Source organism: Thiohalophilus sp. (genome assembly GCF_034521165.1).
Classification (GTDB): Bacteria; Pseudomonadota; Gammaproteobacteria; order UBA6429; family Thiohalophilaceae; genus Thiohalophilus.
Genome location: NZ_JAXHMV010000014.1, coordinates 56,068 through 171,410, shown reverse-complemented (window position 1 = coordinate 171,410; position 115,343 = coordinate 56,068). Strand labels below are relative to the sequence as shown.

The following is a 115,343-nucleotide window of genomic DNA, read 5'->3' as shown; positions in this document are numbered from 1 at the left end:
TTAGTATACCTCTTCAGAAAATAATGTCTAATCTATAAAGATAGGGAAAGTGTATTCATAATACAGGGAGATTAAAATGCATTTTATATATGAAAAATCAGTTGCTTCACTTGCATCATATGCAAACCTTGTCGAAGGAAATATCCAAGATCAGCTATCTTCATTAGTATCTGAGGATGGATTTGTTCCAAAACAAGCTGAAAAATTCGCAGAACGCTATCCGAATATCGTTACCCAGTATAACGATTCACCCGAGGAGGGTGGCATGGATACGAGTCTTTCTGCAACGGTATTCATGGAAGAGGGTTCTGATAAACTTGCGCTGGCGTTTCGCGGCACGCTTGAACTAAGTGACTGGTCTTCGGGGAATGATATTTTACTGCATGGCGTTGCCTACGAGCAGGTCGTCGCCATGTACAACTGGTGGAAAAGAGTCGCATCCCCTGCTGGACAAAGTGTTTCCCAGTTCGATATCCAGATTTTCCCGCAAGGCGATGATGCTGTTCCTCCTGATGCCGTGCTGCTTTATACCGACGAGCGTGTGATGTCCGGCAGCCCTGCGATCGTCACGGCAGGTCATTATCTTGTCGAAACGGACCAGGCTGACGCGACGGGTGAATTATCCTCCGCATTGGCGGACGATAGTGACCAGAAATTATCCCTCACGGGGCACAGTCTTGGCGGTCATCTCGCCATGGCGTTTGGGGCGATCTTCCCCGATGCCACGGAGAATATTACGGTTTTTAATGCGCCATCGTTCAAGCAGAGTCCAACCAATAAAGCTTTCTTTTTACGCCTGGGTGGTGAATTCCCGGATGGTGATAATACCGTCAATATCACCGCCGACGAAGCGTTGCTTGGCAAGGACCCTTTTATACCAATTGCTGGTATGCACGGCCGACCCGGTGAGAATATTGATATTGCGATTGAGGATCAGTTTTTGTCCGATGAGCCGGATCCCTTTGGCTCCGACAATCATAGTCTGGCGGCACTGACCGACTCCCTTGCAGTTTACGCGACCTTAAGCCAGGCCGATCCTGATCTGAGCCCTGATACCTACAAAACCCTGCTCCATAGCTCGGCTATCGGCACGGCCGCAGGTCTGGAGAACCTGATTGGAAAGTTCGGGCGACTCTTTGACCCTGACCTCGAGATCCCCGAGGCCGGCAACGATTATCGTGACGCGCTGTATCAGACGGTTTATTCCATCCATAACCATGCAGATTATCAGGCGGCGGAAGGCAAAGTGGACGTGGTGTCGCTGGCCGGGATGAGCCGTGACGCGATCGCGACACAGGCAAAAACCGATATTGCCTACCGCTACGCTCTGGTCAACCTGAACCCCTTCGTGGTCCTGGGCGACAACAGTCTCTATGCCAATCACAATGATGATGGTCAATTGGATATCGAGCACTTCAGCGATCAGTACCTGCAGGATCGGGCGGAATTTCTGACAACCTATATCGACCGGGCGATCAACGATATCACCAGCGATAACCCACTTTACAATCCCATGGGGCGTGTTTATCAGGATTTGACGCATGACATTAGCTTCGGTGATCCGACTAATTTCGAATTACCTCGCTATGTCTTCGGTACGGAAGAAGGGGATCAGATAGCCGGTCTGAACGAAAACGACCACCTGTATGGCATGGGACGCGATGATGAGATTATTGGTGGAGCCGGTGAGGATTATATTGAAGGCAACCAGGGGAGCGATATCCTAAGCGGTGGCCTGGACAACGATGAGATCCATGGCGGCAGTGGCAGCGATACGATCCACGGCAATGAACATGATGACGAACTGTATGGTGGAAGAGGCGACGATTTTCTGTATGGCGACTCGGGAGAGGACACCTTAAAAGGCGGTACCGGGACCGATTATCTCTACGGTGGCACCCAGAAGGATGTTCTTGATGGCGGTGCGGATGATGATTACCTCTACGGTGAAGAGGGCAACGATAATCTGGCCGGCAGGGCTGGCAACGACCAGCTCTACGGTGGCGATGGAGTTGATTCGCTGTTTGGCGGGGCGGATGACGACATCCTGTGGGGTGGTGAGAAAGGAGACTATCTTGACGGTGGTGCCGGCCTGGATATTCTCTACGGCGAAGGCGGTAATGACACTCTGATCGGCGATCTGGAAGATGACATCCTGGAGGGTGGCGAGGGGTTTGATACCTATATCGTCACCGGCGAGGGCGGCGGCCATGCCACGCTCAATGACAGCGACGCGAACCGGGTGATCTTCAACGGCACGGCGATCACCTTTGGCTACAAAACCGCTGATAACACCTGGCAGACCCCGGACGGGCAATACACCCTCAGCCAGAACTCCCCCCTGACGATTACCGACAGCGAGGGCAATCGGCTGACCCTTGACGACCCTTCAGGCGATAACTTCGGACTGCGGTTATTCGATCTCGTGTATGACGAGGTGGTCGTTGACGATGACGGTGACCGGGTGGTCGAGCTGGACTCGTCTTTGCCGTACCGCATGGCGCACGGGACGGCCGGCACGGATCTCATTTACGCCAGCTTTTTTGACTCGGGACAGGACGACATCCTGTACGCGGATGGTGACACCACCCTCGATCCGGCGAGTTTTCTGGCCAGCGACAACGGGACCGTGACCGGTCGGCGCGACTGGCTCGTCGCCGGGGGCGGCAATGACGTGGTGTACGGCAATCATGGGAATAGTGTGCTGTATGGCGATCGGAGAATGATTTTCTGACGGGCTGGGCCGGTCAGGATCGCCTGTTCGGCGGACTCTTGAGTGGTAAATATCTATACCAGCTAATCTGTAACTCATCAACTATTTTGAGCCAGGTGCGACGATGAAAAAAACAAATAAAAGTGCGAATGATCCAGAGAGCAGTCTTGGTTTTAGTATTATGAAAGCCATTTTATTTCTTTTTGTGACGACTCTGGTATTTTCTATATCAGTCATCATTTTCTATGAAGGAAGAAAGGCGTATTGGGATTCAAAAGTGGAAGAGCTCTGTCAAAAAAAAGGCGGGGTAAGAATATATGAGAAAGATTCAATCTCGAAAAAGTATGTTGAAAGAGATGGTACAGTTAGCATTCCATTCGAGAAGAATGCTACACAAGAAGATGATTATTGTTTGCGTGTCACAAGAAATTCTATTGTTGATGGCCGGGTATCAGTCGGGGAAACAAAAACTGAATTAATAAGAACGAAAGATAATAAAGTGCTTGCTGAGTTTATTACTTATGGAAGAAGTGGCGGCGACTTTATAGCTCTCTCTCACCCATCATATTATTACTGTAAGACAGATAACAACCCCATTGATTTTATGGTAAGTAAGGTTTTTTTGATAACTGATTAGATAGATTAAAAATAAAGGATTATATAATGACTATATTAAGTATATTTAAAAAATCAGAATTTTCGATTGCCGCATATGCCAATCTTAATGAAGGTACACCTGTCCCTGCCAATCTCATCCAAGAAGGCGATGGGTTAAGTGATTCTCAGGCAATTGATTTCGCGTCAAGTTATTCAATAATAACGCAATATAATGACTCTCCAGAAGAAAGCGGGATAGATACCAGTTTTTCAACAACAATATTTAAAGATAATGCTGGAAACCTTACTATAGGGTTTAGAGGGACTCTGGAATTTATTCAAGATATTGATGATGGCAAGGATATTTATTTTCACGGTGTCGCCTATGAACAGATCGTTGCGATGCATAACTGGTGGAAGCGCGTCGCTACGCAGCCTGGCGAAACAGTCCAGCAGTTCGCTATCCAGTATTTTCATGATGAGGCGCCTGTACCTGATGATGCGGTATTTTTGTATGAAAAGGAAGAAGTAATACTCGATGTTGGTTATGATGCCTCCACCATTCGATATTACCTTGTTGAAACAGATAATGCCGTCGCAACCGGCGATATTAATTCTGTTCTAACCACGGATCCAAATCAGAAAGTCTCGCTGACAGGCCACAGCCTCGGTGGTCATCTGGCCATGGCGTTTGGCGCGCTGTTTCCAGAGGTGACTGAAAATATCACTGTGTTCAATGCACCGTCGTTTAAACAAACTGCGATCAATGAAGCGTTCTTCTCACGCATGGGTGGCGAACTCCCCAGTGGTGACAATACTGTCAATATTGCGGCCGACGAGGCGCTGCTCGATGAGGATCCCTTTGTGCCAATTGCTGGTATGCACGGCCGACCCGGTGAGAATATTGATATTGCGATTGAGGATCAGTTTTTGTCCGATGAGCCGGATCCCTTTGGCTCCTACAACCATAGTATACAAGCGTTAACCTATTCCCTTGCTGTCTATGCGACATTAAGCTTGGCCGCTCCCGATCTCAGCCTTGATACCTACAAAACCCTGCTCCATAGCTCGGCTATCGGCACGGCCGCAGGTCTGGAGAACCTGATTGGAAAGTTCGGGCGACTCTTTGACCCTGACCTCGAGATCCCCGAGGCCGGCAACGATTATCGTGACGCGCTGTATCAGACGGTTTATTCCATCCATAACCATGCAGATTATCAGGCGGCGGAAGGCAAAGTGGACGTGGTGTCGCTGGCCGGGATGAGACGTGACGCGCTCGTGACACAGGCAAAAACCGATATTGCCTACCGCTATGCCCTGGTCAACCTGGATCCCTTTACCCTGATTGGTAATAAATCGAACAGCGTTCGATGGTGTGAAATCGAACTCTGTAGGGTGGCATCATGATTGGCCTGTATGTTCTGGGGCTTGTTCTTCTATGGGTATGGTTGACGTGGCTATTGTTGCGGTATGGCTTGCGCGTGTGGATGCGAGAAAAAGGAAGAAGCGTGTCCAAAAAGGCGTTCGTGAGTTTTATTATTGTGGCCTGGCTCGGAACATCATTTTGGTATGGCGGAGGACGAAAGATTTACTGGGACTGGCGTGTCGATCAGATGTGCGCAGTCGATGGTGGGGTGAGGGTGTATGAGACTGTGACGTTGCCTGGGCATAGGTTCGACAAGTACGGAATTGTGAGAATACCGATAAAGAGAAAAGCAAAATCGGGAGATGAGTACCACTACGAAAGGAATATTTACTATTACCGGGAAGAGAATCCAGCAGTTTGGCGGCTTCATTTCGAGATTTACCGTCGCATGGACAAGAAGTTACTTGGTGAAGCTACTACCTATGCAAGGCGTGGAGGAGATATTCCTGGTTCATGGCATGAATCATCATTTGGATGTGATGGGCAAGCGGATATTGCTGATTTGAAAAAGAAAACTTTTGTTAAGGAAAATTGAGGAGAAAGTCATGGAGCAATTAAAGGTGTATTTCCAGCAAGCTGATTTGGCAATGGCTGCATATGCGAGCTTATCCACTGGTGAGCCTAGCCAAGCCGAACTGATTAGGGTGGGTATGTCTCTGATCCAAGCCGAAGCCTTCGCTTCACATTGGCGCGTTGCTGATCAATTCAACCATGAATCCAGCGGCCTTTCCGCTACGATTTTCGAGGAGGTCTCCAGCGAGCGACGTTATCTGGCGGTTCGCGGTACGGAAGGGCTGTCTGACCTTCAGGATATTTTGACCGATATTGTCGATATCGGATTCTGGGGGTACACCCGAACGCCAGGCGCAGTACAGCGCGCTCAGTGACCAGGTGGACATCTGGCTGGCAGACGGTATCCTGACTTCGGGGTTTACGGTTGCCGGCCACTCCCTGGGCGGTTTTCTTGCGGGAGCCTTGCTGGTGGATTATCCAACGGAAATTGAACATGCGTATTTGTACAATACGCCGGGTATAGGCGGATTGAAAAGTACATTGCAGTTGCTGACAGGCTCTGACGTTGCACCCACACTTGATCTGAGTAAGGTTTCAAATCTGATTGCTGAAACAGGACCGTCATTGGTGGCAGGGCTGGGAGTGGATTGGGGTGTACCGATCCCCGTCTTGATTGAAGACCAGACGCCAAATATTCTTGATAATCACAGAATTATGCATCTTACTGATTCACTCGCAGTACAATCTATGCTTTCCGAACTGTCTGCATCGGAATATCCCGGTGATATAAGAGAGATATTGCGTGCCGCGACTCCCCAGAATGCCATGACATTGGAGACAGTTGTTAACACCGTTGGTGATCTGTTCCAGGTCGGTGTAGAAGTTACCGGGACTGAAAGCGATCCGCGCGATGCGCTGTATCAGAGCGGTTTATGCCATCCAGGACCATGCAGATTATCAGGCGGCGGAAGGCAAAGTGGACGTGGTGTCGCTGGCCGGGATGGGCCGTGACGCGATCGCGACACAGGCCAAAACCGACATCGCCTACCGCTACGCCCTGGTCAACCTGGATCCCTTTACCCTGATTGGTAATAAATCGAACAGCGTTCGATGGTGTGAAATCGAACTCTGTAGGGTGGCATCATGATTGGCCTGTATGTTCTGGGGCTTGTTCTTCTATGGGTATGGTTGACGTGGCTATTGTTGCGGTATGGCTTGCGCGTGTGGATGCGAGAAAAAGGAAGAAGCGTGTCCAAAAAGGCGTTCGTGAGTTTTATTATTGTGGCCTGGCTCGGAACATCATTTTGGTATGGCGGAGGACGAAAGATTTACTGGGACTGGCGTGTCGATCAGATGTGCGCAGTCGATGGTGGGGTGAGGGTGTATGAGACTGTGACGTTGCCTGGGCATAGGTTCGACAAGTACGGAATTGTGAGAATACCGATAAAGAGAAAAGCAAAATCGGGAGATGAGTACCACTACGAAAGGAATATTTACTATTACCGGGAAGAGAATCCAGCAGTTTGGCGGCTTCATTTCGAGATTTACCGTCGCATGGACAAGAAGTTACTTGGTGAAGCTACTACCTATGCAAGGCGTGGAGGAGATATTCCTGGTTCATGGCATGAATCATCATTTGGATGTGATGGGCAAGCGGATATTGCTGATTTGAAAAAGAAAACTTTTGTTAAGGAAAATTGAGGAGAAAGTCATGGAGCAATTAAAGGTGTATTTCCAGCAAGCTGATTTGGCAATGGCTGCATATGCGAGCTTATCCACTGGTGAGCCTAGCCAAGCCGAACTGATTAGGGTGGGTATGTCTCTGATCCAAGCCGAAGCCTTCGCTTCACATTGGCGCGTTGCTGATCAATTCAACCATGAATCCAGCGGCCTTTCCGCTACGATTTTCGAGGAGGTCTCCAGCGAGCGACGTTATCTGGCGGTTCGCGGTACGGAAGGGCTGTCTGACCTTCAGGATATTTTGACCGATATTGTCGATATCGGATTCTGGGGTACACCCGAACGCCAGGCGCAGTACAGCGCGCTCAGTGACCAGGTGGACATCTGGCTGGCAGACGGTATCCTGACTTCGGGGTTTACGGTTGCCGGCCACTCCCTGGGCGGTTTTCTTGCGGGAGCCTTGCTGGTGGATTATCCAACGGAAATTGAACATGCGTATTTGTACAATACGCCGGGTATAGGCGGATTGAAAAGTACATTGCAGTTGCTGACAGGCTCTGACGTTGCACCCACACTTGATCTGAGTAAGGTTTCAAATCTGATTGCTGAAACAGGACCGTCATTGGTGGCAGGGCTGGGAGTGGATTGGGGTGTACCGATCCCCGTCTTGATTGAAGACCAGACGCCAAATATTCTTGATAATCACAGAATTATGCATCTTACTGATTCACTCGCAGTACAATCTATGCTTTCCGAACTGTCTGCATCGGAATATCCCGGTGATATCAAGAGATATTGCGTGCCGCGACTCCCCAGAATGCCATGACATTGGAGACAGTTGTTAACACCGTTGGTGATCTGTTCCAGGTCGGTGTAGAAGTTACCGGGACTGAAAGCGATCCGCGCGATGCGCTGTATCAAGCTATTTATGCCATCCAGGACCATGCAGATTATCAGGGGGCGAAAGGTAATGTGGACGTAGTGTCGCTGGCCGGGATGAGCCGTGACGCGCTCGTGACACAGGCAAAAACCGACATCGCCTACCGCTACGCTCTGGTCAACCTGAACCCCTTCGTGGTCCTGGGCGACAACAGTCTCTATGCCAATCACAATGATGATGGTCAATTGGATATCGAGCACTTCAGCGATCAGTACCTGCAGGATCGGGCGGAATTTCTGACAACCTATATCGACCGGGCGATCAACGATATCACCAGCGATAACCCACTTTACAATCCCATGGGGCGTGTTTATCAGGATTTGACGCATGACATTAGCTTCGGTGATCCGACTAATTTCGAATTACCTCGCTATGTCTTCGGTACGGAAGAAGGGGATCAGATAGCCGGTCTGAACGAAAACGATCACCTGTATGGCATGGGTGGCGATGATGAGATTAAAGGCGGGGCTGGTGAGGATTACCTCTCTGGTGGCCGGGGCAATGATTTCCTGTATGGCGGCTCGGGAGAGGACACCTTAAAAGGCGGAACCGGGACCGATTACCTCTACGGTGGTACCCAGAAGGATTTTCTCGATGGCGGGGCCGACGATGATTTTCTCTACGGTGAAGAGGGCAACGATAATCTGGCCGGCAGGGCTGGCAACGACCAGCTCTACGGTGGCGATGGAGTTGATTCGCTGTTTGGCGGGGCGGATGACGACATCCTGTGGGGTGGTGAGAAAGGAGACTATCTTGATGGCGGTGCCGGCCTCGACATCCTCTACGGCGGCCGGGGTTACGACACACTCATAGGTGATCTGGAAGATGACATCCTGGAGGGCGGCGAGGGGTTTGATACCTATATCGTCACCGGCGACGGTGGCGGCCATGCCACAATAAATGACAACGGTGAAAACCGTGTCATCTTCAACGGCCAGTCGATTTCACTGGCCCAGGGCCAGGACGGGACCTGGACCACGCTCGACGGTCGGTTCACGATTACCCAAAACTCCCCGCTGACCATTACCGATACGGTTACCGGTGGCAGCCTCACCGTTAATGATGCGGATCTCACCGATCTGGGCATCAACCTGGTCGATGCCACCACCAGCGGTGCGGCAGTTCAGGGTGATTTTGACGACGAAGTCCTGCAGGGGAGTGAGGCCGCCGACACGATCACCGGCGCGGGCGGCAACGACATGCTCAACGGCCGGGGCGGCAACGATACCCTGTATGCCGACGGCGTGATCGATCCGGCCACGTTCCTGGCCAACGACACCGGCAGTGTCAGCGCCGATCGCGACTGGATCAATGCCGGAGACGGGGACGATATCGCTGTCGGCAATGACGGCAGCAACGTGCTGCTGGGCGGGGACGGCGATGATCTGCTGCTGGGCGGCGGCCATACCGATTACCTGTTCGGCGACGGTGACGCCTATCCGATGGAAATTGGCAGCACGGGTCAAACCACCGGAGAGGCCGGGACTGAATGGGAGGTGGTTGATACGCCGGGCAGTTTCGTCCTGCGCTATCTCAACGGCGCCGGGGTACTGCTTCCGGATCAGGGCGGTAATGATGTCCTCTATACCGGCAGTGGCGACGATTATGCCTGGGGTGGGTTTGGCAACGACGCCCTGTACGGGGGGACCGGCAATGACCAGCTGAACGGCGGTGAGGGGCACGATGTCCTGATGGGCGAGGATGGCGATGATCGCCTATTTGGTGATGATGTTAATCCGCTCACATTCAACTTGCACGGCAACGACTATATCAAGGCTGGCGCCGGTAACGACGAAGCTGCCGGCCAGGGCGGCGATGACATTCTCTATGGGGAAGATGGTGATGATCTCCTCATCGGGGATGACTTTGCCAACGACACGACCCATCACGGCAACGACCGGATCTATGGCGGCGCTGGCAACGACGAGATTTATGGCACTGCGGGCGATGATCGGCTTTATGGCGGCAGCGGCGATGACATCGTCAACGGGGATGACGGCGCCCTGGCCGGGGAGTTGCACGGTGATGACCGGCTTTACGGCGACGAGGGCAATGATACCCTGATTGGCGGCGGAGGCCGGGATCAGCTGCAGGGCGGAGAGGGTAATGACACCCTGGCTGGCGATGCAGACGACCTTGCCGGGGAATTCCACGCCGATGATGTACTCGAAGGCGGTGAAGGTGACGACATACTGGTCGGCGGCGGTGGCCGTGACAGCCTTTTGGGCGGGGCCGGTCAGGATCAACTGACGGGCGACTCCTATAATATCGATGGTCAGTATCACAATGATGACGTACTCGACGGCGGCGTCGATGACGATGTGGCGGTCGGCGGTGGAGGCAATGACACACTTTACGGCGGTGCCGGGAATGATGAACTGCAGGGCGATGCGGCCACGACCTACCTGGATGCCCAATATCATGGCAACGATTACCTTGATGGGCAGGACGGCGATGATCGCCTGTTTGGATTCGGCGGTAACGACACCCTGATAGGCGGAAGTGGGGATGATCAGCTACAGGGCGATGCGACACAGGGCGAACTGGCCGGCGAACACCATGGTAACGATTCGCTCGATGGCGGTGAAGGTAACGATGTTTTGTTCGGCCAGGGTGGTGGGGACAGCCTGACCGGCGGCACAGGGGATGATGTGCTGGTCGGCGATGCGGCCGCCGGGGAGCTTGCCGCCGAATACCACGGTGATGACACTCTGCATGGTGGTGAGGGCAATGACTCTCTGTATGGTTCCGGCGGGGATGATGCACTGTACGGCGGCGCTGACGACGATGTTCTGATAGGCGATGATCAGGACCTTGACATTGCCGACCATGGAACTGACTTGCTGGATGGTGGATCTGGCGATGATTTGCTGATTGCCGGCGCTGGCGACGACACACTGTACGGTGGCACAGGTGACGACCAGCTCTATGGTGAGCAGGGCAATGATCTTCTGGACGGCGGCGCGGGCAATGACATCGTCTCGGGTAACGAAGGTAACGACAACGTCGCGGGTGGCGCGGGGGATGATCTGATCTATGGCGGAACCGGAAATGATACGCTTACCGGCGACGACGGTAATGACTATCTCTACGGCGGGAGCGGTGATGACATCCTTCAGGGCGGGAGTGGTACGGATGTCCTCTTCGCAGGTACCGGGAGTGATGTACTGGCCGGCGGCCTGGGCGATGACCTGTATGTCTATAACCTGGGGGACGAGGAGGATATCGTCCAGGACAACGATGGTTTCAATACCCTGCGATTTGGGTCCGGGATAGGCGAAGACGATATATCTCTGTCACTTGGCTCGCTCCAGCTTAATATTGGTGACAGTGGTGATGCGATTCATATCGAAGGCTTCGACCCTCAGAATCCACATGCCAATGTCGCAATTAACAGTTTTGAGTTTGCCGACGGCACGGTTTTGAGTTACCAGGCGGTGCTTAAGCGTGGTTTCGACCTGACCGGTAGTGAAAATGACGACGTAATCTATGGAACCACTCTGGAGGATAGGATTTCGGGCCAGGTAGGGGACGATACCATTATTGCCCGGGTCGGTAATGACACGCTTGATGGCGGAACTGGTGACGATGTCATGTATGGCGGTATGGGTGATGATACCTATGTCGTGGATAGTGCCGGAGACCAGGTTGTCGAGCAAGAAAACGAAGGGACCGACACCGTTATCAGCTCGATTTCCTATACGCTCGGTTCTCACCTCGAAAATCTGCATCTCGCCGGAAACGAACCCATCAACGCGACAGGAAACGGCCTGGATAACGAGCTGCGCGGCAATGAAGCCAATAATAGTCTGGATGGCGGTGCCGGTTCCGACTGGATGATCGGTGGTGAAGGCTCGGATACCTATTTTGTCGATGATGAAAACGATATTGTGCAAGAGTCGGTCGATGATGATGGCGTCGACACGGTCTACAGCACTGTCAGCTATACGCTTGGCGAGGGTGGGGTCGAAAATCTCAACTTGACGGGCGCGGATGACACCTCGGCCGTGGGTAATGAGATCAATAATCGGTTGACGGGTAATGCCGGTAACAACGCCCTGACTGGCGGTGGCGGGTCCGACACGCTGATGGGCGGCTCTGGCGATGACGCTTATTACATTGATGAACAGGACGTCATACACGAGGGTCTGGACAATGGAACGGACACGGTGTATGCCGGGTTTGATTATACACTGGGCTCCAATCTTGAGAATCTGGTACTCACGGGCGACGAGTCAATCAACGGAACCGGCAACGCGCTTGACAATGTCCTCTCCGGCAACAGTGGGATGAATCACCTGGACGGGGGTGCCGGGGCCGATGTGATGCAAGGCGGGGCCAGTCACGACAGCTATGTGGTCGATCATGCGGCCGATCGTGTTATCGAAGAATCGGGAGAGGGGTATGACACGGTTTTCAGCTCCATCGACTTTACCCTTTCGGAATACACCGAAAAGCTGGTTCTCCAGGGTGACTTGAGTATCAACGGTAACGGGAACCAGCTTGATAATCTTCTGATTGGAAATCAATCCGAAAACCTGCTAGTGGGTGGAGCGGGTGATGACGTGCTTGATGGTGGCGCCGGTGCGGATGTGATGCACGGCGGGGTCGGAAATGACCGTTTCTATGTTGACGATCCCGGCGACATCACCCGGGAGAATGCGGGTGAAGGGGTTGATCTGGTGTATGCCACGGCCAGCCACACCCTGGGCAACAATATTGAACGCCTTCATCTGGAAGGCAACGAGGACATCAATGGGATCGGCAATGCCTCGGATAACCGGATCACGGGCAACAACGCCGATAATACCATTGCCGGACTGGACGGCAACGATCAGCTTTATGCCCATGGTGGTAATGATGTGCTGTATGGCGACGAAGGAGACGATTATCTTGATGGCGGGTCCGGTGTCGATACTATGTTTGGCGGCGAGGGCGATGATGAATATATTGTCGATCATCAAAGCGACGTTGTTTTAGAGAATATCGATGAAGGTGTTGATAATGTTAAAAGCTCCGTCGATTACCGCCTTCCTGATCATGTCGAGCATCTGGAACTGACCGGTCATTCTGATCTGAATGGCATAGGCAATACAGATAATAATACGATTATCGGCAATAACTCGTCCAATTTGCTCGATGGCGGTAGCGGCAACGATACCATCGATGGCAGGGCTGGTAACGACAATTTATCTGGCGGTTCCGGGGATGATAGGATCTATGGCGGCGATGATGCCTATGAGGATGTAAGTGGTGGTGAGGTGCCCTCTATTTCATGGTTGCCGAATGATGACTATCTCGATGGCGGTTCGGGTAACGACCATCTGGACGGTGGCTCGGGCGATGATACACTTCATGGTGGCGATGGCGATGATTACCTCTATGGCGGCGATGATGGCGAAGCCTGTGGCGGTGATTCCGGTGCTGAAATTCAGCCCTCGTCAGTAAGTTTTTCGAGTCTTGGCCTGCAATCGCATTCAACAGCGCCATGTAATAATGACACACTTTACGGTGATGCCGGTAATGATTATCTGGATGGCGGCACCGGCAACGATAAACTCTATGGCGGCGCTGATGCCGATACCCTCTATGGGGGCAGCGGTCACGATCTGCTCGATGGTGGCACCGGCATCGATGTCATGTCGGGTGGTACCGGCGACGATGTCTATTATGTTGACGGCTATACCGTGGTTACTGATCCGCCGGACGATGACAATGGTGACACCGATCCCGGCAGCGGTGGCGAGGATCCCGCTGACTGGTGCGAGGATGATGACAACCTGTTCGACCAGATCGAACCTGAATACGGTTTCAAAAAACCGCGAAAAGGCAACGAAGGGGTCGGCAACGGCGAGGATCCGCCGCCACCGGGGCACGACTATAACTGGAACGACGGACCCGGAACCTCGCCGGGCAATCCCGGCAGCAAGCATGGCAAACATGACAAAGACGGGGACGATGACCCTCGTCGTCGGCATGGAAAATACGCTGGCCATGATGATGACAAGTCCCGCTACGACGATAAGCATCAGTACACGTCCGGCGATGATGACGCGTATGAGCATGATGAACATCATGACGGATCCGATACGGACGATGCACAGAGCGGCGATGCCAAAACCCATGACGCTGGCAGCGGTGGCGGTGGTACGACCCCGCCGGAACCCGTTATCAGTTATATTACCGACGCGGTCATCGAAGCGGCCGGCGAGGGCTATGACATTGTCAATGCCGCGATAACCTACACCCTGACAGCCAATGTCGAGGAGCTGCGGCTGGTCGGACCGGCGGCCCTGGATGGCACCGGTAACGATCTAGACAACCGCATCGTCGGCAACGAGCACGACAACCATCTGGACGGGGCTGGCGGTGCCGATATCCTGATCGGTGGGTTGGGTGATGACACCTACGGGGTGGGTAGCGCCAGCGACACCATCGTCGAACATCGCGCTGAGGGTACCGATACGGTCGAAGCCAGCATCGATTATCAGCTGGGTGCGCAGCTCGAGAACCTGCGTCTGGTGGGCCAGGAGAACCTGCTGGGGCGGGGCAATGCGCTGGACAACCAGCTGACCGGCAATGCCGGTGACAACAGCTTGTATGGTGGCCTCGGCAATGACACGCTGTTCGGCGGGGCCGGGAACGATAGGCTGATCGGCGAGGCGGGGGACGATACCTATATATATGAAGCCGGCAGTGGCGTGGATCGGATTGAGGACAGCGAGGGAACCAATACCCTGCTATTGGGTGAAGGCATCAGTGCCGACACGATCGTGGCCCGTACCTCGCTGGTCGATGGCGAGACCGTCGTACAGCTTCGCCTGCTGGATGAGTATGGCAATGGATTGTCCGACCAGGGTATTGATTTTGTTCAAGCCGATGACGGTGCTATCCCGATCGCCCACTTCGACTTTTCCGACGGGACGCAAGCCGCCCTGGCGGATATGCTGATTACACAAGAAACCTATGCCGGCAGCCGGCGATCCGATCAGATCATGACTGATCGCAATGACGATACGATCCATGCCGGGCGGGGCAATGACCTGGTTAATTCTGCCGGCGGCCACGATATCCTCTATGGCGAAAAGGGCCGGGATACCCTGTTTGCCGGTGCCGGCAACGACCAGGTTTACGGGGGTGACGGTGACGATACCCTGTACGGCAGTTTTGGCGTGGATGTGCTGCATGGCGGCGACGATCAGGACCAACTGCGGGGTGGCGCCGGCAACGATCTTCTGTCCGGTGCCGATGGCCGGGATGAACTGTACGGCGGTAGCGGCAATGACCTGTTAATCGGGGCACAGGGCGACGATGGTCTGGCAGTAAGCTGTGGCGAGGATATCATTGTCTACAACAAGGGGGACGGTCTCGATACGATTACCTTCGATGAACAGGTCGAGGCGGCGACCGTCTCTCTGGGTGGCGGCATCGCGCTTGACGATATTTCGCTTTCCCGGGATGGGGAGGATCTGGTGCTGCTCATCGGCGAGGATGACACAGGTAAGAATAAAGGCAAGCATAAAGGAAAACGGCCGCATAAACACGATCGACAGGGCATGGTATTTGAGGACTGGTACGACGATAGCGGACAAGCCGCCCAGCCGTATCTGACACTGCAGATCGTGATGGCGGCCTCCCCGGAATATGATCCGCGTTCACCGGACAGCTTGATTGGGCACAAGGTCCAGAGCTTTGATTTGTCCGGTATGATCGAGCAGTTTGATCTGGCGCAAGCGGATTATTCGTCCCGCAACCGGTGGGACGCGATGACTGCCTTGCTCGACAATCACCTGGAAAACAGTGACGAGGCGGCGCTGGGCGGTAATCTTGCCTATCAGTACGGGCTTGGGACGGAACTTTTTGATAATACAGGCATAAAGTTCAGCACAGCCCCGCTGCGTGATCCACGGTTTGGCCGGGAGAAACAGTCACTGGGAACCTGAACGCACGGAGTCTTCGGGAACAGATAATGACAGGGATGACAAATGAAAAAACAACGCACCAAACCCGCTGATCAGGCTGGCGATGATCTGGATTTTTCGCCGGCCTTGCTGGATGTTGTCAATCGACCCCCGCCGCCGTTGTCGCGCTGGATACTGTACACCATTGCGTTGCTGCTTTTTATCCTGATTCTCTGGGCCGTGTTCGGTCAACTCGATATCGTTGCCCGGGCAGAGGGAAAGCTTGTTCCCCAGACACGATTAAAAATCGTCCAGCCTTTTGAAGACGGGCGTGTCGCGCAAATCCGGGTCCGCGAAGACGAGTTTGTTAAACAGGGCCAGCTGTTGCTGGTGATGGATTCCCGCTTGTCGGATGCCGACGGTAATAAGCTGCAAATGGAACTGCAATTGTCCAGACTACGGTTACGCAGTATCGAGGCCGAGCTTGAAAACCGGGAGTTTGACCGGCTCGCTTCAGACAGCGAAGTGGCCTACGACAATCTGCATCAGCAGTTTCTCGAACGACGCAAACAATATGCTTTCCAGATTAACCAGCGCAGGGCAGCTCTAGATCAGGCACGGCAGGACCTCGAAGTGGCCAGGGAAATCCACAAGAAACTCGAGGAGACACTGCCTATTTACCGCGCCAATGAAGAAGCCGTGACCCGACTTGGCAAAAAGGGCTATGTCACCAGAACCGATATTCTGGACAAGCAGCGACTGCGCATTGAAACCGAGCAGGACTTGCGCGCCCAGGAGCACAAGATTCTATCTGTTCGTGCAAGAATTGACGAGCTGCAGGAAGCGCTGAAGCAACTCGAATCGAACTACCGGCAAGAGCTTTTGACGGAACGCATTGAGATTGGCAATAAAATCGAACAGCTTGAGCAGGACTGGTTCAAGCAACAGTATCGTAACGAGCAGCTCGAGCTGCGTGCCTCACAAGACGGCTATATCAAGGACCTGTCGGTCACCACCCCGGGCAGTGTTGTGCCTTCCGGGACTGTCCTGTTGAATATTGTACCCGTGGAAGATCCCTTGTTGGCCGAAGTGTATGTCAGCAATCGTGATATCGGGTTCGTGAAGGAGGGCCAGCGGGTCAGGGTTAAACTGATGAGTTATGAATTCCAGAAATACGGCATGATTGACGCCGAGGTTCAATCGGTCAACGCGGATGTCACGACGCGCAGGGAATCGAATGGAGCAGCGGGATCAGGGAACGGCAATGCAGGTTACAAGACCCTCATCAAGCTGCATAAACAAATCCTCGAGCGAGACGGCCGCCGGTTCAGGTTGCGCCCGGGCATGCAGGTGACCGCCGAGGTCAAGTTGGGTACCAGAAGCGTTCTGGATTATGTGTTATCGCCCATCACCGGTGCGCTCACCGACGCGGCGACCGAGCGTTAGCGATATTATGAATTATCACATTGAAATAACTACCCGGTGTAATCTCGTCTGTTTCTATTGCGCTGGCCGCGCAATGAAATAAATAAAAAAGCCGGCTGATGCCGGCTTTTGTTTTTCTGGTGTTCTGGATTTGTTCAGCCGCCGGTACTGAGCGCCGCCTTGACGGCGTCGACGTTCTGGCCGACTTCGATGTCGACGATGCTGACATCGGGCTCCAGACCGAGTTTGGCGAAGGCGGGAACCTTGCTCCAGTCCAGCTCGGTATGAGGATGACTTGTGCCCAGCAGGCTTTGCAGGTTGGCGACGATAACCAGGTCGGTGTAATCGGCCGGGCCGTCGTGATCCCGCTCCAGGTTTTCATGATCGGAAGCGGCGGCGATGATGTCGGCGGGGAAGTTCCAGGCCTTGAGAATGGCCTCGCCCAGTTTGGGATGGGCGGTGGCGATAATGGTATCCAGGGTCGGTTCGTCTTCCAGTAGTTCGGGGTAGTCCTCGACCCGGCTGAGAATGGGCAGGGCGCCGATGTCGTGCACCAGGCCGGCCAGCAGAGCGTGATCGGGCTGCAGCCCTGGCTGGGTGTGGGCCAGCGCGCTGCTGATCGCGGCGACCTCGGTGCTGTGTTCCCACAGATGGCGCAGCCGCTTGTCGGTGATATCGGAGGTGGCCTGGAACATCTGCTCCATGGCGATACTGGTGACCAGATTACGCACCATGTTGCTGCCCATGCGGGTCACGGCGGCCTCGACGGTTTCGATCTGGCGATTGGCGCGCAGCAGGGGGCTGTTGGCGACCTGGATCAGACGGGCGGAGAGCGCGGTGTCGGAAGTGACCACCCTGGCCACATCGACCAGTGAAGCATTGTCATCTTCCAGGGTATCCCGGACCTTGAGGGCCACTTCGGGCAGCGTCGGCAAAACCAGTTTGTCGTTCTTTAAATCCGACAGCAGTTGATTAATGAATTCTTGTTGTAAGGACACGCAATGCTCCTTCGTCAATCGAGGTGTCTGCGGGAATTATCGGCAGATGCCTGAGGGACTTAAGTTTAATCGGCGCCGTTCAGGCTGGCGCCTCAGGCTTCGTTGGCAACTTCGTAGGGTAGATCGAGCAGGTTCAGCAGGGGGCCGTCGGGTTGCCCGAGATGGAGCGGGCCGGCCTCGACGCTGCTGATTTGCAATACTGCCAGCAAATCCACCCCGCCCTGTGGCGCGGGCTGCGCCAGAACCACTTTACCGGCACTGTTATCGGTCCCCGTGCCGGCATTATAGAGTGGCTCGCCGGGGGCTGGGGGCGTGTCGATGTCGACATGGGCCCGGTACATGCGCCGTTTGAGTTTGCCCAGGTAGTGCATGCGGGCCACCACTTCCTGGCCGGTATAGCAGCCCTTGGTGAAACTGATGCCGCCCAGGCTGTGCAGATTGGCCATTTGCGGCACAAAGGTCTCGACGGTTTCGGGCACGACGCTGGGGACCCCGGCCACGGTATCCAGCCAGCTCCAGGCGGGGTAGCCGACCGGCGTGGCGCCGGATTGTAACGCCTGCCACAACCTCGTCAGATCACTGGCCGGACCGTGGATTTCAAACCGGGCCGGCGGGCCGGGGATGCGGATCACGCTCAGCTGTGCGTGCTGGACGACCTCATCGACGGCGCCGGGCAGGGCCGGCAGTTGGGCGCCAAGGAGTTTTTCGGCATCGGGGCCGGCCAGACCGAAGCGGGCCAGTTCGTCACTGGCATCGTCCAGGGTCACGTTGCTGCGCAGGACGAACATGCGCAGGCGTTTGAGGGTCGGCTCCAGGACGCCTCGGGGCAGGCTCAAAAAATAGCGATCCTCACGGCGGAACAGACGCATGCTGGCGAGCATGCGGCCCTTGGGATTACAGTAGGCGGTCAACTGACTCTGTTGCGCTGTGACCTGCTGGACATCATTGGTGAACTGTCCCTGCAGGAATGTTTCGGTGTCGCTCCCGTCGGCCGCGATCAGGCCCAGGTGGGAGAGATCGGCAAGCACAGTGCCAGATTCGACCGCCTGGCGTTCCTGCGCCGCATCACCGAAATCGATGACCCGATCGCCCTCGAGGGTTGCCTGTTGCTGTTGTAAAAACGTTTGCCATTCACTGTTCATAACTTGACCATTCTCGCCGCTTGATATGTGTCGACAGATGATTGATAGTAACATTGATTGTGCGATTCTCGTAAGTTGTTAACACCTGCAGCATCCGGCTGGACGTCGGCGCTGAAACGGCTAGACTGGAAACAATGACAACAAAAAACGTGCGGCCAAAATTCCTTAACCTGTTCCGGATTCATTTGCCTGTCACCGGGGTTGTCTCCTTCGCCCATCGCGTCAGCGGCGCCTTGCTGGTGATCTCCCTGCCGTTGGTCGTGTTTCTTTTCGCGTATTCGCTACAAAGTGAACCGGGCTTTGAACAGGTCATTGCCCTGTTGGAGTCAGGCTGGGGCAGTGTGGCCATGGTCCTGATACTCTGGGCGCTGTTATCCCATCTGTTGTCCGGGATCCGCTTTTTGCTGCTGGATCTTGATATCGGTATTCGTTTGCCTCCCGCGCGTGCCAGTGCCTGGAGTGTGGCGGCTCTGGCCCTGCTCATACTCATACTATTAGTGTCGGGAGTGTTCCTGTGAGTTTGCATGCGCAGGGCTTGCGGGCCTGGCTCTGGCAACGCCTGACTTCAATCTATATTGCCCTGTTTGTCATCGTGGCAGGGGTGGCCTACCTGCTGGGCGGTCCGCTGGATTACGAACAGTGGCGATCGTTGCTGGCTTATCTACCGGTGAATATCGCGACGGCGCTGTTCGTGATGGCGGTGCTGTTTCATGCCGGTGTCGGTGTGCGCGACATTCTGGTCGATTATATTCATTCGCTGGTATTGCGGTTTGCGATTCTGGTGATCCTTTTATTAATGTTCCTGGTGCTGGGTATCTGGTCGATGTGGATTTTGATTTCGGTGGTGGCGGTATGACGATTGCCAAACGACAATTCGATACCCTGGTTATCGGAGCCGGTGGCGGTGGCCTGCGGGCCGCACTGCAGCTTGCGCGTGCCGAAGCCAGTGTGGCGGTCGTCTCCAAGGTGTTTCCGACCCGTTCGCACACCGTGGCCGCCCAGGGGGGTATGAATGCGGCACTGGCCAATGTCTTGCCCGACAGCTGGCACTGGCACATGTACGACACCGTCAAGGGCAGCGATTATCTCGGTGATCAGGATGCCATCGAATATATGTGCCGTTCGGCCTCGAATCTGGTGGTGGAGCTGGAACATGCCGGCGTACCCTTCAGCCGGCTGGACAACGGCAAGATCTATCAACGTCCCTTTGGCGGGCAGAGTCAGAACTTCGGCGGCGATCAGGCCGCACGCACCTGTGCGGCGGCGGATCGCACCGGCCATGCCATTTTGCATACGCTCTATCAGCAGAACATTCGTGCCAAAACCCATTTCTTTGACGAGTACTTTGCGATCGATCTGATCAAGGACGAAGAAGGCTTCATTCTCGGTGCCCTGGTGCTGGAGATTGAAACTGGCGAGCCGTTGCTGATCGAGGCCAAGACCACGCTGCTGGCCACCGGCGGCGCCGGCCAGCTGTTTCGTACCAACACCAATGCCCATATCAATACCGGTGACGGACTGGCGATGGCGCTACGTGCCGGCATTCCGTTGCAGGATATGGAGTTTTTCCAGTTTCATCCGACCGGTATTGCCGGACGGGGGATGTTGATTACCGAAGGCGCGCGCGGCGAGGGCGGTTATCTGACAAACCGGGACGGCGAGCGCTTTATGGAACGCTACGCGCCGCATGCCCGGGATCTGGCCAGTCGCGACGTGGTCAGCCGGGCGATTGCCACCGAAGTGCGCGAAGGCCGTGGCTGTGGTGACAATCGCGATCACGTCATGCTCAAGCTCGATCACCTCGGCCGCGACGTGCTATATAAACGCCTGCCGGGCATTTGCGATACGGTGAAAACCTTTCTGCATATCGACCCGGCCGAGGAATCGATTCCGGTCTTTCCCACCGCCCATTACACCATGGGCGGGATTCCGACCGATCGTCACGGCCGGGTGGTGGTGCCGGTGGAACAGGGCCAGGAATCGATCCCGGGACTGTATGCCGCGGGCGAATGCGCCTGTGTCTCGGTGCACGGTGCCAACCGACTGGGTGGCAACTCCCTGCTGGACATCGTGGTCTTCGGCCGTGCCGCCGGCAACGACATCATCGAATACCTGAACGACAACCGGTACCACCGGCCACTGCCGCAGGAGAGTGTGGAGCAGGCGATGGCGCACTTGCAGCGTTGGGAACAAAAAGGCGAGGGGGAATCGGTTCCCGCTTTGAAAAGGGAATTACAGAGCACCATGGAAAACTATTGCGGTGTATTTCGCAGCGAAGAGATTCTGCAACAGGGGCTCGACAAGGTACTGGGACTCGAGCAGCGAATGCAGGACGTGCGTTTGAAGGACCACAGCAAGATTTTCAATACCGCCCGGATCGAGGCGCTGGAGCTGGAAAACCTGATGGACATTGCCATCGCCACGGTCAGCTCGGCACTGGGTCGGCGGGAAAGCCGCGGTGCCCATTCGCGGATGGATTATCCCGATCGCGACGATCAACGCTGGTTGAAACACTCGCTATACTATAAGGAACAGCATCGTCTGGATTACAAGCCGGTGACATTAAAGCCGATGACCGTGGAGTCGTTTCCGCCGAAGGCGCGGGTCTACTAAATCAGGTGCTAGGTACCAGGGGGCAGGGGCTAGGAATAGGGACGAGGCTGGATTTGTCGGGACTGATTTTATATCACCCCTCCCTATCCCTCCCCTTGTAGGGGAGGGAATGATCTCGCTATCGGCACGATCAATCCCCCTCCCATAGGGAGGGGGTTAGGGGGAGGGGATACAAAACCTCGTCACTCGTCCCTCGGCCCTTCTTAAAAAGTGAGAAAGACCAGGCTAGAGTTATACCATTAACGTAGCAATAACCCTGACGAGCGGACAAGATGCGATTTCAAATTTATCGATACGATCCGGAAAGTGGCCAGAAGCCCTGGATGCAGGAGTACGAGCTGGAGACCCGGCCGGGGATGATGCTGCGGGATGCGCTGCTCAAGATCAAGGAACAGGACGAGACGCTGGTATTTCGCCATTCCTGCGGCGAAGGGGTGTGTGGTTCGGATGCGCTGAATATCAACGGCACCAATGCGCTGGGGTGTCTGACGCCGGTAGCGGAATTAAAAGAGCCGGTCGTGGTACGGCCGGTACCCGGGATGCCGGTGATTCGGGACCTGGTGGTCGACATGGATCAGTTTTTCGAGCACTACCGTGCAGTCAAGCCGTATCTCATCGTCGATGATCCTGAACCGGAAGTCGAATACCGGCAAACGCCGCAGGAGCGGGAGAAACTCGACGGTCTGTACGAATGTATTCTGTGCGGTTGCTGTACCACGCAATGTCCTTCGTTCTGGTGGAATCCGGACAAGTTCCGGGGGCCCGCGGCCCTGTTACAGGCTTATCGTTTCATGGCGGACAGCCGTGATCAGGCCATGGCACAACGGCTCGAGGAACTGGACGGGCCGTACCGGTTGTTTCGTTGCCATACCATCATGAATTGCGTCAACGTCTGCCCCAAGGGACTCAATCCGACCGAGGCGATTAACAACATCAAAAAACTGATGGTCAAGGAGATGTTCTGAGCATGCCGGAGGCCGAAGCCGGTCAGGTCGATCGGGCTCGCGTTCTCTGGCAATGCCGGCGCGGCATGCTGGAACTGGATTTGTTGTTATTACCGTTTGTCGAGCAGCATTACGACCAGTTAAGTGATCGGGAAAAGACGTCCCTGCTGACCTTGCTGGCGTATCCGGATCAGCAATTACTGGCGTTTTTGATGGGGCACGGTGTCCCGCACGACAAGGATGTGGCGCATGTGGCAGAACAGATTCGAACGTCGGCTGGAACTTGAGCCGAGACCTTCCCGCTATTTACTGATTTATCTGGTCGTCCTGCATATCCTGGCCGCTATGGCGCTGTTGCAGCCGCTGACCCTGTCGGCGGGCCTGCGCTTTGTGTTGCTCGCGGCGGTGGTGGCAAGTCTGCTGTGGCAGGTGTGGCGCCATTACCGGGACAGTCGGCGAACAACACGCCTGATCTGGCGGACCGATGGCGCATGGGACTACCAGGTGGACGAGCAGCATTGGCCGGATCTGTCACTGCTGCCGTCTACCTACATTACGCGCGGCTTGATTATTCTGCACTTGCAGCCTGTAAACGGACGACGACTTTATATCGTACTCTTACCCGACAGTCTGACTGAAGAACAATGGCACCTCCTGTGGCTCAGGCTGCGTTATGCCAGACCCTTCGGGCAGGGGCCAAGTACTGAGTACTGAGTACTGAGTGCTGAGTACTAAGCACTAAGGACTAAGTAGCGTAGATCACACTGGCGATAGCCTGCGTGATATTTGATGTTTATAAAACCTCACCACGAAGACGCGAAGACACGAAGGAAAACTAATCTACTTCGAGACTTCGTGTCTTCGTGGTAAAATAGTAGCGTAGGTCATGCTGGCGTTAGCCTGCGTGACGCCCCCTGCTAAGGACTAAGGACTAAGGACTAAGGACTAAGGACTAAGGACTAAGGACTAAGGACTAAGGACTAAGCACTAAGCACTAAGCACTAAGCACTAAGTACTCAGCACTTTTTCATTCCGCCTGCGCCATTGCCGAGGTGGCGGTGAGTTGATGGTTGGGTTGCAATATGGTGTTCTGTGGCGGCTGGCTGTCGTTACGTTCGGGGTAGTCGATGTTGTAATGCAGGCCACGGCTTTCGTGACGGGCCATGGCGGAGCGGATGATCAGGCAGGCGATCAGCGTCAGGTTGCGCAGCTCGAGCAGGTCATTGGTGACGCGGAAATTACCGTAGTATTCATCAATTTCCGATAGCAGCAGTTGCACACGGTGCTCGGCCCGTTGCAGGCGTTTGTTGCTGCGCACGATGCCGACGTAGTCCCACATGAAGCGACGCAGTTCGTCCCAGTTATGGGTGACGACCACTTCCTCGTCCGAATCGGTGACCCGGCTTTCGTCCCAGTCCGGGATAGCGACCTCTGCGGCATCGTTTTCGGCTTTTTGTCGGCGAATATGCAGGTTGGCGGCCTGGGCAAAGACCAGGCACTCGAGCAGGGAGTTGCTGGCCATGCGATTGGCGCCATGCAAACCGGTGAAAGCGGTTTCGCCAATAGCATAAAGACCGTCCAGATCGGTTTTGCCGTTGAGATCGGTCATGATGCCACCGCAGGTATAATGCGCGGCCGGTACCACCGGAATCGGCTCGCGGGTCATGTCGTAGCCAAAGTCCAGGCAACGCTGATAGACCGTCGGGAAATGCTGCTGAATAAAGTCAGCCGGCTTGTGGCTGATATCCAGATAGAGGCAGTCGGCGCCGAGGCGTTTCATTTCATGGTCGATGGCGCGGGCCACGATATCCCGTGGCGCCAGCTCGGCGCGGCTATCGAATTTTTCCATGAAGGTACTGCCATCGGGCAGTTTCAGTTTCCCGCCTTCGCCCCGGATCGCCTCGGTGATCAGAAACGATTTGGCATGCGGATGATAAAGGCAGGTGGGGTGAAACTGGTTGAATTCCATGTTGGCGACCCGGCAGCCGGCGCGCCACGCCATGGCAATGCCGTCGCCGGTGGAGGTATCGGGGTTACTGGTATACAGATAGACCTTGCTGGCACCGCCGGTGGCCAGCACGGTCTGGTTGGCCCGAAAGACCCGCACCCTGTCGGCGGTGCGATCCAGGATGTAGGCGCCCAGGCAGCGGTTATGCTCCATGCCCAGCTTGGCCCCGGTGATGAGATCCACCGCAATATGGTTCTCATAGAGGCTGATATTGGGGTGCCGGCGAACTTCCTTTTCCAGCGTGGTCTCGATCGCCTTGCCGGTGGCGTCGGTGGCATGGATCACGCGCCGATGGGAGTGGCCCCCTTCGCGGGTCAGATGATATTCATCCGGCTGTTTGTCGTCCCGGGTGAAGGCGAGGCCCTTGTCGATCAGCCACTGGATGTTTTCCGCACCGTGCTGGACGGTAAAACGGACCACCTGTTCATTGCACAGACCGCCGCCGGCCTCCAGGGTGTCCTCAATATGGGATTCCAGGCTGTCATCCGGGCCGAGCACCGCCGCGACGCCGCCCTGGGCGTAGAAGGTAGACCCTTCTTTTAGTATGCCTTTTGCGACCAGCGAAACTGAGTAATCGTCAGCCAGTCGCAACGCCAGACTGAGGCCGGCGGCACCGCCACCGATAACAAGCACGTCGGATGTAATCTGCATGAATGATGTCGAGCCTGGTTGTCCGCTTGCGATTGTAAATGCCGGGAGATTTCTCATCTCGGCCAGATAAGATTAGAATTGTACGGATTGTGGCGCGAAATGTCACAATTGCGGAAACGGGCAATATAACCAGAAAACCGGCGGCCAGGCGAACTCTCCCACAAGATTGCGGTCATAGGGGGAGTATTCGGGTGGCTTGGCCCAAATTTAAAGGGGAAGTAGCCCGAATGGGCGGTAAGACAACGGACCAGCTGCTTGTTGAACGCGTACAGGCCGGGGATAAAAAAGCTTTCGACGCACTGGTAATGAAATACCAGCAGCGGGTAATGAAAGTTTTGTCCCGCTATGTGCGCAATCAGGCCGAGCTCGAGGATCTCGCGCAGGAAACCTTCATCAAGGCCTATAGGGCGCTGCCACGGTTTCGGGGGGACAGTGCGTTTTATACCTGGATCTATCGGATTGCGATCAATACCGCCAAGAATTTTCTTGTTGCCCAGGATCGACGCCCGCCGGCGTATGATATCGAGGCCAGTGATGCGGAACATTACGAGGGGGAATCCGGTCTAAAGGAGTATGCAACACCGGAGAAGATGGCGCTCAGGGACGAGATCCAGCAGGTTATCGGCCGCGCCATTGACGATCTGCCGGATGATTTGAAGACAGCGATTACCCTGCGCGAACTGGAGGGCATGAGCTACGAAGAAATAGCCGAGGCAATGGATTGTCCGATTGGGACCGTGCGGTCGCGCATTTTTCGCGCCCGTGAGGCAGTGGACAAAAAATTGAAACCGTTACTCGGTTAATTGTAATGTGGTGGTGGTATGAGCAATAACAGCGATGAAAAACTTTCGGCATTCATGGATGATGAATATCATCCGCAGGTGCTCGAGTCACTCAAACAGGACAGCGAGGCCCGCACCCGCTGGACCCGGTATCATCTGATTCGGGATGTTCTGTCGGGACACAGTCAGACCGTTCCTTCCCCGGATTTTGCCGATCGCGTCAGCGCGGCCCTGCAGGAAGAACCTGTCGTACTGCGCCCGGTTGCCCGGCGTTTTGGACAGGGGCTTCGTCGCCAGGTGGCCGGCCTGGCCATTGCCGCCACGGTCGCAACGGTGGCGGTCCTGACCGTCCAGCAAGGCAACCCGGGTGATACCCCGTCGGCACAACCGTCCATCGCCAGTGCTCAGACCGGCAGTGACGACTACCGGGCGGTGAACGGCAACCCGGCCCGGGCGCAACAGCCGATTGACAGCGAAGTGCAATCCAAGCTCAGTAGCTATCTGATCAACCATAACGAGTATTCTATTTCATCGCGCATGCAGGGCATGCTGCCGTACATGCGCATTGTCAGCGTGACCCCGTCGCAACGTGTTGCCGGTGCCGATGAGAAATAAACTGGCGACGGTACTGTTCGGTGCCGGCCTCTCCCTGCAGGCCTGGGCATCGGATATCGCCGAGGTGGAGCCCTGGCTGGAGAAAATGCATCAGGCTGCGCACATGCTCAATTACGAAGGTACCTTCGTCTACGGTCAGCAGGATCAGCTCAGTTCGATCCGTATTATCCACAGTGTCAGCGAAGCCGGTGAGCGTGAACGCCTGATTTCCATGGATGGCACGGGGCGCGAGGTGCTACGCGACGGTGATCGGGTGATCTGTATCTACCCGGACAGTCAGTCGGTCATGGTGGAAAAAAGCCGCCCCCGGGCCAAATACCCACCGATATTCCCCGTCAAGGTTGGCGAGCTGAACGACCATTACCGTTTATCGCTGGCCGGCAAGGACAAGGTGGCGGGTGAGCCGACCCAAAAGATTCTGATCGAACCCCGGGATAACCTGCGTTACGGCCATCTCCTGTGGGTGCATGAAAAAACCGGCCTGTTGCTTAAAACCAATTTGCTCAACGAAAACAACAAGCCGGTTGAGCAGTTTATGTTTACCCAGATCATCTTTCTGGATGATGTTCCCGAAGATGCGCTGGAGCCGGATATCAACAAGGAAGATTTTACCTGGTACGAGGCGAGTGGCAATACGCAGTCCGATGAAGCCGAACAGGCTTCGGCCTGGCATATCGCGACGTTACCGCCGGGCTTTAAACAGGATATGTCGCGCATGCACCGCATTCCGAACAGTGTGATGCCGGTCGAACACCGGGTTTACTCTGACGGCCTGGCCTCGGTGTCGGTGTTCATCGAAAAGGACGATAACAAGAGCGGCGATAACCTGTTCGGCGGATCGCACATGGGCGCGGTCAATGCCCATGGCCGCAATCTGAACGGCTATCATGTGACCGTCGTCGGCGAGGTTCCGCAGGCCACGGTCAAAATGATTGGTGAGTCGGTTCACTACCGGGAGTCGCCATGATCGAGGAAACCGCCATTGTTACCCGTTGCGAAGGGGAACAGGCCTGGGTTAAGGCTCAGCGTAAAACGGCCTGTGGACAGTGCCAGGTCAACAAGGGTTGCGGTACCGCCGTACTGGCCAGTGTAGTCGGGCAAAAAGCCAGTCATATGCGTGTATTGAATTCGGTCCAGGCCCGGGAAGGCGAGACCGTGGTGATTGGTCTGCACGAGTCGGCCATGTTGAGCGGATCACTGGCTGTTTATCTGGTACCGCTGCTGAGCCTGTTTCTGTTTGCCGTTACCGGCAAGGTGCTGGCCGAACAATTGATGATCAGCGCCGTGGAAGGGGTCTCGATCCTGTTTGCGGTCATTGGTATGCTGCTGGCGATTGTCTGGCTGCGCGCGTTTAACCGCCGTATCGCCAACGACAGTCGTTATCAACCGGTCATTCTGCAACGCCTGCCGTCGTCCGGATTAACCGCGGCAAGTTCCATCCATGCAGTTACACCCGAACCATAGAGTTTAAAGTTCTGTCGATTAAAGGCTCCGTAAATTAAAGTATCCGTAAATTAAAGGATCCGTGATTCAAGCAAGAGGTTTTGATGAAAGTACGTATTGTTAACTGGTTAAGTCTGTTTCTGGTCCTGGCATTTTTTGCCGCGCCCTCGCAGGCCCTGCTGGGCGGTAACAGCAAATTGCCTGATTTCACCGAGCTGGTGGAAAAAAACAGTCCGGCTGTGGTGAACATCAGCACGACCCAGAAGATCAGCCGCGAGCATGGTATGCCGCCGGGCTTTAATATTCCCGAGTTTCCCGAAGGCTCACCGTTTGGGGATTTGTTCGAGCGTTTCTTTGGCGAACAGGGTCCCGGTGCCGGCCCGCCGGGAGAGTTCGAGAACCAGTCCCTGGGCTCCGGTTTTATTATCAGCGCCGACGGTTACATCGTTACCAATTACCATGTGGTCAAGGATGCCGAGGAAATTACCGTGAGGCTGAGCGATCGGCGCGAGTTAAAAGCCGAAGTGGTCGGCAGCGACAAGCGCAGCGATATGGCCCTGCTCAAGGTGGAGGCGAACGACTTGCCAGTGGTGACCATCGGCAATTCGAAAGAGCTCAAGGTCGGTGAGTGGGCCATGGCCATCGGCTCACCGTTCGGTTTTGATCATTCGGTTTCGGTCGGGGTGATCAGCGCCATTAATCGTAACCTGCCCAGTGAAAACTATGTGCCGTTTATTCAGACCGATGTGGCTATCAATCCCGGTAACTCGGGTGGTCCGCTGTTTAACCTGGACGGCGAGGTTGTTGGTATCAACTCGCAGATCTTTACCCGCTCTGGCGGTTTCATGGGGCTCTCTTTCGCCATCCCGATCGACGTGGCCATGGATGTGGTCGAACAAATCAAGACCCAGGGACGTGTCAGCCGTGGCTGGCTGGGTATCCTGATCCAGGACGTGAACAAGGAACTGGCCGAATCCTTCGGCATGAAAAAACCGATGGGTGCCGTGGTGCTGCGGGTCCTGCCCGACAGTCCGGCGGCCGAGGCCGGCTTCAAGGAAGGCGATGTGGTAGTCGAATTTGCCGGTAAGACGATTCATCGTCAGTCGGACCTGCCACTGGCCGTGGCCTCCTTTCCGGTGGGCGAGGAAGCCAAAGTCAGGATTATTCGCGAAGGCAAGAGCCGCAATCTGACGGTCAAAATCGGTGAGCTGCCCCCCGAAGAGGAGCTTGCCGCAGTGGCGCCTTCCGGACCATCCGAATCGGACAAAGCTGCCGAGACACTGGGTATGGTGCTGGAAGATCTGAGCAGCGAACAGCGCAAGCAACTGGAGATTCGCGACAAACGCGGCGTGCTGGTCAAGGAAGTCCACGAGGGACCGGCGGCCGAGGCGGAAATTCGCCAGGGAGACGTGATTTTGATGATCAATCACAAAAACGTCACCAGCGCCAAACAGTTCGCCAAACTGGTTGCGGATCTGCCCCGCGGCAAGCTGCTGCCCATGCTGGTCCAGCGGGGCAAGGCGCCGCTGTTTATGACCATTCGCCTGGAGGAATGAGTACGCCGCTGCAATTAACCCTGTATCGGCGGACCGGCTGCCACCTGTGCGAGGCGATGCAGGGCCAGTTACTGGCCCTGCAGAAGGACTACGCGTTTAGCCTGCAAACAGTGGATATCGACGACGATCCGGCACTGGAAGCCGCTTATGGCGAGCAGATCCCCGTGTTGATGCACGGGGAGACGGAAATTTGCCATTATTTTCTTGAGCTTAGCAAACTCCAACAGTATTTCAGCCAGGCCTGAAATTGGTTACAATTCCGCTTTGCTATTAAGATAGCTTCTGACACATTCCTGCCCGGGGATGTGTCAGATCACAGAAGCACAGGATTCAGCGCTTCAGTGGTTATTTTTAATGCAGACGCTCCGATTCAAAAAGGCGCAATTGTGCGCCTTTTTAGTATGACTCAAGGTGGAATGTGACCGACCTCTCTCAGATACGCAATTTTTCCATTATCGCCCATATCGATCACGGTAAATCCACGGTCGCGGACCGGATTATCCAGCTGTGCGAGGGTCTGACCGAGCGGGAGATGAGCGAGCAGGTGCTCGATTCGATGGACCTGGAGCGCGAACGCGGTATCACCATCAAGGCGCAGAGCGTGACGCTCAATTACACCGCCCGTGACGGCAAGATCTACCTGTTGAACTTTATCGACACGCCGGGGCACGTGGATTTCTCCTACGAAGTCTCGCGCTCGCTGGCCGCCTGTGAAGGGGCGCTGCTGGTGGTCGATGCCTCCCAGGGGGTCGAGGCCCAGAGCGTCGCCAACTGCTACACCGCCATCGAACAGGGGCTCGAAGTGCTCCCGATCCTTAACAAAATCGATCTGCCGGCGGCCGAGCCGGATCGGGTGATCCAGGAGATCGAGGAGATCATCGGCATCGAGGCCAAAACCGCCGCCCGGGTCTCGGCCAAAACCGGAGAGGGGATGAGCGAGCTGCTGGAGGAGATCGTGCATCTAATCCCGCCGCCCGAGGGCGATGTGGACGCGCCCCTGCAGGCACTGATCATCGACTCCTGGTTCGACAATTATCTGGGCGTGGTCTCGCTGATCCGGGTCAAGCAGGGCACCCTGCGGCGCAAGCAGAAGATTCGCATCATGGCGGCGGATCGCAACCACCAGGTGGACCGGGTCGGGATTTTCACCCCCAAAAAGCGCGACACCGAACAACTGCATGCCGGTGAGGTGGGCTTCATGATCGCCGGTATCAAGGAGGTCGACGGGGCGCCGGTCGGCGATACCATCACCGACGCCGTTAATCCGGCCGACGCGCCGCTGCCGGGTTTCAAACCGATCCAGCCGCAGGTCTTTGCCGGCCTGTTTCCGGTCGAAGGCGATGACTACGAGGGACTGCGCGAGGCGCTGTCCAAATTGAAACTCAACGATGCCGCCCTGTATTACGAGCCGGAGACTTCCCAGGCACTGGGCTTCGGGTTTCGCTGCGGCTTCCTCGGCATGCTGCACATGGAGATCGTCCAGGAACGCCTGGAGCGCGAATACAACCTGGATCTGATTACCACCGCACCCTCGGTGGTCTATGAAGTACTGACCCAATCCGGTGAACTGCTGAATATCGAAAACCCGTCCGAGCTGCCCGAGCTGAACGATATCGAGGAGATTCGCGAGCCGATCGTGCGCGCCTCGATCCTGGTACCCCAGGAGCATGTCGGTAATGTGATCACCCTGTGCGTCGAAAAGCGCGGGGTACAGAAGAAAATGCAATATCTGGGCAGCCAGATACTGCTGGAATACGAGTTGCCAATGAATGAAATCGTGCTCGATTTCTTCGATCGACTCAAATCAGTCAGCCGGGGTTATGCTTCACTGGATTACGAATTGCTGCGTTTTGAACCGTCCCATCTGGTCAAACTGGATATTCTGATTAACGCTGAAAAGGTCGACGCCCTGTCGATTATCGTGCATCGCGATCAGGCTGAATACCGGGGCCGGGATCTGGCCGAGCGGATGAAGGAAATCATTCCGCGTCAGATGTTCGAAGTGGCAATCCAGGCGGCGATCGGCTCCAAGGTTATTGCCCGAACTACCGTCAAGGCGTTGCGCAAGAATGTCACCGCCAAATGTTACGGTGGGGATGTAACACGTAAACGCAAGTTGTTAGAAAAACAGAAAGCCGGCAAGCGACGCATGAAGCAGGTTGGCAAGGTGGATATACCGCAGGAAGCTTTTCTGGCGGTGCTAAATGTAGGGAAAGATAAATGAGTTTTGATTTTGAACTGTTACTGGTGCTGGCTACCGTGATCAGTGGTGTGATCTGGCTGGTGGATGCCCGGTTTTTTGCCAAACGTCGTGAACCGGTACAGGCCGAAGGAGCAGAGGGGGAATCGAAAACCAATGAGCCCTATCTGGTCGAATTCGCCCGTTTTCTGTTTCCGGTCGTGCTCATCGTATTGGTATTGCGCAGTTTTGTCGCCGAACCTTTCAAGATTCCCTCCGGTTCCATGTTACCGACGCTGGAAGTTGGGGATTTTATCCTGGTTAATAAATTCGCCTATGGCCTGCGTCTTCCGGTCGGGCATCAACGCTTTGTTGATCTGGGCGATCCTGAGCGTGGTGACGTGATTGTCTTTCGCTATCCCGAAAATCCGGATATCGATTATATCAAGCGCGTTATCGGCGTACCGGGCGACGAAGTCGCCTATTATAACAAGTCGCTTTATATTAATGGCGAGCCGGTCCCGCTGGAGAAGTTGGACGGGTATTACAAAAATTACCCGCAGGCGTTGCGCTATACAGAGACGCTGGGTGATGTCGAGCATGATGTCCTGGTGAACACCATCGCTTCGGCTCGCGATTTTGTTGTCAATGTGCCCGAAGGGAACTATTTTGTAATGGGGGACAATCGGGATAACAGCCGTGACAGCCGGGTCTGGGGATTTGTTCCCGAGGAAAACCTGGTGGGCGAGGCCTTCCTGATCTGGATGAACTGGAACTGCACCTTCAGTGCCATGACCCGCCTGGCATGCCAGATGCCGGACTGGGGCCGCATTGGCAGTGTGATCGAATAAACCGAGCAGATAATAACAGGTGGCGAGGAGGGAATGATGAATAACATGCAATATCAAAAAGGGATGTCCGGACCGGGCTGGATTCTTGTTCTGGCACTGATTGCCTTTTTCACACTGCTGGGACTGAAAGTCATTCCGGTTTATATGAACTCCATGACTGTCGGCTCTGTCCTGTCTGATATGGAAGAGGAGCCGGGCCTGGGCCGTAAATCTCCGGCTGAGGTGCTGGAAACACTGAGCAAACGCCTGAGTATCAATATGATCAGGGATATCGGTCGCGATGAAATCTACCTGGAATCCGATAAGGATGCGTATTACATCGATATCGCGTATGAGGTGCGTCGCGATTTTATTGGTAATATCGATCTGGTGCTGAGTTTTAATAAAAGTGCGGAGATTTCCAAACGGTAATGGCGCATCTGGATAAACTCTGTCGCAAACTGGGTTATGCGTTTCAACAACCCGAATTACTGGAGCGGGCCTTAACCCATCGCAGCTTCGGTTCCCGCAACAACGAGCGCATGGAGTTTCTCGGTGATGCGATTCTCGGTTATCTCGTCAGCACCGAGCTGTATAACCAGTTTCCGAAAGCCAGCGAGGGCCAGCTGAGTCGGTTGCGCGCCAGTCTGGTCAAGGGAGAAACCCTCGCGAGTATTGCGACCGAGCTGGAACTGGGTGAATACCTTCAACTGGGCTCCGGTGAATTAAAAAGCGGCGGCCATCGGCGCCGCTCGATTCTGGCCGATGCTTTTGAAGCCGTTATTGGCGCGGTCTATCTGGATAGCGGTATCGACAGTGCCCGCGCGCTGGTACAGACTTTCTTCCATGACAAAATTACCGGGCTTGATCCCCAGACCCTGCAAAAAGATCCCAAGACCCGACTCCAGGAGTTTTTGCAAGCGCGTGGCACCGAGTTGCCCGAGTACGAGGTGATTGCCACAGAGGGCAAGGCGCATGCACAGCGTTTTCGCGTTGCCTGCCGTATTGCGGGAATCGACGAGCCGATACTCGGTGAAGGTACCAGCCGGCGCAAGGCCGAGCAGGCTGCCGCCGATAAAATGTTACAGACACTGGCAGGGCAGGATCATGGCTGAAGCGTTTCGTTGTGGTTATGTCGCGCTGGTGGGGCGGCCCAATGTGGGTAAATCCACCCTGATGAACCATTTGATCGGGCAAAAACTGAGTATCACCTCGCGCAAGCCCCAGACCACCCGCCATCGGATTCTTGGAATCAAAACCACGCAACAGGCCCAGATCATCTATGTGGATACACCGGGTATCCATCAACAGGCCAAAAAGGCGATGAACCGCTTCATGAACCGTACCGCCAGTGGCGTGCTGGAGGATGTGCAGGTCATTGTGTTTGTCGTAGAAGCCCTTAAATGGACTGACGAGGACGACATGGTCCTGGCCGCGCTGAAAAATACCCGCGCGCCGATCATTCTTGCCGTCAACAAGGTCGATCGTATCAAGCAAAAAGATCAGTTATTGCCGTATTTGCAAACGTTGGGACAAAAATACGATTTCGCCGAGGTCGTGCCGCTGTCAGCCAAATCCGGCAGTAATCTGCCTCAATTGGAACAGACAATCATCGGGCATCTGGAACAGTCCGAACCCTGGTATCCGGAAGATCAGCTGACCGATCGCAGCGCCCGTTTTCTGGCCGCCGAGATCGTGCGCGAGAAACTGATGCGTAATCTGGGGCAGGAACTGCCTTATGCCACGACCGTCGAAATCGAAAAATTCGAGGAGCTGGAGCGACTGAACCGGATTCACGCCCTGATCTGGGTCGAGCGGGACAACCAGAAGTCGATTGTCATTGGCGAGAAAGGTGAACGCCTGAAAAAGGTCGGTCAACAGGCACGCCTGGACATGCAGAAACTGTTTGATAAAAAGGTTCATCTGGAATTGTGGGTCAAGGTCAAGGCGGGCTGGTCCGATGACGAACGGGCGCTGTCCAGTCTGGGCTACCGTGACGACGATTAACCCCGGAGTCAACAAAGCCCATGCCGGCGGAACATCGTCAACAGTTGCAATACGGCTTTATTCTGCATAGCCGGCCGTATCGCGATACCAGCAGTTTGCTGGATATTTTTACCCGTGATGGCGGTCGGGTTTCGCTGGTCGCCCGGGGGGTGCGCGGCAGCCGCTCACGTAACAGTGCCCGCCTGGAAGCGTTCGTGCCGTTGTTGTTTTCCTGGGCCGGACACGGCGAGCTGCGAACGATGACCGCCGTGGAGTCGGGAGGCACGGCTTATTCGTTGCCCGGCAGCCGGATTATCAGCGGCTTTTACATGAACGAGCTGATCCTGCGGCTGCTGCATCGCGACGACCCGCACCCGGAACTGTTCGCCTGCTATGAGAGCGCCTTGCAGGGCCTGCGGGACGAATCGGTTCCCCAGGAGGCGGTATTGCGACGCTATGAGCGGGAATTGCTCGAAGAGCTGGGTTACGGCCTGCAACTGGCGGAGGATGCCCACAGCGGCGAACCGCTGCACGCCGACAGCCAGTATTGTTATCATCCCGAGCAGGGACCGATAGCACAGCCTGACAGTTCGCAGCGAGAGTATCCGGTCATCAGCGGTCAAACCCTGCTGGCGATTCGCGCTAATGACTATCAGGACTCCCGGGTATTGCGCGAAGCCAAGATCCTGATGCGCTTTTTGCTCAGCCAGCATCTGGACAACCGGCCGCTCAAATCCCGCGAGCTCTACTGGCAAAGTCGTGATTTATAAGTGACTAGTCACTAGAAACTGATTTCGAACGAGGTAAACAATCCGTGTCCGACGCAAGCAATGAAATTTTACTGGGTGTCAACATCGACCATATTGCCACCCTGCGCCAGAGCCGGGGAACGTTGTATCCCGAGCCGGTCCAGGCCGCACTGCTGGCCGAGCAGGCGGGGGCCGATTCCATTACCCTGCATTTGCGCGAAGACCGACGGCATATTCAGGATCGCGATGTGCTGATGTTGCGCGATCTCGTGCAGACCCGGATGAATCTGGAAATGGCGGTGACCGACGAAATGCTGGCGATCGCCAGACAGATTAAACCGGCGGATTGCTGTCTGGTGCCCGAGCGGCGCGAGGAATTGACGACCGAAGGCGGGCTGGATGTCAAAGGCCAGCGCCAGCGCATAGGCGATGCCTGCCAGCAGCTGGCCGATGCCGGCGTGCGCGTTTCACTGTTTGTTGATGCCGATCCCGAACAGATCAGCGCCGCGGCCGAGTGTGGTGCGCCGGTGATCGAAATCCATACCGGTCACTATGCGGATGCCACGACAGCGGCCGACAGGGAAAGTGAGTTCGGAAAAATTGCCCAGGCGATGGAGCAGGGTCTCGGTCTGGGGCTGCAGGTCAATGCCGGCCATGGCCTGCATTATCACAACGTCAGTCGGATTGCCGCGCTCAAGGGTGTCCGGGAGCTGAATATCGGGCATGCGATTGTGGCCCGCAGCGTTTTCACCGGTCTGGAAGAGGCCGTGCGGGAAATGAAGCGACTGATGGTGACGGCGCGATTCGCTCCCTGAGTTTAACCGCTAGCCAACGTCAGCGTCAGACGAAGGAACCTGCAAGAACAACACGGTATCCACCTCCATCTCCGGGAGTAGCCTGAATGTCAGGCAGCGCGGTGCGCAGCCTGACCTGCCTCTTGCGCACCTTTTTGGAACAGTGATTTAGCGCCTGTGCACGCAACCAGCAGAAGTGACTATACGCGGCAAAACTATCGCTGTACCGGGGATACTGTCCCACCGCAAGGGATTATGTCTCGGCGCGCAGCTGTTCGGCCAGCTGTGGCCCCTGTTCCTGCAGGCGGGCGATTTCCGTACTCAACCGGGCAAAACAGGCCTGCAGCTGATCCGTTTGCTGCTGCTTGATGCATTCTTCCATCGCCCGGGCGGTCTCGCGCAATGCCGGCACACCGCAATAGGCGGTTGAGCCATAGAGTTTATGGGCCGGATCCCACATGGCGTCTCGTGCGCCGCTATCGATGGCCTGCGCCAGCTGACTTTGCAACACAGGCAGTTCCTCGAGCAGCATGCGGAACAGATCGCAGGCCAGCTCGCGATTACCGCCTGCCTGTGCCAGTGCCTGTTTTTTGTCCAGCAGGGCCGGCGCCGCTTGTGCCGAATCGGTTTCTGTCATGTGTCAGCCTCTTTGAGCGGATGGTGATAACGGGTTTGTGCCAGGGTTGATGCCCGTTCCGTGAAAATTGTCCCGGCTGATGAAAATGCAGCCCATAACGCGGTAAACTGTGGCAATGAACTTTCCAACGATTGAAGCCTTTGTCGGCAACACCCCCCTGGTTCGCCTGCAACGTTTGCCCGGTGAGACCAGCAATACCCTGCTGGTCAAGCTCGAGGGCAACAACCCGGCCGGATCGGTCAAGGATCGGCCCGCCCTGAGCATGATCCAGCATGCCGAAAAACGGGGTGAAATCCAATCCGGGGATACCCTGATCGAAGCCACCAGCGGCAACACCGGCATCGCGCTGGCCATGGCGGCGGCCATCAAGGGCTATCGCATGGTGCTGCTCATGCCCGAGAACATGAGCGTCGAGCGCCGCGCGGCCATGAAAGCCTATGGCGCCGAGATCATCCTGGTCAGTGAACAGGCGGGCATGGAAGGTGCCCGGGATCGGGCCGAGCAGATGGCCGCTGACGGGCAGGGCAGGCTGCTGGATCAGTTTTCCAACCCGGATAATCCGCTGGCCCATTATGAAGGCACCGGCCCCGAGATCTGGCGGGATACCGACGGCGGTGTAACCCATTTTGTCAGCGCCATGGGGACCACGGGGACCATCATGGGGGTTTCGCGCTATCTCAAGGAACAAAGCCGCGCCGTGCAGATTGTCGGCGTGCAGCCCGCCGAAGGGGCGAAAATCCCCGGCATTCGCCGCTGGCCCGAGGCCTATCTGCCCGCCATTTTCGATGCGGCGCGGGTCGATCAAACCCTGGACGTGACCCAGGAGGAGGCCGAGGAGACCACCCGGGCACTGGCCGCCCGGGAAGGTATTTTTTGCGGCATTTCCTCCGGCGGCGCGGTGGCGGCGGCGTTGCAACTCTCCCGGCAGGTGGACAATGCCGTCATCGTCTCGATCATTTGTGATCGGGGAGATCGCTATCTTTCGACCAATGTTTTCTCCGCCTGAGCCGCCCGGATCACCATGGCACGCCAACGCCGTATACAGACCACCGAGCCGGTTATTGCCGACATCGAGAACATGACCCCCGAAGGTCAGGGGATTGCCCGCATCGCCGGCAAGACCGTCTTCATCGACGGCGCGCTGCCCGGCGAGCAGGTGGAGTTTGTCTATACCCGTAGCCGGCGTAATTACGATGAAGGCCGGGTCCAACAGGTCTTGTCGGCTTCGCCAGCACGCGTCGAGCCGACCTGTGCGCACTTCGGAGTTTGCGGCGGCTGTCGCCTGCAACATGTCAGTAGCGAAGAGCAGGTGCGTCTCAAGCAACAGACCCTGCTGGATGATCTCGCCCGCATCGGCCGGGTGACGCCGGAGTCGGTTTTGCAACCGCTGACCGGGCCCATCCGGGGTTATCGCAACAAGGCGCGGCTCGGGGCCCGCTATGTGGACAAGAAAGAAAAAGTGCTGGTCGGCTTTCGCGAGCGCGGCAGTCACTTTCTGGCTGAACTGGAACAGTGCCACATCCTGACGCCCGAACTGGGGGGACGCCTGCCCGAACTGGGTGATCTGGTGCGCCGGCTCAGTGGTTATCGCCGGTTGCCCCAGATCGAAGTGGCCGCCGGCGACGAGCAGACCGCGCTGGTGTTTCGCAATCTTGAACCGTTGACTGAAGACGATATTCGTCTGTTGATCGATTACGGCAAGGCCAATGATTTTGTCATCTATCACCAGCCCAAAGGACCGGACAGTGTGACACTGCTCTATCCCGAGCAGGCCACATTACGCTATACACTGCCCGAGTTTGACGTGACACTGGAATTTCTGCCGACCGATTTCACCCAGGTCAACAGCGATATCAACCGCCGCATGGTAAGCCATGCCCTGCAGTTGCTCGAGGTGAACCCCGATGATCGGGTATTGGAACTGTTCTGCGGCCTGGGTAACTTTTCCCTGCCGCTGGCACGTCGGGCGGGCGAGGTCGTTGGCGTGGAGGGCGAATCCGATCTGATTCAGCGCGCCCGGGCCAATGCCAAACTCAACCGCATTGATAACGCGCAATTCCACGTTGCCAATCTGTTCGAGGACACCGCCGCCGAACCCTGGCTGAAAAAACAAACTTATAACAAGGTGTTGCTGGATCCGCCCCGCAGTGGCGCCGCATCGATGATCCCGCAACTGGCCGCCACGGGGGCGCAACGCGTCGTGTATGTCTCCTGTAATCCGGCGACCCTGGCACGCGATGCGGGCGAACTGGTCAACCAGCACGGCTACAGGCTGGCCAGCGCCGGGATCATGGACATGTTTCCGCACACCGCGCATGTGGAATCCATTGCCCTGTTTATCAAAGGTGAATAATGGCGATCGAGATCGAACGCAAATTTCTGGTCAACAGTGATAGCTGGCGCGAGCAGGCCGATGCGGGGCAACATCTGGCGCAGGGCTATCTGATCGGATCACGCGAGGCGTCGGTGCGGGTGCGCATCGCGGGCGAACAGGCCAATCTGAATATCAAAAGCGCGACCCTGGGCATTTATCGTCAGGAGTATGAATACCCGATTCCACTGGCCGATGCGCGGGAAATGCTCGATGCCCTGTGTGAGAAACCGGTCATAGAGAAAACCCGTTATCACGTCAACCATGCCGGTCATACCTGGGAAGTCGATGTGTTCGAGGGGGATAACGCCGGGCTGGTGGTGGCCGAGATCGAGCTGGCGTCCGAATCGGAAACGTTCGAACCACCACACTGGCTGGGTGAGGAAGTCTCCGCGGATCCGCGTTATTATAATGTCAGCCTGGTCAAACATCCCTATAAAGCGTGGCGCTGATGAGTTCACAGCCTGAAGTGCATATCCGCGTGCAGGATCAGACCCTGCGGGTCGTGCAGGACGGTGACGAGCTGGCCTGTTTTCGCGTCGCCACCGCCAGAAATGGCGTGGGCGAGCGCAACGGCAGCCAACAGACCCCGCGTGGCTGGCACAAGATCCGCGCCAGAATCGGTGCCGGGCAACCGGAGAACACGGTGTTTGTCGCCCGACGGCCCACCGGCGAGATCTACACCCCCCGGTTGCGTGAACAGTACCCGCAAAGGGACTGGATATTGAGCCGCATCCTGTGGCTCAGCGGCCTGGAGCCGGGCGTCAACCGGCTCGGCGCGGTCGATACCATGCGCCGTTATGTCTATATCCACGGTTGTCCGGATGAGGATACTATGGGGATTCCCAGCTCCCACGGCTGTATTAAAATGCGCAATGCCGATATTCTCACCCTGTTTGACATGCTGCCCGCCGGCACGCGTGTCCGTATCGAAGAGTAACCGGAATACGCCATGTCACTGGGACCCGTTATGCTCGATATTGCCGGCACGACATTGTCGGAAGACGATCGTGCGCTGTTGTTGCATCCGCACGTGGGCGGCGTAATTCTGTTCAGTCGCAATTTTGAGTCCATCGACCAGTTGCACCAGCTGGTGCGCGAGATTCATGCCCTGCGCGAGCCGCGTCTGCTGGTTTCGGTGGATCACGAAGGCGGACGGGTGCAACGCTTTCGCGACGGTTTCACTCATATTCCCCCGACCCGTCTGTTTGGTCAGATTTATGAGCACGACCATCACAAGGCCAGAGCGCTAACCCGCCAGGCTGGCTGGTTAATGGCCATTGAACTGCGGGTCCTGGATATCGATTTCAGTTTTGCCCCGGTGCTGGATCTCGATTACGGGGTCAGCGAGGTCATTGGCGATCGCGCGTTTCATTCCAAACCCGAGGTGGTGGCCGAGCTGGCCCATGCCTGGATGCAGGGCATGGCCGATGCCGGCATGGCCGCCACCGGCAAGCACTTTCCCGGCCACGGCGCGGTCGAGGCCGATTCCCACAAGGCCGTGCCGGTCGACTCGCGTGATTACCAGGATATCTATCATCACGATATTCTGCCGTTTCGTCGCATGATCGGTTATGGCCTGACCGCGATCATGCCGGCGCATATCATTTACAATAAAGTGGATCGCCTGCCGGCCGGATTCTCCGCCATCTGGTTGAAACAGATTTTGCGCGAGCGCTTGCAGTTTCAGGGTGTGATTTTCAGCGACGATCTGGATATGGAAGGGGCCAGCGTCGCCGGCGAGCGCTATAGCGAACGGGCGCGATCGGCATTGCAGGCCGGCTGTGATATGGTCCTGGTGTGCAATAATCGCGACGCGGCCGTCGACGTGCTGGAGTCGCTTGGGGATTATGAAGATCCGGTCGCGCACCTGCGACTGGCGCGCATGCACGGCAAGGGCGAGGTGGATCGCCAGCAATTGCATGCCTCAAGTCAATGGCGCCAGATTACCGGACAGCTGGATAAATACAGCGCCAATCCATCGCTGGCATTCGATTTTTAATAACAGGCCTATAAGGCACCGACATGCTTGAACAGATTACCCTCTATATCGATGAGCTGCTGGATGGCAACTGGTGGATCGTGCACAGCTTTGTCATTATCTTTGCCACGCTGTTGCTGGACTTTATCCAGAAACGGGTTCTGAAGCATCTGGAAAAACGTTTTCAGAAGACGGCCAGTATCTGGGATAACTCTCTGGTCAGTTCCATTCGTCATCCTGTCACCCTGTTTATCTGGGTTCTGGGTATTTCGTTTTTGATGGCGGTGTTTGATCTCGAATCCGACCGTGCGGTGCGTGAGGTCGGGGCGATCATTGCGATTGCCTGGGCGCTGCTGCGTTTTGTGGATCAGATGGAGAAAAACATTCTCGATCGCAAGGATCTGGAAGGCAAGCCACTGGATAGAACCACGGCCGATGCGATCACCCAGTTGCTGAAAATCTCGGTGTTTATCACGGCGTCCCTGGTCATGTTGCAGACACTCGGGGTCAATATCTCGGCGATCCTGGCCTTTGGCGGTATCGGCGGCATCGCCATCGGTTTTGCGGCCAAGGACATGCTGGCCAACTTCTTTGGCGCCATGATGATCTACTTTGACCGGCCCTTTGCCATTGGCGACTGGGTCCGCTCGCCGGATCGTAATATCGAGGGCACGGTAGAGAAAATCGGCTGGCGACTGACGATTGTCCGTACTTTCGACAAGCGGCCCATCTACGTGCCCAATTCCGTGTTTTCCAGTATCGTGGTGGAAAACCCCTCGCGCATGTTCAATCGCCGGATTTTCGAAACCATCGGGGTGCGCTATACGGATGTGGATGTGTTACCGAAAATTATCGCTGATGTGAAAGCCATGTTACAGGCACATCCGGAAATCGATCAGGAGCAGACCCTGATCGTCAACTTCAACAGTTTCGGTGCCTCGTCGCTCGACTTCTTTGTGTATACCTTTACCAAAACGGTCAAATGGATCGAGTTTCACGAAGTCAAGCAGGACGTGCTGTTCAAAATCAGTGATATTATCGCCAGTCACGGCGCCGAAGTGGCCTTCCCGACCCGGACATTGCATATGCCGGATCTAATAGAAGGTGCGAATCTGCCACAACCACCGACAACACAATAATGAATATCAATACCGTTAACCAGACAATGAACGAGGCGGATTGCCTCTATGATCAGCAACAGGTCGAAGCGGCGCTGGATAAAATGGCCGCGGCAATGACCCAGGTATTGAAAAACAGCGATCCGCTGGTCCTGTGCGTGCTGACCGGTGCCATCATCCCGGCCGGTCATCTGCTGACCCGGTTGAATTTTCCCTTGCAGATCGACTACATCCATGCCACCCGCTATGCCGGTGGGACCAGTGGCGGCGATCTGAACTGGCAGGTGCGGCCTACACATCCTCTGGCGGGACGGAATATTCTTATCATTGACGATATCCTGGACGAGGGAATAACACTGGCGGCGATCATGGAGCACTGCCGCGCCGAGGGCGCGACCGAAGTCTACAGCGCCGTACTGGTGGAAAAAATGCACGATCGTAAAAACGGTTTGCAGGCGGACTTTGTCGGCCTGCGAACCGAAGATCGCTATCTGTTCGGATACGGGATGGATTACAAAGGCTACCTGCGCAATGCGCCGGGTATCTACGCAGTCAAAGGATTATAACTATGTCGAAAGTGGCCATCATCGGCGGCACCGGTCTGACCAGTTTGCAGAATCTGCAAATTTCCGGTCGCGAAATCATGCATACGCCCTATGGCGAGCCGTCCAGTACCCTGGTACGTGGCAAGCTGGGGGATAACGAGGTGCTGTTTTTGCCGCGTCACGGTTCGGGGCATACCATTACGCCGCACCGAATCAACTATCGCGCCAATCTCTGGGCACTCAAGGAGGCCGGTGCCGAGATGATTATCGCGGTCAATGCAATCGGCGGAATCCAGTCCGAATTCCAGCCTGGCTGTCTGGTGATCCCGGATCAGATCATCGATTACACCTGGGGGCGCAGTAACACCTTTTTCGAGGAAGGGGATAACCCGGTCATCCACGTCGACTTTACCTGGCCCTATTGCCGGAGTCTGCGCCAGGCGTTGTTAACGGCGGCGGAACAGGCGGGCGTCGGTGTGATTGATAAAGCCACCTACGGCGCCACCCAGGGACCGCGCCTGGAAACCGCCGCGGAGATCGACAAACTCGAAGCCGACGGCTGCAACATCGTCGGCATGACCGGCATGCCCGAAGCCGTCCTCGCCCGCGAGCTGGAAGCCTGCTACGCCTCCATCGGCGTCGTCGCCAACCTCGCCGCCGGCCGTCATGACGGCGAGATCACCATGGAAGAGATCGAACAACACCTGGCCGAAGGCATGAAAAACGTCCGCACCCTGCTCGAACACGTTATTCCTTTGTTATAAGTAAATAGACAGGATTCTGGTAATAACGCAAAGGATGCGAAGACGCAAAGAACGCAAAGTTTATTATTTTTCTTTGCGTCCTCTGCGCCTCTGCGACCTCCGCGTTATTTACAGCGTGTGTGACACGAGGATGTTACCCCGTCGAATCAGCTATTAATGGCTAGAGTTTGTCGGTTTCGACCGGGTGCATGATGATCAGCATGCCCAGGACGGGGTGGTCGAGGTAGTGCAGTTCGGTGCTGCGGATACGCCGCCGCAGTTGTTTGAGCTGATAAACCACCGGTTCTTCCGATTCTTCGATGTAAAAGTCAAAGCGGCCGGTTTCAGGGCGGGTCTGGAACATCACATTGGCATCGACGTGCAGGTAACGTGACAGGATGACCTTGATGTAGGCCTCCAGCTCGCCGGCTTCACCTTCCGGTTCGCTGTCGTCGTTACCGCGCTGGTCGGCATCGGGTTTCGATGGCTTGCCAGGGCCGGCGGGAACATTGCGGCTCAGGTGCACGTTCAGCGCCTCTTCCCATCGCATGCCTGGCTGGCGCCAGGCGGTATGTAGCAGGACCCGGCGGTTGGGGGATTCCTCGATTTTCTCGATCTCCTCGCTCAGGCGGTATTCATCCCGTGGCAGGGCCTTGAAGGTGTAGGCCGGGTTATAGTCCTCGGGAATCGGGCCGGGATAGGGGCGATTGAGTTCGATCATCACTTCCGACTCCGGCAATCCCCGTTCCACCGAGGTCGGCCAGTTTTCGCTCTGGCGATGTGAGGGCGCCAGGTTCTCGAAGATGATCAGCTCCACATCATAATAGCGAACCGGCTCATCATCATCGGCGGCGAGCGCCGGCAGGGCGAACAGGGCGAGGAGGGCCAGGCAGAGGATCTGTTTCAATGCTATATTCCTTAGCTTACAACCAGGTGAATAATGTAACCAATTATACCCCGACTTGACCAGCGAGAGGTGTTATGGCCGTCAAAGAAGTGCTCAAAATGGGACATCCGGTGCTGCGTCAGGTGGCGGAGCCGGTGAGTGAATTCAATACCCAGGCACTGGAGTCCCTGATTACCGATATGCTGGATACCATGCAAGCCCTGGACGGCGCCGGCCTGGCTGCCCCCCAGATCGGCGTCTCGCAACGGGTGGTGATTTTCGAGGTGGAGGCCAATCCCCGCTATCCCGATGTGGAAAGCGTCCCGCGGACGGTTCTGATTAACCCGGTAATCGTCCCGCTGGATGAGGAGCAGGAGGCGGGCTGGGAAGGGTGCCTCAGCGTGCCCGGTTTGCGCGGACTGGTCCCGCGTTATACACAGGTCCGTTACAGCGGTGTCGATGAGTATGGCGTGCATATCGAGCGGGAGGTCAGCGGGTTCCACGCCCGCGTCGTGCAGCACGAAGTGGATCACCTCGACGGCATCCTCTATCCGCAACGTATGACGGATATGCAGTATTTCGGTTTCGAGGAGGAGCTGGTGCAATTCGGCGTGCCCGGCAGCGGGCCGGCGTCGCGGGAATAAATCAAAGATAGTTAGCAGAGGGCAGTTAGCAGTTGGCAGCACTTGCAAAGGAAAACAGATTGCTTTTGCGTGCTTTTCCGCTTTGCGAGAGGATATTGAGTTTACGAAAAAGACAATTCGATTATATCTCTCGCAGAGACGCTGAGAACGCAAAGAAATCCGACTTTACATTGCGGGTTTGAGTCTTGGTGAAAGGCAATTGAATCAGGAATTAAAAAAACTTCGAGTGGATTTGATTAATGGGTTGGTTGAAAATTATTCATGTCAGTACGGTCATCATCACGATCAGTCTGTTTGTCATCCGGGGCCTGGGACTGTTCATGAATATGGGCTTCATGCGTCAGAAATGGGTAAAGATTGTCCCGCATATCAACGATACGGTATTGCTGGCCAGCGGCATCTGGATGGCCGTGCTGATCCAGCAGTACCCGCTGGTGCACGGCTGGCTCACCGCCAAGCTGATCGCCTTGCTGGTGTATATCGGGCTTGGACTGATGGTGTTTCGCTTTGCCCGAACCCGGCGTGAGCGGGTCGCGTACTGGCTGGTGGCGATCCTGGTGTTTGTCTACATGGTCAGCGTGGCGTTGTATCACCATCCGCTGGGGTGGCTGGTCACCCTTTGATTTGTTCCATCTCCAGGACAATTGCCGGAGCAGATTGAACAGCCGAAGGCTGGCCCGCGTGGAGGCAGGGATGCCCGGAATAACGGTTAAGAAGAGGGGATAAAAAATATTGTCAGGCTCGATAGAGCTATACGATATCGGGCAATCTGACTTGGCCAGACCATATCATATTATGGTAAGTGGCTGTCGCCCTGCGGGCGCCCTGGATCTTGAAAGCGGGCTCTCGTGCCCGCGCGGCGAGTGACTTTTCTTACTTGTCCAAGAAAAGTCACTAAAAGAAAAATGCCCGGAATGGGCGCTACAGGCCATACCGGTGGAGCAGACAATGGCGGATATCCAACAACTCTGGCAACAATACTTCCCTGAACTGGCAACGGACGATACCCCGGTGATGCAGTCCTTGCGCGAGCACGCCGGGCTGGCACGGCTGCCGGCGGGGCAGCCTGTGTTTCATGTCGGCAATGCCTGTGAGCAATACCTGCTGGTGGTTGCCGGCTCGGTACGCGTGCGGATGATCACCGAAAGCGGTCGTGAAGCCGTGCTGTACCGGGTTGGTCCCGGTCAGACCTGTATCCTCACCACGTCCTGCCTGCTCGCGGGTGAACACTATCCGGCGGAAGGGATCACCGACACCGAGGTCGAAGCCCTGACCCTGCGTCGGCGCGAATTCGAAACGGGACTGGAAGGGTCGGCCACCTTTCGCCGCTTTGTCTTCGCCAGCCTGGGCCAACGCCTGGCTGACGTGATCCGGCGCATCGATGAAGTGGCTTTCCAGTCAGTGGAACGCCGTCTGGCTCGCTATCTGCTGGCGCATGCCGATTCGCAAGGGCACTTGCATGTTACTCATCAGGATCTCGCCAGCGAACTGGGCAGTGCCCGGGAAGTGGTCTCCCGGCACCTGAAGCGTCTGGAAGGCCGGGGCCTGCTGCGCCTGCAGCGTTCCAGTATCACCCTGGTACAACACGACAGCCTGGAGACATTGGCGCAACACGCTGTGTGACAATGTCACTGAAATCGCCCACCGATTACCGCATGCTGTTAATCACAGGTTTATTGACACAGGAGAAGCGGTAATGAGCATAAATGAAGGTGGTGTGGATCGCGGAATTCGGGTTATTGCCGGTCTGGTACTGATCGGACTGACCCTGGCGGGCAGTATCGGTCCCTGGGGCTGGATTGGCGTAGTCCCCCTGGCAACCGGCCTGATAGGCTGGTGTCCGGCCTATTCACTGCTGGGGATCAAGACCTGCAAGGTCAAATAACTGGCCTTGTCATACCGGGAGCCGGCATGATGCCGGCTCTTTGTTTTTCGGTATCCCGTAATGTTGATCCGATATAGTGAAACGGTATCGGGCATCCAGCTTATTCAAAATGATCGCCCTGCGGGCGAGCTAAATCTCGAAAGCGCTGACCCGCCAGCGCGCCTCGGGTTCATTTCTTTGTCACGCGACAAAGAAACGAACCAAAGAAAACGCGCCCGAAAGACACCGCCGGTTCAGCCATTTCCAATGGCTGAACCGGTCCCCCTGCGCTTCTCGCTCCAGTCGGGCTCGCCAGACGGCACGTCCCTGTGCCGACTGGCGAGTGGCGGCATCCCTGCCGCCACCCTTCGGGCTGGTCCTCCTTTCGCTGCGATGCTCGGCGGCGTCTAACGGGATAAAAACAGGCTAGCGGCAATTCGGGAAATCCTGATGTTGTATGAAATTCGAGTGTCCTGCATCGAAAAATCGGGAAATGCTTGCTAGGATTAGAGAATGATTTCGGCGCCTATTGGATACGAGCAGCAAGCTTCAGACTTGCGGGACTGAAGAAATGAAAGACAGTGCGAGATATGCAAAGATCGTCGAGTGGTCGGAAGAAGATCAATGCTATGTCGGCAGCGCCCCCGGATTGATTTTTGGCGGCTGCCACGGTGAGGATGAAAAACAGGTCTTCGAGGAATTATGCCAGATCGTCGAAGAAGCAATAGAACTGTATCGCAAAGACAACAAACCTCTACCGCCACCGACTTCCGGGCATGACCTGGCCAACAGGTTACAAAACATCGCATAACAAGCTGAGTAGGGTTCTAGTCAGGCTAGAATCAGGTATAATATTTATGAAAGAATAGATGCCCAGATTTGATGTGGCATAAGAACAATTACGCCGTAGATTTCCACCGTCACGCCTTTCTGGATTTCCTGCAGCGCGGCGAAAATAACCATAACAGTATCAAATTTGGCATTTAGCGAATTCGAAAAAAGGAAATACGAGAAGCTGGTCGGTGATTATGTGGAAAAGCACCGTCCACCACCGCACGTCCGTAAAGAGCTGGATTTGTCATTTCGAATAGAAGGGCAAAGTATTGAGTTATTTGAAATCCGCCCGTTATGGGATAACCCAAATGAACGTATTGAAGAGCCGGTAGCGAAAGCAACATACATAAAAAGACAAGACACCTGGAAAATCTACTGGCAACGCGCCGATCTGAAATGGCATCGCTACGACCCAGCTCCTGAAGCTAAAAGACTCGAAGAATTCCTGAAAATCGTGGAACAAGACGAGTATTCATGTTTTTATGGATAGAAAGAACCATCCAATGAATCCAGGGTGGAGGGTGGCCTAACTATTTCTATTAAACGACAGTATGTAGAAAAGTGATAGATTTATTTTCCCCTGCGAATATTGGGGACAGTATACCTATTACTCTATGTAGACCAGGACCTAGCGGCTAGCCCCTAGCTGTGTAACCTCATAAGGTTGTTCACGGAAAATCCCAGTCGACTGATAGGCGGTTGGTAATCCAGACTCGCGTGAGGCCGATGCCAGTTGTACTGATGCAACCACGCCGACAGATGCTGCTCCCGCTGGTCTGAGCTGGCGTAAGCCCGGGCATAGGCCCACTCGCGCAACGCGGTTTGAATGAACCGTTCGGCCTTGCCGTTGGTGCGCGGACTGTAGGGCCGCGTCCGGCGGTGTGTCAGTCCCAGGCGTTGGCACAGTCGCGCAAAGCGTCGGGATTGGTAACAGGCCCCGTTGTCGGTCAACACCTGCTTGAAGTGGATCCCGAGGTGGGCATAGTAACGCACCGCCGCCAGCAAGGCCCGGCAGGCGCTTTGGCCGGTCTCATCGGGGTAAATCGTGCTAAAGGCCACCCGCGAGTGGTCATCGATGGCCACATGCACATACTCCCAACCGGCGCCGCGACTTTTGCGCTGCCGTTCCCCGGTGATCCGATGCCCGGGGCGGACAAAGCGGCCCAGCTTCTTGATATCCAGATGTAACAGGTCCCCCGGTGCCGCGTGCTCGTAGCGATTATCGGGCCGGCCCGGCGCCAATGCCCCGAGGCGGCGATTGAGTCCTTCACGTTGGAGCAGTCGGGCGACCGTGCTATGGCCGAGGTTCAGGGCCTGGGCAATTTGACGGTAGGTCTGGCGTTGGCGGCGGCGTTCGATGATCTGGGCACGGACCGGCTCGGCGGTCGCTCGGGGACTGGCGTGGGGCCGGGAAGAGCGGTCCCGCAAACCGACTTCTCCTTCGTCACGAAAACGGGCCAACCACTTATAGACCGTGCGGGGACTGACGCCGGCGGCCTGGGCCGCTTCGGTGGGACGCAGCCCCTCTTCGAGCACACGTTGAACCAAAAGGGCTCGACCTTGAGGCGTTAATCGGGCATTTTTATGAATGTTCATCCGGGACTCCTGGAAGGTTGGTTTGTTCACACCTCCATTCTTCCGGGATCGTTCCGGATGAACAACCTATTGAGAGATCACACCTAGCTCCTGATCCTCAGGCGGCTTCCTTCTCCGCCAGTGTCGCCAGCAGGGTGTTGAGTTCGATGAACCGGTCTTCGGTCTCGGGCAGTTCCTTGTTGATGCGCAGTTTCTCGCCGCCATCCAGTTTGTATTGATCCGGGTGTGACTGGATCAGTTGAATAATCCGCGTGGGATCGATATCGGGCTGTTCGACGAACAGGATGCGGCCGCCTTCTTCGCCCAGTTCGATCTTGCGGATACCCAGCGGCAGGGCTTTGAGTTTGAGTTCGGTGACGGCGAACAGGTTTTTGACTTCCTCGGGCAGCAGGCCGAAGCGGTCGATCATTTCCACTTGCAGATCCTTGAGCTCCTGCGAGTCAGCGGCGTTGGCGATGCGCTTGTAGAGGATCAGGCGCTCGTGGATGTCGGGCAGGTAGTCGTTGGGGATCAGGGCCGGGCAGTACAGGTTGATCTCGGCGCCGTGGTTGAGGGGTTTGTCCAGCTGGGGCTCGTGGCCTTCTTTTAATGCCTTGACCGCGCGCTCCAGCAGTTCGGTGTACATGTGATAGCCGATTTCCATCATCTGGCCGCTTTGCTCGTCGCCCAGCAGTTCGCCGGCGCCGCGGATCTCCAGATCGTGGGTGGCCAGGGTGAAGCCGGTGCCCAGGGTCTGGATCGATTCGATGGCTTCCAGTCGTTTTTGCGCGTCCTGGCTCATGGCCCGGCGCGAGGGCGTAATCAGATAGGCGTAGGCGCGATGATGGGAGCGGCCGACGCGACCGCGCAGCTGGTAGAGCTGGGCCAGGCCGAAGCGATCGGCGCGGTTGATGACGATGGTGTTGGCCGAGGGGATGTCGATGCCGGTTTCGATGATGGTGGTGCAGACCAGAATATTGAAGCGCTGGTGATAGAAGTCGGACATCACCTGTTCAAGATCGCGCTCGCGCATCTGGCCGTGGGCGTGGCGAATGCTCGCCTCGGGAACCAGCTCGGCCAGCTTGCTGACCTGCTTTTCGATGGTCTCGATGTCGTTGTGCAGAAAATAGACCTGCCCGCCGCGGCGGATCTCGCGCAGGCAGGCTTCCTGGATCAACCCGTCCTGCCATTCGCTGACGAAAGTCTTGATCGCCAGACGCCGCGCCGGCGGGGTGGCGATGATGGACAGGTCGCGCATGCCGGACATGGCCATGTTCAGGGTGCGCGGGATCGGCGTGGCGGTCAGGGTCAGCACATCCACCTCCGAACGCAGCGCCTTGAACTTGTCCTTCTGGCGTACGCCGAAGCGGTGTTCCTCGTCGATGATCACCAGGCCCAGATTCTGGTATTGCACATCGCCTTGCAGCAGCTTGTGGGTGCCGATGATGATATCCACCTTGCCGGCCTCGAGATCGCGCATGATGGCCTGTTGCTGTTTGGTACTGACAAACCGGGACAGCGCCTCGACCCGCACCGGCCAGTCGGCAAATCTGTCACGGAAGTTCTCCAGATGCTGCTGGGTGAGCAGGGTGGTCGGCGCCAGGACCGCCACCTGCCTGCCGTCCTGCACGGCGATGAATGCGGCGCGCATGGCGACCTCGGTCTTGCCGAAGCCGACATCGCCGCAGACCAGGTGATCCATGGGCTGATCGGCGCGCATGCTTTCGATGACGTTGTCGATGGCCTGTTGCTGATCGGGCGTCTCTTCAAAGGGAAAGCCGGCGGCGAAGGCGCGATAGTGCGCCTCGTCGATATGATAGGCGTAACCGTGACGGGCCGCGCGCCGGGCATAGATGTCCAGCAGTTCGGCGGCCACGTCGCGCACCCGTTCGGCGGCCTTGCGCCGCGCCTTCTCCCACTGGCCGCTGCCCAGCTTGTGCAGCGGGGCGGTCTCCGGCGAGGCGCCGGTGTAGCGGCTGATCAGATGCAATGAGCTGACCGGCACATAGAGCTTGTCGGCGCCGGCGTATTCCAGGGTCAGAAACTCGGTGTCCTGGCCGTTGAGCTGCAGCGTCTGCAGCCCCTTGTAGCGGCCCACGCCGTAATCCTCGTGGACCACCGGCGCGTCGACGGTCAGTTCGGCCAGGTTGCGAACAATCGCGTCGCTGTCGCGATCGCTTTGCTTGCGCCGGCGCCGTTGCTGTACCTGCTGGCCGAACAGCTGGGTTTCTGCGATCACCGCCAGCGCCGGATCGTTCAGCAGCAGGCCCTGATCCAGCGGCGCGACGGTGATGGCCAGCCGTTCGTCGCTGTCGACAAACTGCTGCCAGCTGTCCACCTCGCGCGGGCGGATGTGATAGTGGCCCAGCAGATCCAGGATGTATTCGCGCCGGCCGGTGGTCTCGGCAGCGAACAGAGCGCGACCGGGGAAGGTGTCCAGAAACTGCCTGAGCTGGCGGGCCGGCTCGGCGGCGCGCACGTCCAGATTGAGCGGCGGCGGCGCTTCGGTGGCGAACTGGACGGCGCTGTCTTCTTCGAACTTGAAGTTTTGCAGTGCGACCCGCGGGTGCTGTTTCAGGCCCGCGAACAGCTCCGGCACCGGCAGGAACAGCTCGCTCGGGCTGAGCAGCGGGCGTTCCTGATCGTGGCGCAGCTGCTCGTAACGCTGGCCGACCTCGGTCCAGAAGCCCTCGGCGGCTTCCTCGAGTTGCGCTTCGCCCAGGAACAGGGTCGCCTGCGGCAGGTAGTCGAACAGGGTCGCCATCCGTTCGTGAAACAGCGGCAGATAGTACTCGATGCCGGCGCTGGCCAGCCCCTCGCTCACATCCCGGTAGACCCGGGCCTTTTGCGGATCGCCCTCGAAACGGGCCCGGAAGGCCTGACGGAAGCGGGAGATGGCCTCCTTGTGCAGCGGGTACTCGTGGGCCGGTAACAGGCGCACCTGTTCGACCTTGTCGGTGGAGCGCTGGGTCTCGGGATCGAACAGGCGGATGCTTTCGATCTCGTCATCGAACAGCTCGATACGATAGGGCACCTCGCTGCCCATGGGAAACAGATCGAGAATGTTGCCGCGCACCGCGAATTCGCCGTGTTCCATGACCGCCGAGACGCACTGGTAGCCGGCCGATTCCAGGCGCCGGCGCATTTCATCCAGTTGCAGGGTCTGGCCGCGATCCAGCATCAGGGTGTTGGCCTGCAGATACTCGGGCGGCGGCAGGCGATGCATCAGGGTCTGGACCGGAATCAGCAGGATGCCCTGCGGCATGTCGGGCAGGTGATACAGGCTGGTCAGGCGCCCGGAGATGATGTCCTGATGCGGCGAGAACACATCGTAGGGCAGGGTTTCCCAGTCGGGGAAATTGAGAATCGGCAGATCGGTGTCGGCCAGATAAAAGCGCAGCGCATATTCCAGGCGCTGGGCGGCGGCCGTGTCGGCGGCGATGACCACCAGCGGCCCGGTATGCTCACGGGCCGCCCGGGCGATGACCAGCGCCGGGCTGTTGCCATACAGTTGCCCCCAGCGGGACAGCTCGCCGGCCCGCCCGGGCAGCGGCGGATGAAACGGATTACACAGGGAGACGTCTGACATGCGAACGGTTGGCGGCTGACCACGGCGAAAACAGGGTGGTCATTTTAGCGGGATCGGCCGCGGATGTGAAAACTATCGGCGGCCTTCCCGGCAGGGATTCAGCGAATTTCGTCGATAGAGAGCTTTTTATCCATGATATTGGGGGTGATCAGCCCGTAGCCCTGTTGCTGCCAGTGCACCAGTTCGGTGATGGCCGACGGGGCCAGTTTGATGAAATCCTGGAAGTCGTCGGTGTGGTAATCGTAATCCTTGGCCGCCAGGCCGCAGACGATGAACTCCACGCCCAGCTGGTCGTAATATTTCATGCGTTCGACCGCGTCCCGGTACTTTTCATAATTGTGTTTGGCGACCGTGACAATTTCGGTGCCGTGAATGACCACCTTGATGCTCATGAATTCGGGCGAAAAGTTATACGGCGCCTCGCCCAGCGGATTGATATAGGAGCGCACCCAGTACAGGGCCGAGTTGATCTTCTCCGGGTGATCGAAATAGAAATCGAACACCACTTTGGGATCTTCATAGGGCGTTTTGACAATTTCCCCGCTATGTGCAGGGCTATAGAACAGCAACAGGGTGAATAACAGAACCAGTGGACGGGTCATGGCGGCACTCCTTTAACGGGGCCTTTACCCAGTATAGAAGAGACAGGGCCGAGTCACGAGGTACGAGTGCCGAGTAAAAGCGCTGTTAACAGAAATAATTATGTCTTGCTATCTGTAGTGTTATTGGTCGAGCAAGCAATGTAAATACTTTTGTTGAGTAAAAGAAAAGGGCCGGGGAGAGAAATAAAAATTCCTCGTCCCTCGGCCCTCGTCACTCGTCCCTGTGTTTTCAGAAGTCCAGATAAACCCCAAGGAAGGGACCGTCGAATTTCATGTTGGCATAGACATCATCCAGATCGTCCAGCTCCATTTCCAGCGAACGGTAACCGGCTTCGATGCCGAGCAAGTAGCTGGTGGTGTAGCTGACCCGCGCGGTGACGTCGGTGAGGCTGCTGTCGCCGATGTCCAGCGCGTTGCCTTCCACACGGAATTCCAGCCCCGGCCACGGGGTGACGCCCACACCGAGATAACCCATCGGGACGATGCCGTCGAAGCTGTTGTTCACAGTATCGCTACCACTGGTCAGGGTCGCTTCGGCATCGACCATCTTGGCGGTGAGGCCGAAGTCGAAGCTGACCACGTTGTCCAGCAGCTGCCAGTAGAGGGTGACGTCGGTGTGATCCAGCACCAGTTCCGATGTGATCGGCTGGGATTGAGAAAAGGTTGTACCACCATAGTCAAATGTGGAGTTGATGGTCCCGGAGCCACTGCTGGTCAGGTTGGTCTGCATGACCTTGATGTTGGGAATCAGCGGCACCGGATGCTCGACCAGCGCATAAAAATAACCTTCCTTGTCATCCTCCAGATTGAGATCGTTCTTGAGGTCGGCGTTGTGACTGCTGTTAGTGGTCTGATAACGGATATGGCCGCTGGGATCGTGATCCCACATGCCGGCGCCGAAGCGGGCACCGATGAAGTCGGCGAAGGCCGGTGAGCCCATCGCCAGGGCGGGCAGGGCAATGGCAAGTTGGCGTAACAACATAGTGATCGTCCTTTTTCTTGAATAATGAGTGAATTCTTGGCTGATATAGTCGCCATTATTGTCTTATCGGCGCATGATGCAAGGGCTTTATCCCCGATTTGTGCCGGGCGCCCGGGTTCGGAGCGGGCCGCTCACTGGCGCAACGTCAGGATATTGTCTTTCTGGTTCAGCTCCAGCTGTTTGAGAAAGCTCATCCCGAGCAGGATTTCATCGCCGCTCACATTGGGATTGATGGAGGCGGGCAGATCGGTCAGCCGGATATGCCCCAGGCTGACGCTGTCGAGGCGGGTGGCATAGCCCCGGGCCAGGCCGTTGGCGGTCTGGAAGGTGACCTGGCGACCGCGCTCCAGCCCCAGGCGGTTGGCGACATTTTCGGGGATGGCGATATCGGTGGCGCCGGTATCGAGCAAAAAGGTCACTTCCTGACCGTTGATCTTGCCGTTGGCGACATAGTGACCATAGCGGTTCTGTTTCAGCACCACTTCCCGGCTGCCGTCGGCCGCCTGGCGCTGCACCACCTGCTGGTTGGGGTTTTGCTGATCGCCCAGGTACTTGTCGAAAAACAGGGTCAGCAGGGCCAGCAGCACCAGCCACATGGCGAACACCATGCTTTTGCCGATTTTGCGTTGCTGTTGTTCGGGTGAATTCATCTCACTATCCTGTTACGACGTTCCGGCAGGTTGTCCTTTCGAGTACACACAGCACCGAAACATTGTGTACACCGACCAGAGACCAGGCTCTCGCAGAGGCGCAAAGCACGCTGAGCATGATTGATATCAGATTACTTTGCGCCGTGGCGTCTCTGCGAGAGATAAGCTTTTTCCTTCTACTGCAACCAGGCCAGACCACGAAAAAAACCGCGCTGTGACGGGCGCTTTTGATTATTTGCGGTCGCTATAGCGCAATAACAAGTCGTCGTAGGCGTCGATGCGTCGATCACGCAGATAGGGCCACAGGCGCCGGACGCTGTCGCTGCGGGCCAGGTCGAGCTCGGTGATCAGCCGCTGCTCCTCGTCGGCCGGGGCTTCGGCCAGGATTTCCCCCTGCGGGCCGGCGATGAAGCTGTGGCCCCAGAACCGGATCCGATCGCCGGTCACGGGGTCGGTCTCCACGCCGGTGCGGTTACAGGCCAGCACCGGCAGGCCGTTGGCCACCGCGTGCGCGCGCTGGCTGAGCTGCCAGGCCTCGAGCTGGCGCTGCTGTTCTTCGGCAGAGTCGTTCTCGTCCCAGCCAATGGCAGTGGGATAGAGCAGCAACTCGGCCCCGGCCAGCGCCATCAGCCGGGCCGCCTCGGGGAACCATTGATCCCAGCAGACCAGCACGCCGAGTCGCCCGACCGAGGTGTCGATGGGGGTAAAGCCGAGATCGCCCGGGGTGAAATAGAACTTCTCGTAATAACCGGGATCGTCGGGAATGTGCATCTTGCGATAGATCCCGGCAATGCGGCCGTCGGCTTCCAGGACGACCGCGGTATTGTGATACAGCCCGGCAGCGCGTTTTTCGAACAGCGAGGCGACGATCACCACTTTCAGTTCCGCCGCCAGGGCACCGAGCTGCTCGGTGGTCGGGCCGGGGATCGGCTCGGCCAGATCGAACAGCGCCGGATCCTCGCGCTGGCAGAAATAGGGGCCGGTATGCAGTTCCTGTAACAGGATCAGTCTGGCGCCGGCGCCGGCGGCCTCGCGAATGCCGGCCCCGGAGGCCTGCAGATTGGCCTGGCGGTCGGCAGCGCAGCGTTGCTGGATCAGGGCGGTTTTCAGAGGCTGGGTCATCGTTCGTTTCCTGGAGAGCCGGTTGTGAGTTTAACAAGCCCCGCAGGGCAAAGGATATACGTTGTTACCGCGACTGTTTATACTGCCCGGACAGTGAGTACATCAATACCGGGGAAGGGGGAAGCATGAAACAGTGGCTGTTGATCGGTCTGGCGTTATTACTGGCGGCCTGTAATACCACGCCGAGTGAACTGGAGGACCTGGATAAGGTCCTGCGCGCCTACGAGCACAGCATGCGCTGGTCGCGCCTGGAGCTGGCGGTACAGTACTACAAGGATCCCCCCGAACTGAGCCAACGACAGAAAAAACGGCTCAGGGATATCAAGGTCACCGGCTACAAGGTGCTTACCGTCAATGCCACCAACGACCGAAGCGGTGCAGATGGTGGAAATGCGTTATTTCAATACCAATAATAATATCGTTCGGGAAATCACCGATTCCCAGATCTGGGAATATGATAAGGAAACCGAACGCTGGGCATTAACCTCAGAATTTCCCGAGTTTAAATAAAGCCCCGTTATCTGGCGCTGTCGAAAGTATTCCAGCCCTCGATTTCAATCAGCAATTCTTTACGGCAGATGTCGGCCTGCAGATAGAGCAGGGGACAGGTGCTGCCGAAACGTTGTTGCAGATGATCCCGAACCAGCGTGTAATCTTCGCCCCGGCGCAGGTAGATCTTGAGCAGGCTCAGGTTATCGAGCTTGTCTTTGAGTGTCGGACATTGTTGCCGGGCATGGGTTAATAAATGTTCGATGTTATCCAGTGTCAGTTGTAGCTGGCTCTGTATATCGTCCTTTCCCCGGCTTTCGTGGCCACGGATACTGGCCGTTCCCGACAGATAAAACTGTGTGCTGTCCGGCCAGTGTTTGACCGTGGCGCGGGAAAATGACGGGCTCCTGGGTGAATAGCAGGCCGGATAGTGAAATGCGCTGACCTGCAAGGGATTTTCGATCTGCAGCGGAGGTTCGTGCGCGGCGATGAAGTAGATAACAAATCCGGCACCGGTAGTGCCCAGCGCACTGGCCGCTGGCAGGCGCGTTTCATACTCGGGCTCTGTCGCCAGTGCAATATGCCGGCCAGTGCAAAAAAGCTGATAGCGCTCCACACCATCATCGAGGCCGACGATATCCGGCAAATAGTTCCACATGCGCAACGGGTAGGGATAACCCTGCCTGCTCAGATGTTCGAGGATCAGCATATAGGCATCCTGCGTTGCCTGTTCCAGTCCCTCGCACTCATCCACCTGCAGGGCGCCGAACATAAAAATGCCATTGTGTAACAGTTGTAACGGCCCGACCTGTTCCTGCTGCATCGGCCGATCGCTGTGCCATATCTCGAAAATGTGTTGCTGTTCACCGAGTACCGGCATCGCTATATCGATACTCAGAAGCCCCTCTGTGGTGCGTGCAATACAGCTGCTGTCAGCTCCGTAGCGAATAACGGCGAACGCTTGTGTTTCACTGTTTTTGTTTGCCGGGTCGGACGGTGCAGGGTTGTAATTGATGGATAAAAGTGACATGAGTCGGGTCGTTACGGCGTCGCCATGCTGTGCGAGAGAGATAATTGAATACTGACATAAATTATATATAATCGGGCGGCCGTGGGCCAGATGACAAGCGGCTTTGCGCCTTGCCATCGCCGTTGACACTAAATAAGAAAAATAATCATGAACTACCCTCCTGGGAATTGTCTTTAACAGGATAACGAGAATGCCAAAGTTACACATCGCATCGCGTGTCGGAGTGCGCAACCTGATGTTCATCCGCCAGGTGCGGGCCGCTCGTGGCCGTCGGCCTTTTCCTCTCGCCGGCCATGTCCCGTTTTGTTGCCGGGTTCCGATTGCCCGTTGCGTGAGTTAGACGTGGCGTGCCGTGCTTCGTCATTGCTGGTGATAGCCTATCCGGTTGCAGTGCATTACGGGGTGATCACGGGGCGTTTTCTTCCGGCGATCGTGGCGCTGGCGGTGCTGGCCGGCGTATTGGCGGGGTGGCGTGCGCAGGGGTTTCGCTATTTGCCCGCCCTGTTGGCGGCGACGTTAATCATCCTGCCCGGGTTGATGCTGCAGGATCGTTTCGAGCTGCTGATCTGGCCACCTTTGTTGTTTTACTTTGGTTTCGCAACTGTTTTCGCCCTGAGCCTGTTACCCGAGCGCGAGCCGCTGGTGACACGCTTTGCTCGCCTGCTGGATGGCGAACCGGATATGGCCGTGCGGCGCTACACCCGGAATGTCACTCTGGCGTGGGCCCTGTTTTTGAGCTTGTTGGGCGTCATTAGCGTATTGCTGGCTTGCTGTGCCAGTCGTCAGTGGTGGTCGCTGTTTACCAATCTGCTGGGGTATCTGCTGGTGTTGTTATTTTTTCTTGCCGAGTTTGTCTTGCGCCGGCGGCGCTTTCCGCAGCGAGCGCAATACAGTTTTATTGATTTCCTGCGTGCTATGGCGCGACTGGGTTCCCGCGGTGGCTGGAAATGAGCCAGCAGTTGCCGCTGACAATACATGCCCCCGGGGCGATCATCGCCTGGCATCAGGGGCAGGCGATAACGACGCAGGAATTTCTCGCGCAGGCACTGGCACTGGCGCAACGCCTGCCAGAGGCTTCACATGCCGTGAATTTATGTGAGGACCGTTATGCTTTTTTGCTGGCGTTCGCCGCGCTGTTGATCCGGAGACAGCTGTGCCTGTTACCGCCCAACCGTGCCACCGGCGTGGTCCACGCGGTGGCGGCGGAGTATCCGGGCAGTTATTGTCTGGTCGATCAGCCCTGCGCGGAACTGGCACTGAATCAGTTTGTTGTAACGCCGCCGTTCGGGGCCCGGGGCAGCAACAACGTTCCGCTGATTGATGCCAATCAGCAAGCGCTGGTGATCTTTACTTCCGGCAGTACCGGCACACCCCGTCCGTATGGCAAATACTGGGGCGATCTGGTGCGCGGGGCCGAGCTGGCCGCGCGGCGTTTTAATCTGGAACGCTTTACCGGCGGCACGCTGGTTGCCACGGTACCGCCACAACATATGTACGGTCTGGAAGCGACCATTTTATTCGCATTACATTCGCCGCTGGCGGTACATGGGGGACGGCCGTTTTACCCGGAGGATGTACGCCAGGCGTTGTTGCAGGTCTCGGCACCCCGATTGCTTATTACCACCCCGGTGCATTTACGAGCCTGTGTAGGCGCCTCGCTGGCATGGCCGCCGATGAGCCTGGTTATTTCGGCCACGGCGCCGTTATCCACCGATCTGGCGGCCGAGGCAGAGAGCCATTTTGGGTGTCCGGTGCACGAGATTTACGGCTCGACCGAAACCGGCGCGATCGCCAGTCGGCATACTTTGACCGAACCAGTATGGCGTCCCTACGACAGCGTCCATCTGCAGTGTGTGGATGGTCGTTGCCAGGTGGAGGCCGATTTTCTGCCTCAGGCAATGCCATTGAATGATATTATTGAATCCCGGGCAGCGGGCTTCACGCTGCTGGGGCGTGACAGTGATATGATCAATATTGCCGGCAAGCGCGCGTCGCTGGCCGATCTGACCCGCCGCTTGCAGGATATCCCCGGGGTGGAAGACGGGGCTCTGTTACTGCTGGATGAAGATCGCGAACGCGGCGGCCGGATCGGTGCGCTGGTGGTCGCTCCGGCCTTGTCTGAACAGGCGATACTGGCGGCCATGGGCGAATTGATGGATGCGGTATTTATTCCGCGAACCCTCTATCGGGTACAGCGGCTGCCCCGAAATGAAACCGGCAAGTTGCCCCGTGCTGAACTGTTAGCGATGTTCGAGCGTCTGCGCCAGCGCGATACCTGAAGTCATGCGGTATTCCGCCGATACAGCCAATAGCTTTCACTTTGTAATCTAACGTAAAGAGTTTATGTCGTCCGAACCGCTTCTGATTACCGCCTCTAGTACCGTTACCGCGCTCGGTCAGGGTCTTCAGGCAGCGAAAGCGGCCTTGTTGCAGGAGCGTAGTGGTTTGCGTCGTAATGACTACGACGACGGCTGCCTGCCAACCTGGATAGGACGGGTCGATGGCCTTGAAGAAATAGAATTGCCTGACGCGCTGGCGCCATTCGATTGTCGTAATAACCGCCTGGCGGCACTGGGCCTGGAGACCGACGGTTTTGCCGGGAGGGTGGTCAAGGCCCGCGAGCGTTACGGGGCCGGGCGTATCGGTTTGTTTCTGGGCACCAGCACCTCTGGCATTGAGGCCACCGAGCAGGCCTATCGCCAGCGTGCCGGTAATGACGGGCCGCTGCCAGCCAGCTTTGATTACCCGCATACCCATAACACCTACTCCTGCGCTGATTTCACTCGCCGCTATCTTGAACTGGAAGGTCCGGCACAGGTGATCTCGACGGCCTGTTCCTCCAGTGCCAAGGTGTTTGCGATAGCCAGCCGCTATATTGCGGCGGGCTGGTGTGATGCTGCGGTCGTCGGCGGGGTCGACAGCCTGTGTCTGACCACGTTGCTGGGTTTCAATGCTCTGGAACTGGTTTCCAGCGAGCCCTGCCGTCCCTGGGATAAACATCGCAACGGCATCAATATTGGCGAGGCGGCCGGATTTGCGTTGCTGGAACCCGCCGGCGGGCGCGAGGGGATCGCGTTGCTGGGCTATGGCGAAAGCAGTGATGCTTACCACATGTCCACACCCCATCCGCAGGGGGAGGGAGCGCGGCAAGCCATGCAACAGGCATTGAGTCGTGCCAGTCTGAGGTCGACTCAGGTGGACTACATCAATCTGCACGGTACGGCGACCCCCTCAAACGATCGGGCCGAGGATCAGTCGGTGACACGATTGTTTGACGCGGTGCCGTGCAGTTCGACCAAGGGCTGGACAGGCCATACCCTGGGAGCCGCCGGCATCACCGAAGCGATATTTTGTGCCCTGAGTATTGAACACGGATTTTTACCGGGCACGTTGAACACACAGGAGATCGACCCGGCCTTGTCGATACCGGTTTTGCGCCACACCGTGCAGCAGCCGGTACGGGTGGCGATGAGCAATTCCTTCGGCTTCGGTGGCAGTAACTGCGCATTGATATTCGGGTGGTGTGACTGATGCGGGTGAGAGTCGAGAGCCTTGGTCTTATGGCACCGGGCATGGCAGGTTGGGAGGCGGCCCGGCCCGTCCTGCGGGGCGAGCAGACGCTGGATCAACAGGAACTGCCGGCATTTCGACCGGGTCTGCTGCCGCCGAACGAGCGACGTCGTACCACGGCACTGATCAAGCTGGCGTTGCAGACCGCCGAGGATGCCCTGCGGCACAACCGCTACACGATGAGTGAACTGGCCTCGGTGTTTGCCTCTTCCGAGGGCGACGGGGAGGTAGTGGATCGGATCTGCCAGAGCCTGACTTTGCCGGAACGACCGGTCTCGCCGACCCACTTTCACAATTCAGTGCATAACGCGCCGGCGGGTTACTGGGCGATTGCCAGCGGCTCACGGCAATTTTCCACCAGCCTGGCAGCAGGCGCGGACACCTTTGCTGCCGGACTGATTGAAGCGGCGACCGTTGCCACAGGCCAACAGCAACCCGTGTTGTTAATTTGTTATGACTCTGCTTTGCCCCCCGCCCTGGCCGGACGGGGTTACGTGGATGTCAGCTTCGCCACGGCACTCCTTCTAAGCGGGACGACGAGCGTTTCGGCGCCGGGATGTTTGCATCTTGAATTGAAGGCAGGCACGGCCCAACCGCCTGATTTGCCAAAGGAACTGGCGCCACTGCGTGAACGTAATCCCGCGGCAGCGGCATTACCGCTGTTGATGGCGCTGGCGAAGGAGGAGGCGACTAAACTGGCTTTGCCCTGCCACGACCACCTGACCTTGCAGATTGGCGTAGAAGGCTGAAGCCACCCGACGGTGCTTGCCCTGCTGGTGTCTGTTTCACCCCTCATCCTGGGGGGTGGTGCCGCCGGAAAATTTCAAATGTGCATTGCGTCGACGGCGAAGATAGAAACGCAGCGTGCGTGGCAGATTGGCAATAAAACTCAGGTGGTAAATACCCTTGAAGGCCATGAGCGCCCATTGTACGCGCGTAGTGCGATAGACATCGCCGGCCAGCAGGGAGATGACAGCCTGTTCCATTTTCAAGGCGTTACGGGGCGCCATGAACAAGTGGCGCATGGCCGGGCTATTGAACCGGTATATCATCCAGGAGAAACGCTTGACGGCCCGGCGCACACTCCGTTCATAAGCCTTCAGTATACCTGGAGCTTTGTCGGGTTGTTGAAGGCAACGGTCGACGGCATCGGCGGCACGAAATGCGCTGGACATGGCGATATATACGCCGCTGGAGAAGACCGGGTCAACGAAGGTAAAGGCATCGCCGACCAGCAGGTAGCCCGGGCCGTGTGCCGAGTCGGAGATATACGAGAAATTACCGGTTGCGTTGACTTCGCCAACGCAGTGAGCGTCTTTCATTCGCTCCAGGGCCGGGGGACACAGCGCCAGTGTCTGCCAGAGAAATTCTTCCGGCGGACACTGGCGCTGTTTCAGGTACTCGGGGAAACACACCGCGCCGACACTCATGATTCCATCACGCAGGGGAATCATCCAGAACCAGCCGTGCTCGAACCAGTAGATACTGATGTTGCCGGCATCGCGTCCCGGTCGTCGAGTTACGCCCTTAAAATGACCAAAGATCGCCGCGCTGTTGTGAGCGGGATTGCGTTGTTTGAGATTCAGCCGACGGGATAAAAACGTATCACGACCAGAGGCATCGATTACGAAGTCTGTCTCGTAATGGTGCTGTTTGCCTGTGTCATCCTGTGCGATGACCCGCCGGGTTTGATCGTGATTTAATTCGACCTGGATGACTTTCATGCCTTCCTGGACCCGGGTACCGAGGCGAGCACAATTTTTCAGTAACAGGTGATCGAATTCGGAGCGGCGCACTTCGTAGGCATGGGGCGGGGTATCGGTATTTAACGCGCGTTCAAAATAATAGGTGCGTGGTTTATCCGGTATCTCGGGAATATTGAATTCGGCACCGTATTTCATCACGCCAATCTGTTGCACTTGCTGGTCGATCCCCAGTGCCTTGAACAGTGGCAGGTTCATTGGCAGCAGCGACTCGCCGATATGAAAACGGGGATGGTGATCTTTTTCCAGCAACACCACGTCGCGCCCTTTTTGCGCCAGACGGGCGGCAACAGTTGAGCCGGCGGGTCCGCCCCCGATCACCAGTACCTGGCAGTGATGCGATTTGGTATCCAGGGGATTTATCGCTTGATCGGTGATGTGATGCATTTAGCAGCCCCGGGTAATTATTCAGGACGAGAATCGAATATTTCGCCAAGTTGTTCAATCGGAATAGATCGATATAATGAACGGACGAGCATGTCAGCCAATCAATAGCGGGTTTGGTTTTATTACTTTCATCCCCAGTCGACACTCAAAAAGTAACATTTTTATTGTGTTATGCCAACTGAGGAATTTTTGTCTGGCTGGAATATCGGTGGCGTATTGTTAATCGCAGTCGGGAAACATTAAAGCGCGCCCGCCGGGAACTGCATGGTCAGGCAATGCAGGCTGCCGAACTGTTCAATCAACGCCCGGCAGTCGATGCCGATGATCTCCCGATCGGGAAATGCCGTTTGCAGTTGTGAGAGCGCCTGTTGATCCCGGCTGCCGCCGTATTGCGGAACCAGCACAGCATCGTTGATTACCAGGAAGTTGGCATAGCTGGCCGGCAGGCGTTCGCCTTCGGCATTGTAGATCGGTGCCGGCCAGGGCAACGGGAGCAGACGGTAAGGTTCGCCGTTGACGTTGCGTAACTGTTGCAGTTCCTGTTGCATGGCCTGTAACTCGGCATGATGTTCATCCTTTGGGTCGTCACATTGCATATAGGTGATGGTGTTCTCCGGGCAAAACCGGGCCAGCATGTCGATGTGGCTATCGGTATCGTCACCGGCCAGATAGCCGTGGCTCAGCCAGAGTATCTGCTCGATGCCCAGTGACTGCTTTAACTGCTGTTGAATCTGCGCTTGATCGTAGCGGGGATTGCGCGTGGGGTTGAGCAGACAGGCGCGGGTGGTGAGCAGGCTGCCCGCGCCGTCGGTGTCGATACTGCCGCCTTCCAGCACGAAGTCGATCGTCTCGACCGGGGTGTCGCCGAAACTTTTCTGACGTTGTAATTCGCGGGTGATACCGTTATCCAGATCGGCGGGGTGCTTGTTGCCCCAGCCGTTAAAGATGAAGTCGAGCAGACGCGGTTGATCGTGGGTCAATACGCCGATGGGGCCATGATCCCGTGCCCAGGTGTCATTGCTCGGGGCGATGGCGAAGTGGACCTGGGTCAGGAGACAGGAGTGGCGAATCAACTGCTGTTCGACGTGCTGGCGATGGGAGGTACCGGTCACGACGATCAGCACCGGTTCATGGCGGGCGATCTGGCTGGCAATTTCGGCAAACACCGGTTCCACTGTATCGAGATGCGCGGCCCAGTCCGTCCCGGCATGAGGCCAGGTGAGCATGACGCCGCTCTGGGGCGCCCATTCGGGGGGTAACCGGCGGTTCATACGCGTCGGTGTATCATTGTTGGGATGTGGTGGTCAGGGGGAACCCGGCGCGGCCATGGCATCGTGGGCTACGGCATTGATCACGTACTGGTACTCAAAATAGACGGTAAAATCGGGGTAGACCCAGCGGGTGATCGGGGGATCGCCCACTTCGTCGAACTTCTCCCGGGGGGTGCCAAAGCGATCCTCGACCTGGAGCATGGACATGCCGCGGCCGGGCAGCGTCACGCTGTGATCCGGTTCCTGCAGGGCCGGCGGGGCGGGCATATCGAGGGTGTCGGCGGCGGCCGGGGCGGCCAGTAACAGCACAGCGGCGCCAAGAAGCGCATAGAAAGTCGGGATATTCCACAGCCTGGTCATCATCGGGCTCCTCTGGCACAGTGTTCGGCCGAATCTGCGGTAAAATATACTCTATCAATGGCTTACAAGCAAAAGTTTAAGCAGTTTTTCCAGAATCTCGCCTGACAGGTTGCTGTAATTGTGAAATTTGACCCACCGCTGATTCCCGCCACGCTGGTACGACGCTACAAACGGTTTCTGGCCGATGTGCAGCTGGACAATGGCGACGCGCTGACTGTCCACACCCCCAATACCGGTTCTATGCTCGGCTGTGCCGAGCCGGGAACCCGGATCTGGCTGCGCGATTGCGCCAGCGTGACTCGCAAATACCGCTATTCCTGGGAGCTGGCCTCGACCCTCGAGGGCACCCTGGTGAGCGTCAATACCCACCTGGCCAACGCGCTCGTCCAGGAGGGGATTGAATCCGGCGTGATCGGTCCTTTGCAGGGTTATGCGGGACTTCGACGCGAGGTGAAATACGGTCAGGGCAGTCGTATCGATCTGCATTTGTCCGGGCCCGGCCGGGCGGACTGCTACGTGGAAGTGAAAAACGTGACCGCCGTGGGGGCGGACGGCAGGGCGATCTTTCCCGATGCGCCCACCGAACGCGGGCGCAAGCACCTGCGGGAACTGATCGCGATGGTCGAGGCGGGACACCGTGCGGTGCTGGTATTGCATGTAGCCCGGGAGGATGTGGATCAGTTTCGCGCCGCCGGCGAAATCGACCCCGCTTATGCCCAATTGCTGACCCAGGCACAGCAACAGGGGGTGGAAGTGGAAGCCTGGGTCTCCCGGATCTCACCCCGTGAGATCGCCATTGCCCGATCCATTCCTGTGGCGTTCTCGTGATGTGTTTTCACCCCGAGTATGTATAATGCCCGCCCATGTTTAGACCATTCGAACTCTATGTCGGCCTGCGCTATACCCGCGCCAAGCGCCGCAATCACTTCATTTCGTTCATCTCGATGAGCTCGATGCTCGGCATCGCGCTGGGCGTGATGGCGTTGATCACCGTGTTGTCGGTGATGAACGGGTTCGAAAAAGAAGTGCGCGAGCGGATTCTGGATATGGTTTCGCATTTGACCGTGACCGATTATCGTCGCGGCATTGGTGACTGGCCGTCAGTCGCCAGCGCGACCCAATCCCACCCCAAAGTGATCGCCACCGCCCCGTATGTGGAAGGTGAGGGCATGTTGATCCGCGGCAAGGGGGTGAACGGGGCCCGGATTCGCGGCGTATTGCCGGACCAGGAGCCGGGCGTATCGGCGGTGGCCGGCAAGATGGAAGTGGGGCAACTGTCCGATCTCAGGCCGGGGAGTTTCAGCGTGATCCTGGGCCGGGATCTGGCCCGGATTCTCGGCGTGGACGTGGGTGACAAGGTGACCATGGTGACGCCGAGCCTCAATGTGACCCCGGCCGGCATGGCGCCCCGTTTGAAGCGCTTTGAAGTTGTCGGGCTGTTTCATATCGGGATGTACGAATACGACAGTGCGCTGGCCGTCATTCACATGGAAGATGCCCAGCGATTATTCAAACTCGGCTCACGCGTCACCGGGGTGCGCGCCAAACTGAGCGATCTGTTTCTGGCCCCGCAGATTCGCCATGAACTGCAGGCCGGGGTGTTGAGCGACTTTTATGTGCGCGACTGGAGCTCCTATCACGCCAACTGGTTTCGGGCCGTCAAAATCGAAAAGCGGATGATCTTTTTGCTATTGCTGCTGATCATTGCCGTGGCGGCATTCAATATTGTCTCCACCCTGGTGATGGTCGTGACCGACAAGGAGAGCGATATCGCCATCCTGCGCACGCTGGGCGCCTCGCCGGGTCGCATCATGCGCATCTTCATGGTGCAGGGGACGGTCATCGGCGTGGTGGGCACCGTGCTGGGCACCGTTCTCGGGATCAGCCTGGCGCTCAATCTGGATGTGGTGGTGCCGTGGCTCGAAGGGCTATTCGGCATTCAGTTCCTGGACCCGGGCGTCTATTACATCAGCGAACTGCCCTCCGATCTGCACTGGGACGATGTCTGGATGATTACCAGCGTGTCGTTCCTGCTGGGCATCGTCGCGACCGTGTATCCGGCCTGGCGTGCCAGCCGGACCCAACCGGCGGAGGCGTTGCGCTATGAGTGAGTCAATTCTGGCCTGTCGTAACCTGACCAAGGTGTTTCGCGAGGGCAGCCGTGAAGTGACCGTGCTCAAGGGCGTGGATCTGAGCGTGCGCCGGGGCGAGCAGGTGGCGATCGTCGGGGCCTCAGGTTCAGGCAAAAGTACCCTGTTGCACCTGCTGGGCGGACTGGATCTGCCCAGTGCCGGCGAGGTGGAGGTCAACGGCGAGAATATGGCGAAACTGGATGACGCCCGGCGCGGCCTGCTGCGCAACCGCGATCTGGGCTTTGTGTATCAGTTTCATCACCTGTTGCCGGAATTTACCGCCCTGGAGAACGTGGCCATGCCGCTGTTGATCCGCGGGCTCGGCACGGCGCAGGCCAGCGAACAGGCGGCGGCCATGCTCACGGAAGTGGGCCTGGGCGAACGCCTGCGCCACAAGCCCAATGCGCTGTCCGGCGGGGAACGCCAGCGGGCGGCCATTGCCCGCGCCCTGGTCACCCGCCCCAAGTGCATTCTGGCGGACGAACCCACCGGCAATCTCGACAGCCAGACGGCCGACCAGGTCTATCAGCGGATGCTGGAGCTGAACACGGCGCTGGGCACCAGTTTTGTGGTGGTTACCCATGACCCGGCGTTCGCCAGGCGCATGGACCGCGTGTTGCATCTCAAGGACGGGATATTTAGTACTGATTAAACAATAAGTTATAGTGTTTAGTTAATGTATACTTAATGTTATTTCCAGGCTGGTCCGGCCCCGGATTCAGCGATCCTTGTGGTTGTTCCGCCGCCGCAGTGCGAACTGCAGTTGCCGGTTACGAATATGGCTGAGCAGATGCAGACGCCAGAGCAGCCGCACCAGTCCGTAACCCAGCGCCGCGCTGATCACGCCGACGACAAAACAGCCGAGTAACAACGGCTGCCAGATCACCCCCAGCTCGCTGCTGAACCATTCCCAGGAGGGGGCGAACTGCACCTCGCGGATCGGCGTGCCCAGAAACCAGGTGCCGACCTTGTAGCAGAAGAAAAAAATCGGTGCCATGGTGAGCGGATTGGTGAGCCAGACCAGTGCCACGGCAATGGCCAGATTGCAGCGCACGATAATGGCGGTGGCCGCCGCCAGCAGCATCTGGAAGGGGACCGGGACGAACGCCATGAACAGGCCGACCGCAAAGGCGCTGGAGACCGAACGGCGGTTGAGGTGCAGCAGGTTGGGATCGTGCAGCAGTGTCCCGAAGATGCGGTTGAGCTGGACATGGTTGCGGATCTTGTCGTGATCCGGCATATATTTTCTTATAAACTTGCGAGGCATGTCTGGCGATTCAGGGACGTTGTCAGCCGGGCTATTATCCAACAATTGTATTACAAGCCATAACCTTTTATGCGATCAGGGACGATAGCATTTCTGGCAGGGATTCTCTGCCTGCAATTATTTTCCAGCTTGCCGCACAGCGGCTGGATTTTCCTGCTGGGCGCGTCGATTCCGGCCGCTCTCTGGTTAGCGTTTCCCTGGCGACTGATCGGCTGGCTGGTCAGCGGCTTTCTCTGGTGCCTGTGGAGCGCACACACCATTTTAAGCGTCAGCCTGCCGCCGGAACTTGAGGGACAGGATCTGATCCTGGTCGGGCATGTGGCCGGCCTGCCCGAATCCCGGGACCGGCGTACCCGTTTTCTGTTTGATGTCGAGCACTATATTGTCGAGGGGCAACGGCAGCCGTGGCCGGCACGGGTACGCTTGAACTGGTATGGCCAGCAACGGCCCGATCTGCAGGCGGGCGAGGCGTGGCGTTTGCAGGTGCGCCTCAAGCGGCCGTGGGGATTCCGCAATCCTGGCAGCTTTGATTACGAACGCTGGCTGTTTGCCCAGCGGATTCGCGCCACCGGCTATGTGCGTTATGAGAACCGGCCACTGGCGGCACCGTCGATCCCCTGGCGTTACCGACTGGACCGCTGGCGCCAGCATCTGAGCGCAGAATTACAGCAACAATTGTCGGGGCAGGCCGGCGGGCTGTTTCGTGCACTGAGCGTGGGGGACCGGCGTGATGTCGATCAGCCCACCTGGGAGGTATTGCGGGTGACCGGCACGGCGCATCTGCTGGCCATCTCCGGGATGCATATCGGGCTGCTGGCCGCACTGGTGTTCTGGATCGCCCGGCATCTGTGGCGGCTGGGGGGCGAACGGGTATTGCTCTGGTTGCCGGCCCCGCGGGCCGCGGCGCTGCTGGCGACCCTGGCCGCCGTGGTGTATGCCGCCATGGCCGGCTTTGCCATCCCAACCCAGCGGGCCCTGGTGATGCTGGCGGTGGTGATGCTGGCCCTGTGGCGCATGCGCCCCCTGGCGCCGGGCCGCACCCTGGCCTGGGCGGCGCTGCTGGTACTGTTGCTGGACCCGCTGGCGGTGCTGTCGGCCGGCTTCTGGTTGTCGTTTGCAGCGGTTGCGCTGATTCTCTATGCCCTGGGCGGGACGCGACAGCCTTCCCGGCTGCGCCAGTGGCTGCGGATCCAGGGCTGGATTAGCCTGGGGCTGGCACCGTTATTAATCGCCTGGTTTCAGCAAGTCTCGCTGGTGGCCCCGCTGGCCAATCTGCTGGCGATTCCCCTGGTCAGTCTGCTGATCGTGCCGCTGGCGCTACTGGGTACCCTGGCGGCGTTTACGTTTCCCGCCGCAGGTAGCGTCCTGTTGGCGGGCCTGGGGGAACTGCTTGAGGGCCTGCTCGCGGTACTGGGCAATATGGCGGCCTGGCCCTTTTCCCACTGGCAAACCGGGAGCGGTGGTCTGCCGGTCCTGCTTCTGCTGGCACTGGGGCTACTGCTGTTGCTCGCCCCGCGCGCTCTGCCGGGCCGTTATCTGGCGCCGCTACTCTGCCTGCCGTTGCTGTTTGGCAGCGGGGGGCGACCCCCGCCGGGCGAGGCCTGGCTGACCTTGCTGGATGTGGGGCAGGGGCTGGCGGCGGCCGTACAGACCCGCTCCCGTCTGCTGATATTCGATACCGGTCCCCGCTACAGCGCCAGCTTTGATACCGGCGCGGCGGTGGTGGTGCCCTATGTCCGGCACAGCAGTTACCCCGGGATCGACCATCTGGTGATCAGCCACGGCGATAACGATCATATCGGCGGGCTGGCATCGGTGCGCCAGGCCTTGCCGGTTGGCAGGCTGTCGACCAGTGTGCCGGCGCAGATCCCCGGGTCAGGGCATCAACCCTGCCGGGCCGGCCAGCGATGGCAGTGGGACGGAGTGAATTTCCGGTTTCTGGCCCCGGGAGCGGGCCGCTCGGGGGGTAATGACGCCTCCTGTGTGCTGCGGATCGAGGCCGCAGGGCAGGTGGCGCTGCTCAGTGGCGATATTGAACAGGCCGGTGAACGGGCCCTGTTACGCCGGCAACGGGCCAATCTGGCCGCCGATATCCTGGTGGCGCCCCATCATGGCAGCCTGACCTCCTCGACGCCGGCCTTTGTGGCGGCGGTCGATCCCGATTATGTGCTGTATCCGGTCGGTTATCGCAATCGCTACCGGTTTCCACGCCCGGCGGTGGTGGCCCGCTATACCGACTCGGGGGCCAGACAGTACCGGGTGGATGAACAGGGCGCTCTTCGCTTTGTACTTGGTGAACCGGGCGGGGTGCGTCAGCAGTTCAGTTACCGGCAAGCGAAACGCCGTTACTGGCACAGCCGTGTTGTGCGGGTGGATTGATGATTCTGTGAACCCGCACTTTCAGGGGGGGCCGGTCTTTGTTAAAGTTAGCCGCAGTTTTTCTGTCTCCTTCTATTCTTGTTTTCAAAAGGGCGTGTGACGTGTTTGAGATGATTCAGGCGGGCGGCTGGCTGATGCTGCCGATTCTGTTGTGTTCGGTTATTGCCCTGGCCATTATTGGCGAACGGTTCTGGTCCCTGCAGCAAAACCGGATCGCCCCGGCCTATCTGGTTGCCCAGATCTGGCAGTGGTACAAAAGTCAGTCACTGGATGAAACCCATATTCAGTCACTGTCGCGTAGCTCACCACTGGGCCGGATTCTGGCTGCGGGGCTGGTCAATCGCCAGCATCCGCGTGACATTATGAAAGAAAGTATCGAGGAAACGGGACGCCAGGTTATCCTGGAACTGGAACGGTATCTCAATACACTCGGTACCATCGCCTCGATTACGCCCTTGCTCGGCTTGCTGGGCACTGTCATTGGCATGATCAAGGTATTCGCCGCGATCACGACCCAGGGTGTCGGTAATCCATCGGTTCTGGCCGGCGGGATTTCCGAGGCGTTGATTACCACCGCGGCCGGTTTGTCAGTGGCGATTCCCAGTCTGATTTTTTATCGCTATTTTCGCGGCAAGGTCGATGCGCTGGTGCTGAAGATGGAAGAAGAAGCGATGAAAATCGTGGATGTCATGCATGGCGAGCGGGAAACCGGTCGGGATAACGTTACATGATGTTACGTCACGATCGTAACAAGGATCCTGAACTTAATCTGACGCCACTGATCGACGTGGTGTTCCTGCTGCTGATCTTTTTCATGGTTTCCACGACGTTTGAAAAAGAATCCGAGATCAACATCGAGCTGCCCGAAGCGGCGGGTGAAAAAAGCCAGGAAGAGCGTTTTACCATTGAAATCACGATCGATGGCGAGGGCCACTATTTTATTAATGAAAAACGCATTCGTGATAAACAACTGGCGACACTGAAAACCGCCTTGCGCGAGACGCGCGCGGATCACGAGGACCCGAAGCTGATTATCAGTGCGGACAAAAACACACCTCATCAGGCCGTGATACGGGCTATGGACGCGGCGCGCCAGGTGGGTATGGTTAACCTGACTTTCGCCACGCGACAGGAATCCGGGAAGTAGCCACTGATGCGCTCATCATCCGATGACAATACCGATGGGTTTGTCATATATCGTCGTCTTTTAAGATACGCATTTCCCTACTGGAAGGTCTTTCTGGTTGCCGTACTGGGCATGGTGATTTTTTCCCTGACCGAAGGGGCTTTCGCCAAGCTGATTGAGCCGATGGTCGACGGCAGTTTTGTCGATAAGGATCCCGCGACGATCAAGTGGATCCCGATTCTGATGATCATCGTATTTGCCGCGCGCACGATCGGCAGCTTTCTCTCCGAATACGGTATGGCCTGGATCGCCCGCAGTGTCATCCGCAACCTGCGCAGCATGGTCTTCGACAAACTGCTCTCCCTGCCCATCAGTTATTACGATACAACCTCCTCGGGCGGATTGTTATCCAAAATGGTCTACGACATCGAGCAATTGGCCGAAGCCAGTTCCAAGGTCGTAACCACGCTGATTCGCGATACGCTGACCATACTGGTCCTGCTGGGCCTGATGATGTATCTGAGCGTTACCCTGACTCTGATACTGTTACTGGTAATCCCCGTTGTCGCGGTCGCGGTGGTGGCGGTCAGCCGGCGCTTTCGCAAGCTCAGTTATCGTATCCAGCGCTCGATGGGCGATGTGTCCAATGTCACCGAAGAGGCGATTGAGGCCAATCGTGAAATCAAGATTTTCGGCGGACAGGAGTATGAATCCGGGCGATTTGAGCAGGTCAACGCGTATAACCGGCGCCAGCATCTCAAACTGGTCGCGACCAATGCGATCAGTTCACCATTAATCCAGCAGATCGTGGTTACCGCCTTCGCCGGTATCGTTTACATCGCGACCAAGCCCGGCTTTCTCGATGAAATGACTGTCGGCAAGTTTATGTCCTTTATGCTGGCGATGATTCTGTTGCTGCAACATGCCAAGCGCCTGACCAGTATCAATGCGCAGTTGCAACGGGGTATTGCCGCCGCCTACAGTGTATTTAGCTTTGTCGATACCGAGCCCGAACCCGATAGCGGGACGCGCGAGCTGAAACAGGTGACCGGCAAGGTCCACTATGATGGCGTGACCTTCGGGTATGGCGGCCAGGAAAGCGAGACGGTGCTGCAGGATATCAACCTGACCATCGAGCCGGGTGAAAGCGTGGCCTTTGTGGGGCGTTCCGGCGCGGGCAAGTCCACGCTGGTCAGCCTGTTGCCGCGTTTCTACGAGGTCACCCGGGGGCGCGTGTTGATCGACGATATCGATATCCGGGAGATCCGATTGCCGAGTCTGCGCAGTCAGATTGCCCTGGTCAGCCAGCACGTGACCCTGTTTAACGACACGATTGCCCATAATATAGCCTATGGTGCGCAGGACTCGGTCGATATAACGACGATTCGGGAGGCGGCCAGGGCGGCTTATGCACTGGATTTTATCGAACGGTTGCCGGCGGGTTTTGATACGATAGTCGGAGAAAACGGCGTGTTGTTATCCGGTGGCCAGCGTCAACGCCTGGCCATCGCACGGGCGATTCTCAAAAATGCGCCAATCCTGATCCTGGACGAGGCCACTTCTGCCCTGGATACCGAGTCGGAGCGTTACATCCAGCAGGCAATTGAAGAATTAATGAAAGATCGCACCACGCTGGTGATTGCGCATCGACTGTCAACCATCGAAAAAGTTGACAAGATTGTTGTGCTCGAGGCTGGCCAAATTGTCGAAGTCGGCCGGCACGAGGAATTAGTCGCCAAAGGCGGCCATTATGCGGGACTGCATGATCTGCAGCTTGGCGCGAATACCTGATTAACGGAAACGCACGACGTGTTGCAACAACATCTGCAAAAACTATGGGAAAATCGCTCGGCGGCTGCCGTGGCATTGCTGCCATTAACGGGTCTGTTCTGTTTTCTGGTCTGGCTGCGACGTTATGCCTATCGCAAGCGGATATTCTCACGTACCCGGGTTCCCGTGCCGGTCATTGTGGTTGGCAATATCACCACCGGCGGTACGGGCAAAACCCCGCTGGTGATTGCCGTGGTCAATATCCTGAAACAAGCCGGCTTTAATCCCGGTATTATCAGTCGGGGCTATGGCGGCAAGGCCAGTTCCTGGCCGCAGCAGGTTCGTCCCGATGCGGATCCGGTCATGGTGGGGGATGAACCGGTGATCATTGCCCGTCGAACCGGTTGTCCCATGGCGGTAGGCCCCAACCGGGTCGAGGCAGTCAATGCGTTGCTGGCACATCATGATTGCGATATTGTCGTCAGTGATGATGGACTGCAGCATTATGCCCTGGAAAGAGAAGTTGAAGTCGTGGTAGTCGATGGCATGCGCCGTTTTGGCAATGGCTGGTGTTTGCCTGCCGGGCCTCTGCGTGAGCCGGTGTCCCGGCTCGACAAAGCGGATCTGATCGTCAGCAATGGTATTCCGGTCGGGGATGAATACCCGATGGAGTATGCCGGCCGTGAGTGGATTCATGTCCATGACAATACGCGCAGCGCGACGATGCAGCAGTTCGCCGGTCAGCGTGTCCATGCCATCGCGGGTGTTGGCAACCCGCAACGGTTTTTTAACATGTTACGGGATGAAGGCATGGAGGTGATTGAACACACCTATCCGGATCACTATGCGTTTGTCCGTTCTGACTTCGAATTTGATGAGACCTTACCCATTCTTATGACCGAAAAAGATGCGGTCAAATGTGAGCGCCTGGGACTGGAAACTGCCTGGTACGTGCCCATTCAGGCACGGATTGGCAAGAAATTTGATTATCATTTGCTGAATATACTGGAGGCCAAACGTGGACAAAAAACTGCTTGATATCCTGGCCTGTCCAATCTGCAAGGGACCGCTGGTTTATAACAAGGAAACCCGGGAATTGATCTGCAAGGCGGATCGACTGGCCTATCCGATTCGGGATGAAATTCCCGTTATGCTCGAGGACGAAGCCCGGCAACTTGACCCCGAAGAAGAGGTTTGAACTGTTTGATTGCCCCGGGAGGGCCGTTCCCGACCTCTCAGGTCAGTTCGAGCGCCAGGTACTGGGGGTGGATCTCCCGTCTGTCAGGGGTCAGTACAGGGATGGTAAAGGTCTCGGGCGTTCGGCGACTGCCTTCACCATGCTGATTGGACTGGACAGGTCTGGCAGGCCCGTGATTCTGTAAGACGAGTGAGGGGCCGTCTTCCAGCACCTCGATGACCTGGCACACAACCCCGTTATGCACAACACGTAAACCTATCATGCCGCGCAGTTGTTGCAGGCTGATCTCAAGCTCGCTCATCGCGCAATACACTGTGTGTTCGGGCCGCCCAGAAGAGGCGCGTTCATGCCGCAAAATCCTTGAGGCGTACGGGCTGACGTTTTGCGCCCCAGTGGCCGGGCCGGGCTTCAAAGACGCCGGCACATTCTGTTCCACATTCGTTGCACTTGCCATCCGGTGTCAGGTTCCAGTCACCCAGCACATACCAGTCCCGGCCAATCAGCTTGTTACCACAGTTATGACAATAGGTGCTCCCGCCAGACTCATCATGCACATTACCGGTGTAAACATAGCGCAGGCCCTGTTGCATGGCGATGTTGCGCGCGCGCGTGAGTGTGGCGGCCGGTGTCGGTGGTATGTCCTGCATCTTGAAATCGGGATGAAACGCACTGAAGTGCAATGGGACATCCGGGCCCAGTTCGTCGAGAATCCACTGGCTCATTGACTCGATTTCCTTATCCGAGTCGTTTTTATCGGGAATCAGCAACGTGGTGAGTTCCAGCCAGACGTCGGTTTCATGCTTGAGATATTTAATCGTATCCAGTACCGGTTCAAGGTGTCCGCCCGTCAGTTTATAATAAAAGTTTTCGGTAAAGGCTTTGAGATCGACATTGGCTGCATCCATGTATTGATAAAACTCCTTGCGCGGTTCCGGGGTCACATAACCGGCGGTTACGGCGACTGACTTGATGCCTTTCTCATGACAGGCTTTGGCCACATCAATCGCATATTCATGGAAAATGACCGGGTCGTTATAGGTATAGGCCACACTTCGACAGCCGAGCTGCTCCGCGGCGCTGGCGATCAATTCGGGCGAGGCTTCGTCGGCCAGCGTATCGATCTCCCGGGATTTGCTGATATCCCAGTTCTGACAGAACTTGCAGGCCAGATTACAACCGGCGGTACCAAAGGAGAGCACCGGCGTGCCGGGCAGAAAATGATTCAGCGGTTTTTTCTCGATCGGATCGATGCAATAACCGCTGGAGCGTCCATAGGTCGTCAGCATGATCTGGTCGTTGATATTCTGGCGCACAAAGCAGAGCCCGCGCTGGCCTTCGTGCAGTTTGCAAAAGCGCGGGCAGAGGTCGCACTGGATGCGGCCGTCGTCGAGTTTGTGCCAGTAGCGGGTGGGGACGGTGTCTTGCATGGTGAACGCTCAGTCTATTTGTTCGGTGTATACACAATATAGGGTGGATTGACTCGATTTCAAATCGATACGTCCGATTCGAGGCAGGGAATCAACAGTGCCAAAATGGCCACAGAATCTGATAAAATTCGAGCAGGTTCTATAGGTATTTGAAAAGTCGATGAAAAAAGTACACGTGTTATTTGTCTGTCTTGGTAATATCTGCCGGTCCCCGACTGCCGAGGGGGTATTTCGCCATCTGTTGCGCGAGGAGGGATTGGATGGACAGATTGTGACCGATTCGGCTGGCACTCATGCCTATCACGTCGGCGCGCCTCCGGATCCGCGTGCCCAGGAGACTGCCCGTAGCCGCGGCATCGACCTCAGTGATCTGCGCGGACGCAAGGCGCTGGCCGACGATTTCGACAAGTTCGATTATGTGCTGGCGATGGACGAAGAGAACTATCACAACCTGGCGCGTATCTGTCCGCCGGAACACCGCGAGAAACTGCACATGTTCCTCGACTTTGCGCCTCATCTGAACGAGTCCGAAGTGCCGGATCCGTATTATGGCGGAGCAAAGGGCTTCGACCGGGTTTTCGATATGGTTGAAGAAGCCTCGCGCGGGTTGCTCGCGGATATACGCCAGCGTTATCTCGGGTGAAAACATAAAGATATTCACCACCAAGACACGAAGACACCAAGAAAACAAAAATAGGCTCTTCCCCAATTGTGGTGGGTTTGCTAGGTTAAATCGATGATGGATGAAGCGACGTTATATGAAAAGATCCTGGGAATCTCCTCGCCCTGGTTTGTTAGCGGCATCGAGTTCATTGAACCGGACAAGACGGTCGAGGTCCATGTTGAACTCGAAGCGGATTCATTATTGCGTTGCCCGACCTGTGGCAGGTCAACACCGCGCTACGACAAGCGTCGGCGTCGTTGGCGGCACCTGGATACCTGCCAGTTCAAAACGCAGGTTGAAGCCGATGTTCCGCGTGTCCAATGCCCTGATCATGGCGTTCAGACCATTGAAGTCCCCTGGGCACAAGATAACGCCCGCTACACGGTCCTGTTTGAGGCGATGGTCATTCTGCTGTTGAAAGAGAACACCGCCTCCGCCGTCAGCCGACAGATGGGGCTGAGCTGGAATGCCGTGGACGGCATCATGCAGCGCGCGGTACAGCGGGGCTTGTCCCGTCGGGGCCACCCGGCGTTAGCCCATCTGGGTATCGACGAGGTCGCCTTTCAAAAGCGCCATGAATACGTGACGGTGGTCAATGACGCCCATGGGGATGTCCTGCACGTCGCCGATGACCGCCGTGGCACAAGCCTCAATGACTTCTATGGCCCGCTGAGCGACGCCCAGAAGGCGCAAATTCAGAGCATTTCGATGGACATGTGGCCAGCTTATATCCGTGCCACCCTCGAGCATATCCCCGGCGCCGAAGACAAAATCGCCTTCGATAAATTCCACGTCAACCAGCATCTCAACCAGGCCGTCGACGCGGTGCGCAAACAAGAGCACCGGCAACGCATGAAGCAGGGCGATGCGACATTAAAGGGCACCAAGTACGGTTGGTTGCGCAATGCGGCCGACTTGAGACGCCAGCTGCGCCAGGAACTGGTGCAACTCAGTCGCGTGGCGCGCCAAACCGGTCGGGCCTGGGCCATCAAGGAACACGCCAAGGGGCTATGGCATTACCTCCGCCGAGGCTGGGCCGAGCGTGCCTGGCAGCAATGGTATCAGTGGGCCATTCGCAGCCGCCTGGCCCCGATCAAAAAAGTCGCGCGAATGGTTAAACAACACCTGTGGGGTATCATCAACGCCATCGTATTAAATGTCACCAATGTCCGGGCGGAGAGTCTCAACAGCAAAATCAAAATGCTCAAAGACAAGGCGCGCGGCTTTCGAAATCGGGAGCGATTTAAAACCGCCATCCTGTTTCATTTTGGTGGCTTATCGCTAATGCCCGAAAAATACGAAATGGGAACCCACTAGAACTGGTGAAGACCCCAAAAATAATAACGTTAAAAAAATCTGACGGGTACGAGCATCGAAGTACCTGCTCAGGATTTTCTGAACTTATAATTATTTTCTTCGTGTCTTCGTGTCTTCGTGTCTTGGTGGTAAGGCTTTTCAAATCAGGCAGGATAGCAATGCGTCTTCGATTTTGTCCCAGTCCGGATCGCCCAGCATGATGATTTCGATGCGATTTTCCGGTGGGGTCTCCCTGGCGCTAACACTCAGGTCGCCCTCAATGCTGTTGAACAGGTAGTTTCCCTGATCCGTTTTTAGCGAGGCCTTGATACGCTCTGCACTCATGGCAGTGATCAGGCTGTTTGTTTTCTGGTAATCAAATCTCAGCTGTTCGGCAAACAACCAGCCGCAACTGGCAAAGTCGCCATTACGGTTTTCCAGCCGCCGCCAGGATTCTCCCGCGTCAAGTTTAACGGGCTCGGTTTCCATGCCGGTTTCGGGCGTTGTATCGGCCTGCAGGAACGAGCGGCTGACGGCGTCCTGCTGTCCGGCATGCGGCAGATCCAGCCAGGCGAGTTCCAGTTGCCCCTGTGAAACCTGACAACTGGCGCGCGGCTGGCGTGCTTCGACCAGTTGGGCGAACGCCGCCAGATCACTGTCCTCACACCGGTCCACCTTGTTGGCCACCAGCACATCGGCGATATCGAGCTGCTCCCGGTAGTATTCGTTCTCGCGATAACGAGGATTATCGAGATGCCGGGGATCGATCAGGGTGATGCAGGCACGCATATCGAGCGTTTGATCGAAGGGCGGCCGGGTCAGTTGCTTGATGATCTGTTTGGGATGACCGATCCCGGTTGGCTCGATCAACAGGCGATCCGGTCGGGCATTGGCCAGCAGGGCATTGATCCCGACCTGAACCGAGACGCCGGCGGCGCAACACATGCAGCCGCCGGGCAGTTCCTTGATGGCCACCCCTTCCTGTTGCAGTATCTGTCCGTCGATGCCGATCTGACCGAATTCGTTGACCAGCACGGCCCAGCGTTCATCAGCCGGTTTGTGCTCAAGCAGGTGCAGGATCGCTGTGGTCTTGCCGACCCCGAGAAAGCCGGTGATAACATTGGTGGGAATGTGTCGGATTAATTCAACCTTCGGTTGCATATCAATTCTGCTTTGGCGTGTAGTGAACGGCGTTGATATAATAGGTTACCTGGCCACCCGGCGTTTCAACCGCGACTTCATCATCGACTTTCTTTTTCAGCAAGGCCCGCGCCAGCGGCGAGTCGACGCTGATATCGCCCTGATCCGGTGCCAGCTCGTCGGGTCCGACAATACGGTATTCTACCGTCTGCCCGTTGTCGTTCTCCAGCGTCACCCGGGCGCCGAAAAATACCTGCTGCGGATTGGAGGGGGCGTCGGGGGCGATGGTCAGCTCCGGCAGCCGCTTTTGCAAATAACGGATGCGTCGATCGATCTCGCGTAACTCCTTCTTACGATAAATATATTCGGCATTTTCCGAGCGATCGCCTTCGGCGGCTGCCGCCGCGAGTGCCTGGGTCACTTCTGCGCGACGGACCCACAGAGAACGCAACTCAGTTTGCAATTGATCGTAACCTTCACGGGTGATGTACGGTGAAGGTTTCGGTTGTGGAGGTCGATAACGTCCCATCTATATCAAGTTCCGAGTTCTAAGTTCTAAGCACTAAGCACTAAGCACTAAGTACTAAGTACTTAGTACTTAGTACCTGGTACTAATGATGCCGTGCCTGCCTGGTGGATAAACCAGTTTGTCTTGCACTTTTCTGAAGGTTGGTGTCGAATTCAGGTTCGCCTTTCATGCCGCAGGTGGTGTAGTCCGCGTACATGGCGTCATACAGTTGCTGTTCGTCGAGCTCGAAGAGTTCGCTCGCGCCCTGGTAGATCAAACGAAACAGTCGGGGCAGGGCGATTTTGTGGGTCTGCCCGGTGGTGGCATATAACCAGTCCGACAGTTGGAGAAAGCGATCGAAAGGGGCCTCGTCGAGCAGCAACGAGCGGGTCCGGTTAAAGCGTCCCGAGTTACCGAACATATCCCAGTAACGGGCAAACCGGCTCAACCGTTGCATCGTGGCAAAATCGATGTCGCGGGTACTGAGAATATTATACGGCGGGGCGGGATTAAAGCGCAGTTGGTACTCGTCGATATGGCGTATAATCGGTGCGCCGCGCAGCCGCTTGAGGATGCCGACCTGAATTTCATGCGGATTCAGTTCGATCAGCCGATCGAAGCTCCGGGCGATGCTCGCCACATCCTCGCCGGGCAGGCCCATGATCAGATCTGTATGCAGATGCGCATGGGTTTGCTCGCGCAGAAAGCGGATATTCGCCTCGGCCTTGTCATCATCCTGGCGGCGGCTGATGCGTTCCTGTACGGCCGGGTTGAAACTCTGAATACCGATTTCAAACTGCAGCGTTCTGGGCGGGAATTGCTGAATCATGCTTTTCAGCTGATCGGGAAGATGATCCGGAATCAGTTCAAAGTGCAAAAACAGCCCGTGGTTGATCCGTTCCAGGAAGAACTCCATGATCTTCAGGCTGCTGGCCACCTTGAGATTGAAGGTGCGATCGATAAACTTGAAATGCCGGGCACCGCGTTGATAAAGCGTTTCCATGTGACTGAGAAACTGCTCCAGTTCGAAAGGCCAGGCGGTTTTATCCAGCGCCGAGAGACAGAATTCGCACTTGAAAGGACAGCCTCGCGAGGCCTCGACATAGATGAAACGGTTGCGGATATCCTCGTCGGTATAACAGGGGTAGGGGAAGGCCAGATCCGACAGCTTGAACGGTGCCGGCTGCACGATCTTCTCCTCAACCGCCTCGCCATCCAGTAACCGCTTGCAAAGACTGGCAAAAGCCAGATCGCCCTGGCCACTGACGATATGATCCACCTCATCATAAAACGGCAGGGTCGTCTGTTCATAACTGACCTCCGGCCCGCCAACAATAATGATGAGGTCGGGGCGCACGCGACGCAGAATAGCAATCAGCTCCCGGCTTTGCTCGATATTCCAGATATAAACGCCCAGGCCGATGATCTTCGGATTGTCCACCAACAGCTGCTCGGCAATCTCGATGGGGCGCTGATTGATGATGAATTCCCGAATCCGGGCGCGCGATTGCAGATCGCCGAGATTGGCGTACAAATAGCGCAATCCCAACGAACTGTGAAAATAGCGGGCATTGAGGGTACACAGAATGATATCAGTCATGCCCGGCCTCTTGCGCTTTACGTTGACGTTTGTGCAGTGCCTTGTTGATGGCACGCGAGGCGGAAATCATGCCGAAAGTGGCGGTGACGGTCACACTCGAGCCGTAGCCGAAGCGACAGTCGAGATTGACGCCATGTATTCCGGGTTTTTGATGGCTTACGCTGCCATCGTCTTTGGGATAAAGCTTGTGTTGCGAGGAGAAGACACACTCCACTCCGAAACGGCGCTGCGGGTTTTTACTGAATCCGTGGCGGCTACGCAGGTTGTTGCGTACTCTGGCAGCCAGCGCATCGTTATAGGTTTTACTCAAATCGGCGACATGAATCAGCGTGGGATCAGTGACGCCACCGGCACCGCCAGTGGTAATAATGGGCAGCTTGTTACGTCGACAATGGGCGATCATTTCGGTTTTGAACTGGATGCTGTCGATGGCATCGATTACATAATCATAGCCATGATCCGGCGACAGATGATCAGCCAGGTTGGCGCTGTTGATAAAATCGTCAATCACGTTGATTTGACAAGCCGGGTTGATGTTATGGATGCGCGTTCGCATCACACTTGATTTTTTTTCGTCCAGCGTTTCGCTCAATCCCACAAGCTGGCGATTGATATTGCTTTTGGCTACGGTATCGTAATCGATGAGTGTAATATGACCGATGCCGGTGCGGGCCAGTGCTTCCGCGCTCCAGGAACCGACGCCACCCAGACCGACGACGACCATGTGCAGTTGCGGTAACAGGCAATAGGCGCTCTCGCCATAAAGCCGGCGCAGGCCGCCGAAGCGTTCATCATAGTCGTCGTGAGTCATGGTTCAGTGCAACCCGAACAACGCTTCGGCATTGGCAGTGGTTTGCCGCGCTACCTCGGCCGGATCGACGTTGCGCACTTCAGCCAGTGCCGCCAGGCATTCGGGCAGGTATTCGGGGCTGTTGCGCTCGCCGTGATGGGAGGCGACAGTCATGTCCGGAGCGTCGGTCTCCAGGACGATGGCCTCCAGTGGCAGCTCGCGCGCCAGTTTGCGCAGTTTGTTCGAACGTTCGTAGGTCAGCATGCCGCCGAAGCCCAGCTTGAAACCCAGTTCAATATACTGATGTGCCTGCTGCAAACTGCCGTTGAAGGCATGGGCGATACCGCCTCGGACCGGGATTTCACGCAGGGCCTTGAGGATCCGGTCATGGGCCTTGCGACAATGCAACAACACCGGCAGGTCGGTATGCCGGGCAAAGTCCAGCTGGGCACGCAGCAACGACTCCTGATTCCGTTGGTCCGGGTTCTCTATATAATAGTCCAGTCCAATCTCGCCGATGGCAACGGGCCGGTTTTCCTCCAACAAGCTGGCCAGCTGATCCAGATGTTCCGGTTTGTGCGCCTCAAGATACATGGGGTGCATGCCCAGTGCCGGATAGAGGCCGGCGTCGGCCTCGCATAGCGCCAGGAGCCGGGACCAGCTGTCGGCGGTCACACCGGGCACCACAATTCGTTGCACGCCGTTCTGGCGACAACGGGCGAGCACCTGCTCCCGATCGGCATCGAAAACGGGATCGTCGAGGTGGCAATGGGTGTCGATCAAATCCATACGGCTATTCTAGCGGCTCCGGAGGCCAAGTGTAAATAACTGAAACAAAAGGGGTTTTAGACAGTAATGGCGCATTTTTGCACAACCCCGGTCAGCCTGCCCCCCTGGAAACCAGCGCACGAATCCTTATAATAGTGTATAACCAAGTTCTACACTCAAGTAAGCGCAAGGAGGTCAATTATGGCAACAGGTACCTACAAACCCAAAGCCGATCCACTGAACCGGCCGGATGATGCCACCGGTTTTCGCATTGGCTGGAAATACAAGACCAAATTCGAGCGCGGTCACTTTGACGAAGAGCTGACCTACGGCGAAGCGAAAAAGAAAGCGGCGGAACTGGCTGCCAAGGAGCCGGAAAAAACCTTCTGGCCGGAAGTCATCCACGAATAACCCCTCCGACCATAACCGGGCAATCGCCCGGTTTTTTTTCAACAGTGCCTTCACTTTGCAGGTTGGTGGGTTTAGTGTTTCGGTAATGATCCCTGTTTGGGGCCGGTGTACCGTAGAAGCAAAAAGCGGATCTCTCGCAGAGACGCCACGGGCGCAGAGAAACTGCTATCGTTTATTCTTCGCGCACTCTGCGTCTCTGCGAGAGGTTTCCAGGCGGGTAGAATACATCCTGTGTACCATCCTCAGAATAACGGTGTGTGGAACGCACCCTGTCTCTGATATCGCCTCTCCGGGACTTTCATCATACCACCTGCTTTGCGGGAAGTATTTGAGTTGACCCGCAAAGCCGGTAACTGGCCGGTCATTAGCCTTGACTCAGAGTGAATCCGATGGAGAAAATATCGGACAACTTTTTTTATCGAAACGATTCTGCTATAGATTGAAGAGAGTAACATTTTAACCTGAGAGGGCGCTATAGCGACGAAGAAAACGGGAACAGGGTCGGGATTCAGAGAGTCGGTGCGCAACCGCTCCACTGATGCCATGAAGGAAGTTGAGAAAATTCGCGAACTGATGATGAAAGAAATTCATGAGGGGTTCGATATCGTTAGCAACAAGGTCTCTTCCACTGCAAAATCGACCTCGCAGATGACGGAAAACCTGCGCAATCAGGTTTCCGATATTCATCCCCGGGAATATTGGGATAAGGTCGTCACGGAGGTCGAAGAACTGAGGGACGAACTGGTCAACGGCATCTCGGATCGATTTAAGCAATTGCGTAAGGCAACGCAAAATGCAGTCGCCAGATCCGGCAAGAAAACCACTAAAAAGAAACCGGCAGGCAAAAAGAAAGCCGCAAAGAAGAAAACAGCCAGGAAGAAAGTGAGTAAAAAGAAAACGGCGGCAAAGAAGGCGGCTAAAAAGAAAGCAGCCAGGAAAAAGACTGTCAATAAAAAAACAACCAAAAAGAAGACTGCCAAAAAGAAAGTCAGCAAGAAAAAGCCGGTCCGGAAAAAGGCTCGTGGTTAGGCGGCAACAATTACAGTACAACTGTATGTCCCGTATTTCGGTAATTCATTAAGGCTTCACAGAATGTCATTCATGCTGTGCCTGCAGTAATAATTTGATACCTGGATATCAGGTCTGGTTATGGATTTGTCATGTTGTGCCATCTGGCGCTAGAATTAACCTCCTGCTCAAAATATGACAAACGGGATGTTCGAAACCTTTACACAACTTGGTGTCGCCATTGCCATCGGTCTGATCATCGGACTGGAACGGGGCTGGAAAGGGCGCGAAAGCGAGGAAGGCAGCCGGGTTGCCGGTTTGCGCACCTTTGGCCTGATTGGACTGCTGGGCGGGTTGTGGGCGCTGCTGGCAGAAACCCAGGGACAGGGACTGATCCTGATTAGCCTGGCATTTGTCGCGCTGACGGCGCTGTTGATCGTTGGCCATATTCTGGCAGTCAAACAAAGTGGTGATTTTGGTGTTACCACGATCGTTGCCGCACTGATTGCCTTCGCCCTGGGCGCCCTGTCTGTCAGTGGTGAAATGCATGTTGCCGTGGCCGGGGCGATCGTGACGGCGATTATTTTAAGTCTCAAGTCGCTGCTGCATGGCTGGTTGCAGTTGATCGATTATGACGAACTGAGTGCCATTTTAAAGCTGGCCCTGATCTGGGTGGTTATTTTGCCGTTATTACCCAATCAGGGTTACGGCCCCTGGCAGGCAATCAATCCTTATCAGATATGGTGGATGGTGGTGTTGATTGCCGGGATCTCGTTTGCCGGTTATGTGGCCATCAAGATCGTCGGCGCACACAAGGGGTTGTTGATTACCGGTTTTCTTGGCGGGCTGGTTTCCTCCACCGCGGCCACGATCAATCTCTCCAAACTGGCCCAGAAAGGAACGCGTGTGCCGGTGATTTGCGCTGCCATCCTGCTGGCCGAAACCATCATGTTCCCGCGTATGCTGCTGGAAATTGCCGTGGTCAATCGTGAGTTGTTGCTCTCGGCATGGCTACCGATAACAGTCATGACCGTCGTTATGCTGGCCGGTGTCGTTATTATCTGGCATCGCAAGGAGTCGTCAGGCGACGGGGAGTTGTCGGTGACCAATCCGTTTCAAATCAAGATGGCGTTGCAGTTCGGCCTGTTGTTGGCGGCGGTAATGTTTCTTGCCGAGGCCGCCATGGCCTGGCTGGGCGATGCGGGCATCTATCTGGTGGCCCTGATCTCCGGTGTTGCCGATGTGGATGCGATCACCCTGTCACTGGCCTCCATGGCCAAAAGCGATCTGGCGGATGCAACCGCTGTGCACGGGATCGTCATCGCGGCGATCGTTAATACGCTGTTTAAAACCGCGCTGGCACTGTTTATTGCCGGTCGGCAAATGTTCTGGCGTCTGTTGCCGGTGGCGGTAGTCGCGTGCAGCGCGGGGGGCGTGAGTCTGCTATGGGTTTAATCGTCAGGCGACGCCACAGGGTGTATTTTGCCGGCAGGGGTAACGAATTACTGCCAATTGCCATTTGCATCACCCAATAAAAAAGGAGGCGCGAGGCCTCCTTTTTTGATCGCTGTGAGCGGCTGATCAGTTTTCCGGTTTGTCAGCGAGGTTGCGATGGCTGTCGGATTGTCGACGGCGCTCGTCCTGCGAGTCGTCCGAATCCTGATTGGCCGGTGTGCGGGTTTCCACCTGTACCAGTGAGGCGTCTGTCGGTTTGCTGTCGACAGGTTTTGACTCGTTGCCCGTGGTGTTTTCAGACGCGGCCGGTTTGGAAGCCGGTGGTGGCGTTTCTGTTGCAGGCGCTGGCGTCGGTGCAGCGACGGGGCTGCTTTGTACCGGCTCATTATTGGCCGACGGCGACGTGGGTTCGGGCCGGTTTGCCGGTTTTTCCGCCGGTTGATTGACCGGTGCAGTGGCACCGCCGGTATCGCCCTGATCGGCCTGGCCTGCCGGTGGTGTGGGAGCGTCGTTTTTCTTCACCGCGGTCGGGGCCGCGTTATCGTTTGCCTGCGGGCTATCGCGTTTATCCCGCGCGCGAGTTTCCTCGCCCCGGTCGCTGGCGCGCATACGCGGGTGCGAGCCGCTGTTATCGCTCTTTCTGTCATTGCGGTTACCACCGCCGGAACGCGCTGCGCTACCTTTGGTTTCGGTCTTGCCGCTTGGCTCGCTCTTGTCCGACTTGCCAGAGGACTTGCCCTGTTCGGGCTGGTTGTCCGACTTGCCAGAGGACTTGTCCTGTTCGGGCTGGTTGTCCGACTTGCCGGGCTTGTCAGGCTGCTCGGGTTGCTGGTTGTCGGACTGGCCGGATTTATCCTGGTTCGGCTTGTTATCGACTTTGGCGGTTTTATCCGATGCGCCTTGCTGCCCATTGCCGCTTTGTGGCTGCTCATCACTGCGGGTTTCGTCCGTGGATGAACCGGAGGAGGAACGCCGGCGCCGCCGACCTCCACGGCGTCCACGGCGGCTGCTGGAGCTGCGCTGTTGCTGTTGGTCGCCCTGGGCGCCACTGTCCGCTGCTTTGGATTGGGTCTCATCGCTCTGGGCCGCGGCTTCGCTGGCCGGTTTACTTTCGGCCTGTTTGGTCGCCGGTTTATTGCTGCTCTGGTTCTGGCTCTGGCCGCCGCCGTTTTGATTACGGCGGTTTTGTTGCGGCTTGCGGCGCTGGCCTTCACCGGCGGAAGTTTTGCGACGCGGGCGATTGCCACTGGTCGTTTCCTGGCGGGCCGGTTTGCTTGGCCGGGATTCACCGGTACCGAACAGGGCACGCCACAGACGAACCAGCAGGCCGGGTTGAACGGGCGTTGTTGCTGCTGCTACCGGTCGCGGGGTCGCCGGCGCCACGGATTTGACCACCGGCTCTTCCGGGGGGGTGGCCGTGGAGCTGATAGAAGCGGACAGGGTGTCCAGGCCTTCTTCATCCTGGCGCTCGACCATCTGGAAGCTTTGTTTGTTTTCCTCCAGCGAGGGATCGTCTTCGCGAATGCGGGTCACTTCGAAATGAGGGGTTTCCAGATCGATGTTCGGGATCAGCAGGATTTTGACCTTCTGCCGGCTTTCCATCTCCTGCAACACATCGCGTTTTTCATTCAACAGGAAGGTCGCGGCGTCGACGGGCAATTGCGCCATGACGCGGGCGGTTTTTTCCTTCATGGACTCTTCTTCGACCAGTCGCAAGATCGACAGGGCCAGGGATTCAATACCGCGAATGGTGCCGTGACCGCTGCAGCGCGGACAGATGATCTGGCTGGATTCGCCCAGCGAGGGACGCAGGCGCTGGCGTGACATCTCCAACAGGCCAAAGCGCGAGATACGGCCGATCTGAACCCGGGCGCGATCGGCTTTTAACGCCTCGCGCAGCCGGTTTTCCACTTCACGCTGATTGCGCGCCGGGGTCATATCGATGAAGTCGATGACCACCAGGCCGCCCATGTCACGCAAACGCAGCTGACGGGCGATCTCCTCGGCGGCTTCCAGATTGGTATTGAGGGCGGTCTCCTCGATGTCGGCCCCCTTGGTGGCGCGCGAGGAGTTGATGTCGATGGAGACCAGCGCCTCGGTATGATCGATCACCACCGCCCCCCCGGAAGGCAGGCGCACCTCGCGCTGGAAGGCTGATTCGATCTGGGATTCGACCTGGTAACGCGTGAACAGTGGCACCGGATCCTGATACAGCTTGATCTTGTTCAGGTTATGCGGCATCACCTGGTTCATGAACTCGCGGGCCTGTTCATAAACCTTGGGTTCATCAATGATGATTTCGTTGATATCGTTGCGGAAATAGTCGCGAATCGAACGGGTGATCAGGTTGCTTTCCTGATAGACCAGAAACGGCGCGCCTTTCTGCTCGGAGGCCTCCTTGATCGCTTTCCAGAGATTGAGCAGATAATCCAGATCCCACTGCAGCTCTTCGACATTCTTGCCGACGCCGGCGGTGCGAATGATGATGCCCATGTCCTGGGGAATTTCCAGCTGGGCGAGGGCGTCGCGCGCTTCGTTGCGGTCGTCGCCCTCGATGCGGCGGGAGACCCCGCCCGCACGCGGGTTATTCGGCATCAGGACCAGATAACGCCCGGCCAGGCTGATGAAGGTGGTCAGAGCCGCGCCCTTGTTGCCGCGCTCTTCCTTGGCCACCTGGATGACCAGCTCCTGGCCTTCCTTGACCGCGTCCTTGATGTTCAGCTTGCCGCCGGGATCGACCCCGTCACGGAAGTATTCGCGGGAGATTTCCTTCAGCGGCAGAAAACCGTGACGTTCGGCGCCGTAATCGACAAACGCAGCCTCGAGGCTGGGCTCGATGCGGGTAATCTTGCCTTTATAGATATTGGATTTTTTGGATTCGCGGGCGGTGGTTTCGATATCCAGATCGTAAAGCCGCTGGCCATCAACCAATGCAACACGCAACTCTTCAGGTTGAGTTGCGTTGAACAACATTCTTTTCATTGTATAACCTTTATGCGTGCATGCGCTCTAACCCCGGTCGGATGGATCCGGACCGGTGGGCAATGCCACAAACAGACCTTCTGCTGCACGAAGCCGATAATCGCCGACAGCCGGCGTGATACGCGAGACTCACCCGGTTTCGTGCTGGTCTGCCCACCCGGTCGCGAAACGTGTCGCGGTACCCGGGGAGCGCGTATGTTCAACCACGGCTATTCGTCGTGTTAACAGGTCGCGAATAGCCACATTTATCTTACTGAGATCACCTGCCCGAGGCAGATGATGGAAAACCGGTTTTTGACCGTCTGCGCTGTCCTGTATTCATCTTGGAGATACAGCAGCAGCGCACTCCCGGATTGGCCAAGAGTCTGCCGAATATATCAGTGTTGTGCCAGAGCATCAATCTTTCGATAAGAAATGCTAGAATAACGCGCAATATGGCGACAAAAAGCAGCAATCCGGCCTCATCGGGGGTCAAACTGGTCACAATCGGCCCGGAACAGGCCGGCCAGCGCATCGATAACTTCCTGCTTACCCGGCTCAAGGGCGCACCGCGCAGCCTGATTTACCGTATTCTGCGCAAGGGCGAGGTACGGGTGAACAAGGGCCGCATCCAGGCGCCGTATCGTCTCAAGGCGGGGGATCAGGTGCGTATTCCGCCGGTGCGTCTGGGCGAGAAGGCGGTCACCACACCGGCCGAGCGGGTATTACGTCAGATCGAGGCGAGCATCCTGTTCGAGGACAAGCGGATCGTGATTCTGAACAAGCCCAGTGGGCTGGCGGTCCACGGCGGAAGCGGGATCAGCTACGGGGTGATCGAGGCCCTGCGGGCATTGCGTCCGAAGGCACCGTTTCTGGAGCTGGTGCACCGCCTGGATCGGGATACCTCCGGTTGCCTGATTATCGCCAAAAAACGCAGCGCACTGCGTACCCTGCACGAGTTGCTGCGCGAAAATCGCATCGACAAGCATTATCTGGCGCTGCTCAAAGGGCAGTGGCATGGTGGCCCGGCCCGCATCGAGGCCCCGCTGAAAAAGAATGTACTCTCTTCGGGGGAGCGCATCGTGCGCGTCGATCCCGAAGGCAAGGCCGCCGCCAGCCTGTTTCGGCCGCTGGCGGTTAATCCGACCGCCTCGCTGGTCGATATCAAACTGGAAACCGGGCGCACCCACCAGATCCGGGTGCATGCCGCCCACGAAGGGCACCCGATCGCCGGTGATGACAAATACGGTGATGAAAATTTCAACAAACAGCTGCGCGAGCTGGGGTTAAAGCGGCTGTTTTTACATGCCCGGCGGCTGGTATTTGCATTTGACGACGACGGCCCCCATATTGACGTGAGCGCGCCGCTGGAGGCGTCATTGCAAGATGTTTTGACTGAACTGAAACTGGAGTTCCATGAATAACACACCACTGATTATTTTTGACTGGGACGGTACCCTGATGGATTCAGAAGGGGAGATCCTCACCTGCATGCGCGCCGCGATCGATGACCTCCGGCTCGAACCCCGTAGCGACGATGAACTGAAAAATATTATCGGTCTGGGGCTGCAGGAAGCCCTGCGCACCCTGTATCCGCAAGGCAGCAGCGCCGACTTGTTGCAACTGACGGCACGCTATCGTTATCACTTTCTCGAATCGCCCCGGCAACCTTCGGAACTGTTTGCCGGCGCCAGAGCGATGGTTGAAGAGCTGCACGAGGCCGGTCATTTCCTGGCCGTGGCAACCGGCAAGGGACGCAACGGCCTGAACAAGGTATTGCAGCAGACAGGCCTGGATGAGTACTTTCATATCACCCGTTGCGCGGACGAATGTCACTCCAAGCCCCATCCGCAGATGTTGCATGAAATCATGGATCATCTGGGTGTGGAGGCAGACAGCGCGCTGATGATCGGTGATACTGAATACGATTTACAAATGGCCAGCAACGCCGGTGTCAAATCCCTGGCTGTCACTTACGGTGTGCACGAAAAGCAGCGCTTGCTGGATTGCCAGCCCCTGGATTGCCTGGACAGCATTGAGCAATTGCATAGCTGGCTGAAAGAGAAAGTCAATCTGGCAGCCTGATGCTGTTATTTTTCTGGCAGCGCCAGAAGCATAATAAATCAAATGGACAAGAATGGAACCGATAGCATGAATGATGAACAAAAGTCCCCAGACGCTTCCAAACAACAATGGCAACAGGATGTTATTAATCGCCTGGCTTTTGCGGCGCTGAACGAGCAGAAAAAAAGTCGCCGCTGGAAGATATTCTTCGTATTCCTGTTTATTTCCTATCTGTTTCTGGTCTATTTCACCGCCTTCGTCAAACCCGACTCGGCTGGGGCGGCCCTGACCGGTAAAAACCATACCGCGCTGGTTGAGGTCAACGGCGTGATCGCCGACGACCAGTCGGCAAGTGCCGATAACATTGTCACCGGTCTGCGCAAGGCATTTAAAAACGAAAAAGTGCAGGGAGTTATCCTGCGCATTAACAGCCCCGGCGGCAGCCCGGTTCAGGCCGGCTATGTCAATGACGAGATTGTTCGGCTGCGCGAACAGTATCCCAACACGAAAGTCTATGCGGTTATCACCGATATCGGTGCCTCCGGCGGGTATTACATTGCCGCTGCCGCGGATGAAATCTATGCCGACAAGGCCAGCCTTGTCGGCTCGATCGGGGTGATCATGAACAGCTTTGGTTTTACCGAGGCAATCGACAAACTGGGTGTAGATCGCCGTCTGTACACGGCCGGTGAGAACAAGGGCTTCCTGGATCCCTTCAGCCCTGAAAAGCAAGAAGATGTGCAGCATGTCAAGAACATGCTGACCAACATCCACCAGCAATTTATCGATACCGTCAAAAAAGGGCGCGGCGACAGATTGGCCGATGATCCGAAGCTGTTCAGCGGCTTGATCTGGACCGGCGAGGAAAGTCTCGAATTGGGGTTGATCGACGGCCTCGGCAGCAGCAGCTACGTCGCACGTGAGGTCATCCAGGCGGAAAACATTGTCGACTATACCCCCAGACCCGATTTCTTCGAACGTTTCACCCGCCAGTTCGGCGCCGCCATGGGTCAGGCAATCAGCAAAACAATGGGACTGGAAGGCGGATCGATTCGGTAAAAAACTGTTGGCTCTACGGCGTTTGGGTAGTCGCGGATTGCAGAGGCTTTATCATGTGCATTTTCAGAAGTTCCTCCCAAAGCCTGGACCAGGTTCGCCAATCATGATTACCATCAATAGCATGAATATTCTCGTGAGGAAGAAGTTGTTCGAACTCGCTGTACCCGGGTGCAAATTTGTCCTGGCGGCCATAGGCCAGATAGATATTTTTCAAAGAGCCATGTTTTTCGAAAGAGGCAAGGCGCTCCCAGTTGGTATAAGGAATTCGCTGAGTAATGGAAGGTAGATCATCCTTGTTGACATATTGGCGTATTTGATGGAGAAGGTCCTCTTCTTTGTCTACACCGATATAAGGTGATAAAAGCACTACTCCTTCTATTGCTTCAGGATGGTCCAGGTAATAAGAAAGTGCATTATATCCCCCCAATGATATACCCACTAGCCAGAAAGACTTGTAACCTTTTTCTTGTGCCGGGGTGATAACGTCAGCTATGAAGCGTTGAGAAAAATTACCGCGTATTAGATACGTAATGTTCGCATCTACTATAAGAAAGTCGTGCTCAATATTATTCTTGCGTGCAATCTCAATAAAACCATGATCAATAAACTCAGCAGGTTTATCCCAGATACCTGGTAATAGTATGACAAGTTGTCGGCTGTCATTATTCTTGGAATGATGCCAGGTCACTTTCATTTGATTACTTGCATTCGGTAAATACGAACATGCAGCAAGCACGAGCGAACAAAGAAAACAAAACAGTGATCTGGCGATAAGAAAATTCTGCGACATGAAAATCTATTTGGCCATTTACATTTTTTGTTCTGAAAAATCAAATTTATATACAGACTTTCATGCTAAATCAATCGACTAATTACATTCAATGCGTAAATTGCGAATGAGTTACAATGTTATGCGGTATAGCTTTGCAGATTTTTCACAATTTCCGACGCATCAGAATCCGATGGTTAATGATTCTCTCTCCCACAATCATAATCTGACTATTGACGGTGCTCGAGCATATCTAATATAGTTCTTTATGCAACAAATCGACCCGCTTTAACGCATAATGTGCTGCTATAGAGCACATTAGCTTCATTTAATATTCTTATAAAAAGAAAGCGTTCATGGTTAAATGTCATCTTTCAAAAATAATGGGTGAAAAGAAGCTGAAAATATCCGACGTGGCACGTGAGACAGGGATAAGTCGAGGCACAATTACCCGCTTGTATCAGGAAACAGCGCAACGAATCGAGATCGGTGTCCTCAATAAACTGTGTCGTTATCTTGATTGTCAGGTTGGGGATTTGTTTGAAATAACTGATTAGTCAATTCTGTTGAATAAACAAATTAATCATACTGTGAACCGGTGGGAAATTGTAACTACACAGTCTGGATAACAGTATATCCGCTGCCGAGTAACATTTTATGCAGCCGCTACTTTATCTGATTTTTGTTGCTTGTCGGGGTTATAACAGACTGGTGCGAATTTAATAAGAGGTGTTTTTCGTGGGGATGACGGATTTTGAAAACGAAATAGCAGGTTTGATTATCGAATCACTTAACCTGGAAGATATGGAAGTTGAGGATATCAATCCCGAAGAACCTTTGTTTAACGAAGGGCTTGGTCTGGACTCTATTGATGCGCTTGAGTTGTCAGTTGCGCTATCCCGGAAATATGGCATAAATCTGCGAGCAGATAACCCGGACATTCAGAATATATTCTCATCCCTGCGTATGTTGGCATCATATGTTGAGTCAAATGCGAGTATGAGCAAATAACTCTGATTGAGTTACATCAATACAGATCGATCCACACTCTAATGATTAACTCATCTTTTGAAGTTCCAGGAAATCATCCTTGCCTGGAAGGACATTTTCCCGGGCGACCGATTGTTCCTGGTGTTGTAGCCCTCGATTTGATGTCAGAAGGGCTGTTAAGAGAGCTCGGTGATGCTTATATTTGTGGTTTTTCTCAAATCAAGTTTCATGCCCCCATTTTTCCAGAACAAAAGGTTATAACTCAATTCGTTCGAAAAAAAGATTCTTTGTACGACTTCACCTGCGAGGTCGATGGTATAAGGGTGATTTCGGGAAAAATCAGACTTGCATCGAATGGGTGTAAGAATGGTTAAAAGCTGGGATGCACAAAAAGAGCGAAGCAACCCATTTCTATTAAAGTTAATATGCAAATTCGCTCTTAATATGCCGAGGACTATCACTCGCATTTGGTTGTGGCCAATCAGTTTCTACTTTCTCCTGTTCTCTCCGGTAGCTCGTGCCGCTTCATCGGACTACCTTCGTCGCAATCCAAAAACATCAAGTGATATACGATCAATTTACAAGCATATCTATACTTTCGCCTCGGTGATTCTAGATCGAGTTTATTTTATTACAGGTAAATTCGAAAAGTTCAAAATCAGTTACGATCTCGATCCAGAGGCGCTGTCTGTGCTGGATAGTAATAGTGGCGCCGTGTTACTGGGCGCACATGTTGGTAGTTTTGAGGCTATGCGCTGTCTTGCCATCAAGCAGGCAGATCTTAATCTGAAAATACTGATGTATCGTAATCACAACGCAATGATTACCCGGATTCTGGATGAGTTAAACAGTGATATCGCCAGTTCTGTTATCAATATTTCAGATACAAATGCCTTGCTTCAGGTGCAAGAAGTCGTTGAGAGTGGTGGGGTGATTGGTTTGCTTGCTGACAGGGTGGTGCCCGGTGAGAAGTTGACTCGATGCTGCTTACTGGGGGGCGAAGTCGAGATTCCATCTGGCCCGTTTTCCCTATCATTGATTCTAGGCGTGCCAATTATTGTATTTTTTGCGACATACGTTGGCGATAACCACTATCATATAACTCTCAAAAAGCTAAGTGATCCGGTAACAGCGCCAAGAAACCAAAGAGATGTAATCATTCAGGATTTAACAAGTGATTATATTTTTCAGGTTGAGCGTATCCTGAGTCGTTATCCCTATAACTGGTTCAATTTTTACGATTACTGGAGAGCCAGATGAGTCGGTTTAGGCTTTTCATTATAATACTAATCTTTTCCAGTCTGGTGCAAGCGGATTTTCTAGATAAACGTCTGGATGAAATATCGGCGAATGCCGAGATGACCGCAGATTTTACCGATATCTGGCGGGCTGATTATCTTGATCAAGATATCATCAGTCATGGTAAATTATACTTTAAAAGGCCAGATCTGTTAATTAAAGAAGTTATTTCACCTGAATCTTTAACCTACACCGTCTCACGGGATTCTGTAAAAGTTGAGCAGGGTGAAACGGTAAAGCACATCCGGTTATCGGAGCATCCTGAACTCGGAATGGGTATCTATGCCCTGCGGGCTCTGTTGCAGGGGGATCGTGCCGCCCTTGACAGAATGTTTCTTTATCAATTTCGGCATTCTGATAATAATTTCCAGTCATGGGTTCTCGAGCTTTTTCCAAAATTGACATATAGCCAAAATAAAGTCAGAAAAATCACGGTTAGCGGTTATAAAGACGAGCTTAGAAAGCTTGAGATTGTCTATATAAATGGTGATGCTCACATAACCCGCATCGATCCTGAATGAATAAAATCAAACCTTTAACGCTTCATGCGGTATGGCTTTTGGCGACTGTTCTGTTGTCAATATATCTTGTTTTTAATTTGCATACAGTCACTGATTTGAAACAGTTTATGCCGTCTGGTAAAGAAGATGGTACCTTTCATGAACTGCAAAGTGAGCTGTTGAGCGGTCGTGAATCTTCGGCAATGTTTGTTATTATTTCTGGCGCAAGCTCCGAGGAACTGATTAGACTGAGCAGAGTTTTGCGTGCAGAATTTTCTGTAACTGCGGATAACGTCATACTCCAGAACGGTCAGGAAGGATTTGATGATTCTCAACTCGAGGTTCTCGAAGAGAAACGTTTTCTGTTAGTTGATACAGACTGGTCTCTGGCGGGTCTGAAAAACGCATTCAGACACCGAATATCAGATCTTCGCCAGGGGCAGGGTCCATTAATTGGTGATTTGATAAAGTCAGATCCTTACTTGTCAATTAAAACGTATTTTCAACCACTCGAACGCCAATCAAAACTGAATAAGCAATATCCGGTTTGGTACGCACCAGAAGTAGGTGCAATACTTCGCGTTGACTTCAGAAATCCTGATGTTGGTCTCGATACGATCGAGCAGATTCAGAGAGAACTGCAAAGTACATTCCGGAAATTGTCGCCAGCAGGAAATGCGCGTCTTGAAATGACCGGGCCTGGTGCAATCGCTGTTGCGACGCGCAATGAAATAAAAATGGTCACTCAAAGATTGAGTTGGGCTATTCCTTTGCTCTTAGTGTTGGTATTTTGGCTCGCTTATCGGTCAGTCTATCTTGTGTGGTATTCAGGTATTCCTCTGGTAACTGGCGCGCTGGTTGCTCTGGCTATTACTCAGATTGTTTTTAATAGTGTTCATGGTGTTGTCATCGCTTTTGGGATTACGATGCTTGGCGTTGCGCTTGATTATCCTGTGCACCTGTTCAGCCATAAATATCCCGGCGAGAAATTATGCGTCACGGCGAACCGAATATGGCCGATTTTGCGTCTGGGTGGGTTAAGCTCTGCCGGTGCATTTCTGATATTACTGTTCAGTGGCTTTGAAGGTCTTTCTCAGCTGGCTATTTACGCATCTACTGGCCTGATTATCGCTTTGCTGATAACTCGGTATTTTTTGCCAGAGATTGTCAATCCGGAAAAAGTAAACCCAAGGCTGTTTAAGTCACTTCCGAAAGTCTTTACACCTTATGCTATAGTTGTTCTTATATTGGTTATAATGGCTGTTTCATTACCCTGGGTGCAACGTGATATCTACTGGAGTGATAGCGTTGATGCAATCAGCCCTGTCTCCGATGAAGTAAAGAAACAGGATGCGAAGTTAAGAAATGTAATTGGCGGTGTCGAAGTATCTGATGTCTTTGTTATTGCTGATTCGGACTTGCAACGCGTACTGGTATCCACCGAGCAACTTACCGAAAAACTCCAGGATTTGGTTAGCAAGGGCATTGTCAATTATGTCGTCCCTGTGACAGACTTTCTACCGTCAGCAAAGCGACAGAAGGCTCGGAAAAACAGTATTCCTGAAAGTGATGAACTACAGAATAATTTGCGATCTGCAGTCGAAAATATGCCCTTCAAACCATCCGCTTTTCAGAGTTTTATTGAACTATCGCAAAATACAAAACGACAGAACCCTGCCTCCTATGACGAAATTCTAGGTACGCCAGCTGGGCCTTTTGTCAGACAGGGGCTTGTTCAAACCCATGACGGCTGGTTGTCTGTCATTCGTGTTAGCGGACTATCATCGCCGAAACGATTTATGCAATGGCTAGAGGAAAATCCGGGTGTCCGTCAATATCATGTCAATATAAAAGATCAAGTCAGCAACTTATTTGAGGAATATCGAGATAGAACCTTGTCAGCGGTTTATCTGGTTCTGGTTTTTCTCACTGTTGTTGTATTTTTATACAGCAGGCAGTTCATGAACTCGCTGCGTGTAATTACTCCGGTATTCATTGGCGTTGCAGGGGGGCTTGCTGCCGGGCTACTGGGTGGGCCGGGCCTGAATATATTCCATCTTATGGCTATATTTCTTGTAATTGGTATGGGCCTTGACTACAGTCTGTTTTTTAACCATAGCCGGGGCAAAGCGGATGTTTTTGCTAGAAGTTTTCATGCTGTTGGTGTGAGCGTAATAACAACGGTGACTTTGTTTATGTTTCTTGCGTTCTCCTCGATACCTGTTTTGTCCGCTATGGGGAGCGTGATTGTCGCCGGGATTTTTTTGAGCTTTCTTACATCCTGGCTGATCTCCTCGATTGATTGACAGTGAAGGCCTTTTTTGAAAAAAACTGTGATTGTATCAGCATGAAAATTATCTGCATAACCGGTATTGTTTATTCATGAGCAAATCAAACAAGTTTTTGGCCGGAATAAATACAATTTGCCAGAGAATTCCGCATGCCGGTGCTATGTGTCTTATCGAGCGTGTCAGTGACTGGGATCAGGACTCTATTACATGCAGATCCCGCACACACGTTGATAGTAATAACCCATTGCGTAATAAATACAAACTGCCTATGTCCGCCTTGATTGAATATGGCGCACAGGCTATGGCAATTCATGGCAGTCTGGTGAACGAACAACAGAGCGGCTCTCAAGGCGGATATCTTGCCGGATTGAAAGACGTTTATCTTGTTGATGGTGATTTGTCGGATATTCCTGACGAACTTGTTATCATTGCCAGCAAGATCTATTCCGATGGAAAGAATATGATTTATGAGTTTTCAGTAACTGTAGGTGTAACTACACTGGCATCGGGGCGCGCTACAGTATTTGGTAATATCGTAAACGGAGAACAGTCATGAAACGCGCTTTGGTCACTGGTGGTAGCGGAGATATTGGTGGGGCGATTGCCCGATCCCTTGCTGCTTCTGGCTGTTTTGTCTATGTACATGCAAATTCCAATTATGAGCAGGCCGAGCGCACGGCGGAGGACATCCATCACAATGGCGGTCATGCCTGTCCCGTTCAGTTTGATGTTACTAACAGAGATGAGACAAACGCCAGACTTGAAGAGCTTCTCGAGGCCGGCCCCATTCAGGTACTGGTTAACAATTCCGGTATTCATGATGATGCGGTAATGGCTGGAATGCAGGGTAGACAGTGGGATAATGTTATTGATGTAAATCTCACCGGCTTTTTTAATGTCACTCAACCCCTTCTTTTACCCATGATAAAAACCCGTTGGGGGCGAATTATCATTATTTCATCGGTTGCCGGAGTTATGGGAAACCGTGGTCAAGCCAACTATGCTGCCGCCAAGGCGGGGTTGATTGGTGCTTCCAAGTCGATGGCCCAGGAAATGGGATCGCGTGGTATTACTGTCAATGTTGTCGCACCGGGTATCATCGAAGGCGCTATGACAAAGGAAATATTTGATAAGGACACGATAAAGCGCCTGGTGCCGATGTCGCGATCGGGTAAGCCGGAGGAAGTTGCCAGCGTAGTTGCATTTTTGGCCTCTGAGGCTGCCGGCTATGTTTCCGGACAGGTTATCGGTGTGAACGGCGCTATGATATAAACGCGGGGCTTTATTCATTGTGAACCTGGCGATTATCTGGCACTAATGCGCGATAGCCAGGCTCTGTTATGGGTTATTCTGGAGTATATGAGGCCTGTAATATACCAGTGCAGTAAAATTGCTTCACCGATGTATCTTGCGATCATTTTCTTTGAGTTGATTGTATTTGCCGGACAGAGGCTAACCTTAAATCCGAATTGCCTGGCCATGGAGCCAGCGCGCGCAAGATGGTAAGGGCTCGTGATCAGGATGATCTTCAGGTCGCTAGAAGGAAAACTTTCGCGAAGTTGTGCGAGATTTTCCAACGTATTGCGTGATTGTTCCTCGCAATGAATCTGTGCAGGTTTTACACCCTGTTCTATCAGATAGTCCGCACCCGCGCTTGATTCGCTGATTTCCGAATCCGTGGTAATCCCGCCTAACAGATAAAACTCGAGATGGCTGTTCTTGTCATAAAGCTGGTATGCGGTTTCCAGTCGTTCTATGTATTCTCGATCCGGCTTGTTGTTTTTCAGTTGTTTGCCAAGTATCACCACGAAATCGTAGTCTGCACGGCATGTTGCCGCTCTGACTGTTTTTCTGACATACAAGAGGCTCCCCAGTAGAGAGATTCCGAGGGTCATAATAATGACCAGTGTGGAGAGCAGACCCATAAGATAACCGGCATATTCAGGTTTGCCCTGATAATCGGGTAATAATCGGGGTTTGATTGCCGAGCGATACAGGCCTTGCGGATACATTCCTCGCAGTAGCAGATGTCGGGCTACCATGAGCGTAATCAGTGTGATATCCCTGACCCCTCGAAAGTGACTTGGACGCGCATCCTGGGTATAGATCGCCGGTATGCTGACAGCCTTGCTCTTGATGCCCCGTTGCGCTGCCTTGATTAGAATCTCACTCTCGAAAACAAAGCTGCTACGTTTCGAAGTGGATATTTCAAGATCCTCAAACAGCCGGGCAGGGTAGACCCTGAACCCGGACTGACTGTCGGACATCGGGTAACCCGCTGCCCAGGCCAGCCAGAAGTTGGCAATCCGGTTGGCATAGTAGCGTTTTGCCGGGATTGCCGACTTGTCCGACAGACGTGCCCCGATAATGATATCGTCCGGATGTTGTTCCAGTTTACTGAGCAAGCGTGGAATGTCAGACGGAGCATGCTGGCCGTCCCCATCGAGCGTTATGTAATAGTCGACCTGGTGTTTTCTGGCTTCCTGGATGCCATCCCAGAGGCTTGCCGCCTTCCCCTGGTTTTGTGCGTGTTCAATCAGTTTGATTGGTAGATCTTTAACCACCTGCGACGTTTCATCCTGTGATCCGTCATTCACGACGATCACAACATTAGAAAACTCTAATGCGGATTCGACAATATCGCGTAGTGTTCTGGCCTCGTTAAAAGCAGGAATAATGATGGCGTAGTTGCTGGACATGTAACTGAAGAATTTTATACACTATTTTAGTGCTAGTTTAGCATATATAGTACAACACAAAATATAGACAGGAGGGAAAATGAAACTCTGGAAATGGATGATGATGGGGTTGCTGGTGACCGTTGCCGCACTGGCAGGGTGTCGTTCGAATCCGGTTATGAATGTCGATGATGCTGCAATTTCTCTGCAGAACGAACCTTCGATAGAACAGGTCGAAAAAGCGATAATTCGAGCTGGTGCCTCGCTCGGTTGGAATATCAAGAAGCTGGCACCGGGCAAGATGGAAGGGCGTCTCATGCTCCGAAGCCATGTTGCTGTAGTGGATATTACTTATGATACCAAGAGTTATTCGATCGAGTATAAGGATTCCACGAATCTCGATTACGACGGAACCAATATCCATTCCAATTACAATGGCTGGGTGCAGAACCTCAATAGAAACATCCAGCAAGAACTCATGATGCTCTAATTGAGTAATGCCTGTTGTAAAAGGGCGGTATCCCCGCCCTTTTTTAATGCTTCCACATAAGTTATAACTGGTCTTGGCGAGGGTGTTGACCATCGTTGATTAAGTCGTGGTTTTAAATATCTTTTCAGGTATCGTGGAGAAGCGCGTAACTGAGCGAGCTAATCCTAGATAATCTTCCAGTTTTCTTTTTCCAGCATCCGTATCAGTCTGATTAACGGTAGGCCGATCAGGGTATTGGGATCGTCACCTTCGAGTTTTTCGAACAGGGCGATGCCCAGCCCTTCGGACTTGAAACTGCCGGCGCAGTTGTAGGGCTGCTCTTTGTCTAAATAGTTTTCAATCTGGCTGTCATCCAGCTTTCTGAAATGGACCTTGAAGGGCACCACGTCACACTCGGCATGATCGGTAGTGCTGTTATAGAGGCACAGCCCGGTGAGGAAAGTGACTGTCTTGCCGGAAGCGGCGCGCAGTTGTTCGACGGCCCTGGCGTGATCGCCGGGCTTGCCGAGGATTTTGTTGTCTATCACCGCGACCTGATCGGAGCCGATGATCAGTGCGTCGGGAAATTGTCCGGCCACCGCGCGGGCCTTGGCTTCGGCAAGCCGTCTGACCAGTTGCTCGGCGGACTCATCGGCCCGCGCCGTTTCATCCACCTTTGGGGAGGCGGTATCAAACGGCACACCGAATTTTTCCAGGATGGCCTTGCGAAACGGCGAAGTGGAAGCGAGGACCAGCTTATTACTCATAGACAAATATCTTTCATTGTTTGAAGTTTTCTATCACCACGAAGACACGAAGCCACGAAGAAAACCAGAAATAATGACTTCTTCGTGTCTTTGTGTCTTCGTGGTGAGATCTTGTTTTTTATTCTATCTCCACCAGCGCCTCGTCCGGGTTGACGCTTTCGCCCTTGGTGACGTGGATGGCCTTGATGATACCTTTTATCGGCGCCTGGATCTCGGTTTCCATTTTCATCGCTTCGGTGATCAGTACCGGATCGCCGGCCTCGACCTCGTCACCGACGTTGACCAGCACATCGACGATGGTGCCGGGCATGGAGGTGGAGACGTGGCCAGGGGTGGTGGCCCGGGGACGCTTGCCGGCGGCGGAACGGGCGTGGCGTTCATCACCGCCTTCGCCACCGAGAGCGATCTCATCCAGCGATTCGAGCAGGATCTCTTCGGGCACCCCGTCAACGGTAACGTAGTAGGGGCGCAAATGTTCCTTGGGATAACCGCGCCCGGTCAGCTTAATGTGATAACTCTCGCCGTGCAGGGTGACGTTGAACTCGGTGGCGGCCTTCTGGCCATTGGCGTTATTGACGTTGGGCGGCTCGAGCGGCTCGGGGATCAGCTTGCCGTCCTCGCGCTGTTGCAGAAAATCGCGCCCCAGTTCCGGGAACATGGCGTAGGTCAGCACATCCTCTTCCGATTTGGCCAGGGGGCCGATCTCCTTGCGCAGTTTGTCCATTTCCGGCGGGATCAGATCGGCGGGGCGGCATTTGATTACCTCCTCGTTGCCGATGGCCATGTGCTGTACCTGCGGGCTGATCTCGCCCAGTGCCTGGCCGTAGCGGCCCTGCAGATAGTGTTTCACCTCGTTGGTGATGGTCGCATAACGCTTGCCGGCGAGCACATTCATCACCGCCTGGCTGCCGACGATCTGTGAGGTGGGCGTGACCAGTGGCGGATAACCCAGTTCCTTGCGCACCCGCGGGATCTCCTCGAGGACTTCATTCATGCGGGTGAGGGCACCCTGTTCTTTTAACTGGTTCGACAGATTGGAGATCATGCCGCCGGGGACCTGGTTGACCTGCACGCGGGTATCCAGGCCGGTGAATTCGCTTTCGAACTGGTGATACTTCTTGCGCACCTCGCGAAAGTAAAACCCGATCTCCTGCAGCAGCGGCAGGTCGAGTCCCGGATCGTATTCGGTATCCTTGAAGGCGGCGACCATGCTCTCGGTGGGCGGATGGCTGGTGCCACCGGAGAACGAGGAGATAGCGGTATCGAAACCGGTGGCGCCGTTTTCCACCGCCTTGTAGTGACACATGTCCGCCAGCCCGGCGGTGGCATGCGAATGGGTGAACACCGGGATATCCAGCTCGCTGACCAGCGCCGAGACCAGTTGCGCGGTGACCGGCGGGGTTAACAGTCCCGCCATGTCCTTGATGGCGACGCTGTCGCAGCCCATCTCCTGAATCTCCTTGCCCAGCTGTACAAAGCGATCAAGGGTATGAATGGGGCTGGTGGTGTAACAGATGGCACCCTGGGCATGCTTGCCGCTTTGTTTGACCGCCTCGACCGAGACGCGGATATTGCGCAGATCGTTCATGGCATCGAAGATACGAAAGATGTCCATGCCCTTATCCGCGGCCCGGGCGACGAACTCGCGCACCACATCGTCAGCGTAGTGGCGATAGCCAAGCAGGTTCTGACCGCGCAACAGCATCTGCAGTTGCGTGTTGGGCAACGCCTCGCGCAACTGGCGCAGTCGCTCCCAGGGATCCTCTTTTAAAAACCGCACACAGGCATCGAAGGTCGCACCGCCCCAGACCTCCAGCGACCAGTAACCGACCTGATCGAGCTTCTCGCAGATCGGCAGCATGTCCTCGGTGCGCATGCGCGTGGCGATCAGAGATTGATGCGCGTCGCGCAGGATAGTATCGGTAATCTTGACCTTGGGCATGGATGAGTCCTGTTTTTAATGTCTTTTTAACGCAGAGGTCTTAAAACAATTTTGAATTTTTAATGCTGAATTTTGAATTACACGTTGGCATTAATTCAAAATTTAAAATTCAACATTCATAATTGTAGTTCACAGTCCCATGTTCGCCGCGATCGCCGCGGCGATGGTGGCGGCGATGGCGCGATCGTCGCGCCGCTCGGAGTAGTCGATCAGCTCCGGATGGGATTCGACGAAGCTGGTATTGAAATGCCCGGACTGAAATTCGGCGTTGCGCAGGATTTCCATATGATAGGGAATGGTAGTCTTGACGCCGTAAACGCCGATGTCCTGCAGCGCGCGCAGGGAACGGTCGATGACGCCGTCCCAGGTCGGGGCCCAGACGATGAGCTTGGCGCACATGGAATCGTAATAGGGCGGAATCTCGTAACCGGTATAGATGGCGCCGTCGGTGCGCACGCCGGGGCCGCCGGGGGCAAAGTAACGGGTGATACGCCCGAAGCTGGGCAGAAAGTCGTTTTTCGGATCCTCGGCGTTAATGCGAAATTCAATCGCGTAACCATTGCGCCGGATGTCCTGCTGGCTGAAGCTCAGGGTCAGCCCCGAAGCGATGCGGATCTGTTCCTGCACGATATCGACCCCGGTGATCGCCTCGGTGACCGGGTGTTCCACCTGCAGGCGGGTATTCATCTCCATGAAATAGAAATTCTCGCCACTGTCCATCAAAAACTCGACCGTGCCGGCATTGGTATAGCCGACCGCCCCGGCGGCGCGCACGGCCAGATCGCCGAGCAACTGGCGCTGCTCGTCGGTGAGTTGGGGGGAGGGGGCGATTTCCAGCAGTTTCTGGTGGCGGCGCTGGATGGAGCAGTCCCGCTCCAGCAAATGGATGACGTTACCGTGCTGGTCGGCCAGGATCTGCACCTCGATATGGCGCGGATTGCCGATGTATTTTTCGATAAACACCTCGGCGCTGCCAAAGGCTTTTTCGGCCTCGGAGATAACCCGGCCGTAATTGCGCCGCAGTTCCTGCTCGTTGTCGCAGCGGCGGATGCCCCGGCCACCGCCGCCGGAGGTGGCCTTGAGCATGACCGGATAGCCGATGGCACTGGCCACGTTCACGGCGTCGTCCAGATCGGCGACATTGCCGTCGCTGCCGGGGGTGACGGGGACCCCGGCCTTGCGCATCAGGTCGCGGGCCCGGGTCTTGTCGCCCATCTGGCGGATGACCCGCGACTCGGGCCCGATGAAGTGGATATTGCGCCGGGCGCAGATTTCGGCCAGCTCCGGATTTTCCGACAGGAAGCCGTAACCGGGGTGCAGGGCGTCACAGCCGGTCGCCACAGCCAGATTGACCAGCCGGTGGGCGTTGAGATAGCCGGCGACGGTGTCCGGGCCCAGGCTGTAGGCCTCGTCGGCCTTTTTGACATGCAGGGCGTAGCGGTCGGCTTCCGAATAGACCGCCACCGATTTGATGCCCAGTTCGGCGCAGGCACGGATGATTCGCACCGCGATCTCGCCGCGGTTGGCTATCAGGATTTTTTTGATCATCTAATGCCTTACAATCTGTATGCCAAACGCCCCGACACCGGGACTTCTCTGTGTAAGTGAACCCTCGGGGCCTGTCAAGTCGCCGCGATCCGAGCCGGGATCGCCCGGCGCTGATTGGGCGCGGCCCAGGCTGCGGCGAGGGTCACGGAACAGCCCGATATTCAAGGAATTTTTTGACAGCATGCTGATCCGCCGATACAATTCGCGGCCTATGTCAAGACGGCAAGATCGGCTGCCGGTACAGGTCGACCCCTACCGCCTGGCCGAACAGGGCCGGGAATATGATGGGGAGTTGCCCCTGCGCCAGATGAAGCGTCTGTTGCCTCTGTTGGCCACAGAAAGCGGTGCAGCGGCGGTCAGCCTGCGTTTCGGGGTGGATGAGATGGGCGTGCATTATTTGCAGGGCACCATCCAGGTCGATCTCAGCGTACCGTGCCAACGCTGTCTTGAAGCCATGAGCTGTCCGGTCGACATTGACCTGGCGCTCGCGTTTGTAGGTTCCACGGCCGAGGCGGATCGCCTGCCGGGGGGCTATGAACCCTTTATAGTAGAATCGGTGCCCGTGGTGCTGGCGGATATCATCGAGGATGAATTGCTCCTCGCCCTGCCACAGATACCGATGCATGAATTACAGGAATGTCCGGCCCGGGACTATGTGGCGCCGGAGGAAGAACAGGACAAGGCCGGTCAGGACAACCCGTTTCAGGTTCTGGCCGATTTGAAAACACCGGATAAAGGTTAAACGAGGTAATCCAGATGGCTGTTCAGCAGAACAAAAAATCCCCGTCCCGGCGTGGCATGCGTCGTTCCCACGATGCATTGACCGGCGCCGCACTGTCGATCGAACCGACCACGGGGGAAACCCACCTGCGTCACCATGTCAGCCCGGACGGCTACTACCGTGGCCGCAAGGTTGTCGACAAAGGCGAATAACGCGCCATTGCGCGGGTGCCTGCCCCTGGCAGGCGGTTATAGCATGACACGATAACAACAGGGATACGGGACATGGACTTTCCATGTCCCGTCTTTGCTTGGAACGCTGAAATTTTCGAATCGACAGCCTGATGACCGACACTTCGATCACAATTGCACTGGACTGCATGGGCGGTGACCACGGCCCCGATGTCGTTGTGCCGGCGGCGTTCAAGGCACTTTCCCGACACCCGCAAATGCAGCTGATTCTGGTGGGTCAGGAACCGGTGATCGAAAAAGCGATTGCGGCGCAAAAGAAAACCAGCGATCGACTGACTATCCAGCATGCCACCGAAGTGGTGGAGATGGATGAGCTGCCTTCCCAGGCCCTGCGCGGTAAAAAAGATTCCTCCATGCGCGTGGCCATCAACCTGGTCAAGGAAGGCCGGGCGCAGGCGTGCGTCAGTGCCGGTAATACCGGTGCCCTGATGGCCACCGCCCGGTTTGTACTGAAGATGCTGCCCGGCATCGATCGTCCCGCCATTTGCACCACCTTGCCGACCATCGAAGGTCATACCCATGTGCTCGATCTGGGCGCCAATGTCGACTCCGATGCGCAAACGCTGGTCGAGTTCGCGGTAATGGGTTCGGCATTGACCGCCGCGGTGGATAACAAATCGGAACCGACCATTGGCCTGCTCAATATCGGCGAGGAAGAGATCAAGGGTAACGAGCGGGTCAAGGAAGCGGCACGTTTGCTGGCCAAGAGCAATCTCAATTATATCGGTTACGTCGAAGGCGATGGCATTTTCAAAGGCGCCGCCGATGTGATCGTGTGTGACGGTTTTGTGGGTAACGTCATGCTCAAAACCACCGAGGGTGTGGCCAAGATGATCAGTTATTATATGAAGCAGGAGTTCAGGCGCAATCCGCTGACCCTGCTGGCGGGCCTGATCGCCATGCCGGTCCTCAAAGCCTTCAAAAAGCGTATCGATCCTCGTGAATATAACGGCGCCAGCCTGCTGGGGCTGCAGGGCATCGTGATTAAAAGTCACGGCAGTGCCGATTCCTATTCTTTTGCCACCGCCATCTCCGAGGCGGTGCTGGAAGTGAACAAGAATGTCCCGGCCCGGATCACCCGGGTATTGGAGAGCCAGTTGGCAGAGAGGCAGGCAAGTTGATCTATTCACGCATAACAGGGACCGGCAGTTACCTGCCCAAAAAGATTCTGACCAATCAGGATCTGGAAAAGATGGTGGAAACCTCGGACGAATGGATTATCGATCGTACCGGGATCCGGGAACGCCATATCGTGGAGGACGAGACTACCTGCGATCTCGCCGAACAGGCGTCACGGCGTGCGATTAAAGCCGCCGCCCTGGAGCCGGCCGACATCGATATGATCATCGTCGCCACTACCACGCCCGATCGGGTCTTTCCCAGCACCGCCTGCCTGTTGCAGCAACGACTGGATATTCACGGCTGCCCGGCATTCGATATCCAGGCGGTCTGCACCGGTTTCGTTTATGCCCTGAGTGTTGCCGATCTCTATATTAAATCCGGTGCGGTCAAAAATGCGCTGGTGGTAGGCGCCGAAACGCTTTCCAATATTATTGACTGGAGCGATCGCAGTACCTGTGTGCTGTTCGGTGACGGCGCCGGCGCAGTCGTCCTCTCCGCCAGTGATGAACCGGGCGTGCATTCCACCCACATTCATGCCGACGGCCAGTACAAGGAACTGTTGACCGTACCCGCCGGGATCGCAGAACATCCGCAGCAGTTCAAGGACGGCAGTGCCCGGATTGTGATGAAAGGCAACGAAGTCTTCAAGGTGGCGGTCAATACGCTGGGTCGTATCGTCGATGAAACCCTGGCGGCCAACAACATGGACAAGTCCATGATCGACTGGCTGGTGCCGCATCAAGCCAACATTCGCATCATCGCCGCCACCGCGCGCAAACTGGATATGTCGATGGATAACGTCGTCGTCACCGTCGGCGAACACGGCAACACCTCGGCCGCCTCCATCCCGCTGGCCTTCGACATCGCCGTGCGCGACGGACGGATCAAGCGCGGCGAGCTGATCATGCTGGAAGCCTTTGGCGGCGGCTTCACCTGGGGCTCGGCGTTGCTCACATTCTAGATTGGTGGAAGGAACGCGAAGGACGCTAAGACGCCAAGAACGCAAAGTAAAATAATATAAATTTTGTTATGTACAGTTCACTAACCGGTATCTCAAGCATCGAAGCTTTTGTGCAATGAATAATAAATCCTTTGCGACCTTTGCGTCTTTGCGTTCTTTGCGTTATTCCCAGAATTTCATGAAAAGAGGTTATTAATGACACTGGCGTTTGTTTTTCCCGGGCAGGGTTCACAGTCACAAGGCATGTTAAAGGATCTGGCCGCGGCATATCCGCAGGTCGGCGAGACTTTCGCGCAGGCGTCGGAGAAGCTCGGATACGATCTGTGGCAGGTCGTGCAGGACGGGCCGGCCGAGGATTTAAACCGGACCGATATCACCCAGCCGGCGATGCTGGCGGCGGGGGTGGCCACCTGGCGGGTCTGGCAGGAGAAGGGCGGGGCGATGCCGGCGGTGATGGCCGGGCACAGTCTGGGTGAATACAGCGCGCTGGTGTGTGCCGGCAGTCTGGATTTTGCCGAGGCGATCGGCCTGGTGGCCGAACGCGGATGCCTGATGCAGGCCGCCGTGCCGGCCGGGGAAGGCGCCATGGCAGCAATCCTGGGGCTGGATGATGACGCCGTGCGCCAGGCCTGTGAGGCCGCGGCCGACGGCGAGGTACTGGCGCCGGTCAACTTCAATTCGCCCGGCCAGGTGGTCGCCGCGGGAAACAAGAGCGCGGTCGAGCGCCTGGTCAACGTGGCAAAAGAACGTGGCGCCAAGCGCGCCCTGGTGCTGCCGGTCAGCGTGCCGTCCCACTGCAGCCTGATGCAGCCGGCCGCCGACAAGCTGGCCTCCGTGCTGGAGCAGATCGAGATCAAGGCACCGCAGGTCCCGGTGATCAACAATGTGGATGTCGCCGCCCCCACCGATCCGGCCGCCATTCGCGACGCCCTGGTACGCCAGCTTTATAACCCGGTGCGCTGGGTGGAGACGATCCAGAAAATGGCCGCCGACGGCGTGGACCGCCTGATCGAATGCGGCCCCGGCAAGGTGCTGGTCGGTCTGAATAAACGGATAGATAAAAATATGCTCGCTGAAGCTATGTTTGATTCAGCTTCAATTGAAGCTGCGCTTCAAACAGGGGGCGAGTAGCGAGATACGAGGTTGTAGGAGCGGCTCTGCCGCGATTCTGGACTATCGCGGCAGAGCCGCTCCTACAACCAGACACGAATTAAAAGATTAACCACCAGGGCACCAAGACACGAAGATTGAGTATTAATATTGTTACCTTGGTGTCTTAGTGTCTTGGTGGTGAAAAGGTTTATATTCAGCCACTGACCAACAGGGGAAAGTGATGACATTGGAAAACGAAATTGCGTTTGTCTCCGGCGCCAGCCGCGGTATCGGTCAGGCGATCGCACTGGAGCTGGGACGTCAGGGCGCCAGCGTGGTTGGCACGGCGACCTCCGACGGCGGTGCGGAGAAGATCACCGCTTATTTAAAAGAGGCCGGGATCGACGGCATGGGCGTGATGATGGATGTCACCGACACCGCCAGTATCGATGCCGCCCTTAAACAGGTGGAAGAAAGCTATGGCGCCCCGAGCATTCTGATCAATAACGCCGGTATCACCCGCGATAACCTGTTGATGCGCATGAAAGACGCGGAGTGGGAAGATATTATCAACACCAACCTGAATTCCATTTTCCGTCTGACCAAGGCCTGCCTGCGGCCCATGAGCAAGGCCAAAAAGGGCCGGATCATCAGCATCGCCTCGGTGGTGGGGGTCTCCGGCAATGCCGGGCAGACCAACTATGCCGCGGCCAAGGCGGGGGTCATCGGGTTCAGCAAGTCGCTGGCCCGGGAAGTGGGCTCGCGCGGCATCACCGTCAACGTGGTGGCACCCGGCTTCATCGACACCGACATGACCCGGGCCCTGCCCGAGGCGCAGCGTGAGGCGCTGCTGGGGCAGATCCCGCTGGCCCGTCTCGGCGATCCGGCGGAAATCGCCCAGGCCGTGGCCTTCCTGGCCTCGCCCGGCGCGGGCTACATCACCGGCGAGACGCTGCATGTCAATGGCGGGATGTATATGGCATAACGCCTGTAAGTTCATGAATTTAAAAGAGTAAAATGAGCGCCAAAGTGCGGTGTGTTTAACGTTCTGGAATGTGGCATATTGACCCTGATTTCACTACAATAGCGGCCGCACACAGCGCTCAGGGCTGAAAGTTTCAAACATCAAGAGGATCAAAACACATGAGCAGTGTTGAAGAACGTGTAGAAAAAATCGTCGTCGAACAGTTGGGCGTAAAAGCGGACGAGGTGACCAAGGAAGCCTCTTTCGTTGACGATCTGGGCGCAGATTCACTGGATACCGTGGAACTGGTGATGGCTCTGGAAGAAGAGTTCGAAACCGAAATTCCGGATGAAGATGCCGAAAAGATTACCACCGTTCAGCAGGCTATCGATTACATTAACAACAACGTTAAGTAATCGACCTGCTAAGCGTTTTTGCGGGCCGCACCACGTTAAACTGTGAGTGCGGCCTTTTGCTTATTCTGTTTCGCCACTTGTAGCGACAACTGGTAAGAGGACTCAGCGTGTCAAAGCGTCGTGTTGTTGTTACCGGCATGGGGATGCTGTCTCCGGTCGGCAATAACGTCAAAACAGCCTGGGAAAATATTCTGGCCGGCAACAGCGGCATTGGCCCCATCGAGCATTTCGATGTCTCCGATTTCGCCGTCCGCTTTGGTGGCTCGGTGCGGGATTTTGATGTCACCAGCGTGATGTCCAGCAAGGACGCGCGCAAGATGGATACCTTCATCCATTACGGCATCGCCGCCGCTATCGAGGCGATCGAGGACAGCGGGCTGGAAGTCACCGAGAGCAATGCCGAACGTATGGGCGTGGCGATCGGTTCGGGCATCGGCGGTCTGGGCACCATCGAAAAAAATTACGAGGCGTTTGAGAAGGGCGGACCGCGCAAGTTTTCGCCGTTTCTGATTCCTGCCACGATCATCAACATGATCTCCGGTAACCTGTCGATCCGTTACGGCTTCAAGGGTCCGAATATCGCGCTGGTTACCGCCTGTGCGACGGCGACCCACAGTATCGGTGACGCGGCCCGCCTGATCGAATACGGCGATGCCGATGTGATGATCGCCGGCGGTGCCGAGATGGCCACCACCCCCTCCGGACTGGGTGGCTTTGCCGCCGCCCGCGCCCTGTCCACGCGCAACGACGATCCGCAAACCGCCAGCCGTCCCTGGGATCAGGAGCGCGATGGTTTCGTATTAAGCGATGGTGCCGGTGTGGTCATCCTGGAAGAATACGAGCAGGCCAAAGCCCGTGATGCGACGATTTATGCGGAAGTGACCGGTTATGGTATGAGCGGCGATGCCTATCACATGACTTCGCCGTCGGAAGGCGGTGAGGGCGCGGCCCGCTGCATGAATGCGGCATTGAAAAATGCCGGCATCAATCCCGAGCAGGTCAACTACATCAATGCCCACGGTACCTCGACCCCGGCCGGCGATGCCGCCGAAGTCGCCGCCGCCAAGCGCACCTTTGGCGATCACGCCTACAAGCTGGCAATGAGTTCGACCAAATCCATGACCGGTCATCTGCTGGGCGCGGCCGGCGGCATCGAGGCGATCTTTACCTGCCTGGCGATTCGCGATCAGGTGGCCCCGCCGACGATCAACATTTTCAATCCGAGCGAAGACTGCGATCTCGACTTCGTCCCCGGCGAAGCCCGGCAGATGAAAATCGACACCGCACTGTCCAACTCGTTCGGCTTCGGCGGTACCAACGGCACCCTGGTCTTCCGCAAACCGGAATAGGTTCTCAGTCAAAAACTGAAAAAGAGATTCACCACCAAGACACGAAGACACGAAGTAACAATAAAAAAGTTTGCCACGGAAAGGACAGTGATTTAATCGCTAAAACAAAAAACGTGCAGTTGATTTTGCATGTTTTGTTTCCGGAATAATATTCCTTTGTGTCTTGGCGTCTTGGTGGTAATTCTTTTATTTTGAGAATTAAACACATGCCAAGCACAGTATCCCAACCGGTCGACCTGCTGGCATTACACCGCCTGAACCCCGAACGTTACCCCTTTTTGTTGCAAAGCGCCGTGGTGGCCGAACCGCGACCGGCGACGGCGCGCTACGATATTCTGTTTGCGTTTCCCGGCGACAGCTACGCCCTGTGGGCGGACAATCGCATTACCCGTAACGGGGAAGCGTATGGCGACGGCGATTTTCTGACCTTGCTGGATCGGCTCTGGCGTGAGGAACAAACCGATACCGATATATCACCTGATCTGCCCTTTACCGGCGGCTGGTTTGTTTATCTGGGTTATGAGGTGGCCGCCCAGATCGAGCCGCGACTGGATCTGCCAAAGGATGATGAGCAACCCGTGGCCGTACTGACACGGATTCCGGCGGCAGTGATCCACGATCATCAGACAGGCCAGACCAGCCTGGTGGCCGAGCCCGCACAGAAATCGATACTGGCACGGATTGAGCAGGACATTGCCCGTACGGCCGAGAAGACCCGCGACCGCCTGCCGACGCAACAGATCAACATGGACGCCGATGATCCGCAGCATTATCTGCGCGGCGTCGAGCGGGTCAAGCATTACATCGTCGAAGGGGATGTGTTTCAGGTGAATCTGTCGCGTGGCTGGCAGGGTGAGGTGAAACCGGCACCGGCCGACGCGGATCTCTATCAACAATTGTGTCAAACCAATCCCGCGCCGTTCGCCGCGCTGGCACAACTGCCGGGCCTGAACGTGATCAGCTCCTCGCCTGAACGACTGGTGAAAATCTCGGGCGGGCGTATCGAAACCCGGCCGATTGCGGGAACGCGCCCACGGGGCCGGGAACAACACGGCGATACGGCCAATCTGCAGGAACTGATCGGCCATCCCAAAGAGCGCGCCGAACATATCATGCTGATCGATCTGGAACGCAACGATCTCGGGCGGGTCTGTGAGCCGGGCAGTGTCGAAGTCGATGAGCTGATGGGACTGGAGACCTATGCGCACGTCCATCATATTGTTTCCAATGTCACGGGCCGGTTGCGCAAGGACGTGACACCCGGCGAGGCCATCCGTGCGGTGTTTCCCGGTGGGACGATTACCGGTTGTCCCAAGGAGCGCTGTATGGCGATCATCGCCGAACTCGAACAGGTCCCGCGCGGCGCCTATACCGGTTCCCTGGGGTATCTGAATCACAACGGCGATCTCGATCTGAATATTCTGATCCGCACCATCACCCAGCAGGGCGAACACCTCGCCTTGCGCGCCGGCGCCGGGCTGGTGTTCGATTCGATCGGTGAAAACGAACTGCAGGAAACCGAACACAAGGCGCGCGGTATGTTGCTGGCACTGGGCGCCGTAAGCTGATGCTGGGCTGTCGGATCAACGGCCTCGACAGCCGGCAACTGGAGATCACCGATCGCGCCTGCCAGTACGGCGACGGCCTGTTTGAAACCCTGGCGGTACGTAACGGCAAGGTGGAATTTCTCGAGGCGCATCTGCAACGACTGGCGCAGGGGGCGCAACGACTGGGCATCCCGCTGCCCGATGGCGCCCGGTGGCGGGCCGATATCCGGGAACTGCTGGTCGGGCGCCAGCAGGCCGTGCTGAAACTGATGCTCACGCGCGGCCCGGGCGGACGGGGTTATCGGGCCCCGGCCCAACCGGCCGCGAACCGGATCGTCATGCTCCATCCCTGGCCGGTGCACCCGATCGAATATACCGAACAGGGCGTACGGCTGCGTTTTTGCCGCACCCGCCTGGCCGTGCAACCGCAACTGGCGGGGATCAAACACCTCAACCGGCTGGAACAGATCCTGGCGCGCCGCGAGTGGGAGGATGAAACAATCCAGGAAGGGCTGATGCTGGATACCCGGGACCGGGTGATCGAGGGCACCATGAGCAATCTTTTCTGGTTAAAGGATGACACATTGCATACCCCGGACTTATCAGCCTGCGGTGTTCAGGGTATTATGCGTCAACAGATCATCGATCTGGCCCCGACACTGGGCCTGGAGGTGCAGGTCGATGACACGACCCGCCAGGCGCTGGACGAGGCGGATGGTCTGTTTTTAACCAACAGCGTCATCGGCCTGTGGCCGGTGCGACAACTGGAAGAGCGGTGGCTTGATCCCGTCCCGCGGATCAAACAGCTTCAGGATAAACTCGACGCAGTACGATGGCAGCATGCGGAATCTGATTTTTAGGCTATTGGCCGCTGGCATAGTGAGCGCGGCCCTGGTTGCTGGCGCGTTCTGGATAGATTATCGCGATTATCTGTCCTCACCCCTGTCCCTGCCCGATGAGGCGCCACTGACCTTCGAGATCAAAGCAGGCTCCAGCCTGAAACGTGTGGTGGATAACCTGGCCGAACAGGCGGTTATCGAAAAGCCCCGTTACATCCTGCTCAACGCCCGCCTCACCGGTAAAGGCACCCAGATCCATACGGGCGAGTATCGACTTGAACCCGGGATGACGGTTCAGGATTTTCTG

115 protein-coding genes (1 of these 115 running past the window's edge) are annotated in these 115,343 nt (G+C 55.9%); 86 read left to right on the top strand and 29 right to left on the bottom strand.

The genetic code is table 11. From position 1 onward, the window contains the following. Positions 1–76 precede the first annotated feature (76 nt). The 11 genes from U5K34_RS14090 (at position 77) to U5K34_RS14040 (ending at position 17,216) form a co-directional block, all read left to right on the top strand. Positions 77–2,734, top strand: coding sequence for a hypothetical protein (locus U5K34_RS14090; RefSeq protein ID WP_322569036.1), 2,658 nt, complete (start codon positions 77–79; stop codon positions 2,732–2,734). Between the two features lie 103 nt (positions 2,735–2,837). Continuing rightward, positions 2,838–3,350, top strand: a complete 513-nt coding sequence (locus tag U5K34_RS14085; RefSeq protein ID WP_322569035.1) for a hypothetical protein — start codon at positions 2,838–2,840, stop codon at positions 3,348–3,350. Positions 3,351–3,376: 26 nt separating this feature from the next. Beyond that, a complete protein-coding gene (locus U5K34_RS14080; protein ID WP_322569034.1) occupies positions 3,377–4,717 on the top strand; it encodes a hypothetical protein in 1,341 nt (446 codons plus the stop codon). Then, a complete protein-coding gene (locus U5K34_RS14075; protein ID WP_322569030.1) occupies positions 4,714–5,271 on the top strand; it encodes a hypothetical protein in 558 nt (185 codons plus the stop codon). The genes U5K34_RS14080 and U5K34_RS14075 overlap by 4 nt, the downstream gene beginning before the upstream one ends. 10 nt (positions 5,272–5,281) lie before the next feature. Further along, positions 5,282–5,623, top strand: a complete 342-nt coding sequence (locus tag U5K34_RS14070; protein ID WP_322569033.1) for a hypothetical protein — start codon at positions 5,282–5,284, stop codon at positions 5,621–5,623. 4 nt (positions 5,624–5,627) lie between these two features. Further along, entirely contained in the window at positions 5,628–6,260 is a 633-nt protein-coding gene (locus U5K34_RS14065) for a hypothetical protein (RefSeq protein WP_322569032.1), read from the top strand. Continuing rightward, positions 6,226–6,396 (top strand): hypothetical protein, encoded by a 171-nt coding sequence (locus U5K34_RS14060; protein WP_322569031.1) that lies wholly within the window; start codon positions 6,226–6,228, stop codon positions 6,394–6,396. Before U5K34_RS14065 ends, U5K34_RS14060 begins: the two co-directional genes overlap by 35 nt. Next, complete coding sequence (locus U5K34_RS14055; RefSeq protein ID WP_322569030.1) at positions 6,393–6,950, top strand: hypothetical protein; 558 nt, start codon at positions 6,393–6,395, stop codon at positions 6,948–6,950. The genes U5K34_RS14060 and U5K34_RS14055 overlap by 4 nt, the downstream gene beginning before the upstream one ends. A 10-nt stretch (positions 6,951–6,960) precedes the next feature. Further along, positions 6,961–7,755, top strand: coding sequence for a hypothetical protein (locus tag U5K34_RS14050; RefSeq protein WP_322569029.1), 795 nt, complete (start codon positions 6,961–6,963; stop codon positions 7,753–7,755). Then, positions 7,752–15,812, top strand: a complete 8,061-nt coding sequence (locus U5K34_RS14045; RefSeq protein ID WP_322569028.1) for a calcium-binding protein — start codon at positions 7,752–7,754, stop codon at positions 15,810–15,812. The genes U5K34_RS14050 and U5K34_RS14045 overlap by 4 nt, the downstream gene beginning before the upstream one ends. Positions 15,813–15,854: 42 nt before the next feature. Beyond that, complete coding sequence (locus U5K34_RS14040) at positions 15,855–17,216, top strand: HlyD family type I secretion periplasmic adaptor subunit (protein WP_322569027.1); 1,362 nt, start codon at positions 15,855–15,857, stop codon at positions 17,214–17,216. A gap of 134 nt (positions 17,217–17,350) precedes the next feature. Here the strand turns inward: U5K34_RS14040 and U5K34_RS14035 are convergent, their stop codons facing one another. Both U5K34_RS14035 and U5K34_RS14030 read right to left on the bottom strand, forming a co-directional pair. Then, positions 17,351–18,193, bottom strand: a complete 843-nt coding sequence (locus U5K34_RS14035) for an HDOD domain-containing protein (RefSeq protein ID WP_322569026.1) — start codon at positions 18,191–18,193, stop codon at positions 17,351–17,353. A gap of 92 nt (positions 18,194–18,285) precedes the next feature. Beyond that, positions 18,286–19,335: a folate-binding protein YgfZ gene (locus tag U5K34_RS14030; RefSeq protein ID WP_322569025.1), complete on the bottom strand. Its 1,050-nt coding sequence runs from the start codon at positions 19,333–19,335 to the stop codon at positions 18,286–18,288. Positions 19,336–19,469: 134 nt separating this feature from the next. Between U5K34_RS14030 and sdhC the strand changes: the two genes are divergently transcribed. The 6 genes from sdhC to U5K34_RS14000 all read left to right on the top strand — a co-directional run bounded on the left by sdhC (position 19,470) and on the right by U5K34_RS14000 (position 23,606). Then, the gene (gene sdhC, locus U5K34_RS14025; protein ID WP_322569024.1) at positions 19,470–19,853 is read left to right on the top strand and encodes a succinate dehydrogenase, cytochrome b556 subunit; all 384 of its coding nucleotides are present in this window, start codon (positions 19,470–19,472) and stop codon (positions 19,851–19,853) included. Further along, positions 19,850–20,191, top strand: a complete 342-nt coding sequence (sdhD, locus tag U5K34_RS14020) for a succinate dehydrogenase, hydrophobic membrane anchor protein (protein WP_322569023.1) — start codon at positions 19,850–19,852, stop codon at positions 20,189–20,191. Before sdhC ends, sdhD begins: the two co-directional genes overlap by 4 nt. Then, positions 20,188–21,948 carry a succinate dehydrogenase flavoprotein subunit gene (gene sdhA / locus U5K34_RS14015; RefSeq protein ID WP_322569022.1) on the top strand — a complete coding sequence of 587 codons (1,761 nt, stop codon included), beginning with the start codon at positions 20,188–20,190 and terminating at the stop codon, positions 21,946–21,948. Before sdhD ends, sdhA begins: the two co-directional genes overlap by 4 nt. A 272-nt stretch (positions 21,949–22,220) precedes the next feature. Beyond that, positions 22,221–22,913 carry a succinate dehydrogenase iron-sulfur subunit gene (locus U5K34_RS14010; protein ID WP_322569021.1) on the top strand — a complete coding sequence of 231 codons (693 nt, stop codon included), beginning with the start codon at positions 22,221–22,223 and terminating at the stop codon, positions 22,911–22,913. A gap of 2 nt (positions 22,914–22,915) precedes the next feature. Next, the gene (locus U5K34_RS14005; RefSeq protein ID WP_322569020.1) at positions 22,916–23,179 is read left to right on the top strand and encodes a succinate dehydrogenase assembly factor 2; all 264 of its coding nucleotides are present in this window, start codon (positions 22,916–22,918) and stop codon (positions 23,177–23,179) included. Further along, entirely contained in the window at positions 23,142–23,606 is a 465-nt protein-coding gene (locus U5K34_RS14000) for a protein YgfX (protein WP_322569019.1), read from the top strand. The genes U5K34_RS14005 and U5K34_RS14000 overlap by 38 nt, the downstream gene beginning before the upstream one ends. Before the next feature lie 313 nt (positions 23,607–23,919). Here U5K34_RS14000 and nadB read toward each other — a convergent pair whose 3' ends face one another. Beyond that, positions 23,920–25,551 carry an L-aspartate oxidase gene (gene nadB / locus U5K34_RS13995; RefSeq protein WP_322569018.1) on the bottom strand — a complete coding sequence of 544 codons (1,632 nt, stop codon included), beginning with the start codon at positions 25,549–25,551 and terminating at the stop codon, positions 23,920–23,922. A 227-nt stretch (positions 25,552–25,778) separates the two neighbouring features. Here nadB and rpoE point away from each other — a divergent pair, with 227 nt between their 5' ends. From rpoE to pdxJ, 13 genes are all read left to right on the top strand, one after another. Then, on the top strand, positions 25,779–26,354 hold the full coding sequence (rpoE, locus tag U5K34_RS13990) for an RNA polymerase sigma factor RpoE (RefSeq protein ID WP_322569017.1): 576 nt from the start codon (positions 25,779–25,781) through the stop codon (positions 26,352–26,354). Between the two features lie 18 nt (positions 26,355–26,372). Further along, on the top strand, positions 26,373–26,948 hold the full coding sequence (locus U5K34_RS13985; protein WP_322569016.1) for a sigma-E factor negative regulatory protein: 576 nt from the start codon (positions 26,373–26,375) through the stop codon (positions 26,946–26,948). After that, a complete protein-coding gene (locus U5K34_RS13980; protein ID WP_322569015.1) occupies positions 26,938–27,915 on the top strand; it encodes a MucB/RseB C-terminal domain-containing protein in 978 nt (325 codons plus the stop codon). The genes U5K34_RS13985 and U5K34_RS13980 overlap by 11 nt, the downstream gene beginning before the upstream one ends. Then, complete coding sequence (locus U5K34_RS13975; RefSeq protein WP_322569014.1) at positions 27,912–28,412, top strand: SoxR reducing system RseC family protein; 501 nt, start codon at positions 27,912–27,914, stop codon at positions 28,410–28,412. The genes U5K34_RS13980 and U5K34_RS13975 overlap by 4 nt, the downstream gene beginning before the upstream one ends. Positions 28,413–28,495: 83 nt before the next feature. Next, entirely contained in the window at positions 28,496–29,947 is a 1,452-nt protein-coding gene (locus U5K34_RS13970; protein ID WP_322569013.1) for a DegQ family serine endoprotease, read from the top strand. Then, on the top strand, positions 29,944–30,192 hold the full coding sequence (locus tag U5K34_RS13965; protein WP_322569012.1) for a glutaredoxin family protein: 249 nt from the start codon (positions 29,944–29,946) through the stop codon (positions 30,190–30,192). The genes U5K34_RS13970 and U5K34_RS13965 overlap by 4 nt, the downstream gene beginning before the upstream one ends. Positions 30,193–30,365: 173 nt before the next feature. Further along, positions 30,366–32,171, top strand: coding sequence for a translation elongation factor 4 (gene lepA / locus U5K34_RS13960; RefSeq protein ID WP_322569011.1), 1,806 nt, complete (start codon positions 30,366–30,368; stop codon positions 32,169–32,171). Beyond that, complete coding sequence (gene lepB / locus U5K34_RS13955; protein WP_322569010.1) at positions 32,168–32,977, top strand: signal peptidase I; 810 nt, start codon at positions 32,168–32,170, stop codon at positions 32,975–32,977. The genes lepA and lepB overlap by 4 nt, the downstream gene beginning before the upstream one ends. Positions 32,978–33,022: 45 nt before the next feature. Continuing rightward, positions 33,023–33,388: a DUF4845 domain-containing protein gene (locus tag U5K34_RS13950; RefSeq protein ID WP_322569009.1), complete on the top strand. Its 366-nt coding sequence runs from the start codon at positions 33,023–33,025 to the stop codon at positions 33,386–33,388. After that, positions 33,388–34,071 (top strand): ribonuclease III, encoded by a 684-nt coding sequence (rnc, locus tag U5K34_RS13945; RefSeq protein WP_322569008.1) that lies wholly within the window; start codon positions 33,388–33,390, stop codon positions 34,069–34,071. The genes U5K34_RS13950 and rnc overlap by 1 nt, the downstream gene beginning before the upstream one ends. Further along, positions 34,064–34,963 (top strand): GTPase Era, encoded by a 900-nt coding sequence (gene era, locus U5K34_RS13940; RefSeq protein WP_322569007.1) that lies wholly within the window; start codon positions 34,064–34,066, stop codon positions 34,961–34,963. Before rnc ends, era begins: the two co-directional genes overlap by 8 nt. 20 nt (positions 34,964–34,983) lie before the next feature. Beyond that, positions 34,984–35,712, top strand: coding sequence for a DNA repair protein RecO (gene recO / locus U5K34_RS13935; RefSeq protein ID WP_322569006.1), 729 nt, complete (start codon positions 34,984–34,986; stop codon positions 35,710–35,712). A 44-nt stretch (positions 35,713–35,756) separates the two neighbouring features. After that, a complete protein-coding gene (gene pdxJ, locus U5K34_RS13930; RefSeq protein ID WP_322569005.1) occupies positions 35,757–36,506 on the top strand; it encodes a pyridoxine 5'-phosphate synthase in 750 nt (249 codons plus the stop codon). A gap of 232 nt (positions 36,507–36,738) precedes the next feature. Here the strand turns inward: pdxJ and U5K34_RS13925 are convergent, their stop codons facing one another. Next, positions 36,739–37,122, bottom strand: a complete 384-nt coding sequence (locus U5K34_RS13925; protein ID WP_322569004.1) for an Hpt domain-containing protein — start codon at positions 37,120–37,122, stop codon at positions 36,739–36,741. Positions 37,123–37,237: 115 nt separating this feature from the next. Between U5K34_RS13925 and cysM the strand changes: the two genes are divergently transcribed. The 8 genes from cysM to U5K34_RS13885 are packed head-to-tail and all read left to right on the top strand — an operon-like array spanning position 37,238 to position 43,901. Then, on the top strand, positions 37,238–38,128 hold the full coding sequence (gene cysM / locus U5K34_RS13920) for a cysteine synthase CysM (RefSeq protein ID WP_322569003.1): 891 nt from the start codon (positions 37,238–37,240) through the stop codon (positions 38,126–38,128). A gap of 15 nt (positions 38,129–38,143) precedes the next feature. After that, positions 38,144–39,475, top strand: a complete 1,332-nt coding sequence (gene rlmD / locus U5K34_RS13915; protein ID WP_322569002.1) for a 23S rRNA (uracil(1939)-C(5))-methyltransferase RlmD — start codon at positions 38,144–38,146, stop codon at positions 39,473–39,475. Further along, on the top strand, positions 39,475–39,945 hold the full coding sequence (locus U5K34_RS13910) for a CYTH domain-containing protein (protein WP_322569001.1): 471 nt from the start codon (positions 39,475–39,477) through the stop codon (positions 39,943–39,945). The genes rlmD and U5K34_RS13910 overlap by 1 nt, the downstream gene beginning before the upstream one ends. Next, the gene (locus U5K34_RS13905; protein WP_322569000.1) at positions 39,945–40,433 is read left to right on the top strand and encodes a L,D-transpeptidase; all 489 of its coding nucleotides are present in this window, start codon (positions 39,945–39,947) and stop codon (positions 40,431–40,433) included. The genes U5K34_RS13910 and U5K34_RS13905 overlap by 1 nt, the downstream gene beginning before the upstream one ends. Before the next feature lie 12 nt (positions 40,434–40,445). Next, positions 40,446–41,495 carry a beta-N-acetylhexosaminidase gene (gene nagZ, locus U5K34_RS13900; RefSeq protein ID WP_322568999.1) on the top strand — a complete coding sequence of 350 codons (1,050 nt, stop codon included), beginning with the start codon at positions 40,446–40,448 and terminating at the stop codon, positions 41,493–41,495. Positions 41,496–41,518: 23 nt separating this feature from the next. Further along, on the top strand, positions 41,519–42,613 hold the full coding sequence (locus U5K34_RS13895; RefSeq protein ID WP_322568998.1) for a mechanosensitive ion channel family protein: 1,095 nt from the start codon (positions 41,519–41,521) through the stop codon (positions 42,611–42,613). Beyond that, positions 42,613–43,158 (top strand): hypoxanthine-guanine phosphoribosyltransferase, encoded by a 546-nt coding sequence (locus U5K34_RS13890; RefSeq protein ID WP_322565885.1) that lies wholly within the window; start codon positions 42,613–42,615, stop codon positions 43,156–43,158. The genes U5K34_RS13895 and U5K34_RS13890 overlap by 1 nt, the downstream gene beginning before the upstream one ends. After that, the gene (locus U5K34_RS13885) at positions 43,155–43,901 is read left to right on the top strand and encodes an S-methyl-5'-thioinosine phosphorylase (protein ID WP_416224111.1); all 747 of its coding nucleotides are present in this window, start codon (positions 43,155–43,157) and stop codon (positions 43,899–43,901) included. The genes U5K34_RS13890 and U5K34_RS13885 overlap by 4 nt, the downstream gene beginning before the upstream one ends. A gap of 160 nt (positions 43,902–44,061) precedes the next feature. On the opposite strand, the gene U5K34_RS13880 is transcribed toward U5K34_RS13885, so the two are convergent. After that, positions 44,062–44,787 (bottom strand): CsiV family protein, encoded by a 726-nt coding sequence (locus U5K34_RS13880; protein ID WP_322568996.1) that lies wholly within the window; start codon positions 44,785–44,787, stop codon positions 44,062–44,064. A gap of 74 nt (positions 44,788–44,861) precedes the next feature. On the opposite strand from U5K34_RS13880, the gene def reads away from it, so the two are divergent. The 6 genes from def (at position 44,862) to U5K34_RS13850 (ending at position 48,598) form a co-directional block, all read left to right on the top strand. After that, on the top strand, positions 44,862–45,410 hold the full coding sequence (gene def, locus U5K34_RS13875; protein WP_322568995.1) for a peptide deformylase: 549 nt from the start codon (positions 44,862–44,864) through the stop codon (positions 45,408–45,410). Between the two features lie 239 nt (positions 45,411–45,649). Then, the gene (locus tag U5K34_RS13870; protein WP_322568994.1) at positions 45,650–46,033 is read left to right on the top strand and encodes a SirB2 family protein; all 384 of its coding nucleotides are present in this window, start codon (positions 45,650–45,652) and stop codon (positions 46,031–46,033) included. A 325-nt stretch (positions 46,034–46,358) separates the two neighbouring features. Further along, positions 46,359–47,033 carry a Crp/Fnr family transcriptional regulator gene (locus tag U5K34_RS13865; RefSeq protein WP_322568993.1) on the top strand — a complete coding sequence of 225 codons (675 nt, stop codon included), beginning with the start codon at positions 46,359–46,361 and terminating at the stop codon, positions 47,031–47,033. Between the two features lie 73 nt (positions 47,034–47,106). After that, positions 47,107–47,295 (top strand): DUF2892 domain-containing protein, encoded by a 189-nt coding sequence (locus tag U5K34_RS13860; protein WP_322568992.1) that lies wholly within the window; start codon positions 47,107–47,109, stop codon positions 47,293–47,295. A gap of 550 nt (positions 47,296–47,845) precedes the next feature. Beyond that, on the top strand, positions 47,846–48,085 hold the full coding sequence (locus U5K34_RS13855) for a hypothetical protein (protein WP_322568991.1): 240 nt from the start codon (positions 47,846–47,848) through the stop codon (positions 48,083–48,085). A gap of 165 nt (positions 48,086–48,250) precedes the next feature. Next, positions 48,251–48,598: a DUF3024 domain-containing protein gene (locus U5K34_RS13850; RefSeq protein WP_322568990.1), complete on the top strand. Its 348-nt coding sequence runs from the start codon at positions 48,251–48,253 to the stop codon at positions 48,596–48,598. A 152-nt stretch (positions 48,599–48,750) separates the two neighbouring features. Here U5K34_RS13850 and U5K34_RS13845 read toward each other — a convergent pair whose 3' ends face one another. The 6 genes from U5K34_RS13845 to U5K34_RS13820 form a co-directional block, all read right to left on the bottom strand. After that, positions 48,751–49,704, bottom strand: a complete 954-nt coding sequence (locus U5K34_RS13845; protein ID WP_322568989.1) for an IS481 family transposase — start codon at positions 49,702–49,704, stop codon at positions 48,751–48,753. 97 nt (positions 49,705–49,801) lie between these two features. Then, positions 49,802–53,272 (bottom strand): transcription-repair coupling factor, encoded by a 3,471-nt coding sequence (gene mfd, locus U5K34_RS13840; protein ID WP_322568988.1) that lies wholly within the window; start codon positions 53,270–53,272, stop codon positions 49,802–49,804. Positions 53,273–53,370: 98 nt separating this feature from the next. Continuing rightward, a complete protein-coding gene (locus U5K34_RS13835; RefSeq protein ID WP_322568987.1) occupies positions 53,371–53,874 on the bottom strand; it encodes a DsrE family protein in 504 nt (167 codons plus the stop codon). 229 nt (positions 53,875–54,103) lie between these two features. Further along, positions 54,104–54,856: a TIGR04219 family outer membrane beta-barrel protein gene (locus tag U5K34_RS13830; protein WP_322568986.1), complete on the bottom strand. Its 753-nt coding sequence runs from the start codon at positions 54,854–54,856 to the stop codon at positions 54,104–54,106. 131 nt (positions 54,857–54,987) lie between these two features. Next, positions 54,988–55,506, bottom strand: coding sequence for a retropepsin-like aspartic protease family protein (locus U5K34_RS13825; protein WP_322568985.1), 519 nt, complete (start codon positions 55,504–55,506; stop codon positions 54,988–54,990). 231 nt (positions 55,507–55,737) lie between these two features. Next, positions 55,738–56,628 carry a carbon-nitrogen hydrolase gene (locus tag U5K34_RS13820; RefSeq protein WP_322568984.1) on the bottom strand — a complete coding sequence of 297 codons (891 nt, stop codon included), beginning with the start codon at positions 56,626–56,628 and terminating at the stop codon, positions 55,738–55,740. Positions 56,629–56,753: 125 nt separating this feature from the next. Here U5K34_RS13820 and U5K34_RS13815 point away from each other — a divergent pair, with 125 nt between their 5' ends. After that, positions 56,754–57,041: a hypothetical protein gene (locus tag U5K34_RS13815; protein ID WP_322568983.1), complete on the top strand. Its 288-nt coding sequence runs from the start codon at positions 56,754–56,756 to the stop codon at positions 57,039–57,041. Positions 57,042–57,145: 104 nt separating this feature from the next. Here U5K34_RS13815 and U5K34_RS13810 read toward each other — a convergent pair whose 3' ends face one another. After that, positions 57,146–57,997, bottom strand: coding sequence for a hypothetical protein (locus U5K34_RS13810; RefSeq protein WP_322568982.1), 852 nt, complete (start codon positions 57,995–57,997; stop codon positions 57,146–57,148). Positions 57,998–58,474: 477 nt separating this feature from the next. Between U5K34_RS13810 and U5K34_RS13805 the strand changes: the two genes are divergently transcribed. The 4 genes from U5K34_RS13805 (at position 58,475) to U5K34_RS13790 (ending at position 62,466) form a co-directional block, all read left to right on the top strand. Next, positions 58,475–59,098 (top strand): hypothetical protein, encoded by a 624-nt coding sequence (locus U5K34_RS13805; protein WP_322568981.1) that lies wholly within the window; start codon positions 58,475–58,477, stop codon positions 59,096–59,098. Beyond that, positions 59,095–60,426 (top strand): AMP-binding protein, encoded by a 1,332-nt coding sequence (locus tag U5K34_RS13800; RefSeq protein WP_322568980.1) that lies wholly within the window; start codon positions 59,095–59,097, stop codon positions 60,424–60,426. Before U5K34_RS13805 ends, U5K34_RS13800 begins: the two co-directional genes overlap by 4 nt. Positions 60,427–60,490: 64 nt before the next feature. After that, a complete protein-coding gene (locus U5K34_RS13795) occupies positions 60,491–61,678 on the top strand; it encodes a beta-ketoacyl-[acyl-carrier-protein] synthase family protein (RefSeq protein WP_322568979.1) in 1,188 nt (395 codons plus the stop codon). Between the two features lie 41 nt (positions 61,679–61,719). Further along, entirely contained in the window at positions 61,720–62,466 is a 747-nt protein-coding gene (locus U5K34_RS13790; protein WP_322568978.1) for a beta-ketoacyl synthase chain length factor, read from the top strand. A 36-nt stretch (positions 62,467–62,502) separates the two neighbouring features. Here U5K34_RS13790 and U5K34_RS13785 read toward each other — a convergent pair whose 3' ends face one another. The 3 genes from U5K34_RS13785 to U5K34_RS13775 all read right to left on the bottom strand — a co-directional run bounded on the left by U5K34_RS13785 (position 62,503) and on the right by U5K34_RS13775 (position 65,501). Beyond that, positions 62,503–63,867, bottom strand: coding sequence for an NAD(P)/FAD-dependent oxidoreductase (locus U5K34_RS13785; RefSeq protein WP_322568977.1), 1,365 nt, complete (start codon positions 63,865–63,867; stop codon positions 62,503–62,505). Positions 63,868–64,106: 239 nt separating this feature from the next. Beyond that, positions 64,107–65,138, bottom strand: coding sequence for an agmatine deiminase family protein (locus U5K34_RS13780; protein ID WP_322568976.1), 1,032 nt, complete (start codon positions 65,136–65,138; stop codon positions 64,107–64,109). A gap of 33 nt (positions 65,139–65,171) precedes the next feature. Then, positions 65,172–65,501, bottom strand: a complete 330-nt coding sequence (locus U5K34_RS13775) for a hypothetical protein (RefSeq protein WP_322568975.1) — start codon at positions 65,499–65,501, stop codon at positions 65,172–65,174. Positions 65,502–65,618: 117 nt separating this feature from the next. Here U5K34_RS13775 and sfsA point away from each other — a divergent pair, with 117 nt between their 5' ends. Genes sfsA through lolD form a run of 3 tightly spaced genes read left to right on the top strand, consistent with a single transcriptional unit; the run spans position 65,619 to position 68,282 of the window. After that, entirely contained in the window at positions 65,619–66,326 is a 708-nt protein-coding gene (gene sfsA, locus U5K34_RS13770; RefSeq protein ID WP_322568974.1) for a DNA/RNA nuclease SfsA, read from the top strand. A gap of 35 nt (positions 66,327–66,361) precedes the next feature. Then, complete coding sequence (locus tag U5K34_RS13765) at positions 66,362–67,609, top strand: lipoprotein-releasing ABC transporter permease subunit (RefSeq protein ID WP_322568973.1); 1,248 nt, start codon at positions 66,362–66,364, stop codon at positions 67,607–67,609. Then, a complete protein-coding gene (gene lolD / locus U5K34_RS13760; RefSeq protein WP_322568972.1) occupies positions 67,602–68,282 on the top strand; it encodes a lipoprotein-releasing ABC transporter ATP-binding protein LolD in 681 nt (226 codons plus the stop codon). The genes U5K34_RS13765 and lolD overlap by 8 nt, the downstream gene beginning before the upstream one ends. A gap of 66 nt (positions 68,283–68,348) precedes the next feature. Here the strand turns inward: lolD and U5K34_RS13755 are convergent, their stop codons facing one another. Further along, a complete protein-coding gene (locus U5K34_RS13755) occupies positions 68,349–68,870 on the bottom strand; it encodes a DUF2062 domain-containing protein (protein WP_322568971.1) in 522 nt (173 codons plus the stop codon). Positions 68,871–68,966: 96 nt separating this feature from the next. On the opposite strand from U5K34_RS13755, the gene U5K34_RS13750 reads away from it, so the two are divergent. The 6 genes from U5K34_RS13750 to U5K34_RS13725 all read left to right on the top strand — a co-directional run bounded on the left by U5K34_RS13750 (position 68,967) and on the right by U5K34_RS13725 (position 75,370). Further along, entirely contained in the window at positions 68,967–71,276 is a 2,310-nt protein-coding gene (locus U5K34_RS13750; protein ID WP_322568970.1) for a DNA internalization-related competence protein ComEC/Rec2, read from the top strand. A gap of 101 nt (positions 71,277–71,377) precedes the next feature. Then, complete coding sequence (locus U5K34_RS13745; protein ID WP_416224105.1) at positions 71,378–72,007, top strand: MotA/TolQ/ExbB proton channel family protein; 630 nt, start codon at positions 71,378–71,380, stop codon at positions 72,005–72,007. Next, on the top strand, positions 72,004–72,423 hold the full coding sequence (locus tag U5K34_RS13740) for a biopolymer transporter ExbD (RefSeq protein ID WP_322568969.1): 420 nt from the start codon (positions 72,004–72,006) through the stop codon (positions 72,421–72,423). The genes U5K34_RS13745 and U5K34_RS13740 overlap by 4 nt, the downstream gene beginning before the upstream one ends. A 6-nt stretch (positions 72,424–72,429) precedes the next feature. Further along, positions 72,430–74,193, top strand: coding sequence for a lipid A export permease/ATP-binding protein MsbA (gene msbA, locus U5K34_RS13735; protein WP_322568968.1), 1,764 nt, complete (start codon positions 72,430–72,432; stop codon positions 74,191–74,193). Positions 74,194–74,211: 18 nt separating this feature from the next. Then, entirely contained in the window at positions 74,212–75,210 is a 999-nt protein-coding gene (lpxK, locus tag U5K34_RS13730; RefSeq protein WP_322568967.1) for a tetraacyldisaccharide 4'-kinase, read from the top strand. Further along, positions 75,191–75,370, top strand: a complete 180-nt coding sequence (locus tag U5K34_RS13725) for a Trm112 family protein (RefSeq protein WP_322568966.1) — start codon at positions 75,191–75,193, stop codon at positions 75,368–75,370. Before lpxK ends, U5K34_RS13725 begins: the two co-directional genes overlap by 20 nt. A 37-nt stretch (positions 75,371–75,407) precedes the next feature. On the opposite strand, the gene U5K34_RS13720 is transcribed toward U5K34_RS13725, so the two are convergent. Continuing rightward, positions 75,408–75,671 (bottom strand): hypothetical protein, encoded by a 264-nt coding sequence (locus tag U5K34_RS13720; RefSeq protein ID WP_322568965.1) that lies wholly within the window; start codon positions 75,669–75,671, stop codon positions 75,408–75,410. A 43-nt stretch (positions 75,672–75,714) separates the two neighbouring features. Then, positions 75,715–76,797, bottom strand: a complete 1,083-nt coding sequence (gene amrS, locus U5K34_RS13715) for an AmmeMemoRadiSam system radical SAM enzyme (protein WP_322568964.1) — start codon at positions 76,795–76,797, stop codon at positions 75,715–75,717. A gap of 160 nt (positions 76,798–76,957) precedes the next feature. Between amrS and U5K34_RS13710 the strand changes: the two genes are divergently transcribed. After that, a complete protein-coding gene (locus tag U5K34_RS13710) occupies positions 76,958–77,440 on the top strand; it encodes a low molecular weight protein-tyrosine-phosphatase (RefSeq protein ID WP_322568963.1) in 483 nt (160 codons plus the stop codon). A 93-nt stretch (positions 77,441–77,533) separates the two neighbouring features. Beyond that, entirely contained in the window at positions 77,534–78,778 is a 1,245-nt protein-coding gene (locus U5K34_RS13705) for an ISL3 family transposase (RefSeq protein ID WP_322568962.1), read from the top strand. 138 nt (positions 78,779–78,916) lie between these two features. Here U5K34_RS13705 and U5K34_RS13700 read toward each other — a convergent pair whose 3' ends face one another. From U5K34_RS13700 to U5K34_RS13680, 5 genes are all read right to left on the bottom strand, one after another. Next, on the bottom strand, positions 78,917–79,918 hold the full coding sequence (locus U5K34_RS13700) for a GTP-binding protein (protein WP_322568961.1): 1,002 nt from the start codon (positions 79,916–79,918) through the stop codon (positions 78,917–78,919). Position 79,919: 1 nt separating this feature from the next. Next, positions 79,920–80,426 (bottom strand): transcription elongation factor GreB, encoded by a 507-nt coding sequence (gene greB, locus U5K34_RS13695; RefSeq protein WP_322568960.1) that lies wholly within the window; start codon positions 80,424–80,426, stop codon positions 79,920–79,922. A gap of 82 nt (positions 80,427–80,508) precedes the next feature. Beyond that, on the bottom strand, positions 80,509–82,005 hold the full coding sequence (locus U5K34_RS13690) for a B12-binding domain-containing radical SAM protein (protein WP_322568959.1): 1,497 nt from the start codon (positions 82,003–82,005) through the stop codon (positions 80,509–80,511). Beyond that, the gene (tcdA, locus tag U5K34_RS13685) at positions 81,998–82,816 is read right to left on the bottom strand and encodes a tRNA cyclic N6-threonylcarbamoyladenosine(37) synthase TcdA (protein WP_322568958.1); all 819 of its coding nucleotides are present in this window, start codon (positions 82,814–82,816) and stop codon (positions 81,998–82,000) included. The genes U5K34_RS13690 and tcdA overlap by 8 nt, the downstream gene beginning before the upstream one ends. Before the next feature lie 3 nt (positions 82,817–82,819). Then, positions 82,820–83,584 (bottom strand): TatD family hydrolase, encoded by a 765-nt coding sequence (locus U5K34_RS13680; RefSeq protein ID WP_322568957.1) that lies wholly within the window; start codon positions 83,582–83,584, stop codon positions 82,820–82,822. 180 nt (positions 83,585–83,764) lie between these two features. Here U5K34_RS13680 and U5K34_RS13675 point away from each other — a divergent pair, with 180 nt between their 5' ends. The 3 genes from U5K34_RS13675 (at position 83,765) to U5K34_RS13665 (ending at position 86,437) form a co-directional block, all read left to right on the top strand. Continuing rightward, the gene (locus U5K34_RS13675) at positions 83,765–83,974 is read left to right on the top strand and encodes a hypothetical protein (RefSeq protein WP_322568956.1); all 210 of its coding nucleotides are present in this window, start codon (positions 83,765–83,767) and stop codon (positions 83,972–83,974) included. 519 nt (positions 83,975–84,493) lie between these two features. Next, positions 84,494–85,003 carry a hypothetical protein gene (locus tag U5K34_RS13670; protein ID WP_322568955.1) on the top strand — a complete coding sequence of 170 codons (510 nt, stop codon included), beginning with the start codon at positions 84,494–84,496 and terminating at the stop codon, positions 85,001–85,003. A gap of 186 nt (positions 85,004–85,189) precedes the next feature. Continuing rightward, the gene (locus U5K34_RS13665; protein ID WP_322568954.1) at positions 85,190–86,437 is read left to right on the top strand and encodes an MgtC/SapB family protein; all 1,248 of its coding nucleotides are present in this window, start codon (positions 85,190–85,192) and stop codon (positions 86,435–86,437) included. A gap of 126 nt (positions 86,438–86,563) precedes the next feature. Here U5K34_RS13665 and rne read toward each other — a convergent pair whose 3' ends face one another. Then, a complete protein-coding gene (gene rne, locus U5K34_RS13660) occupies positions 86,564–89,419 on the bottom strand; it encodes a ribonuclease E (protein ID WP_322568953.1) in 2,856 nt (951 codons plus the stop codon). A 434-nt stretch (positions 89,420–89,853) separates the two neighbouring features. On the opposite strand from rne, the gene rluC reads away from it, so the two are divergent. From rluC to U5K34_RS13645, 3 genes are all read left to right on the top strand, one after another. Then, positions 89,854–90,822 (top strand): 23S rRNA pseudouridine(955/2504/2580) synthase RluC, encoded by a 969-nt coding sequence (rluC, locus tag U5K34_RS13655; RefSeq protein ID WP_322568952.1) that lies wholly within the window; start codon positions 89,854–89,856, stop codon positions 90,820–90,822. Next, positions 90,815–91,483, top strand: coding sequence for an HAD-IA family hydrolase (locus U5K34_RS13650; RefSeq protein WP_322568951.1), 669 nt, complete (start codon positions 90,815–90,817; stop codon positions 91,481–91,483). Before rluC ends, U5K34_RS13650 begins: the two co-directional genes overlap by 8 nt. A 66-nt stretch (positions 91,484–91,549) precedes the next feature. Further along, on the top strand, positions 91,550–92,521 hold the full coding sequence (locus tag U5K34_RS13645; protein WP_322568950.1) for a S49 family peptidase: 972 nt from the start codon (positions 91,550–91,552) through the stop codon (positions 92,519–92,521). Between the two features lie 13 nt (positions 92,522–92,534). On the opposite strand, the gene U5K34_RS13640 is transcribed toward U5K34_RS13645, so the two are convergent. Next, positions 92,535–93,215: an alpha/beta fold hydrolase gene (locus U5K34_RS13640; protein ID WP_322568949.1), complete on the bottom strand. Its 681-nt coding sequence runs from the start codon at positions 93,213–93,215 to the stop codon at positions 92,535–92,537. Positions 93,216–93,646: 431 nt separating this feature from the next. On the opposite strand from U5K34_RS13640, the gene U5K34_RS13635 reads away from it, so the two are divergent. The 8 genes from U5K34_RS13635 (at position 93,647) to fabG (U5K34_RS13600) (ending at position 99,642) form a co-directional block, all read left to right on the top strand. Next, positions 93,647–93,847: a helix-turn-helix transcriptional regulator gene (locus U5K34_RS13635; protein ID WP_322568948.1), complete on the top strand. Its 201-nt coding sequence runs from the start codon at positions 93,647–93,649 to the stop codon at positions 93,845–93,847. Between the two features lie 187 nt (positions 93,848–94,034). Further along, the gene (locus U5K34_RS13630) at positions 94,035–94,301 is read left to right on the top strand and encodes a phosphopantetheine-binding protein (RefSeq protein WP_322569092.1); all 267 of its coding nucleotides are present in this window, start codon (positions 94,035–94,037) and stop codon (positions 94,299–94,301) included. A 41-nt stretch (positions 94,302–94,342) separates the two neighbouring features. Then, complete coding sequence (locus U5K34_RS13625) at positions 94,343–94,654, top strand: hypothetical protein (protein ID WP_322568947.1); 312 nt, start codon at positions 94,343–94,345, stop codon at positions 94,652–94,654. After that, complete coding sequence (locus tag U5K34_RS13620) at positions 94,647–95,540, top strand: hypothetical protein (protein ID WP_322568946.1); 894 nt, start codon at positions 94,647–94,649, stop codon at positions 95,538–95,540. The genes U5K34_RS13625 and U5K34_RS13620 overlap by 8 nt, the downstream gene beginning before the upstream one ends. Further along, on the top strand, positions 95,537–96,100 hold the full coding sequence (locus U5K34_RS13615) for a LolA-related protein (protein ID WP_322568945.1): 564 nt from the start codon (positions 95,537–95,539) through the stop codon (positions 96,098–96,100). Before U5K34_RS13620 ends, U5K34_RS13615 begins: the two co-directional genes overlap by 4 nt. Then, positions 96,097–98,385: an MMPL family transporter gene (locus U5K34_RS13610; protein ID WP_322568944.1), complete on the top strand. Its 2,289-nt coding sequence runs from the start codon at positions 96,097–96,099 to the stop codon at positions 98,383–98,385. The genes U5K34_RS13615 and U5K34_RS13610 overlap by 4 nt, the downstream gene beginning before the upstream one ends. A gap of 76 nt (positions 98,386–98,461) precedes the next feature. Then, complete coding sequence (locus U5K34_RS13605; RefSeq protein WP_322568943.1) at positions 98,462–98,926, top strand: hypothetical protein; 465 nt, start codon at positions 98,462–98,464, stop codon at positions 98,924–98,926. Then, positions 98,923–99,642, top strand: coding sequence for a 3-oxoacyl-ACP reductase FabG (gene fabG / locus U5K34_RS13600; RefSeq protein WP_322568942.1), 720 nt, complete (start codon positions 98,923–98,925; stop codon positions 99,640–99,642). Before U5K34_RS13605 ends, fabG (U5K34_RS13600) begins: the two co-directional genes overlap by 4 nt. A 32-nt stretch (positions 99,643–99,674) precedes the next feature. Here fabG (U5K34_RS13600) and U5K34_RS13595 read toward each other — a convergent pair whose 3' ends face one another. Continuing rightward, positions 99,675–101,069 carry a glycosyltransferase gene (locus U5K34_RS13595; RefSeq protein WP_322568941.1) on the bottom strand — a complete coding sequence of 465 codons (1,395 nt, stop codon included), beginning with the start codon at positions 101,067–101,069 and terminating at the stop codon, positions 99,675–99,677. 79 nt (positions 101,070–101,148) lie between these two features. On the opposite strand from U5K34_RS13595, the gene U5K34_RS13590 reads away from it, so the two are divergent. After that, entirely contained in the window at positions 101,149–101,538 is a 390-nt protein-coding gene (locus U5K34_RS13590; protein ID WP_322568940.1) for a hypothetical protein, read from the top strand. A 164-nt stretch (positions 101,539–101,702) separates the two neighbouring features. On the opposite strand, the gene U5K34_RS13585 is transcribed toward U5K34_RS13590, so the two are convergent. The 3 genes from U5K34_RS13585 to U5K34_RS13575 form a co-directional block, all read right to left on the bottom strand. Then, a complete protein-coding gene (locus tag U5K34_RS13585; RefSeq protein WP_322568939.1) occupies positions 101,703–102,284 on the bottom strand; it encodes a nucleoside triphosphate pyrophosphatase in 582 nt (193 codons plus the stop codon). A gap of 118 nt (positions 102,285–102,402) precedes the next feature. After that, the gene (oadA, locus tag U5K34_RS13580) at positions 102,403–104,226 is read right to left on the bottom strand and encodes a sodium-extruding oxaloacetate decarboxylase subunit alpha (protein WP_322568938.1); all 1,824 of its coding nucleotides are present in this window, start codon (positions 104,224–104,226) and stop codon (positions 102,403–102,405) included. A gap of 129 nt (positions 104,227–104,355) precedes the next feature. Continuing rightward, on the bottom strand, positions 104,356–105,774 hold the full coding sequence (locus tag U5K34_RS13575) for an acetyl-CoA carboxylase biotin carboxylase subunit (protein WP_322568937.1): 1,419 nt from the start codon (positions 105,772–105,774) through the stop codon (positions 104,356–104,358). A 211-nt stretch (positions 105,775–105,985) separates the two neighbouring features. On the opposite strand from U5K34_RS13575, the gene U5K34_RS13570 reads away from it, so the two are divergent. The 11 genes from U5K34_RS13570 to mltG all read left to right on the top strand — a co-directional run. Beyond that, positions 105,986–106,516: a YceD family protein gene (locus U5K34_RS13570; RefSeq protein WP_322568936.1), complete on the top strand. Its 531-nt coding sequence runs from the start codon at positions 105,986–105,988 to the stop codon at positions 106,514–106,516. 14 nt (positions 106,517–106,530) lie between these two features. Continuing rightward, a complete protein-coding gene (rpmF, locus tag U5K34_RS13565; protein ID WP_310692544.1) occupies positions 106,531–106,707 on the top strand; it encodes a 50S ribosomal protein L32 in 177 nt (58 codons plus the stop codon). Positions 106,708–106,838: 131 nt separating this feature from the next. Continuing rightward, positions 106,839–107,867, top strand: coding sequence for a phosphate acyltransferase PlsX (gene plsX, locus U5K34_RS13560; RefSeq protein WP_322568935.1), 1,029 nt, complete (start codon positions 106,839–106,841; stop codon positions 107,865–107,867). After that, positions 107,864–108,829 (top strand): beta-ketoacyl-ACP synthase III, encoded by a 966-nt coding sequence (locus U5K34_RS13555; protein ID WP_322568934.1) that lies wholly within the window; start codon positions 107,864–107,866, stop codon positions 108,827–108,829. Before plsX ends, U5K34_RS13555 begins: the two co-directional genes overlap by 4 nt. Positions 108,830–109,024: 195 nt before the next feature. Beyond that, a complete protein-coding gene (gene fabD / locus U5K34_RS13550) occupies positions 109,025–109,960 on the top strand; it encodes an ACP S-malonyltransferase (RefSeq protein ID WP_322568933.1) in 936 nt (311 codons plus the stop codon). A gap of 202 nt (positions 109,961–110,162) precedes the next feature. Next, entirely contained in the window at positions 110,163–110,906 is a 744-nt protein-coding gene (gene fabG / locus U5K34_RS13545; protein WP_322568932.1) for a 3-oxoacyl-ACP reductase FabG, read from the top strand. 158 nt (positions 110,907–111,064) lie between these two features. Next, positions 111,065–111,301: an acyl carrier protein gene (gene acpP / locus U5K34_RS13540; protein ID WP_322568931.1), complete on the top strand. Its 237-nt coding sequence runs from the start codon at positions 111,065–111,067 to the stop codon at positions 111,299–111,301. A 107-nt stretch (positions 111,302–111,408) separates the two neighbouring features. Then, complete coding sequence (fabF, locus tag U5K34_RS13535) at positions 111,409–112,650, top strand: beta-ketoacyl-ACP synthase II (RefSeq protein WP_322568930.1); 1,242 nt, start codon at positions 111,409–111,411, stop codon at positions 112,648–112,650. 206 nt (positions 112,651–112,856) lie between these two features. After that, positions 112,857–114,218, top strand: coding sequence for an aminodeoxychorismate synthase component I (locus tag U5K34_RS13530; RefSeq protein ID WP_322568929.1), 1,362 nt, complete (start codon positions 112,857–112,859; stop codon positions 114,216–114,218). Next, entirely contained in the window at positions 114,218–115,057 is an 840-nt protein-coding gene (gene pabC, locus U5K34_RS13525) for an aminodeoxychorismate lyase (RefSeq protein ID WP_322568928.1), read from the top strand. The genes U5K34_RS13530 and pabC overlap by 1 nt, the downstream gene beginning before the upstream one ends. 19 nt (positions 115,058–115,076) lie before the next feature. Next, positions 115,077–115,343: the 5' end (the start) of an endolytic transglycosylase MltG gene (gene mltG, locus U5K34_RS13520; RefSeq protein WP_322568927.1), read on the top strand. Its footprint extends 753 nt past the window's final position; the window shows 267 of its 1,020 coding nt (coding positions 1–267); the start codon lies at positions 115,077–115,079; the stop codon falls past the right edge of the window.

Coding starts and splice junctions, on each gene's coding strand:
- U5K34_RS14090 (WP_322569036.1), top strand. CDS start 77: ATGCATTTTATATATGAAAAATCAGTTGCTTCACTTGCATCATATGCA.
- U5K34_RS14085 (WP_322569035.1), top strand. CDS start 2,838: ATGAAAAAAACAAATAAAAGTGCGAATGATCCAGAGAGCAGTCTTGGT.
- U5K34_RS14080 (WP_322569034.1), top strand. CDS start 3,377: ATGACTATATTAAGTATATTTAAAAAATCAGAATTTTCGATTGCCGCA.
- U5K34_RS14075 (WP_322569030.1), top strand. CDS start 4,714: ATGATTGGCCTGTATGTTCTGGGGCTTGTTCTTCTATGGGTATGGTTG.
- U5K34_RS14070 (WP_322569033.1), top strand. CDS start 5,282: ATGGAGCAATTAAAGGTGTATTTCCAGCAAGCTGATTTGGCAATGGCT.
- U5K34_RS14055 (WP_322569030.1), top strand. CDS start 6,393: ATGATTGGCCTGTATGTTCTGGGGCTTGTTCTTCTATGGGTATGGTTG.
- U5K34_RS14050 (WP_322569029.1), top strand. CDS start 6,961: ATGGAGCAATTAAAGGTGTATTTCCAGCAAGCTGATTTGGCAATGGCT.
- U5K34_RS14045 (WP_322569028.1), top strand. CDS start 7,752: ATGACATTGGAGACAGTTGTTAACACCGTTGGTGATCTGTTCCAGGTC.
- U5K34_RS14040 (WP_322569027.1), top strand. CDS start 15,855: ATGAAAAAACAACGCACCAAACCCGCTGATCAGGCTGGCGATGATCTG.
- U5K34_RS14030 (WP_322569025.1), bottom strand. CDS start 19,335: ATGAACAGTGAATGGCAAACGTTTTTACAACAGCAACAGGCAACCCTC.
- sdhC (WP_322569024.1), top strand. CDS start 19,470: ATGACAACAAAAAACGTGCGGCCAAAATTCCTTAACCTGTTCCGGATT.
- sdhA (WP_322569022.1), top strand. CDS start 20,188: ATGACGATTGCCAAACGACAATTCGATACCCTGGTTATCGGAGCCGGT.
- U5K34_RS14010 (WP_322569021.1), top strand. CDS start 22,221: ATGCGATTTCAAATTTATCGATACGATCCGGAAAGTGGCCAGAAGCCC.
- U5K34_RS14005 (WP_322569020.1), top strand. CDS start 22,916: ATGCCGGAGGCCGAAGCCGGTCAGGTCGATCGGGCTCGCGTTCTCTGG.
- U5K34_RS14000 (WP_322569019.1), top strand. CDS start 23,142: ATGTGGCAGAACAGATTCGAACGTCGGCTGGAACTTGAGCCGAGACCT.
- nadB (WP_322569018.1), bottom strand. CDS start 25,551: ATGCAGATTACATCCGACGTGCTTGTTATCGGTGGCGGTGCCGCCGGC.
- rpoE (WP_322569017.1), top strand. CDS start 25,779: ATGGGCGGTAAGACAACGGACCAGCTGCTTGTTGAACGCGTACAGGCC.
- U5K34_RS13985 (WP_322569016.1), top strand. CDS start 26,373: ATGAGCAATAACAGCGATGAAAAACTTTCGGCATTCATGGATGATGAA.
- U5K34_RS13980 (WP_322569015.1), top strand. CDS start 26,938: ATGAGAAATAAACTGGCGACGGTACTGTTCGGTGCCGGCCTCTCCCTG.
- U5K34_RS13975 (WP_322569014.1), top strand. CDS start 27,912: ATGATCGAGGAAACCGCCATTGTTACCCGTTGCGAAGGGGAACAGGCC.
- U5K34_RS13970 (WP_322569013.1), top strand. CDS start 28,496: ATGAAAGTACGTATTGTTAACTGGTTAAGTCTGTTTCTGGTCCTGGCA.
- U5K34_RS13965 (WP_322569012.1), top strand. CDS start 29,944: ATGAGTACGCCGCTGCAATTAACCCTGTATCGGCGGACCGGCTGCCAC.
- lepB (WP_322569010.1), top strand. CDS start 32,168: ATGAGTTTTGATTTTGAACTGTTACTGGTGCTGGCTACCGTGATCAGT.
- U5K34_RS13950 (WP_322569009.1), top strand. CDS start 33,023: ATGCAATATCAAAAAGGGATGTCCGGACCGGGCTGGATTCTTGTTCTG.
- rnc (WP_322569008.1), top strand. CDS start 33,388: ATGGCGCATCTGGATAAACTCTGTCGCAAACTGGGTTATGCGTTTCAA.
- era (WP_322569007.1), top strand. CDS start 34,064: ATGGCTGAAGCGTTTCGTTGTGGTTATGTCGCGCTGGTGGGGCGGCCC.
- recO (WP_322569006.1), top strand. CDS start 34,984: ATGCCGGCGGAACATCGTCAACAGTTGCAATACGGCTTTATTCTGCAT.
- U5K34_RS13925 (WP_322569004.1), bottom strand. CDS start 37,122: ATGACAGAAACCGATTCGGCACAAGCGGCGCCGGCCCTGCTGGACAAA.
- cysM (WP_322569003.1), top strand. CDS start 37,238: ATGAACTTTCCAACGATTGAAGCCTTTGTCGGCAACACCCCCCTGGTT.
- rlmD (WP_322569002.1), top strand. CDS start 38,144: ATGGCACGCCAACGCCGTATACAGACCACCGAGCCGGTTATTGCCGAC.
- U5K34_RS13910 (WP_322569001.1), top strand. CDS start 39,475: ATGGCGATCGAGATCGAACGCAAATTTCTGGTCAACAGTGATAGCTGG.
- U5K34_RS13905 (WP_322569000.1), top strand. CDS start 39,945: ATGAGTTCACAGCCTGAAGTGCATATCCGCGTGCAGGATCAGACCCTG.
- nagZ (WP_322568999.1), top strand. CDS start 40,446: ATGTCACTGGGACCCGTTATGCTCGATATTGCCGGCACGACATTGTCG.
- U5K34_RS13895 (WP_322568998.1), top strand. CDS start 41,519: ATGCTTGAACAGATTACCCTCTATATCGATGAGCTGCTGGATGGCAAC.
- U5K34_RS13890 (WP_322565885.1), top strand. CDS start 42,613: ATGAATATCAATACCGTTAACCAGACAATGAACGAGGCGGATTGCCTC.
- def (WP_322568995.1), top strand. CDS start 44,862: ATGGCCGTCAAAGAAGTGCTCAAAATGGGACATCCGGTGCTGCGTCAG.
- U5K34_RS13870 (WP_322568994.1), top strand. CDS start 45,650: ATGGGTTGGTTGAAAATTATTCATGTCAGTACGGTCATCATCACGATC.
- U5K34_RS13865 (WP_322568993.1), top strand. CDS start 46,359: ATGGCGGATATCCAACAACTCTGGCAACAATACTTCCCTGAACTGGCA.
- U5K34_RS13860 (WP_322568992.1), top strand. CDS start 47,107: ATGAGCATAAATGAAGGTGGTGTGGATCGCGGAATTCGGGTTATTGCC.
- U5K34_RS13855 (WP_322568991.1), top strand. CDS start 47,846: ATGAAAGACAGTGCGAGATATGCAAAGATCGTCGAGTGGTCGGAAGAA.
- U5K34_RS13845 (WP_322568989.1), bottom strand. CDS start 49,704: ATGAACATTCATAAAAATGCCCGATTAACGCCTCAAGGTCGAGCCCTT.
- mfd (WP_322568988.1), bottom strand. CDS start 53,272: ATGTCAGACGTCTCCCTGTGTAATCCGTTTCATCCGCCGCTGCCCGGG.
- U5K34_RS13835 (WP_322568987.1), bottom strand. CDS start 53,874: ATGACCCGTCCACTGGTTCTGTTATTCACCCTGTTGCTGTTCTATAGC.
- U5K34_RS13830 (WP_322568986.1), bottom strand. CDS start 54,856: ATGTTGTTACGCCAACTTGCCATTGCCCTGCCCGCCCTGGCGATGGGC.
- U5K34_RS13825 (WP_322568985.1), bottom strand. CDS start 55,506: ATGAATTCACCCGAACAACAGCAACGCAAAATCGGCAAAAGCATGGTG.
- U5K34_RS13820 (WP_322568984.1), bottom strand. CDS start 56,628: ATGACCCAGCCTCTGAAAACCGCCCTGATCCAGCAACGCTGCGCTGCC.
- U5K34_RS13815 (WP_322568983.1), top strand. CDS start 56,754: ATGAAACAGTGGCTGTTGATCGGTCTGGCGTTATTACTGGCGGCCTGT.
- U5K34_RS13810 (WP_322568982.1), bottom strand. CDS start 57,997: ATGCCGGTACTCGGTGAACAGCAACACATTTTCGAGATATGGCACAGC.
- U5K34_RS13800 (WP_322568980.1), top strand. CDS start 59,095: ATGAGCCAGCAGTTGCCGCTGACAATACATGCCCCCGGGGCGATCATC.
- U5K34_RS13795 (WP_322568979.1), top strand. CDS start 60,491: ATGTCGTCCGAACCGCTTCTGATTACCGCCTCTAGTACCGTTACCGCG.
- U5K34_RS13790 (WP_322568978.1), top strand. CDS start 61,720: ATGGCAGGTTGGGAGGCGGCCCGGCCCGTCCTGCGGGGCGAGCAGACG.
- U5K34_RS13785 (WP_322568977.1), bottom strand. CDS start 63,867: ATGCATCACATCACCGATCAAGCGATAAATCCCCTGGATACCAAATCG.
- U5K34_RS13780 (WP_322568976.1), bottom strand. CDS start 65,138: ATGAACCGCCGGTTACCCCCCGAATGGGCGCCCCAGAGCGGCGTCATG.
- U5K34_RS13775 (WP_322568975.1), bottom strand. CDS start 65,501: ATGATGACCAGGCTGTGGAATATCCCGACTTTCTATGCGCTTCTTGGC.
- U5K34_RS13765 (WP_322568973.1), top strand. CDS start 66,362: ATGTTTAGACCATTCGAACTCTATGTCGGCCTGCGCTATACCCGCGCC.
- lolD (WP_322568972.1), top strand. CDS start 67,602: ATGAGTGAGTCAATTCTGGCCTGTCGTAACCTGACCAAGGTGTTTCGC.
- U5K34_RS13755 (WP_322568971.1), bottom strand. CDS start 68,870: ATGCCGGATCACGACAAGATCCGCAACCATGTCCAGCTCAACCGCATC.
- U5K34_RS13750 (WP_322568970.1), top strand. CDS start 68,967: ATGCGATCAGGGACGATAGCATTTCTGGCAGGGATTCTCTGCCTGCAA.
- U5K34_RS13740 (WP_322568969.1), top strand. CDS start 72,004: ATGATGTTACGTCACGATCGTAACAAGGATCCTGAACTTAATCTGACG.
- msbA (WP_322568968.1), top strand. CDS start 72,430: ATGCGCTCATCATCCGATGACAATACCGATGGGTTTGTCATATATCGT.
- U5K34_RS13720 (WP_322568965.1), bottom strand. CDS start 75,671: ATGAGCGAGCTTGAGATCAGCCTGCAACAACTGCGCGGCATGATAGGT.
- amrS (WP_322568964.1), bottom strand. CDS start 76,797: ATGCAAGACACCGTCCCCACCCGCTACTGGCACAAACTCGACGACGGC.
- U5K34_RS13710 (WP_322568963.1), top strand. CDS start 76,958: ATGAAAAAAGTACACGTGTTATTTGTCTGTCTTGGTAATATCTGCCGG.
- U5K34_RS13705 (WP_322568962.1), top strand. CDS start 77,534: ATGATGGATGAAGCGACGTTATATGAAAAGATCCTGGGAATCTCCTCG.
- U5K34_RS13700 (WP_322568961.1), bottom strand. CDS start 79,918: ATGCAACCGAAGGTTGAATTAATCCGACACATTCCCACCAATGTTATC.
- greB (WP_322568960.1), bottom strand. CDS start 80,426: ATGGGACGTTATCGACCTCCACAACCGAAACCTTCACCGTACATCACC.
- U5K34_RS13690 (WP_322568959.1), bottom strand. CDS start 82,005: ATGACTGATATCATTCTGTGTACCCTCAATGCCCGCTATTTTCACAGT.
- tcdA (WP_322568958.1), bottom strand. CDS start 82,816: ATGACTCACGACGACTATGATGAACGCTTCGGCGGCCTGCGCCGGCTT.
- U5K34_RS13680 (WP_322568957.1), bottom strand. CDS start 83,584: ATGGATTTGATCGACACCCATTGCCACCTCGACGATCCCGTTTTCGAT.
- U5K34_RS13675 (WP_322568956.1), top strand. CDS start 83,765: ATGGCAACAGGTACCTACAAACCCAAAGCCGATCCACTGAACCGGCCG.
- U5K34_RS13665 (WP_322568954.1), top strand. CDS start 85,190: ATGTTCGAAACCTTTACACAACTTGGTGTCGCCATTGCCATCGGTCTG.
- rne (WP_322568953.1), bottom strand. CDS start 89,419: ATGAAAAGAATGTTGTTCAACGCAACTCAACCTGAAGAGTTGCGTGTT.
- rluC (WP_322568952.1), top strand. CDS start 89,854: ATGGCGACAAAAAGCAGCAATCCGGCCTCATCGGGGGTCAAACTGGTC.
- U5K34_RS13650 (WP_322568951.1), top strand. CDS start 90,815: ATGAATAACACACCACTGATTATTTTTGACTGGGACGGTACCCTGATG.
- U5K34_RS13645 (WP_322568950.1), top strand. CDS start 91,550: ATGAATGATGAACAAAAGTCCCCAGACGCTTCCAAACAACAATGGCAA.
- U5K34_RS13640 (WP_322568949.1), bottom strand. CDS start 93,215: ATGAAAGTGACCTGGCATCATTCCAAGAATAATGACAGCCGACAACTT.
- U5K34_RS13635 (WP_322568948.1), top strand. CDS start 93,647: ATGGTTAAATGTCATCTTTCAAAAATAATGGGTGAAAAGAAGCTGAAA.
- U5K34_RS13630 (WP_322569092.1), top strand. CDS start 94,035: ATGACGGATTTTGAAAACGAAATAGCAGGTTTGATTATCGAATCACTT.
- U5K34_RS13625 (WP_322568947.1), top strand. CDS start 94,343: ATGATTAACTCATCTTTTGAAGTTCCAGGAAATCATCCTTGCCTGGAA.
- U5K34_RS13620 (WP_322568946.1), top strand. CDS start 94,647: ATGGTTAAAAGCTGGGATGCACAAAAAGAGCGAAGCAACCCATTTCTA.
- U5K34_RS13615 (WP_322568945.1), top strand. CDS start 95,537: ATGAGTCGGTTTAGGCTTTTCATTATAATACTAATCTTTTCCAGTCTG.
- U5K34_RS13610 (WP_322568944.1), top strand. CDS start 96,097: ATGAATAAAATCAAACCTTTAACGCTTCATGCGGTATGGCTTTTGGCG.
- U5K34_RS13605 (WP_322568943.1), top strand. CDS start 98,462: ATGAGCAAATCAAACAAGTTTTTGGCCGGAATAAATACAATTTGCCAG.
- fabG (WP_322568942.1), top strand. CDS start 98,923: ATGAAACGCGCTTTGGTCACTGGTGGTAGCGGAGATATTGGTGGGGCG.
- U5K34_RS13595 (WP_322568941.1), bottom strand. CDS start 101,069: ATGTCCAGCAACTACGCCATCATTATTCCTGCTTTTAACGAGGCCAGA.
- U5K34_RS13590 (WP_322568940.1), top strand. CDS start 101,149: ATGAAACTCTGGAAATGGATGATGATGGGGTTGCTGGTGACCGTTGCC.
- U5K34_RS13585 (WP_322568939.1), bottom strand. CDS start 102,284: ATGAGTAATAAGCTGGTCCTCGCTTCCACTTCGCCGTTTCGCAAGGCC.
- oadA (WP_322568938.1), bottom strand. CDS start 104,226: ATGCCCAAGGTCAAGATTACCGATACTATCCTGCGCGACGCGCATCAA.
- U5K34_RS13575 (WP_322568937.1), bottom strand. CDS start 105,774: ATGATCAAAAAAATCCTGATAGCCAACCGCGGCGAGATCGCGGTGCGA.
- U5K34_RS13570 (WP_322568936.1), top strand. CDS start 105,986: ATGTCAAGACGGCAAGATCGGCTGCCGGTACAGGTCGACCCCTACCGC.
- rpmF (WP_310692544.1), top strand. CDS start 106,531: ATGGCTGTTCAGCAGAACAAAAAATCCCCGTCCCGGCGTGGCATGCGT.
- plsX (WP_322568935.1), top strand. CDS start 106,839: ATGACCGACACTTCGATCACAATTGCACTGGACTGCATGGGCGGTGAC.
- fabD (WP_322568933.1), top strand. CDS start 109,025: ATGACACTGGCGTTTGTTTTTCCCGGGCAGGGTTCACAGTCACAAGGC.
- fabG (WP_322568932.1), top strand. CDS start 110,163: ATGACATTGGAAAACGAAATTGCGTTTGTCTCCGGCGCCAGCCGCGGT.
- acpP (WP_322568931.1), top strand. CDS start 111,065: ATGAGCAGTGTTGAAGAACGTGTAGAAAAAATCGTCGTCGAACAGTTG.
- U5K34_RS13530 (WP_322568929.1), top strand. CDS start 112,857: ATGCCAAGCACAGTATCCCAACCGGTCGACCTGCTGGCATTACACCGC.
- pabC (WP_322568928.1), top strand. CDS start 114,218: ATGCTGGGCTGTCGGATCAACGGCCTCGACAGCCGGCAACTGGAGATC.